This window comes from Actinopolyspora mzabensis, assembly GCF_900101095.1.
GTDB classification, from domain to species: domain Bacteria; phylum Actinomycetota; class Actinomycetes; order Mycobacteriales; family Pseudonocardiaceae; genus Actinopolyspora; species Actinopolyspora mzabensis.
Genome location: NZ_FNFM01000006.1, coordinates 190,101 through 305,443 on the forward strand (window position 1 = coordinate 190,101; position 115,343 = coordinate 305,443).

Annotated in this window: 101 protein-coding genes, 6 tRNA genes, 1 other RNA gene and 1 pseudogene (1 of these 109 only partly in view); 53 read left to right on the plus strand and 56 right to left on the minus strand. The window is 68.2% G+C overall.

The features are described 5' to 3' along the window. From BLR41_RS11725 to dprE1, 3 genes are all read right to left on the minus strand, one after another. Positions 1–1,178: LGFP repeat-containing protein (locus BLR41_RS11725; protein WP_143013060.1), on the minus strand; the 1,178-nt coding region annotated here is incomplete at its 3' end. A 386-nt stretch (positions 1,179–1,564) separates the two neighbouring features. Beyond that, the gene (gene dprE2 / locus BLR41_RS11730) at positions 1,565–2,320 is read right to left on the minus strand and encodes a decaprenylphospho-beta-D-erythro-pentofuranosid-2-ulose 2-reductase (protein ID WP_092628112.1); all 756 of its coding nucleotides are present in this window, start codon (positions 2,318–2,320) and stop codon (positions 1,565–1,567) included. Next, a complete protein-coding gene (dprE1, locus tag BLR41_RS11735) occupies positions 2,317–3,654 on the minus strand; it encodes a decaprenylphosphoryl-beta-D-ribose oxidase (RefSeq protein ID WP_176797954.1) in 1,338 nt (445 codons plus the stop codon). The genes dprE2 and dprE1 overlap by 4 nt, the downstream gene beginning before the upstream one ends. 217 nt (positions 3,655–3,871) lie before the next feature. On the opposite strand from dprE1, the gene BLR41_RS11740 reads away from it, so the two are divergent. After that, positions 3,872–4,315, plus strand: coding sequence for a GtrA family protein (locus tag BLR41_RS11740; RefSeq protein ID WP_245694081.1), 444 nt, complete (start codon positions 3,872–3,874; stop codon positions 4,313–4,315). Positions 4,316–4,753: 438 nt separating this feature from the next. Here BLR41_RS11740 and BLR41_RS11745 read toward each other — a convergent pair whose 3' ends face one another. The 6 genes from BLR41_RS11745 to BLR41_RS11770 all read right to left on the minus strand — a co-directional run bounded on the left by BLR41_RS11745 (position 4,754) and on the right by BLR41_RS11770 (position 12,996). Beyond that, on the minus strand, positions 4,754–8,005 hold the full coding sequence (locus BLR41_RS11745) for an arabinosyltransferase domain-containing protein (protein WP_092628345.1): 3,252 nt from the start codon (positions 8,003–8,005) through the stop codon (positions 4,754–4,756). Positions 8,006–8,335: 330 nt separating this feature from the next. Beyond that, complete coding sequence (gene glfT1 / locus BLR41_RS11750; protein ID WP_092628118.1) at positions 8,336–9,265, minus strand: galactofuranosyltransferase GlfT1; 930 nt, start codon at positions 9,263–9,265, stop codon at positions 8,336–8,338. Continuing rightward, on the minus strand, positions 9,265–10,092 hold the full coding sequence (gene wzt, locus BLR41_RS11755) for a galactan export ABC transporter ATP-binding subunit Wzt/RfbE (protein WP_092628120.1): 828 nt from the start codon (positions 10,090–10,092) through the stop codon (positions 9,265–9,267). Before wzt ends, glfT1 begins: the two co-directional genes overlap by 1 nt. Positions 10,093–10,109: 17 nt before the next feature. Continuing rightward, entirely contained in the window at positions 10,110–11,033 is a 924-nt protein-coding gene (gene wzm / locus BLR41_RS11760; RefSeq protein WP_092628121.1) for a galactan export ABC transporter permease subunit Wzm/RfbD, read from the minus strand. A 238-nt stretch (positions 11,034–11,271) separates the two neighbouring features. After that, complete coding sequence (locus tag BLR41_RS11765) at positions 11,272–11,850, minus strand: bacterial proteasome activator family protein (RefSeq protein ID WP_092628122.1); 579 nt, start codon at positions 11,848–11,850, stop codon at positions 11,272–11,274. A gap of 156 nt (positions 11,851–12,006) precedes the next feature. Then, positions 12,007–12,996 (minus strand): NAD(P)H-quinone oxidoreductase, encoded by a 990-nt coding sequence (locus BLR41_RS11770; RefSeq protein ID WP_092628124.1) that lies wholly within the window; start codon positions 12,994–12,996, stop codon positions 12,007–12,009. Positions 12,997–13,277: 281 nt separating this feature from the next. Here BLR41_RS11770 and BLR41_RS11775 point away from each other — a divergent pair, with 281 nt between their 5' ends. Then, positions 13,278–14,801 (plus strand): M28 family metallopeptidase, encoded by a 1,524-nt coding sequence (locus BLR41_RS11775; protein WP_176797955.1) that lies wholly within the window; start codon positions 13,278–13,280, stop codon positions 14,799–14,801. Between the two features lie 390 nt (positions 14,802–15,191). Here the strand turns inward: BLR41_RS11775 and BLR41_RS11780 are convergent, their stop codons facing one another. Together BLR41_RS11780 and BLR41_RS11785 are read right to left on the minus strand one after the other, a co-directional pair. Continuing rightward, positions 15,192–15,977: an ABC transporter permease gene (locus BLR41_RS11780; protein ID WP_092628128.1), complete on the minus strand. Its 786-nt coding sequence runs from the start codon at positions 15,975–15,977 to the stop codon at positions 15,192–15,194. Continuing rightward, a complete protein-coding gene (locus tag BLR41_RS11785) occupies positions 15,974–16,960 on the minus strand; it encodes an ABC transporter ATP-binding protein (protein WP_092628130.1) in 987 nt (328 codons plus the stop codon). The genes BLR41_RS11780 and BLR41_RS11785 overlap by 4 nt, the downstream gene beginning before the upstream one ends. 244 nt (positions 16,961–17,204) lie before the next feature. Here BLR41_RS11785 and BLR41_RS11790 point away from each other — a divergent pair. The 3 genes from BLR41_RS11790 to BLR41_RS23135 all read left to right on the plus strand — a co-directional run bounded on the left by BLR41_RS11790 (position 17,205) and on the right by BLR41_RS23135 (position 19,253). After that, positions 17,205–17,289 (plus strand) — tRNA-Ser (locus BLR41_RS11790). A 591-nt stretch (positions 17,290–17,880) separates the two neighbouring features. Further along, on the plus strand, positions 17,881–18,717 hold the full coding sequence (locus BLR41_RS11795; protein WP_092628132.1) for a L,D-transpeptidase: 837 nt from the start codon (positions 17,881–17,883) through the stop codon (positions 18,715–18,717). Between the two features lie 74 nt (positions 18,718–18,791). Continuing rightward, the gene (locus tag BLR41_RS23135; RefSeq protein WP_092628134.1) at positions 18,792–19,253 is read left to right on the plus strand and encodes a hypothetical protein; all 462 of its coding nucleotides are present in this window, start codon (positions 18,792–18,794) and stop codon (positions 19,251–19,253) included. 117 nt (positions 19,254–19,370) lie between these two features. On the opposite strand, the gene hisC is transcribed toward BLR41_RS23135, so the two are convergent. Beyond that, complete coding sequence (hisC, locus tag BLR41_RS11805; RefSeq protein WP_092628136.1) at positions 19,371–20,420, minus strand: histidinol-phosphate transaminase; 1,050 nt, start codon at positions 20,418–20,420, stop codon at positions 19,371–19,373. Positions 20,421–20,640: 220 nt separating this feature from the next. On the opposite strand from hisC, the gene BLR41_RS11810 reads away from it, so the two are divergent. The 4 genes from BLR41_RS11810 (at position 20,641) to BLR41_RS11825 (ending at position 23,765) form a co-directional block, all read left to right on the plus strand. Then, positions 20,641–21,345 carry a dienelactone hydrolase family protein gene (locus BLR41_RS11810; protein ID WP_092628138.1) on the plus strand — a complete coding sequence of 235 codons (705 nt, stop codon included), beginning with the start codon at positions 20,641–20,643 and terminating at the stop codon, positions 21,343–21,345. 122 nt (positions 21,346–21,467) lie between these two features. Next, a complete protein-coding gene (locus BLR41_RS11815) occupies positions 21,468–23,441 on the plus strand; it encodes an acetoacetate--CoA ligase (protein WP_092628140.1) in 1,974 nt (657 codons plus the stop codon). 122 nt (positions 23,442–23,563) lie between these two features. Continuing rightward, positions 23,564–23,656: transfer RNA gene (locus BLR41_RS11820), tRNA-Ser, on the plus strand. 36 nt (positions 23,657–23,692) lie between these two features. Then, positions 23,693–23,765: transfer RNA gene (locus BLR41_RS11825), tRNA-Arg, on the plus strand. A gap of 76 nt (positions 23,766–23,841) precedes the next feature. On the opposite strand, the gene BLR41_RS11830 is transcribed toward BLR41_RS11825, so the two are convergent. From BLR41_RS11830 to BLR41_RS11860, 7 genes and pseudogenes are all read right to left on the minus strand, one after another. After that, positions 23,842–24,315 carry a tyrosine-type recombinase/integrase gene (locus BLR41_RS11830; RefSeq protein WP_218120090.1) on the minus strand — a complete coding sequence of 158 codons (474 nt, stop codon included), beginning with the start codon at positions 24,313–24,315 and terminating at the stop codon, positions 23,842–23,844. Between the two features lie 31 nt (positions 24,316–24,346). Continuing rightward, the gene (locus BLR41_RS11835; protein WP_092628144.1) at positions 24,347–24,796 is read right to left on the minus strand and encodes an Imm1 family immunity protein; all 450 of its coding nucleotides are present in this window, start codon (positions 24,794–24,796) and stop codon (positions 24,347–24,349) included. Next, on the minus strand, positions 24,793–25,530 hold the full coding sequence (locus BLR41_RS11840) for a DddA-like double-stranded DNA deaminase toxin (RefSeq protein ID WP_092628145.1): 738 nt from the start codon (positions 25,528–25,530) through the stop codon (positions 24,793–24,795). The genes BLR41_RS11835 and BLR41_RS11840 overlap by 4 nt, the downstream gene beginning before the upstream one ends. Before the next feature lie 10 nt (positions 25,531–25,540). Beyond that, positions 25,541–25,789, minus strand: a complete 249-nt coding sequence (locus BLR41_RS11845; protein WP_092628147.1) for a hypothetical protein — start codon at positions 25,787–25,789, stop codon at positions 25,541–25,543. Positions 25,790–26,150: 361 nt separating this feature from the next. Beyond that, entirely contained in the window at positions 26,151–26,378 is a 228-nt protein-coding gene (locus tag BLR41_RS11850; protein ID WP_092628149.1) for a hypothetical protein, read from the minus strand. Continuing rightward, the gene (locus BLR41_RS11855) at positions 26,375–26,593 is read right to left on the minus strand and encodes a hypothetical protein (RefSeq protein WP_245694082.1); all 219 of its coding nucleotides are present in this window, start codon (positions 26,591–26,593) and stop codon (positions 26,375–26,377) included. Before BLR41_RS11855 ends, BLR41_RS11850 begins: the two co-directional genes overlap by 4 nt. A gap of 80 nt (positions 26,594–26,673) precedes the next feature. Beyond that, positions 26,674–27,672: pseudogene (locus BLR41_RS11860) on the minus strand (helix-turn-helix domain-containing protein); the annotation flags it as partial. Between the two features lie 414 nt (positions 27,673–28,086). On the opposite strand from BLR41_RS11860, the gene BLR41_RS11865 reads away from it, so the two are divergent. After that, complete coding sequence (locus BLR41_RS11865; protein WP_092628348.1) at positions 28,087–28,371, plus strand: DUF1540 domain-containing protein; 285 nt, start codon at positions 28,087–28,089, stop codon at positions 28,369–28,371. A gap of 159 nt (positions 28,372–28,530) precedes the next feature. On the opposite strand, the gene BLR41_RS11870 is transcribed toward BLR41_RS11865, so the two are convergent. From BLR41_RS11870 to BLR41_RS11885, 4 genes are all read right to left on the minus strand, one after another. After that, positions 28,531–30,120: a GMC oxidoreductase gene (locus tag BLR41_RS11870; RefSeq protein WP_092628152.1), complete on the minus strand. Its 1,590-nt coding sequence runs from the start codon at positions 30,118–30,120 to the stop codon at positions 28,531–28,533. 648 nt (positions 30,121–30,768) lie between these two features. Beyond that, on the minus strand, positions 30,769–31,098 hold the full coding sequence (locus BLR41_RS22885; protein ID WP_092628154.1) for a hypothetical protein: 330 nt from the start codon (positions 31,096–31,098) through the stop codon (positions 30,769–30,771). Between the two features lie 220 nt (positions 31,099–31,318). Then, complete coding sequence (locus BLR41_RS11880; RefSeq protein WP_092628157.1) at positions 31,319–32,530, minus strand: thiolase family protein; 1,212 nt, start codon at positions 32,528–32,530, stop codon at positions 31,319–31,321. A gap of 161 nt (positions 32,531–32,691) precedes the next feature. Then, on the minus strand, positions 32,692–33,702 hold the full coding sequence (locus BLR41_RS11885) for a prephenate dehydrogenase (RefSeq protein ID WP_092628159.1): 1,011 nt from the start codon (positions 33,700–33,702) through the stop codon (positions 32,692–32,694). Positions 33,703–33,843: 141 nt separating this feature from the next. Here BLR41_RS11885 and BLR41_RS11890 point away from each other — a divergent pair, with 141 nt between their 5' ends. From BLR41_RS11890 to BLR41_RS11905, 4 genes are all read left to right on the plus strand, one after another. Further along, positions 33,844–34,326: a tRNA adenosine deaminase-associated protein gene (locus tag BLR41_RS11890; protein WP_092628160.1), complete on the plus strand. Its 483-nt coding sequence runs from the start codon at positions 33,844–33,846 to the stop codon at positions 34,324–34,326. A gap of 52 nt (positions 34,327–34,378) precedes the next feature. Beyond that, a complete protein-coding gene (locus tag BLR41_RS11895; protein WP_176797956.1) occupies positions 34,379–34,846 on the plus strand; it encodes a nucleoside deaminase in 468 nt (155 codons plus the stop codon). A 73-nt stretch (positions 34,847–34,919) separates the two neighbouring features. Continuing rightward, the gene (locus tag BLR41_RS11900) at positions 34,920–35,189 is read left to right on the plus strand and encodes a CsbD family protein (protein WP_092628161.1); all 270 of its coding nucleotides are present in this window, start codon (positions 34,920–34,922) and stop codon (positions 35,187–35,189) included. Between the two features lie 190 nt (positions 35,190–35,379). Beyond that, positions 35,380–35,464: transfer RNA gene (locus BLR41_RS11905), tRNA-Ser, on the plus strand. Between the two features lie 107 nt (positions 35,465–35,571). Here BLR41_RS11905 and BLR41_RS11910 read toward each other — a convergent pair. From BLR41_RS11910 to BLR41_RS11920, 3 genes are all read right to left on the minus strand, one after another. After that, positions 35,572–36,165, minus strand: a complete 594-nt coding sequence (locus tag BLR41_RS11910; protein ID WP_218120091.1) for a hypothetical protein — start codon at positions 36,163–36,165, stop codon at positions 35,572–35,574. Between the two features lie 12 nt (positions 36,166–36,177). Next, positions 36,178–36,681: a hypothetical protein gene (locus tag BLR41_RS11915; RefSeq protein ID WP_245694083.1), complete on the minus strand. Its 504-nt coding sequence runs from the start codon at positions 36,679–36,681 to the stop codon at positions 36,178–36,180. Between the two features lie 486 nt (positions 36,682–37,167). Beyond that, a tRNA-Ser gene (locus BLR41_RS11920) sits at positions 37,168–37,253 on the minus strand. A 196-nt stretch (positions 37,254–37,449) separates the two neighbouring features. On the opposite strand from BLR41_RS11920, the gene ffs reads away from it, so the two are divergent. The 11 genes from ffs to BLR41_RS11975 all read left to right on the plus strand — a co-directional run bounded on the left by ffs (position 37,450) and on the right by BLR41_RS11975 (position 48,840). After that, positions 37,450–37,543: signal recognition particle sRNA small type (ffs, locus tag BLR41_RS11925), an RNA gene on the plus strand. A gap of 217 nt (positions 37,544–37,760) precedes the next feature. Continuing rightward, a complete protein-coding gene (locus tag BLR41_RS11930; RefSeq protein WP_092628356.1) occupies positions 37,761–40,346 on the plus strand; it encodes a DNA polymerase III subunit gamma and tau in 2,586 nt (861 codons plus the stop codon). Between the two features lie 146 nt (positions 40,347–40,492). Beyond that, complete coding sequence (locus BLR41_RS11935) at positions 40,493–40,825, plus strand: YbaB/EbfC family nucleoid-associated protein (RefSeq protein WP_092628162.1); 333 nt, start codon at positions 40,493–40,495, stop codon at positions 40,823–40,825. 10 nt (positions 40,826–40,835) lie between these two features. Next, a complete protein-coding gene (gene recR, locus BLR41_RS11940) occupies positions 40,836–41,432 on the plus strand; it encodes a recombination mediator RecR (RefSeq protein WP_092628164.1) in 597 nt (198 codons plus the stop codon). Positions 41,433–41,625: 193 nt separating this feature from the next. Continuing rightward, on the plus strand, positions 41,626–42,207 hold the full coding sequence (locus tag BLR41_RS11945; RefSeq protein WP_245694086.1) for a uridine kinase family protein: 582 nt from the start codon (positions 41,626–41,628) through the stop codon (positions 42,205–42,207). A 229-nt stretch (positions 42,208–42,436) separates the two neighbouring features. Further along, positions 42,437–44,122 (plus strand): ABC transporter substrate-binding protein, encoded by a 1,686-nt coding sequence (locus BLR41_RS11950; protein ID WP_092628165.1) that lies wholly within the window; start codon positions 42,437–42,439, stop codon positions 44,120–44,122. Between the two features lie 49 nt (positions 44,123–44,171). Beyond that, the gene (locus BLR41_RS11955; protein WP_092628167.1) at positions 44,172–45,182 is read left to right on the plus strand and encodes an ABC transporter permease; all 1,011 of its coding nucleotides are present in this window, start codon (positions 44,172–44,174) and stop codon (positions 45,180–45,182) included. Between the two features lie 67 nt (positions 45,183–45,249). Beyond that, positions 45,250–46,185 carry an ABC transporter permease gene (locus BLR41_RS11960; RefSeq protein WP_176797957.1) on the plus strand — a complete coding sequence of 312 codons (936 nt, stop codon included), beginning with the start codon at positions 45,250–45,252 and terminating at the stop codon, positions 46,183–46,185. 8 nt (positions 46,186–46,193) lie between these two features. Further along, positions 46,194–47,189, plus strand: coding sequence for an ABC transporter ATP-binding protein (locus tag BLR41_RS11965; protein WP_092628362.1), 996 nt, complete (start codon positions 46,194–46,196; stop codon positions 47,187–47,189). Continuing rightward, positions 47,182–48,285, plus strand: coding sequence for an ABC transporter ATP-binding protein (locus BLR41_RS11970; protein ID WP_092628168.1), 1,104 nt, complete (start codon positions 47,182–47,184; stop codon positions 48,283–48,285). Before BLR41_RS11965 ends, BLR41_RS11970 begins: the two co-directional genes overlap by 8 nt. A gap of 336 nt (positions 48,286–48,621) precedes the next feature. Continuing rightward, positions 48,622–48,840 (plus strand): hypothetical protein, encoded by a 219-nt coding sequence (locus tag BLR41_RS11975; protein WP_092628169.1) that lies wholly within the window; start codon positions 48,622–48,624, stop codon positions 48,838–48,840. 96 nt (positions 48,841–48,936) lie between these two features. Here the strand turns inward: BLR41_RS11975 and leuA are convergent, their stop codons facing one another. After that, positions 48,937–50,766: a 2-isopropylmalate synthase gene (gene leuA / locus BLR41_RS11980; protein WP_092628170.1), complete on the minus strand. Its 1,830-nt coding sequence runs from the start codon at positions 50,764–50,766 to the stop codon at positions 48,937–48,939. Between the two features lie 369 nt (positions 50,767–51,135). Here leuA and BLR41_RS11985 point away from each other — a divergent pair, with 369 nt between their 5' ends. Beyond that, positions 51,136–51,423 (plus strand): hypothetical protein, encoded by a 288-nt coding sequence (locus tag BLR41_RS11985; protein WP_092628172.1) that lies wholly within the window; start codon positions 51,136–51,138, stop codon positions 51,421–51,423. A 158-nt stretch (positions 51,424–51,581) separates the two neighbouring features. Beyond that, on the plus strand, positions 51,582–51,971 hold the full coding sequence (locus BLR41_RS11990) for a hypothetical protein (RefSeq protein ID WP_092628173.1): 390 nt from the start codon (positions 51,582–51,584) through the stop codon (positions 51,969–51,971). A gap of 71 nt (positions 51,972–52,042) precedes the next feature. Here the strand turns inward: BLR41_RS11990 and BLR41_RS11995 are convergent, their stop codons facing one another. From BLR41_RS11995 to BLR41_RS12005, 3 genes are all read right to left on the minus strand, one after another. Further along, positions 52,043–53,008, minus strand: a complete 966-nt coding sequence (locus tag BLR41_RS11995; protein WP_092628174.1) for a LysR family transcriptional regulator — start codon at positions 53,006–53,008, stop codon at positions 52,043–52,045. 198 nt (positions 53,009–53,206) lie between these two features. Then, a complete protein-coding gene (locus tag BLR41_RS12000; RefSeq protein ID WP_092628177.1) occupies positions 53,207–53,794 on the minus strand; it encodes a nitroreductase family protein in 588 nt (195 codons plus the stop codon). A 462-nt stretch (positions 53,795–54,256) separates the two neighbouring features. After that, positions 54,257–55,393: a hypothetical protein gene (locus BLR41_RS12005; RefSeq protein WP_218120092.1), complete on the minus strand. Its 1,137-nt coding sequence runs from the start codon at positions 55,391–55,393 to the stop codon at positions 54,257–54,259. 443 nt (positions 55,394–55,836) lie between these two features. On the opposite strand from BLR41_RS12005, the gene BLR41_RS12010 reads away from it, so the two are divergent. The 8 genes from BLR41_RS12010 to BLR41_RS12045 all read left to right on the plus strand — a co-directional run bounded on the left by BLR41_RS12010 (position 55,837) and on the right by BLR41_RS12045 (position 66,285). Continuing rightward, positions 55,837–57,102 carry an aspartate kinase gene (locus BLR41_RS12010; RefSeq protein WP_092628181.1) on the plus strand — a complete coding sequence of 422 codons (1,266 nt, stop codon included), beginning with the start codon at positions 55,837–55,839 and terminating at the stop codon, positions 57,100–57,102. Further along, a complete protein-coding gene (locus tag BLR41_RS12015) occupies positions 57,103–58,179 on the plus strand; it encodes an aspartate-semialdehyde dehydrogenase (protein ID WP_092628183.1) in 1,077 nt (358 codons plus the stop codon). A 124-nt stretch (positions 58,180–58,303) separates the two neighbouring features. Next, positions 58,304–58,882, plus strand: a complete 579-nt coding sequence (locus BLR41_RS12020; RefSeq protein ID WP_092628185.1) for a Uma2 family endonuclease — start codon at positions 58,304–58,306, stop codon at positions 58,880–58,882. 177 nt (positions 58,883–59,059) lie between these two features. Then, positions 59,060–60,553: a gluconokinase gene (locus tag BLR41_RS12025; protein WP_092628187.1), complete on the plus strand. Its 1,494-nt coding sequence runs from the start codon at positions 59,060–59,062 to the stop codon at positions 60,551–60,553. A gap of 372 nt (positions 60,554–60,925) precedes the next feature. Beyond that, the gene (locus tag BLR41_RS12030) at positions 60,926–62,335 is read left to right on the plus strand and encodes a GntP family permease (protein WP_092628190.1); all 1,410 of its coding nucleotides are present in this window, start codon (positions 60,926–60,928) and stop codon (positions 62,333–62,335) included. 497 nt (positions 62,336–62,832) lie between these two features. Further along, complete coding sequence (locus tag BLR41_RS12035) at positions 62,833–63,285, plus strand: Fur family transcriptional regulator (RefSeq protein WP_092628192.1); 453 nt, start codon at positions 62,833–62,835, stop codon at positions 63,283–63,285. Between the two features lie 39 nt (positions 63,286–63,324). Next, positions 63,325–64,770, plus strand: coding sequence for a catalase (locus BLR41_RS12040; protein ID WP_092628193.1), 1,446 nt, complete (start codon positions 63,325–63,327; stop codon positions 64,768–64,770). Positions 64,771–65,067: 297 nt separating this feature from the next. Then, positions 65,068–66,285 carry a glycosyltransferase family 87 protein gene (locus tag BLR41_RS12045; RefSeq protein WP_245694088.1) on the plus strand — a complete coding sequence of 406 codons (1,218 nt, stop codon included), beginning with the start codon at positions 65,068–65,070 and terminating at the stop codon, positions 66,283–66,285. A gap of 34 nt (positions 66,286–66,319) precedes the next feature. Here BLR41_RS12045 and BLR41_RS12050 read toward each other — a convergent pair whose 3' ends face one another. The 3 genes from BLR41_RS12050 to BLR41_RS12060 form a co-directional block, all read right to left on the minus strand. Beyond that, on the minus strand, positions 66,320–67,804 hold the full coding sequence (locus BLR41_RS12050) for a dynamin family protein (protein ID WP_092628194.1): 1,485 nt from the start codon (positions 67,802–67,804) through the stop codon (positions 66,320–66,322). Further along, complete coding sequence (locus BLR41_RS12055; RefSeq protein ID WP_176797958.1) at positions 67,801–69,627, minus strand: dynamin family protein; 1,827 nt, start codon at positions 69,625–69,627, stop codon at positions 67,801–67,803. The genes BLR41_RS12050 and BLR41_RS12055 overlap by 4 nt, the downstream gene beginning before the upstream one ends. Before the next feature lie 225 nt (positions 69,628–69,852). After that, a complete protein-coding gene (locus BLR41_RS12060) occupies positions 69,853–70,812 on the minus strand; it encodes an IniB N-terminal domain-containing protein (RefSeq protein ID WP_092628196.1) in 960 nt (319 codons plus the stop codon). A gap of 302 nt (positions 70,813–71,114) precedes the next feature. Between BLR41_RS12060 and BLR41_RS12065 the strand changes: the two genes are divergently transcribed. Both BLR41_RS12065 and BLR41_RS12070 read left to right on the plus strand, forming a co-directional pair. Then, positions 71,115–72,587 carry an Hsp70 family protein gene (locus BLR41_RS12065; protein WP_143013062.1) on the plus strand — a complete coding sequence of 491 codons (1,473 nt, stop codon included), beginning with the start codon at positions 71,115–71,117 and terminating at the stop codon, positions 72,585–72,587. A 78-nt stretch (positions 72,588–72,665) separates the two neighbouring features. Then, positions 72,666–75,254 carry a helix-turn-helix transcriptional regulator gene (locus BLR41_RS12070; RefSeq protein ID WP_245694089.1) on the plus strand — a complete coding sequence of 863 codons (2,589 nt, stop codon included), beginning with the start codon at positions 72,666–72,668 and terminating at the stop codon, positions 75,252–75,254. Positions 75,255–75,747: 493 nt separating this feature from the next. Here the strand turns inward: BLR41_RS12070 and BLR41_RS12075 are convergent, their stop codons facing one another. Then, positions 75,748–76,830, minus strand: coding sequence for an alpha/beta hydrolase (locus BLR41_RS12075; protein ID WP_176797959.1), 1,083 nt, complete (start codon positions 76,828–76,830; stop codon positions 75,748–75,750). Positions 76,831–77,088: 258 nt separating this feature from the next. On the opposite strand from BLR41_RS12075, the gene BLR41_RS12080 reads away from it, so the two are divergent. The 3 genes from BLR41_RS12080 to BLR41_RS12090 all read left to right on the plus strand — a co-directional run bounded on the left by BLR41_RS12080 (position 77,089) and on the right by BLR41_RS12090 (position 78,526). Further along, positions 77,089–77,655 carry an NADPH-dependent FMN reductase gene (locus tag BLR41_RS12080; protein ID WP_092628199.1) on the plus strand — a complete coding sequence of 189 codons (567 nt, stop codon included), beginning with the start codon at positions 77,089–77,091 and terminating at the stop codon, positions 77,653–77,655. A gap of 153 nt (positions 77,656–77,808) precedes the next feature. After that, a complete protein-coding gene (locus BLR41_RS12085; protein ID WP_092628200.1) occupies positions 77,809–78,294 on the plus strand; it encodes a Dps family protein in 486 nt (161 codons plus the stop codon). A 31-nt stretch (positions 78,295–78,325) separates the two neighbouring features. Continuing rightward, on the plus strand, positions 78,326–78,526 hold the full coding sequence (locus BLR41_RS12090; RefSeq protein WP_092628371.1) for a DUF1059 domain-containing protein: 201 nt from the start codon (positions 78,326–78,328) through the stop codon (positions 78,524–78,526). A 242-nt stretch (positions 78,527–78,768) separates the two neighbouring features. Here BLR41_RS12090 and BLR41_RS12095 read toward each other — a convergent pair whose 3' ends face one another. The 3 genes from BLR41_RS12095 to BLR41_RS12105 form a co-directional block, all read right to left on the minus strand. Continuing rightward, a complete protein-coding gene (locus BLR41_RS12095) occupies positions 78,769–79,182 on the minus strand; it encodes a hypothetical protein (protein WP_092628201.1) in 414 nt (137 codons plus the stop codon). 217 nt (positions 79,183–79,399) lie between these two features. Then, positions 79,400–80,722, minus strand: coding sequence for a hypothetical protein (locus BLR41_RS12100; protein ID WP_092628202.1), 1,323 nt, complete (start codon positions 80,720–80,722; stop codon positions 79,400–79,402). Further along, positions 80,719–81,480 carry an ATP-binding cassette domain-containing protein gene (locus BLR41_RS12105; RefSeq protein WP_245694107.1) on the minus strand — a complete coding sequence of 254 codons (762 nt, stop codon included), beginning with the start codon at positions 81,478–81,480 and terminating at the stop codon, positions 80,719–80,721. The genes BLR41_RS12100 and BLR41_RS12105 overlap by 4 nt, the downstream gene beginning before the upstream one ends. 366 nt (positions 81,481–81,846) lie before the next feature. Between BLR41_RS12105 and BLR41_RS22510 the strand changes: the two genes are divergently transcribed. Beyond that, positions 81,847–82,203, plus strand: coding sequence for a hypothetical protein (locus BLR41_RS22510; RefSeq protein WP_143013063.1), 357 nt, complete (start codon positions 81,847–81,849; stop codon positions 82,201–82,203). A 279-nt stretch (positions 82,204–82,482) separates the two neighbouring features. Here BLR41_RS22510 and BLR41_RS12110 read toward each other — a convergent pair whose 3' ends face one another. From BLR41_RS12110 to BLR41_RS12125, 4 genes are all read right to left on the minus strand, one after another. Continuing rightward, positions 82,483–83,544: an oxidoreductase gene (locus tag BLR41_RS12110; protein ID WP_092628206.1), complete on the minus strand. Its 1,062-nt coding sequence runs from the start codon at positions 83,542–83,544 to the stop codon at positions 82,483–82,485. Between the two features lie 88 nt (positions 83,545–83,632). Then, positions 83,633–84,559: a nucleoside hydrolase gene (locus BLR41_RS12115; RefSeq protein WP_092628207.1), complete on the minus strand. Its 927-nt coding sequence runs from the start codon at positions 84,557–84,559 to the stop codon at positions 83,633–83,635. Between the two features lie 43 nt (positions 84,560–84,602). After that, entirely contained in the window at positions 84,603–85,361 is a 759-nt protein-coding gene (locus BLR41_RS12120) for a Fic family protein (protein ID WP_092628208.1), read from the minus strand. Positions 85,362–85,495: 134 nt separating this feature from the next. After that, positions 85,496–86,059, minus strand: coding sequence for a DUF1697 domain-containing protein (locus BLR41_RS12125; protein WP_092628210.1), 564 nt, complete (start codon positions 86,057–86,059; stop codon positions 85,496–85,498). A 563-nt stretch (positions 86,060–86,622) separates the two neighbouring features. Between BLR41_RS12125 and acs the strand changes: the two genes are divergently transcribed. From acs to BLR41_RS12140, 3 genes are all read left to right on the plus strand, one after another. Further along, on the plus strand, positions 86,623–88,605 hold the full coding sequence (gene acs / locus BLR41_RS12130) for an acetate--CoA ligase (RefSeq protein ID WP_092628211.1): 1,983 nt from the start codon (positions 86,623–86,625) through the stop codon (positions 88,603–88,605). A gap of 659 nt (positions 88,606–89,264) precedes the next feature. Next, complete coding sequence (gene nhaA / locus BLR41_RS12135) at positions 89,265–90,488, plus strand: Na+/H+ antiporter NhaA (protein WP_092628212.1); 1,224 nt, start codon at positions 89,265–89,267, stop codon at positions 90,486–90,488. 299 nt (positions 90,489–90,787) lie between these two features. Continuing rightward, the gene (locus BLR41_RS12140) at positions 90,788–91,303 is read left to right on the plus strand and encodes a phage holin family protein (RefSeq protein WP_092628372.1); all 516 of its coding nucleotides are present in this window, start codon (positions 90,788–90,790) and stop codon (positions 91,301–91,303) included. Positions 91,304–91,387: 84 nt separating this feature from the next. Here the strand turns inward: BLR41_RS12140 and BLR41_RS12145 are convergent, their stop codons facing one another. The 4 genes from BLR41_RS12145 to nth all read right to left on the minus strand — a co-directional run bounded on the left by BLR41_RS12145 (position 91,388) and on the right by nth (position 95,001). After that, complete coding sequence (locus BLR41_RS12145) at positions 91,388–92,575, minus strand: MarP family serine protease (RefSeq protein WP_092628213.1); 1,188 nt, start codon at positions 92,573–92,575, stop codon at positions 91,388–91,390. Positions 92,576–92,792: 217 nt separating this feature from the next. Beyond that, entirely contained in the window at positions 92,793–93,503 is a 711-nt protein-coding gene (locus BLR41_RS12150; RefSeq protein ID WP_092628214.1) for an NUDIX hydrolase, read from the minus strand. After that, positions 93,500–94,153: a TlpA family protein disulfide reductase gene (locus BLR41_RS12155; RefSeq protein ID WP_092628216.1), complete on the minus strand. Its 654-nt coding sequence runs from the start codon at positions 94,151–94,153 to the stop codon at positions 93,500–93,502. Before BLR41_RS12155 ends, BLR41_RS12150 begins: the two co-directional genes overlap by 4 nt. Then, a complete protein-coding gene (gene nth / locus BLR41_RS12160) occupies positions 94,150–95,001 on the minus strand; it encodes an endonuclease III (protein WP_245694091.1) in 852 nt (283 codons plus the stop codon). The genes BLR41_RS12155 and nth overlap by 4 nt, the downstream gene beginning before the upstream one ends. A gap of 200 nt (positions 95,002–95,201) precedes the next feature. On the opposite strand from nth, the gene BLR41_RS12165 reads away from it, so the two are divergent. From BLR41_RS12165 to BLR41_RS12175, 3 genes are all read left to right on the plus strand, one after another. Next, positions 95,202–95,456, plus strand: a complete 255-nt coding sequence (locus tag BLR41_RS12165) for a hypothetical protein (RefSeq protein ID WP_019855884.1) — start codon at positions 95,202–95,204, stop codon at positions 95,454–95,456. 96 nt (positions 95,457–95,552) lie between these two features. Beyond that, positions 95,553–96,227 (plus strand): Crp/Fnr family transcriptional regulator, encoded by a 675-nt coding sequence (locus BLR41_RS12170; RefSeq protein ID WP_092628218.1) that lies wholly within the window; start codon positions 95,553–95,555, stop codon positions 96,225–96,227. A 735-nt stretch (positions 96,228–96,962) separates the two neighbouring features. Further along, positions 96,963–98,207, plus strand: coding sequence for an MFS transporter (locus tag BLR41_RS12175; RefSeq protein ID WP_176797960.1), 1,245 nt, complete (start codon positions 96,963–96,965; stop codon positions 98,205–98,207). A gap of 84 nt (positions 98,208–98,291) precedes the next feature. Here the strand turns inward: BLR41_RS12175 and BLR41_RS12180 are convergent, their stop codons facing one another. The 8 genes from BLR41_RS12180 to sp36 form a co-directional block, all read right to left on the minus strand. Continuing rightward, positions 98,292–98,726 (minus strand): Hsp20/alpha crystallin family protein, encoded by a 435-nt coding sequence (locus BLR41_RS12180; RefSeq protein ID WP_092628221.1) that lies wholly within the window; start codon positions 98,724–98,726, stop codon positions 98,292–98,294. Positions 98,727–98,984: 258 nt separating this feature from the next. Continuing rightward, entirely contained in the window at positions 98,985–99,839 is an 855-nt protein-coding gene (locus tag BLR41_RS12185; RefSeq protein WP_218120093.1) for an MBL fold metallo-hydrolase, read from the minus strand. A 64-nt stretch (positions 99,840–99,903) separates the two neighbouring features. Continuing rightward, on the minus strand, positions 99,904–100,725 hold the full coding sequence (locus tag BLR41_RS12190; protein ID WP_092628223.1) for an NUDIX hydrolase: 822 nt from the start codon (positions 100,723–100,725) through the stop codon (positions 99,904–99,906). A 207-nt stretch (positions 100,726–100,932) separates the two neighbouring features. Further along, entirely contained in the window at positions 100,933–101,121 is a 189-nt protein-coding gene (locus tag BLR41_RS12195; protein WP_092628224.1) for a DUF397 domain-containing protein, read from the minus strand. A gap of 141 nt (positions 101,122–101,262) precedes the next feature. Next, on the minus strand, positions 101,263–102,687 hold the full coding sequence (locus BLR41_RS12200) for a hypothetical protein (protein ID WP_092628225.1): 1,425 nt from the start codon (positions 102,685–102,687) through the stop codon (positions 101,263–101,265). A 98-nt stretch (positions 102,688–102,785) separates the two neighbouring features. Beyond that, the gene (locus BLR41_RS12205; protein WP_342745360.1) at positions 102,786–103,418 is read right to left on the minus strand and encodes a hypothetical protein; all 633 of its coding nucleotides are present in this window, start codon (positions 103,416–103,418) and stop codon (positions 102,786–102,788) included. Positions 103,419–103,702: 284 nt separating this feature from the next. Then, entirely contained in the window at positions 103,703–104,170 is a 468-nt protein-coding gene (locus BLR41_RS12210) for a RidA family protein (protein WP_092628375.1), read from the minus strand. 110 nt (positions 104,171–104,280) lie between these two features. Beyond that, complete coding sequence (sp36, locus tag BLR41_RS12215) at positions 104,281–104,436, minus strand: Sp36 family protein (protein WP_092628230.1); 156 nt, start codon at positions 104,434–104,436, stop codon at positions 104,281–104,283. A gap of 187 nt (positions 104,437–104,623) precedes the next feature. On the opposite strand from sp36, the gene bagA reads away from it, so the two are divergent. Together bagA and bagB are read left to right on the plus strand one after the other, a co-directional pair. Then, positions 104,624–105,628 carry an ATPase BagA gene (gene bagA / locus BLR41_RS12220; protein WP_092628231.1) on the plus strand — a complete coding sequence of 335 codons (1,005 nt, stop codon included), beginning with the start codon at positions 104,624–104,626 and terminating at the stop codon, positions 105,626–105,628. Next, the gene (gene bagB, locus BLR41_RS12225) at positions 105,625–106,761 is read left to right on the plus strand and encodes an ATPase BagB (protein ID WP_092628232.1); all 1,137 of its coding nucleotides are present in this window, start codon (positions 105,625–105,627) and stop codon (positions 106,759–106,761) included. The genes bagA and bagB overlap by 4 nt, the downstream gene beginning before the upstream one ends. Before the next feature lie 240 nt (positions 106,762–107,001). On the opposite strand, the gene BLR41_RS12230 is transcribed toward bagB, so the two are convergent. Beyond that, complete coding sequence (locus BLR41_RS12230) at positions 107,002–107,304, minus strand: WhiB family transcriptional regulator (RefSeq protein WP_092628233.1); 303 nt, start codon at positions 107,302–107,304, stop codon at positions 107,002–107,004. A gap of 243 nt (positions 107,305–107,547) precedes the next feature. Here BLR41_RS12230 and BLR41_RS12235 point away from each other — a divergent pair, with 243 nt between their 5' ends. Then, the gene (locus BLR41_RS12235; protein ID WP_092628235.1) at positions 107,548–110,004 is read left to right on the plus strand and encodes a penicillin-binding protein; all 2,457 of its coding nucleotides are present in this window, start codon (positions 107,548–107,550) and stop codon (positions 110,002–110,004) included. Positions 110,005–110,154: 150 nt separating this feature from the next. On the opposite strand, the gene BLR41_RS12240 is transcribed toward BLR41_RS12235, so the two are convergent. Continuing rightward, positions 110,155–110,625 (minus strand): GatB/YqeY domain-containing protein, encoded by a 471-nt coding sequence (locus tag BLR41_RS12240; protein ID WP_092628236.1) that lies wholly within the window; start codon positions 110,623–110,625, stop codon positions 110,155–110,157. Positions 110,626–110,958: 333 nt separating this feature from the next. On the opposite strand from BLR41_RS12240, the gene BLR41_RS12245 reads away from it, so the two are divergent. Continuing rightward, complete coding sequence (locus BLR41_RS12245) at positions 110,959–111,921, plus strand: metallophosphoesterase (RefSeq protein WP_092628237.1); 963 nt, start codon at positions 110,959–110,961, stop codon at positions 111,919–111,921. Positions 111,922–112,006: 85 nt separating this feature from the next. Next, positions 112,007–112,080 (plus strand) — tRNA-Pro (locus BLR41_RS12250). Between the two features lie 172 nt (positions 112,081–112,252). Here BLR41_RS12250 and BLR41_RS12255 read toward each other — a convergent pair. After that, positions 112,253–113,290, minus strand: coding sequence for a glycoside hydrolase family 25 protein (locus BLR41_RS12255; protein WP_176797962.1), 1,038 nt, complete (start codon positions 113,288–113,290; stop codon positions 112,253–112,255). 274 nt (positions 113,291–113,564) lie between these two features. Here BLR41_RS12255 and BLR41_RS12260 point away from each other — a divergent pair, with 274 nt between their 5' ends. After that, positions 113,565–115,343, plus strand: the 5' portion of a protein-coding gene (locus BLR41_RS12260) for a prolyl oligopeptidase family serine peptidase (protein ID WP_092628378.1). Its footprint extends 66 nt past the window's final position; 1,779 of the gene's 1,845 nt are visible here — the first part of the coding sequence; it begins with the start codon at positions 113,565–113,567; the stop codon falls past the right edge of the window.

Sequence of the window (115,343 nt, forward strand, 5' to 3'; positions counted from 1 at the left end):
GACCAGTAGATCGAGCCGTTGTTCTCGAAGTGGTTGTACTGGCCGGTGTTGCCTGGTGTGGCCGTGGTGTCGGTGGTCGGGTAACCCAGCGGGCCCGCTCCACCACCGGTCTCCTCCCACTTCGCCAGGATCCTGCCCCGCAGCACGTGGGCCTGCGTCTCGGCGGTCCAGTAGATGACGCCGCCGTTGGCGAACTCGCTGTACTGGCCCCGGCCGTCCGCTGTCGCGGCGGTGTCGGTGGTCGGGTAACCCAGCTGGCTACCGCCGCCTTCGGCGCGCCACTTCCGCAGCACGGGCTCACCGAGCACGTGGGCTTCCGCGTCCTCCGGCGCGTAGATCGCGCTCGTTCCCCGCTCGGAGCTCACGAACTCGCCGTAGGGGGTTCCCAGGTCGTCGGCGAGCACGTTGGTGGCGGGAACGCCGATCGCCTCGTGACCGCCCGCGTTCACGAAGGCGTCGAGCACGGCACCCGAGACGGAGTGCACGCCCTGCTCGGCCGACCAGTAGATCCGGGCGTTGTCGTACTTCTGGTAGCGGAGCGAGTCGCTGACGAGCTGCTCATCACCCACCGGATCGCCCAGCCGCTGCTGCTCCTCGGAGCTGAGGCTCTGGTAGTACTCGTCGATTTTGCCCGCGCCGGGGTCCTCGTCGACCTGGTCGCCGTCGTCCGCGGAACCGTCGCCGCTGGCTCCGGAGCCCGAGTCGCTGCCGGACTCGCTGCCGGACTCGCTGCCGGAGTCGTTGCCGGAGCCGGTGGCATCGCCGGAAGCCGAGTCGTTCGACCCGGACCCGTCGGTGGAGCCATCGGTGGAACCGCTACCGGAGTCACCGGTGGCGTCGGACTCGTCGGTGGCGCCGGAGCCGTCGGTGCCGCTGCCGGAGTCGCTGCCGGAACCGGAACCATCGGTGGAGTCGTCACCGGAGCCCGAGGCGTCGCTCGATCCGGAGTCCTCGTCGGAAGTGCTGTCCCCAGAGCCCGAAGAGTCCGCTGCGGCGCCGGTTTCACTCCCCGACTCGTCCTGGGTGGAGTCGTCACCGGACTCGGCCTGCTGGCTCGACTGGGTGGTCGGCGTGCTCTGCTCGGGCTGTTCGGTCGCTCCGGCCGCGGGGGCGGCCGTGACCAGGGCGGCCGCCGTGCTCAGCGCGACGGCGCGTCCCACAAGATTCTTGACCGTCACTATTTCCCCTTTCAGGTCTCGCTCCATGATCGGACGAAAGGGGCGTGACTGTCGCGTCCTGTTATCGTTTCGCAGTCGAATTTACCCGTGCAATCGTCTTGCCGCGGGGTGTAACACGGTGAGCCGGATTACATTCCATGTTTTCGTCACCACGAGCTGTCGCGAGTGTTCGCCGCGTTCGGTCTCGAGTCTCGTCGAATGCGGAAACGATGTCACCCTTCGCGGAGGTGGTCGGCGAAATCGGGTGGCGGTGCACAGCCGGCCGAAGACGAAAGCGCCCGGTGCGTGTTCGACGAGAACAAGCACCGGGCGAAATCGGTATGCCGCGTGGAGGTTGTGCGGTCAGGCCGGAGAAGTCGGAAAACGGGACGTGCGTACGAGCGGAGTCAGAACGGGAGCCTGCGGAACACCGCGCGTGGCAGATGCCGCAGTACGCTCATCACGTAGCGGAACTGCGCCGGCGCCCACACCAGCTCCTTGCCCTTGCGCACCGAGTTCACGACGATTTCCGCGACCTGCTCGGGAGTCTGCGCCAGTGGCGCCTCCTTGAGTCCCTCGGTCATCTTCGACTTGACGTGGCCGGGGCGCACCACCGTCACCTTGATTCCGGAGGGGCGCAGCGCCTCGGTCAGGCCGGTGTAGAACCCGTCCATGCCGGCCTTGGCCGAGCCGTAGGCGAAGTTGGAGCGACGCACCCGTTCCCCCGCGACGGAGGAGAGCGCGACGATGTGGCCGTGTCCCTGTTTGCGCAGGTGCTCGGCAAGCAGTACTCCCACCGTCACCGGGGCCACGTAGTTGATCTCGGCCATCTCCTGCGCGGCAGTCACATCGGTCCAGAGTTCTTCCTGGTCACCCAGCATGCCGAACGCGACGATGCTGATGTCGATGTCTCCCTCGCCGAAGGCCTTGTCCAGGGTTTCCGCGTGGGTCTCGGGCTTGCGGGCGTCGAACGGGACCGTGGTCACCGTGCTGCCCGTCTCGCGCAGCCGCTCCGCCGCGGCCTCCAACCGATCGGAGGGGCGAGCGGCCAGAACTATCCGAAGTGGACGCTCTCGCGCGTAGCGCTCGGCGGTGGCCAGCGCGATGTCCGAGGTGCCGCCGAGCAGCAGCAGGGACTGGGGGTTGCCAACCGCATCGATCACAGGTTCAGCCTCCTGGCCAGGTCGGAACGGAAGATTCCTTCGGGGTCGACCGCGGCACGCGTCTTGCGCCACTCGTCGATACGCGGGTACATGCGCTCGATCATCTCGGGAGTGGTGCGGGACTCCTTGGCGAGGTAAAGCCTGCCATCGGCCTCCAGAACCATTTCGTCGAGCTCCCGGCACAGCCGGTCGAGTCCCGGCGTGACCGGGATGTCGACGGTGAGCGTCCAGCCCTTGTCCGGGAAGGACATCGGTGCGGCGTTTCCCGGGCCGAACGTCTTGAGGACGTTCAGGAACGAGACGTGTCCCGAGGCGCTGATCTTGTCGATCGAGCGGCGGAACATCCGTTCCTGGCCGAACGGAACCATGAACTGGTACTGCAGAAAACCGTTGGAACCGTACACGCGATTCCATTCGCCGACCAGGTCGAGCGGGTGGAAGAACTGCGTGATGTTCTGTACCGAGCCGTACTTCGTGGGCGCTTTGCGGTACCAGACCTCGTTGAAGGCGGTGATGGTGTACTTGTTCACCAAGCCGTTCGGAAAAATCGGCGGTGCCGTCATCAACTGGGGGGCGTCGAATCCGAGCGGATTCTTCCGCAGTTTTTTCGGGAGTTCGTCGAGGGTGGCCGGATTGCCCCGAGTGAGCAGCGCGCGTCCCATCCGGTCGCCCCGCGCCAACGAGTCGAACCAGGCGACCGAGTACACGTAATCCTCGTCGGAGCCGTCCGTGAAGTGTTCGAGCAGCTCGTCCAGATTCCGGGTTTGGATGTTGTCGACCACGAAGTAGGCCGTTTCCACCCGCTTGAGGCGAATGGTGGCTCGGACGACGATGCCGGTCATCCCCATACCGCCGACCGTGGCCCAGAACAGCTCGGGCGAGTCTCCGTCGGGGGTGAGCGTGCGCACCTCGCCGTCCGCCGTCAGCAGGTCCAACGAGATCACGTGGCTGCCGAACGATCCCTGCGAGTGGTGATTCTTGCCGTGGATGTCCGCCCCGATGGCCCCGCCGACGGTCACCTGCCGGGTGCCGGGGAGTACCGGTAGCCACAGCCCGTGCGGGAGCAGCCTGCGCATCAAGGTGTCCAGAGACACGCCCGCGTCCACGTCGATGGCCGCGTTGTCGACGTCGATCGTGTGGATCCGGTCGAGCGCGGTCATGTCGATGACGGTCCCACCGGCGTTCTGCGCGGGATCGCCGTAGCTGCGGCCGAGCCCTCTGGCGATCACCCCGCGGGGGCCGGCCTCACGCACGGCGCGGGCGATCGTCTCGACATCCGGTGTGCTGATCACGTCGGCCATGGTAGGGGCGGTGCGACCCCAGCCCGTCAGCATCCGTTGCTCGTTGTTAACCGATCCCACCGTGTCGAGTCTAGCTGCGTACTGTGGCACGGCAGCGCCGGGTGAAACCCGGCCCCACCCCGATTGACCTGTCGAGTGGCTACACTTGTCGACGAGTCAGGGGCGGCGGGTGACGTGTGGGCGGATTGATTGCCGCCCGGCCCGGTTCCCGCTTAAGTGTCGTCGTGACAGCCGAGGTGAACGAGTGGCCGTGGCCGAAAGCACCGCCGAACCTGATGCCAAGAAGCTGGGGATAGTCGAGCAGCTCATCCGTTTCGGACTCATCGGCGCCGTCTGTGCGCTGCTGGACTACGGCTCGTACATGACGCTGCTCGCGCTGGACATGCCGAACTGGGCGGCCCGGACCCTGGCTTTCGTGCTGGGGACCAGCGCCTCCTACGTGGCGAACCGAAGACTCACCTTCGCCGGTGCCAACACCGGCAACACGAAGGCGAAGGCCGGGGCGTTCGTGCTGGTCTACGTGGTGACCTTCTTCGTCAACATCAGTACCAACCAGCTGTTGTTCCTGCTGCTGCCCGAATTCGGCTTCCACTACGGGGCGCAGCTCAAGTGGACGGTGTGCTGGCTGGCGGGCCAGGGACTGGGTACCGGGATCAATTTCGTGCTGCTGCGCTGGGTCGTCTTCCGCGAGTGAGCCGCACCCCGACCCCCCGGAGGCTGGCGTCGATTTCTCGCGAAATCGCCGCGCCGCAGGGCGAGGGACTCCGGTGAGCGAGGCGGTGCGGCCCTGACGGCCGTCGATTTCTCGCGAAATCGCGGCACCGTCACGACGCGGGGCCGAGCTCCCACCACGCCCGCAGGCCGCACTCCGAGCACTTCCGCAACCCGCACCGCCGCGGGTTCCCTCGTGGGGCGGTGATTCCCCGCGAGATCGCGCCGTCCCCGGAACCCTCGTCGGGACGCGACCGTGCGATTCGCAGCGCGATTGTCCTCGGTGCGTGAGTCGGATGCATTGCGAGGCCGGGCCGCTCGCCGCGTAGGTCGCTACTCAAGAGCCGGCCCAACGCTCCCGAGGCGCCGACTCACGTGCCTGCTAACCGGCCGTCCCGGCAGCCGTCACGGCTCCGGCGTCTCAGCTGCTTCCGCGTCGGTTGGTAGAACCGTCGACGTGCCCGATCTTGTCGCCGTCGAACTCCTCTTCCTCCGCGGAGGTGTCGTTGCGGTCGTCCGAACTGGGCACGTCCCCGGGAAGCTGCACCGGTCTGCTCATCGGCCCGGGGCTCCAGGTGCCCCAGTGGGTCTCCTCCTCGATGTCCATGGCCGTCTGGGCGGGTAGTGCCGCGGGGCGATACCGGTCCACGGCGTAGAGCGTGCCCCAGTCCCGGTGGATGTTGCCGCGCAGGTAGGTCGGCATCTCACGCATGCTGCTGGTGACGTTGAGCCAGCCGAACGGTCCCGCCGCGTCGGGCGAGGACCACGCCTGGCCGACCGAACGCAGACTGCCACCGGCGCTGATCCGGAAGCGCGGCACCTCCGCGATGCCGTGGCTGATGTCCGGCAGGTTCAGGCACGGATGCTGGAAGGCGGCCGTCCATTCCACGAACGCGGGGGCGTCGCCGATGAAGTCGGTCATGTTCGTCAGCCGGGGGGCGCGGGGGGCGCTGAAGGCTAGCCAACCGTCCTCGCCCAGAGACTGGTCGACGGCCACCACCCGGGCCTGCTCGGCTCCTTTCGCCCTGCCGTCCACGCTGATCCGAGCGTCCCGCCAGTCGGTCTCGGGAGCTGTCAGCACGCGGCGACGATCCGTCACCTCGAAGCCGTCCTCGGTCTGCTTGCCGAACTCCACGTAGATCTTGTTCGCACCACTCACCTTGCCCGCCAGGGTGAGCACCACCGGGACGTTGCCCTTGCGAGCACGTTCCGGCAGTTCGTACCACTGGGTGCGCAGTTCGCCGGTCACAGCCTCCCGGGGGGCGTAGCTGCCCCAGACCGGCGCTTCGTCGCTGCCCAGGTCGTAGGGCGGAGTCCAGTCCTTGCCCTGGGGTTCGCCGTTGTCGGGGGGCAGGCCGTCCCGGCGGAAGCCGCGCATCTTGGCCCCCAGGTACGCCTTCGGCGACTCCTCGGACTCCAAGCGGGCGGGAACCTCGGCATCCGGTAGCGGGTTGTCGGGTTGTGTCTCGGATACCCGCAGCATTCCCGCGAGGGGGTCCTTCTCCACGTACACGTAGTCGGACAGTCCGCAGCTGCTGCCCGTCAACTGCTTGACCGAGTCCTTGCCGAGGCTGTAGCTGTTCCACTGGCTCTGGATCGCCTTGCCGAAGGTGGCCAGCTCGCCGATGACGAGCAGTGCGCAGACCACCGAGAGCGGAGCGGTGCCCAACCGCAGTGCGCGACTGCGCCCTTCCACACCGGTGCGGCCGTGGCGGTCGAGTTTCGGCGGGTCGACCACGTGCGGCCGGTACTCGTCGATCCGCAGGTGCTCGATGATCGCGACGATCAGCGCTATCCCACCGATGATCAGCAGTACGGTGCTGGCCTCGTAGCCGAGGACGGAGGGCTGCTTGTTGTGCCAGGGGATCCCCCACCCCGAGACGTACCACCAGGCGTTGGGTCCGGTGGCCGCCAGCGCGCAGATCGCCATCAGTCCGGCGAAGAACGCGGCCCGGTTGCGCCGGGAACGCAGCACCGTGCCGCTGGTGGCCAGCGCGGTCAGTGCCGCGAGGGCGCCGCCGACCGAGGCGAAGATGCCGAAGTGGTGCGTCCACTTGGTGGGAGTGAGCACCAGCACGAAGAACGTCAGCGCCGTCATCCCCAGCAGCCTGCGACTCGGGCCGAGCGCCGCGCCCCGGATACGGCCGCGTCGCAGCAGTACCACGGCGCACGTGATCAGGCACAGGATCACCAGCAGTACGGGGAACCGCCGGGTCATCGAGCCGTCGGGGATCTGGCTGAACAGCAGCGAGTAACGGCTCACCTCCTGGTACCAGCTCAGACTCGGGCCGAGTTCGCCGCGCAGCTGGGTCGACTCGATCACCGATTGCCAGGTCTGATCCCAGTAGACGATGTTGAGTATCGCGAAGCCGCAGGCCGAGATCGGGGCGAGTATCGGCAGCCAGCCGAAATCCCTGATCCGTTGGCTGACGATCCGGAACAGCGGTTTGAACGCGACCACGAAGGGCAGCACGGCCATCAGACCGTGCGGGTTGGCCCCCAGCGCCAACGCGGCCCCGAACAGGCCGACCGCCGCGGGCAGCAGGCGCTTCGTCGCCACGGCCCGCTCCACACCGGCCAGCGCGAGCAGCGAGAACAACACGACCACCGGCTCGGGGCGGAGACCGTTGTTGTAGGGCAGCCAGAACGCCAGGAAAACGGCGGCGGCGGCCCAGCCCGCCGCGTGGCTGCGACGAACCTGCTGTCCGAGCCTGGGAAGCAGTTCCCGACTGATCAGCAGCCAGCTCGCGATGCCCATCAGCAGGGCGGGCAGCCGCATCCAGGGAGTGGATGCCGAGATCCGGACCCACTGCGAGTAGAGCTCGTAGAACCAGCCGAACGGGGATTCCGGAGCGCCGAACCAGCGGTAGTAGTTGCTGATGTAGCCCGCGCTGTCCCGGGAGCGCGCTATCGAGAGGATGTAGCCGTCGTCGGAGGTCATGGCTCCGATCAGCCACCAGACGATCAGTGCCGCCAGTACCGACGCGTCCCGCCATGTGGGCTTCCACCATCCCGTCGGGACCAGTTTGGGAGCGCGTCGTCCGGCGCGGCGGTCGAGCCTGCGGATCACGATCACGCAGCCGATGAAGCACAGCACCGCCAACCCGATGACGACGAACTTGAACACCGTCGCGCTGGTGGACCACCGGGTGTCTACCTGTGCCCGGAACGAGACCTCCTCGACCGGGTCCTGCCGGTCGTCGAGGTCGGAGTAGATGCCGGTCAGCTGCGGCCGCCGGTCCCCGCCCGTCGCGTTCGCCAGTGGTTTGTCGCCCACGGTGGCGACCGTCCGCGAGCCGTCGGAGCGCACCGAGATCGTGCAGTTCCCGTCCGGGATGGTGGCGCTGCCGAGTCGGCTTCCCCGGGAGAGCAGCGTGAGCTTGCCGTCCTCGACGCGTAACACCAGGCCGGTGAGATCGCCGTACTCGGAGGAGGGGGGATTCGTGCTCAGCACGTTGGCCGAGTTCGAGGTTCTGGAGTCCAGGCTGCGGGCGGTCGCGCACGGGGCGGTGAACTCCAGGTCCACCGGCGAGTAGCTGACCAGCGGGGCGGAGACCGGCTCGGTTCCCTCGGCCGTGGGCCAGCTGAGGTGGGTGATCTCGTGCTTGACGGGCAGGAACGGCACCGACAGCGAGAGGATCGTGCCCACTATTCCGAGTGCCGCCGCGATCATCCGAAGACGTCTGCGGGAATCGGTGTTGTGCGCGGCATCGCGGCCTCCGGTGTCACCGGAGCCGTTTCCCCGATTGGGCCGCTCGTCCTCTTTCCGCCCGACGCTAAGCACGAGTGGAGAATAGTAGGTGTTCAGGCGGCGCTGTTTCGCGGTATCACCGGCATGTGCCGCCCGACACGTCGCGCCGATTGTCGTCGAGTTGGTTTTCGCCGTTTTGTCCAATGTCCGGCGGCGCGGCGCCGAACCGGCTGCACGCGGATTTCCGGTCCGACCGCGCGGCGATCGGACCGGCCCGGCGTGCCGAGCGGCACCGTCGTGGGCCGCCCCGGCTTACCTGCGGTAGAAACGTTCGCGCCTGCCCAGCCGCAGCAGGCGGAGCCATTCCAGGAAATCCTTCGGGCTCCGGCGCTGCCACACGAAGTAGAGCCCGAAACGGGCCACTTCGAGCATCCCTATTCCGCGCATGCCCGGCTGGGCGAGCAGGTAACCGCGGTTTCGGTAGGTGTAGTAGCGCTTGGTGGAATCCTCCGGATCCTGCGCGTGAAACTTCCCACCCAGCATCGGTTTGAATTCTCCCGAGCCGTTGGGATGCAGGAATCGAGTACGCAGCGTGGTCCCGAACGGCAGTCCCGATCGCACGATCCGGCGGTGTATTTCCACCTCGTCGCCGCGGAAGAACAACCGGTAGTCGGGGACTCCGACCACGTCCAGCGTTCCGGCCCGGAACAGCGCGCCGTTGAACAGCGAGGCGATGCCCGGCAGGAAGTCGTGCTCGGAGCCGGTGCCGCGCAGTTCCTCGGGGCGGCGTTTCCACGTCAGACCGCGCCGCAGCGGGAAGGCGAGGGTGTCCGGGCTGTCGATGTCGACCACCACCGGTGAGACGGCGGCGAGCCCACGCGTTTCCGCCTCGTCCAGCAGGGTGCGCAGCGCGTCCTCGTCGGCGGGGCGGCCGTCGTCGTCACCGAGCCAGATCCACTCCGCGCCCAGCGAGAGCGCGTGCATCATGCCCAGCGCGAAACCGCCCGCGCCGCCCAGGTTCCGCCGGGAGGGCAGATAGGTCGTGGGGATCGAGCACTCGGCGACCACCTCGGCGGCGGGCTGGTCGGGGCCGTTGTCGACCACCACGAGGTGGTCCGGCTGCCTGGTCTGGCTGCCGATCACCTTCAGCGACTCGGCGAGCAGTTCCGGGCGGTGCCGGGTGACGATCACCGTCACCACCGAGTCCGCCGGCAGCGGTGCGGGTTGTTCGGATGCCGTCATCAGCCCTCGCTGCTTCCGATGGTCGCGGTCGAACCGGCGTGCTCCTCCTGCATCCGGGCCTTCGCCCGCGGGCTGAGGTTCTCGAAGGGGTCCTTGCCCTTGTAGTGCGTGAGCACCTCGCGCAGCGGCCCGTGCTCCTTGATCTGGCCCTTCTCCATCCAGATCGCCGTGCTGCACAGCTCGGCGAGGAACTCGTCGGAGTGCGAGGCGAACACCAGCATTCCGGAACGCTTGACCAGCTCGTTGAGCCTGCCCTTGGCCTTCTCCAGGAAGTCGGCGTCGACCGCGCCGATGCCCTCGTCGAGCACCAGGATCTCGGGGTCGATGGAGGTGACCACGCCCAGCGCCAGCCGGACCCGCATACCGGTGGAGTAGGTGCGCAGCGGCATCGACAGGTAGTTCCCGAGCTCGGTGAACTCGGCGATGTCGTCGATCCGCTGCTCCATCTGCTTGCGGCTCATGCCCAGGAACAGACCCCGGATGATGATGTTCTCCTGCCCGGAGATCTCCGGGTCCATCCCCACGCCGAGATCGAAGACCGGGGCTACCTTGCCCTCCACCCGCGAGCTGCCCCGCGTCGGCTCGTAGATGCCGGACAGCAGCCGCAGCAGGGTGGACTTGCCCGCGCCGTTGTGGCCGACCAGGGCCACCCGGTCGCCGTGTCGCAGCGAGAGGTCGATGTCGCGCAGTGCCTCGATGATCGGCACCTTGGTGTCGGTTCCGATCTTGCCCCCGGTCTTGCCGAGCATGGCCTTCTTCATCGAGCGCGACTTCGCGTCGAAGATCGGGAAGTCGACCGCTGCGTTCCACACGTCGATACTGACCACGGTTCGTCGACCTCCTTCTAGACCCAGTAGGAAACGCGGGCCCGGTAGTTGCGCATCATCAGCAGTGCCAGGCCCCAGCCGCCCACGGTGATGGCCAGCACGATCAGCCAGTGGTACAGATCCTGGTTGCTGCCCAGCAGCGGCGAACGAACGATGTCGACGTAATGGTAGACGGGGTTTATCTGGGCCAGCCAGGCGCGCGCACCCGCGTTCTCCTCCAGCGCCGACATGGGCCAGACGATCGGCGACATGAAGAACAGCAGCTGCATGAAGCTGCTGACCACCGGCGGGATGTCGCGGAACCGGGTGCTGACGATCCCGAACAGCAACACGACCCAGCCCGCGTTGACCAGTAGCAGCAGCAGCGCGGGGAACACGCTGAAGACGGTCCACGACAGCTCGGGCTGGAAAATCGCCAGAATCGCGAAATATATGACCAGGTTGTGCAAGAAGAGCAGGAACTCGCGCCACACCGTCCGGAAGACGTAGATGCTGATCGGCGCGGGCAGCTGCTTGATCATCCCCTCGTTCTGGATGAACACGTCCGTGCCCGAGGTCAGGCATCCGGAGATGAAGTACCAGATGATGAAGCCCACCGTCATGTACGGCACGTACTCGCCGGGATCCATCCCGAAGATGGTCGAGTACAGCAGCCCCAGGCCGGTGGCCGTGACACCCATGCTGATGGTGATCCACAGCGGGCCCAGGACGGAACGGCGGTAACGCTGCTTGACGTCCTGCCACCCCAGATGGGCCCAGAGCTGTCGCTGCTGCGCCGCCCTGCTGATGTCGTCGAACACCCTGCGCCAGCTGCGGGAGCGCGCCGTGGTGGGCGCTGCCGCGGGCGCTTCGGTTTGGTCTGTCGTGCTGGTCGCCTGCACGCTGTGCAGCGTACCGACCGGGGCACGCGCTGTTGCGGTGGGAGTCGCCTCGGGGAGCATTGTCCGCTTGGTTAGGTTGGTCCGTTTCGAGGTCACTCGAACGGTGGATCGGATACTGGCTCGATCGATGCAGCGCACGACCTCGTGAGGCGGACGTTATGCCCCCTCTGGCGGAGTTCCCGAGCCAAGGGGCGAGCGATGCCCGGGCACCGCCTCGGGGTGCGGGCACACGCCCCACTCGACCGGTTCGGGTGACGCTCCGGCGGGAAGGGCAGAGTCCGTTCCGGAGTTCAGGGCTTCAGAGGTACTGCCCGTGCGAGGAGCCACCCCGGTGATCGGGTTCACCGCCGTCGGTCTCCCCCACGGGCAGCGCGCCCTGCCGCATCTTCTCCAGCTGATCGCGGGCGGCGAGCTGCTGGGCGTACAGCGCGGTCTGCAGTCCGTGGAACAGCCCTTCGAGCCAACCCACCAACTGGGCCTGTGCGATCCGCAGCTCCGCCTCCGAGGGAGCTTCCTCCCCGGTGAACGGCAGCGAGAGGCGCTCCAACTCCTGGATCAGCTCCGGAGCGAGTGCCTGTTCCAACTCCTTGACGGAGGAGCGGTGGATCTCCTTGAGCCGGTTCCGGCTGGCTTCGTCCAGCGGAGCGGACCGCACCTCCTCCAGCAGCTGTTTGATCATCGTGCCGATTCGCATGACCTTGGTCGGCTGCTCCACGAGCTCGCCGAGATTTTGATCACCGTTCTCGGTCGCGGACGCGGCGTCCCCTTCGGCTTCGTTGTCGCTGATCGGCTGGTTCGGAGTGGTCGAGGCCCCCACCGGAGTGTTCTCGTCGCCGACCACGAACATTCGTCCCGGTTCGATGTCCCTGCCGTGCATCGTTCAATGGTGCCGCGTGTGTCGTACGGAACGCGAACCGGTGTGCCGGTTGTGTGACTTCCGGGTCGGCGGAACACGCTCCCGTGAGCGGGTGGGGCCGGAGGAACTCGGGGTGCGCCCGCCCGGCCCTCGGGTTCCGGCCCCTCCGCCCGGTGGTCATTCCGCTCGGTCGGTCGTGAGCAGGATCTTGCCGTGCACGCCGCCCGCCTCCATGAGCTCGTGCGCGCGTGCCGCCTCCCGCATCTGGAGCCGGTGGTGCACGACCGGGCGGACCTCGCCCCGCTCGATCATCGGCCACACCCACTGCCGCACGTCGTGCACGATTCCGGCCTTGCCGTGGGGGCCCTCCAGCGGCCTGCCCCGCAGTCCCAGCGCCGACATGCGCAGCCGCTTGACCAGCATCTTCCCCATGTCGAGTTCGGCCTTGCGGCCACCCTGCAGCCCGATCACGGCCAGGTGCCCGTCTGTGGCGAGCGCGCTGAGGTTGCGGTCCAGGTAGGAGCCGCCCATGTTGTCCAGGATCACGTTCGCCCCGCCGAGCCGCTTGACCTCGGCGACGAAGTCCCCCTCGCGGTAGTCCACCGCCGGACTGGCTCCGAGTTCCTCGCACAGCCGCAGCCCCTCCTCGCTGCCCGCGGTGGCGACCACCCTCGCCCCCAGCGCGCGGCCGAGCTGTATCGCGCAGGTGCCGATGCCGCCCGAGCCGCCGTGCACCAGCAGCAGCTGTTCCGGTTCGAGTCCGGCCTCGTGCACGATGTTGGACCACACCGTGCAGGCGACTTCCGGCAGTCCGGCCGCGTCCACCCGGTCGACCCCCGGAGGTATCGGCAGCAGTTGGGTGGTGGGCACCACCACCCGCTCGGCGTAGCCCCCGCCCGACAGCAGGGCACACACCTGGTCACCCGGCCGCCAGCCGGTGACCCCGGGGCCGGACTCGACCACGGTGCCCGAGCACTCCAGCCCGAGCAGCTCGCTGGCGCCCTCCGGCGGAGGGTAGGAGCCCTGGCGCTGTGCCAGATCGGCCCGGTTGACCCCGGCGGCGGTCACATCGACGGCCACCTCGCCGGGGCCGGGTTCGGGTGCGGCGACCTCGCGCCACTCCAGGACATCGGGTTCGCCCGCTTCGCGGACGGTGATCGCGTACATGTTCCCGACCGTAGCGCCGCCACGCGTTCCGGACGCGGAGAGTGCCTTTCGGTCCCGGCGTGTCGGCCGATTCCGGCGGTGGGGAAGGCGGAATTGTCGAATGCGTGGGCGGGAAGGTTTTTCGGGAAAAACGGGAAATGTCTTCGTGTGCGCCGCTGGACCGCCTGAACGGAGATATTTCGGCACCTCGATCCTCCGTTCCGCCGCCATGGCGTCTTGACTTTAGCGGGGAGTTCTATGAACTCTTGTCCGACACGTATTCACCCGATACGGGGAGCAAGATGAGAGTGCACAACGTCCGATCAGGACGCTTCGTCGCCGCGCTGCTCGCCACCGGCGCGACCGCCGCTTTCACGGCGGTTCCCGCTGTGGCGACCCCGGCGGCGGGGTCCGGATTCGATGTCAACGACGTGAATCGGCATCTCGTGGCATTCCAGCGGATAGCCGACCGCAACGACGGCACACGTGCTTCCGGAACGCCCGGATATCAGGCCAGCGTGGACTATGTCGCGGGCAAACTCCGGCGCGCGGGATACGAAGTGTCCACTCCCGACTTCGAATACACCAAGTACCGCCTCGACTCGGTCTCCCTGAGCGTCGCCGGCTCGCCGGTCGAGGAAGTCGGTGCGATGGAGTACTCGCCCGCCACTCCCGACGGGGGAGTCCAGGCGCCGCTGGCGGTCACACCGGTGGACGAGTCCACCGGTTGCCAGGCGGCCGATTACCAGGGCACGGACGTTGCGGGCACCATCACGCTCGTCAAGCGCGGTGCCTGCACCTTCGCCAAGAAGCAGCGGCTCGCCGCCGAGCAGGGCGCCGACGCCGCGATCATCTACAACAACGTCGAGGGATCGCTCAACGGCACCCTGGGCGGTGGCGACGCGGGCGTGATCCCCACGGCCGGGGTCAGCAAGGCCGTCGGTGCCGATCTGGTCGCCAAGGCCGGTGAAAGCGCCACGCTGAACCTCAGCGCGAGCTTCGACGAGATCACCACCGAGAACGTGATCGCCGAGACCCGCACCGGTCGCGAGGACAACGTCGTGATGGCCGGCGCCCACCTCGACAGTGCGGACGCGGGGCCGGGCATCAACGACAACGGCACCGGCAGCGCCGGGCTGCTGGAAACGGCCCTGGAGATGGGTGGCAGTCCCGACGTCAACAACGCGGTGCGGTTCGCCTGGTGGGGCGCCGAGGAGTCCGGCCTGATCGGTTCCACGAAGTACGTCAACGGGCTGAGCTTCGAGCAGCAGCTCGACATCGCGATGTACCTGAACTTCGACATGATCGGGTCGCCGAACGCCGGTTACTTCACCTACGACGGTGACGATTCGGACGGCGTGGGCGCCGGTCCCGGGCCGTACGGCTCGGCGCAGATCGAGCAGGACTTCACCGAGGCGATGCAGCGCCAGGGCATCGAGGTCGAGGGGACCGACTTCAACGGCCGCTCGGACTACGGGCAGTTCATCGCCGTGGGCATTCCCGCGGGCGGACTGTTCACCGGTGCCGGGGGCATCAAGACCGAGGCCCAGGCGGCCAAGTGGGGCGGTGAAGCCGGCGTCGCCTACGACCCGAACTACCACAAGGCCGAGGACGATCTCGGCAACGTCGACCGCGGCGCCCTGATCCGCAACACCAGGGCACTGGCCGGCGTGGTCGCGCACTACGGGCAGACGACCGAGGACGTCAACGGGATGCAGACCAGGGCCGAACGCGCCCGGCTGCGCAGCATGGCGATGGCGCAGCCCATGAGCCTCGCCTCGCACACCGACTCGCACGGGCACAGCTGCCAGCTTCCGCTGAAGTGAGCCGGTTGCCGTAGGGCCGGATCCACGATCCGGTCATTCGATCGGTGAATCGACGGCCGGGGCGTCCTCGCGGCGCTCCGGCCGTTTCCGTGCGGTGGCGATTTCCCAAAAACTGCCGGGCAGATGGCACCGGCGAGTGCCGAATCCCGAGCACTCTCCAGGCCGAACTCCGACCACCCTCGCGGTCGGCACCGCCGCTGTCCGGGACTGTCCGCCGGGACGCGACCATGCGGGTAAGCAGCGTGCGTGTCTCGAGCGCGTGAGTCGGATGCATCGCGAGGCCGGGCCGCTCGCCGTGTAGGTCGCTACTCAAGAGCCGGCCCAAAACTCCCGAGGCGCCGACTCACGTGCCGGCTACCCGGCCACCCGAGCAACTTCTGTCGCGGATTCCTAGTCCAGGGCGCGGCGCAGGAAGAACTTGATCCCGAGCGCACCGAAGATCACACAAGCCCCCAGCAGGGCCAGCAGGCACACCCAGGGCGCCATGTGCGGCACGTCCGGCAGCAGCGCCCCGCGCATGCCCTCGCTGACGTAGGTCAGCGGGTTGAACGCGCAGACGATCTGGAACCAGCGCAGCTGGTCGAGCTGCGCCCAGGGGAACTGGCTAGCGCCGGTGAAGATCAGCGGAGCCAGGATCACGGCGAACATGATGTTGATCCGCCGAGGCGGTACCGCCGCCCCCACGGTGAGGCCCACGGTGCCGCCGACCAGCGAGCCGAGCACCATGCACAGCACCGCGAACGGCAGGCCGGAGAGGTCCCAGGCGACGTTTCCCAGCATCAGCAGCCCGATCGGGAACATCAACAGCGCCGCGAAGAGCCCTCGCAGCGCGCCGAAGAGCATCTTCTCCACCGCCACCCAGGTGATCGGCAGCGGTGCGAGCAGCCTGTCCTCGATCTCGCGGGAGAACGAGAAGTCCAGCACCAGCGGGAACGAGGTGTTCTGCAGTGCCACCAGGAACGAGTTGAGCGCGATCATCCCCGGCAGCAGGATCTGGGCGTAGCCGGGTTGGGTGTAGCCGAGCTGGCCCAGCACCTTGCCGAAGATGAACAGCAGCGCCACCGGCTGCACCAGCACCTGCGCCAGGAAGCTGGGCATCTCGCGTCCGGTGACGAACACGTCCCTGCCGAGCACGGCCCAGAACGCGCGGATCGAGCTCTGTGTGGTGCCGCTCATCGCAGATCCCTGCCGGTCAGTTCGATGAAGACGTCCTCCAGGCTCGCCGAGCCGAGCGAGAGGTCGCTGACCGTGATGTCGTTGTCGTGCAGTTTCGCCGCCACCGGCCCGAGCAGCGAACCGGGTTCGCAGTCGACGTAGAGACGTAGCTCGGTCTCCGGTGCGGCCTCTTCGGGGGCGTCCGAACCGCCGGGGGTCTCGACCCGCTGCACCCCGGGGATGTCCGAAAGCAGGCCGGTGACCTTCTCGCTGTCGAAACCGTTCGGACGGACCCGTGCGTCGATGGTTCCGCTGCCCGGCAGCGACCTGATCAGCGCGGTTGGGGTGTCCACGGTGAGCATCCTGCCGTGATCGACCACGCCCACCCGGTCGGAGAGCTTTTCGGCCTCCTCCATGTCGTGCGTGGTCAGTACGACGGTGACTCCCTCGGAGCGCAGATCGTTGACGCGGTCGTGCACGAACAGCCTCGCCTGCGGATCCAGGCCGGTGGACGGTTCGTCCAGGAACAGCACCTCGGGCCGGTGGATCAGCGCCCTGGCGATCATCAGCCGCTGTGCCTGGCCGCCGGAGAGGTCGTCGATGCGTGCCTTGGACTTGTCGGCCAGCCCCATCCGCTCCATGAGCCGGGTGGCCAGCGCCCGTCGTTCGGAGCGACCGATTCCGTGGTACGAGGCGTGGAACAGCAGGTTCTGCCTGGCGTTGAGCGACCTGTCGAGATTGACCCGTTGCGGCACCACGGCGACCTTGCTCCTGGCGGCCACGGGATCGCGGGCCACGTCGACCCCGCCGATCGTGGCGGTGCCGGCGGTGAGCACGATCCGGGTGGTCAGGATCCCCACCGTCGTGGTTTTGCCCGCACCGTTCGGGCCCAGCAGTCCGAAGATCTCACCGCGTTCGACCCGGAAACTCAGCCCGTCCACCGCGTTGTGCGTGCTCTTGGGGTAGTGCTTGACCAGATCCGCCACTTCGACCGCAGCAGTCACCCGTCCCCCCGGCAGGAACTCGTCGTCTCGGTTGTGCCCCCTGTGGTGCTCCCCTGCCACTCGTCGGGCCACGTGGCACCGGCAACCCGTGCGGCAGCTGGGTTGCTGCCGTGATTGTACGCCGCCGATCCGAAATCGAGGTCAACTCTGACCTGTCGTCGGTCCCTCTCGTCGGTCTCTGTCGTCGGTCCCTGTCCGCGGCCCCCTGTTGGCGTGGTGAGCGGTGCGGGCTACCCTACTGCGCGGAAGCGTGGCAGAGCGGCCTAATGCACTCGCCTTGAAAGCGAGCGGCCCGAGAGGGCCCGGGGGTTCGAATCCCCCCGCTTCCGCCGGTGTGAGCGGGGACGCCCAGTTCGAGCGGCACGGTCGCGGGGGTGGGGCGACCCTCCTGCGACCGAACGTCCCGCCCGCCCGTCTCGCCGCCGAGCGACCCCCGCACGATCCTCGTCGAGCTGCTCGTCGATGCTGGTCCTCTTCGCTTCTCCGGGGCGTGAGCGTGCAGAGCCACGGTCTTCCGATCACGCTCGGCCGCACGGAACGGGCCGGGCGCACGTATCGCCGGCCACATTGTGATCGACTGTCGACAACCGGGCGGGAAACGCTTTCGATCGGGAACCGGCTTCGCTCTTTTGGGTGAAAATTCAATCGAGCCAAAGTGAAAAATAATTCGCGTAAGGGCTCTCGAGATCGACTCGCTCGGTCGTTTGGCCAGGTGATCGGCTTTTTGTCGGGAATTTCCCGTAATGTGCGAACGGTCGCCTGGCGGTTGCTATACCTCGGTGATCGGTTAGCGTTCGCTCGGAATCCGACCGTGCAGTCGAGTCGGTTCCGCCGCTGATCGTATTCGCGGGGCCGGTGAGAAGTCCCCGAGGAGATCGGTGCGCACAGCGAAGGCAGCCACGGCCGCAAGGAAGTTCGCAATGGAGTTCTCGGGAGTCGAGTTCCGTTACGCGGGCGGCGGGACATCCAGGTCCCGTCGTGCCGTCGTGGTGCTCGGCGTCCTGCTGGCCGTATTGGTCACCGGCTGTTCGGCGGCCACGTCCGAGTCGCGGCAGGTCGACGAAACCCCGTCGTCGACCCGGCGCGCGAAGGTGGATCTCTCCACGCTTCCGGACGCGACCACTTTCGGAACCACGCCCGATTCCCCCTCCGATCCGGCACCGCATTCCGGGACCGACGGTGTGGTGCTGCGTGTGAAGCGGGACATCGCGGTACACGATTCCGTGGGTGGGGAAGCGATCGCGCGGCTACCGGCTACCCAGTTCGAATCGCCGACCTGGGTTCCGGTGGTCGCCGAACGCGACGGCTGGGCACGAGTTCTGTTGCCTTCGCGTCCGAACGGTTCGACCGGTTGGGTTCGGTTGGGAACCGAGAAAGTGCACAAAGCGCACTCCCCGTACGTCGTGGACGTCGACGTGGGGAACCGCCGGCTGGTGGTGCTCGAAAATGGTCGGGAACTCGGGTCCTGGAGCGTCGGGGTCGGTTCCGTGGATACGCCGACACCGAGGGGGCGCACTTTCATCCTCGCCTCCATCCGGGAGACGGTCAGCGATTTCAGCCCGATCATTCTGCCGCTCGGGACACACTCCGAGACCTACACCACGTACGGCGGTGGTCCCGGAACCGTCGCGTTGCACGGCTGGCCGGAACCCGAGGTCTTCGGTACGGCGAGCAGCGACGGATGTGTCCGAGTTCCCGGTGATGCGCTGCGGTTACTGCGGTCGCTGCCGTTGGGCACGCTTGTCCGGCTGCGCTGAGTGGGCGGACGGTGAGGCGTTTTCGCCGGCTCACCGTGCGAAATCCGCAGGTATTCGACGAAGGAAGTGTGACAGTGGCCAAGAAGACATACTTCGCGGGAAGCGTGGCCGCGACGGCGGGTCTGCTGATCGCGGGCACCCCGGCCCTGGCGGACAGTGTCGACAACGACGGCATCAACGTCGGCAACGACAACAACGCCAGTGTGCTGCCGGTCCAGCTCTGCGGTAACAACGTCGCCGTGCTGGGGGTTGTCGCCAACGTCCTTTCGAGCCAGTCCTCCGAGTGCGTCAACGCGCCGGTGGTCGATCACCCCAAGACCGGCGACGAGGGGCCCGAGGAGCCGGAGGAGCCCGACAACCCCGACGAGCCCGAGGAGCCGGAGGGGCCCGACAACCCCGACGAGCCCAAGAAGCCCGAGAAGCCGGAAGAGCCCAAGAAGCCCGACAACCCCGAGAAGCCGGGCAAGCCCAAGGAGGAGCTGCCCTCGGCGCCCACTCCGGTGAGCCACGAGGGCCACGCGGCCGTCACCGGCTGACGCGTGCCGAACGGACCCCGTACTCGCTCCCGAGAAGCCCTCGCCTCCGAAAGGGAGCGACCGGCTGGAGCGGTACGGGGTCCCGTTTCGTCGGGGCGCCGATACCGTCCGAGATCATCACCGGAACGAGGCGGCGGCCTTGAGCAGCGCGTCGTTCTCCTCGGGGGAACCGATGGTGATCCGCACACCGTCTCCGGCGAAGGCCCGTACCACCACCCGGTGCTCCGCGCAGTGCTCGTCGAAGGCCGCGCTGCCTTCCCCGAGCGGCAGCCACACGAAGTTCGCCTCGCTGGGAGGAACCTCGTAGCCGAGTTCGAGCAGCGCTTCGCGTACCCGGGTTCGCTCGGTGGCGATCTCGGCGCAGCGCCGTTCCAGTTCCGTGGTCGCGCTCAGCGAGGCCACCGCCGCCCGCTGGGCGACCGCGTTCACGCTGAACGGGATGTAGACCTTGCGCAACGCGGTGATGATCTCGGGGGCGCCCACCGCGTAGCCCACGCGCAGCCCCGCCAGGCCGTACGCCTTGGAGAAGGTCCGCAGCGACACCACGTTGTCCCGCTGCCGAGTGAGTTCCACGCCGTCCGGTGCTTCGGGATCGGTCACGAACTCCCGGTACGCCTCGTCCAGCACCACCACCACTTCCGACGGAACGCGCCGCAGGAAAGCCTCCAGGTCCTCCCGGCGCAACGAGGTTCCCGTCGGGTTGTTGGGCGTGCAGACGAAAACCACCCGGGTAGCCGGGGTGATCGCGCGCAGCATCGCTTCCAGGTCCAGCTCTTGCTCCGGGGTGAGCGGAACACGGACCTCCTCGGCGCCCGCCACGCGGGTGAGGATCGGGTAGGCCTCGAACGAACGCCACGGAAAGACGACCTCGTCCCCCGGCTCACAGGTGGCCTGCACGATCTGCTGGCACAGCGCCACCGAACCACAGCCCACCGCGATGCGGTCGGTTGTGACCTCCAGCCGCTCGGCCAACGTTGCCACGAGTTCGGTCGCGGCCATGTCGGGGTAGCGGTGCACGTCGTGCGCCGCTCGTGTGATGGCCTCCACCACACTCGGCAGCGGCCCGGCGGATACCTCGTTGCTAGCCAACTTGACCGAACCCGGCACCGTCCTACCCGCGACGTAGGCGGGCAGTTTCTCGAGGTCGGAACGGATGCGCACGCTCATTGACCACTCCTTGCTCTGCTCGTGGCGGCTCGTACGGGCCGCGGTGCGACAGTATCCCGCCGGGTGCTCGCGACAGGACCTTCGGTCGATTCGTTCCTAGTTTCTGATCCGGAGAGAGCAATGATGGGAGGACTCCTCGGAAGCAATGTCGACATTCCCACGGCTCTTTTCCGTCACAGTACGTTGACGGGAGTTCACCCTCGCGTGGTTATCTGCGCGTATGATCCAAACCAGGACCGAGACGATCGCGCTCACCAATGACACCCGCCTCAGGCTGACGGTCGCCGAACCAGACAACGTGGTTCGAGGTGGGGTCGTGGTCCTGCACGAGGCAAGAGGAGTCACGGACTACACGAGAGTCCTGGTGGCGGCGCTCGCCGATGAGGGCTGGCTCACGGTGGCGCCGCACCTGTACCACCGCGACGGCACCGACGAGCTCCCCACCGAGGAAACCCCGCACCGGGTGGCGGAGCAGGTGAGCAGGCTTTCCGGCGAATCCGTGCTCGCCGACACCGACGCCGCCTTCGTCTGGCTGGCCGATCGGGGCGTTTCCAGCGACCGACAGGGCATCATCGGGTTCGACATCGGTGGCACCGCCGCTCTCATGGTGGCCTCCAGCAGACGACTGGGTGCGGCCGTGACCGTGGGTGGTGACGGCATCGTCACACCGCTCGCGGAGGGCTTCTCGCCGCTGGTCGACATCGTGGGGGAACTGAGCTGCCCCTGGCTCGGGCTGTACGGCGAGCAGGACGGCCGAACCCCCGCGGCGGAGCTCGACAAGCTGCGCGCCGCCGCGACCGCAGCCGAGTCCGTTACCGACGTGGTGCGCTACCCGAACGCCGATCACCGCTTCGACACCGATCCGGAGGCCGCGGCGGAGGCGTGGCAACGTGCCCGCAACTGGCTCGATCTGCACCTGCGCTGAGCGGGGTCCGGTCTCCCGGACCCCTCGTCCGGCGCGGGCGGTGGATTCGCGGGAAATTTTCGGTCGAACCGCGCGGGTGCCACCTGTGGCCCCGGGAGGCGGTGGTGGGTTAGGAAGCTGTTATGACTTCAAGCACCACACCCGAGCTGCTCTGGCAACCCTCACCCGAGTGGGTTCGGCAGACCCGCGTCGGCAGGTTCCGCGACTGGCTGTGGAAACACCGGGAGCTGGACCTGCCCGACTACCGCGCGCTCTGGCGCTGGTCGGTCGAGGACCTGGCCGGGTTCTGGTCGGCCGTGGCCGACTTTTTCGGGGTCTCCTTCCACGAATCCCCGGAGCGGGTGCTGAGTGCCGAGACCATGCCGGGAGCCGAGTGGTTTCCCGGCGCACGGTTGAACTACGCGGAACACGCGTTGTGCGTGGGCCCGGGCAAGGACGACGCCCGCACCGCCGTGATCTTCGAACGCGAGGACGGCCACGGCGAGACGATCACCTTCGGCGAGCTGCGCTCGCGAGTGGCCGCGGTCAGGGCGGGACTGGTCGAGCTGGGAGTCCGCAGCGGTGACCGGGTGGCGGCGCTGGTGCCGAACAGCCCCGAGACGCTGGTGGCGTTCCTCGCGACCGCCAGCCTGGGCGCTGTCTGGTCCTCCTGTTCTCCGGACTTCGGGCTGCGCGCGGTGGCGGACCGCTTCGTGCAGATCGAACCCAAGGTGCTGCTGACCGTCAACGGGTATCGCTACGGCGGCAGGGAGTTCGACATCACCGGCACAGTCGAGGAGCTCCGGGGGCAGCTGCCCGGACTCGGTGCCACGGTCTCGATCGACTACGTGCCGGGTGCGGCGTCGCCGTCGGGCACCGTCGACTGGCGGGACATGGTGGAACGACACGCCGACGCGGAGCTCTCCTTCGAGTCGGTGCCGTTCGATCATCCGCTGTGGGTGCTCTACTCCTCCGGCACCACCGGGCTGCCCAAGGGCATCGTGCACGGGCACGGCGGGATCGTGCTGGAGCACCTCAAGGCGATCGGGCTGCACTGCGACCTGGGGCCGGGGGACAGGTTCTGCTGGTTCACCACCACCGGCTGGATGATGTGGAACTTCCTGGTGGGTGGGCTGCTGACCGGCTCGGCCATCGTGCTGTTCGACGGCAGTCCCGTGCATCCCGGGACGGACACGCTGTGGGAACTGTCCGCGCGGCACGGCGTGAGCTACTTCGGGACCTCCGCCCCGTTCATCCAGACCTGCCGCAAGCGGGGCTTGCGTCCGGCCACCGACCACGACCTCTCCCGGCTGCGGACCGTCGGCTCCACCGGGGCGCCACTGACCGCCGACGGGTTCGGTTGGATCGCCGAGGAGGTCGGGCACGAGGTGCAGATCGCCAGCGTCTCCGGCGGCACCGATCTGTGTACCGCCTTCGTCGGGGCCTCGCCCGACGTCCCGGTGTGGTTGGGCGAGATCTCCTGCCCCATGCTGGGCGCCTCGGTCGCCGCCTACGACGAGCACGGGGACGAGACGTACGACGAGGTCGGCGAGCTGGTGCTGACCAAGCCGATGCCGAGCATGCCGGTGTACTTCTGGAACGACCCGGACGGCAGCAGGCTGCTGGAGGCGTACTTCGACACCTACCCCGGCATCTGGCGGCACGGGGACTGGGTGCGGATCACCGAGCGGGGGTCACTGGTCATCTACGGGCGCAGTGACTCCACCCTCAACCGCGGTGGCATCCGGATGGGCACGGCGGAGTTCTACCGCGTGGTCGAGGGGTTCGACGAGGTTTTCGACTCGCTGGTCATCGACACTTCCGGCGCGGGGGAAACCGACGGGGAGCTGTTGTGCTTCCTGGTGCTGGCGGAAGGGGTCGAGCTGGAGACGCTGGAACCGGCGCTGCGGGAGCGGTTGCGCGACGAACTCTCGCCCCGGCACGTGCCGAATCGCTTCCTCGTGATCGGTGAGGTACCGCACACCCTCAACGGCAAGAAGCTCGAAGTGCCCGTCAAGAAGATCCTGGCGGGGGCCGCACCGGAGAGCGCGGTCAGCATGGACGCCTTGCGGAACCCCGGTTCACTGCGACCCTTCATCGAGATGACCAGCGGTTGAGCTGATCGCGTGCCGTGCGGCGGCGGGGGGTCGGTACCGACGATGGTCAATGACGACCCCCCGTTGTGATTCGGCACGAGGGAGTGTGTATGGTTTACATCAGTGGCTGAGAGGAACTACCCGGAGGCTTCGCCTAGTCTGGTCTATGGCGCCGCACTGCTAATGCGGTAAGGGGCAACCCCCCTTCCCGGGTTCGAATCCCGGAGCCTCCGCCAGGACTCCCACTCCGGTGGGAGTTCACAACTGAACACGCGCCCGTAGCTCAACGGATAGAGCATCTGACTACGGATCAGAAGGTTTGGGGTTCGAATCCCTACGGGCGCACATTATCGCAGGTCAGGGGCGGTTTCGGGGCAATCCGGAGCCGCCCCGCTGCTGTGCGGTACACATTTTGTACACATCACGCCTGATCGGCCCCGAGCTCGTCGGCCGGTGCCAGTGCCCGCGAGCGGGCCGCGTCCATCCGATCCGCTATTTCGTCCAGCCGATCCGGGAACAAGTGCCCGTAGATGTCCAGCGTCAACGTCGCGGTCTTGTGGCCGAGCATCTGTTGGACCACCTTCACGTCCGCGCCGGACGCGATCGCCAGTGACGCCGTGGTGTGCCGCAAGGTGTGCAGACTCAGCCCGTCCAGGTGATCGAGCTTGGCTTCCCGAACCGCGGGGGCGAACACCCGCGTGCGAAAGTTCGCATACCGCAACGGCTGCCCTCGGCGGCTGGTGAACACGAACGCTTCGGAGCGCTGCCCGGAAACCACCGGGCGCAGCTCGTCGGCCAAGAACGCGGGAAGCGGAACGGTGCGCCGTTCGTGGGTCTTCGGGTCGGTGAGGTACGTCTCCGCCGAATCCTTGGCGAAGGCTTCGACTACGTGCACCCGCCGGGCGTCCACCAACACGAGGTAGGGCTCAGATCCATTGGCCGAGCTGCCAGTGAATACAGCCGGGTCGCTGACCGGTGCGGCAGTATTCGGCGATGGCCTGGCGGGCCTGGACGAGGGGCAGCGAGGCTGACGCGGGGAACCAAAGGTCACCTTCGGGGTCGAACAGCAGCGAGGGAGTGTCTTCGGTAGTGGGGTTGTAGGAGTCGGCGAGATCTTGATGCTCCGGGGTGCCGTCGTGGTAGTTCACCGATGCCCACCCCCCTGGGTGGGTGCTGATCCTGAGTCGGTGCGGTGGAAATTCATCACTCGCACCGTCGCTGCTTTCGCGGCACGGGCGATCCCATGCGTACACCTGCGAGTGGGGCGTAGCGAGGACAGCGTCGATGATTTCGTTGATTTCTTCGGTAGTACGGGCGTAGTGGAACTCGCGGCCGAGGATGGCGGTGACGACGGTACTGATAGCGATCGTGGTCATGGTTGGGCTTCTCCGTGGATGGTGACGGGGTGTTGTTTTCCGGGTTCCCAGACGACCAGCGTGTACCCGCGAGGCAGGATGGCACGCACCGCTATCATGCACCGCTGAGGTCCGGTGCACATGTCCTTGTTCAGAATCACGACGCCGTAAGTCTGCCCGCGCTCCTTCATCCGCTGGGCATACTTCGTTTCCACGTGGGTGTATACCCCTGGTGCCCCCCGTGGGTCGAAGCTGGGGAACACGGTGGAGTTGTGCAGGGTGAGGCGAGCGCGTTCGGATTCGTCGTCGCGTCCGCTGCTCTCGGTGAGTTCGGTGCCGTCCTGGTCGTAGGTGAGTCCGGTGGTCTGCCCTCCGGTGTATTTCGGCAGTCGTTCGCGGACCTGGTCGATCCACGAGCGGTTTCGGGAGGCGTCGGTGGGAATCCGGGGTGTGGTCGAGGGGTGTGGCAAGCTCGGCGGCGGCTGCTCTCCGCTCACGCCGAGGGTGGCGAGGTAGCCCACCAGGTGTCCGCGGGTGTTCTCGGACAGCGCGAGCACGTCGTCGATGAGCTCACGGGCTCGGTCGAGCAGCGCCACGGCCTGGGCCAGTTCGGGTGAGGTGCTGCCCTGGCCGATCTCGGTCAGGGTGGGCAGGGCGTACTCCTCGATCCATGCCCGCGCCGGGTGCAGTTGTTGGGGTGGCAGTCTCCCGAGCATGGCGGCGAGGGTGTTGCCCACCTCCTCCACGTGGGACATGGCGGGCTCCTCACAGCACGGCGGAGAACGAACGGACGTGCTCGGCTGCCTCCATCGCCGCCTGCACGGCTTCTCCTGCCTTCTCGTGGGCGATGCCGAACAGGTGTAATGCCTGCCGCACGTCGTGGTTGGTGCTGGTCCCGGCGACCTGGTTCAGTTGCTTACGCAGCTCGTCGAGCGTGGTCTGCATCGCCTGCAGCTCACCGGCGGGCGTGGTGTCGATGATCTGCTGAAGCTGGTCGCGAATCTCGTCGAGCATCGCAAGTCTTCCTCGTAAGGGGAAACAACATCGGATGGGCACTGCCCGGCCGGGCGAGCAGGGGGAGGGCTGCAGGCCGGGCGGCGACGGCCCGGCGACGGGCGTCGGGCCGTGTCTTACAGGGCGCGGAGTCCGGCGAGAATGCGGGCAAGAGTGGTCCGGTCGAGGGACCAGCCGGACAGAACCGCCCCGCCCCGAGATGTGTTCCGGTTGCTGGTGTCGTGGCGATCACTGCCCGGAGACCGTGTTGGGTGGTGGGTCCCCGCTGCCGTGAGGTCACCGGACAACACGGGCATGTGCTCCGGCAGCCGACAGGGGCGGAACCCGTGTCGACCGAGGTAGAGCCGATCCGGACGGGGGCTCATCGCTCAGCCTCTATTACCGTGGCCTGCTCACCGGCACAGATGGTGAGCTCGGTGGGTTCGTCGCGGTATTCGCGCAGCGCGGCGGCGAGTTCGTCCAGTGCGTCGGCCAGTGTCCGTCGATCGGTGGCAGGGAGTTGGTTGCCGCCGAGTCGGTGGGCGGCTTCGTCGAGCATCCATTGGCAGCGGCGCAGCAGTACGGCCAGTTGGGTGTGTGGCTGGCTCACCGAAAACCACCCCCGTTCGGCAGCTGGCCCAGCAGTTTGGTCAGGGTGTCCCGTAGCTGGCGCGCCTGCTCGGCATTCCAACGGGTGCGGTCGTAGACGGTGGGTGTGATGATCGTCAGCCGGTCGCGCTCGATCGACAGCTGTAGTGATTCGGTGCCGGCGTGCTCGACGGTGTTGCACCGCACCGACACGGGGTTTGTTGATCTCGTGGTCATGCCCGCAGCATCGGTCGGTTGGCGATGCGAAGTGTAGGGATTGCGCTGTGCATTCCCTTATGTGCATAGCGCAAGAGGTGTTATCGGTGTTGCTCGGCCCGGTCGAGAGCTTCCCGGTATTCCACTGTCCATTCCCCGGTGCGTTGATCAGGGGGAAGTCCGTCCAAACCGGTACTGAGGTGATCGGATGCGGTGGTGTGGTCCGCCAAGGCTAGATGGGCCAGGCCGATGTTGAGTCGGTGAAAAATCGGGGTGAGCCAGTAGGCCGTGCGCGGAGGTTCTTCACGGGCAGCTGCGTCGATCAGCTCTCCGGCCGTGTCCAGCAGGCGAAGAGCGTAGTCGGGTTGTCCGAGTTCGGCATAGCCCTGCGCCGCCTGCGCAGCGGCTCCGACCCGTTGGGCGATGTGGGCACCGGGGGTGTGGTGCTCGGCCAGGAACCACCGCACGACTCCCCGCGAATTCCCCTGTTGTCGGGCCAGATAGCTTTTGAAGTTCGCCGCCTGGGCAGCCAGAATGCCGTTTCCGATCTCGTCGGCAACCTCTTCGGCCTCGCTGAGTAGTCGCACGGCGTCGCGGTCCCGACGTGTCTCGGCGTGCAACCATCCGGCGAACTGCACGTACTCTGCCCCCACCTCGGCCAGGGAATGCTGGTGTCTACCGCTTGCCTGGCGCATCAATCCGAGCACCGTATCCACCTGGGACATGACAGCCGGGATCAACGGTTCCGGTCCGAGTGCGTCGTCCAGCCTGCGCTGGGCAGCCAACATGTCCGCGAGAGCGGTTACGGTCGCCGCGTCGATCCGGTAGGGCTGCTCCAGCCCCCGAGCGAGCCGCTGCTGATCGTCCGGGGTGAGCAGTCCGCTGGCCGGAGCCGCCAACGTGGTCAATTCCTCGTCCGAACCGAGCAGTTCGTCCAACCGGCGCGCCATCGACACGTCAATCGTCTGACGGTCCGACTCGTACCGCGACAGCGAGGACTGGCTGATATGTGCCTGCCTGGCCAGCTGCGGCTGAGACAACCCCGCCAACGCACGCAACCGGCGCAACGCTTGTCCAAACGTCTCCACGATGCACCTCTTCGCCGAACCTCTTAACCGCCCCCACGGCGCCCCGCGGGGTCAACCTCGGCGAAGAGGCACCAACCACACTACCGAGCACACGATCAGGGGACGAGAGTTCGGTGCGCGGTACACATCCTCCCGCGAAGTGTTGAGAACGGCCGAGTTCAGCGCCTCACCAATCGCGTGGGAAGCTCGATCGCGTGCCGTGCGGCTGGGCAACGATCGAGTGCGCTGCCTCATTCGGCCGGTGCGAGCGGGTCGCTAGCCACGGCGACCGGATGGGGACCTCTGGACGCGATTTCTCGGTCTCCACCCGGGTAGCCGCATCGCTGCGCCACCATCGGGTGAAGCGCTCGGCATTTCGACTGGTAGAGCGGTCGCTCCGGTGGGACCGTGCTGTCCGAAAGCTCTCCGAAAACGGAGGTGGACATCATGGAAATGCCCATCGTGAACGAGTGCGACGCCACGGATTGCGCTTACAACCAGCACCACGCCTGCCACGCCCTCGCGATCACCGTGGGAGAGCCGGCCAACCCACGATGCGACACCTTCACCACCGCCACTTCACCCGCGGGCGATCCCGGGGCGGTCGGCCACGTCGGGGCCTGCAAGATGTCCGACTGCGGGCACAACGTCAACCTCGAATGCCAGGCCCCCGGCATCACGGTCGGCTACCAGGAGAACATCGTCGACTGCCTGACCTACGCACCCGCGTAGATTTCCCGCGAAATCGACGGGGTGTCGGGGGACCGGACCCGGCGGGGCGGCGATTTCCCGCGAAATCGCGGGACCGCGATGCTCCGATGGACGGGCGCTGGGAACGGGACAGTGGGGTGCGGAGGGCCGGAACGGTGGGCTCGGGGAGCCGGGAGCGGCTCAGAAGACCTTGCCCACCTCCCGGGCCACGATCTCGTCCATGTTGCGTTCCGCGAGTGCCGCGATGGTCATGGACGGGTTGCAGGCGCCCGTGGAGCCGGGGATGAGCGCACCGTCGGTGATGTAGAGCCCACGCTGCCCGAGCACCCGGCCGTGGGCATCGCACACCTCGCCGATGGTGGCGCCCCCGAGCGGGTGGAACGTGGTGGTGTCGAAGGCGCTGGTGTCCAGCGTGATGTTCGTCAGGTGGTCCGCCAGGCTCCCGCCGACGATGTTTCGGATCCGCTCGCGGATCCGGTCGGTGAGCTCCGCGTCGTACGACCGGCTCCAGTGCAGCACGGCGTCGTCGCGATGCGGGTCGTAGCGGAACTCGCCGCGCGGCCGCACGATCCCGAAACCGATGACGCTGGTGGTGCCCAGGTCCACCGGGAACGGCACCGGACCGTGCACGACGGTGACCGGACCGTCCGGGTTGTCCCAGTCCCGCACGCCCATGCAGGCCGGGCCACCCTGCAGCGCACCGGGACTGTCACCCAGCGGGGTCCAGGAGAAGATCCGATCCCCGTTGTTGCCCCAGTTCGAGCCGACCGCCTCGGGCAGGTCCGGGATCAGCTCCTTCTCCCTCGCCTTCACCAGCAGTCGTGTGGTGCCCGCCGAACCGGCACCGAGGAACAGCGCGTCGGTGACGATCCGCTTGCGTTCCCGCACGGTGCCGTCGGTGGTGATGTGATCGGCCCGCACCACCCAGCGCCCGGAGGAGTCACGCGCGATGTCGCGAACCAGGTGCAGCGTGGCCACCTCCACGCGCCCGGTCGCTTCCGCCTCGGCGAGATAGGTGACGTCCACGGTTCGCTTGCCACCGTTGTTGACGCCGTAGAGCACGTCTCCGGTGGTGTAGGAGGGTTTCATCTCCCCGCGCAGCTCGCGGCGGGCGAAGTCCCAGTCGATCGGCAGTGGAACCCGGTAGGGCGCCATGCCCTCCCGCGCGACGTGGTCGTGGAACTGCTTGACCGCCCGGTACTCCGGGGCGTGCAGCAGGTCGTCGGGAATGCCGTTGGGCCGCAGCACCGACTCGACCCGGCGGTAGTAGTCCCGGTCGAACCGTTCGTAGTCCAGGCCCGCGGGCATCGAGCGCGTGAAGTGCTCGGCGCTCGGCTGGATCGTCATCCCGTGGTAGACCAGCGAGCCACCGCCCACCCCGGAGCCGCACAGGATGTCCATGCCGACGCCGCGCACCCGTTCCAGCACCCCGGTGTAGGGTCGCCAAACGGTCGGTGGTGATCCGGTCAGCACCGGCCTCGGAGTCAACCAGGAGGCGCGGCGGTCGGGGCTGAACATGTGCGGGAACGTTTCCGCGTTCGGCCCGGTGGGCCACCGGATGCCGCGTTCCAGCACCAGCACCGGCACCCCGGCTCGGGCGAGTCGCGAGGCGGTGATCGAGCCGCCGAAACCGGAGCCGATCACCACCGCCCGGCGGCGCTCCGCCTCGGGCGCGGCGGAGACCGAGCCCCTCGCACCCGTGGTCAGCCCCAACGCGACGGACCCTGCCGTGCCCTTGAGCAGTTCCCGGCGTCCCAGCGAACCACGCATTCCCTCTCCTCACCACGAATCCGAATGGTGATCATACGAATTCGGTCGAACTCGTGGCGTAGTGCTCATTCGATCGTGTGAGGGAAGCGTGTAGTTCGTCCCGGCGTATCCAAGGGGCTCAGGGACGACCCCCCGCTCGCCGGTACGGCTCGGTCGATCGGGCTGCTCAGCGGCCTCGGCGCACCGGCTTCGTCGGATCATCCGGTCCACACCCGACGGATGCGGTACGAAGCGGTGGCTGTACGGTCCGGGCGTCGGGCGCATTCTTCGTTCCGGCCCGGCCGGTGGGAACAGTCTCGGCGTGGGGGAGAGTTGGTTTCGCTCGTGATCGCGGTGCTCGTGTTGCGTAAGGTTCGTTCCTACTGGACGCACCGTAGACGCGTCACGCAGCCTCGTTGCGGAGGAAGCCAGGGGAACGGTTCCGCGCGTTTCGCGATGCCTTCACCGGTGCGCCGCGGGCGATCGCCCGGTCCGTTTCCGTCGGACAGTCCCGAGGCGAATTGCTCGGCCGGTGTTTTTCGGGATCGAACACGCGCGACGAAACCGACGCGATTCCACGAATTCGGTGAAAATTCGGAATAATCTTTCGGATCGAATTTCGTGTGTCGGGCTCCCGGGAACGGAGCCCGACAACGAACATCAGTCAGCTCACTGGATGCCGACGTTGATGTTGCTCTTCTCGACCTCGATGTCCTGCTTCTTCCAGTTCCAGCTCCAGAGCCAGAGCTTCTTCTGCTTCTTGTCAACGTCGATCGTGCAGGACTTGTAGAAGCACTTGTCGGCTTCGTCCTTCTTCTTGCCCTTGTGCTTGTCCTTGTCCTTGTGCTTGTCCTTGTGCTTGTCCTTGTGCTCGTCCTTGTGGCCGTGGTTGTGGTTGGCCTCCGGCCTCATGTCGTCGGCCGAAGCGACCCCCGCACCGCCGATGGCCAGCGGCAGGGCCATGGCACCGACAACTACTGCCCGCGTGAACGAACGCATGTTTGCGCCCTTTCCTTTCGGATTATGGGAATTCTGTCGGCCGACCCGTATGGGTCGATCCCGTGGAGCGATCCCATTGGTTCGCCGACAACTCGTTTTTACCCCAGTGTTTTTCCCGGCGCCGGGCGACACGCGCGGCATTCACCGTATTGGGTGTTGTTGGTTTTCTTGTGAATCAAGTTTCGGAAAAATCGATGGAAATCGGTGGATCGATGGTTGTTCACGTTTCCGGTTGTACTCGGACGGCGACAGCGGTTGCCTGGCCGACCCCCACCCCGGTGGCCGCGATTCCGAGCCCGCCGCCGCGATGGTTCAGGTGTCGACACAGGTCGACGACCACTCGCGCCATGGACGCGCCGAGCGGATGCCCGTAGGCCAGTGCACCACCGTGCACGTTCACTCGATCGTGCGGAGCCTCCGGGAGCCGCCGCAACACCGCGAGCACCAGCGCGGCGAACGCCTCGTTGATCTCCCACAGGTCGACTTGCTCGGCGTTCAGTTCCAACCTGTCCAGCAACTTGCGTATCGCAGTCACGCTCGCGAGGACGAACCGCTGGGGTGCGCAGGCCACCGTCGCCGTTCCCACCAGCTCGCCGAGGGGGGTGACAGCCAATCGGTCGGCCTGTCGCTGGGAGCCGATGAGCGCTGCCACCGAGCCGTCGCCGAGCGGTGCGGAGTTGCCCACCGTCACGGTCCCGTCATTCGAGAAGGCGGGTGGAAACTCCGCCAGCTTGGCCGCTCCGAGCTCCGTGCTCAGCGGTTCGTCACTGCGCATCGGGATGCCGCCCACACCGCGGACCGGGAAGACGAAGCCGTCGTGCATTCCGGCGTCCCACGCCGCCGCCGCGCGGCGGTGCGAGCGCAGCGCGTACTCGTCCATCGCGGCCCGGCCCACGCCCAGTTCCGCGGCGATACGTTCGACGAGCAGCCCCAGCGGAGCCGTCCACTCCGGGTTCATGCGCGGATTGATCAGCCGCCAACCGACAGCCGTGGACACGGCCTCCAGCCGGTCGGGCAGCGCGCGTTCCGGGCGGGGGACGATGAACGGTGCCCGGCTCATGCCCTCCACGCCGCCCGCGACGACCAGTTCGGCGTCCTCCGTGCGCACCGCCCGCCCCGCCTGCACGAATGCCTCGCACCCCGAGCCGCACAACCGGTTGACGGTCACGCCGGGCACGCTCTCGGGCAGTCCGGCCAGCAACACGGCCATACGCGCCACGTCGCGGTTCTCCTCGCCCGCTCCGTTGGTGTTGCCGTAGATCACCTCGTCGATCGTGCCGGGATCCAGCGGACGTTCGTTCCGGTCGGCGTGTCGGCGCACCAGCTCGGCCAGCGGCATGGCGGCGAGGTCGTCCACCCGGATCCCGGAGAGCTCACCCCGGTATCTGCCGAACGGGGTTCGGGTGGCGTCGAGCAGCATCGCACGGGCCATAGGGCCATGATGCCGCAATCGGGGGTGAGTACCTTAGTTCTTTCGGGTGAGTTCGGCGCATATCCGCCGACCCCGCCAGCGCAGTCAGCCCCGTCAGCGCCGGCAGCTCCGCTCGTACCGCCGACCCCGCCGGCACCGCCGGCACCGCCGAGGCCGGTCTCTCACTCTTCCGAGGGGGTTTCCGCGTCGTTCGCGACGGGCGCCGGACGTTGCTCGGCCACCGCCGTGCCCTCGGCCAGCGAAACCACGTGAGCCCCGCCCTCCCCGAGCTCGCGCAGCCTGCGCAAGGCGTGCCCGGCGTCGAGCCGCACGCTCGTCCTTACCGGTTCGGCTCGCTCGGCGGGATAGAAGCCGGCACGTGCCTGGTGGCCGGAGCGCAGCGTGGCGTTCAGTGAACCGGTGGAGGCCAGCGCTCCCCGCGCGGCTCCGAGACGTCCCAGGGTGTCGTCCAGTGCGTCCAGCAGTGCCGCCCGGTTCCCCTCCGTCATGGCCCGCACCAGATCCGGGTCGGTGGCGATCACTCTCGTCCCGTCCCGGAACGAACCCGCCGCCAGCGATTCGGCCAGTGCTCCACCGTCACCGCCCACGGAGGCGAGTACGGCCGCCAGCAGGTGGGGCAGATGCGATACCCGTGCCACCGCGGCGTCGTGCTCGGCGGGGGAGGCGGGAACCACCCGCGCGCCGCAGTCCAGTGCCAGCAGCGCCGCTTCCCGCCAGGAGTCGAGGCCGGTGTTGTCGTCGATCGTCACCGCCCAGAGCGCCCCGTCGAACAGTTCCGCGCTGCCCGCCTCCCATCCGGAGCGGTCGGTGCCCGCCATCGGGTGCCCGCCCGCGTAACGCGCGGCGGGCGCGGATTCCCGCACCGAGTCGTGCACCGGCTGCTGCACGCTGACCACGTCGGTCAGCCACGCCGTGGGCGCGTGTCGGTTCACCTGCCGCAGTACCGTGCCGACGGCGGGCAGCGGGATCGCGAGCACCACCAGCGCGTCTCGTTCCTCCGCCCGTTCCAGCGCCTGCTCGGTGCTCGACAGCACCTCGTAGCCCGCCGCCCGAGCGGCGGCGGCGTCCGCCGCCGAAGTGGTCGTTCCCCAGGCCGGTCTGCCCGAACGCACCGCCGCCCGAAGCACGGATCCGCCGATCAGTCCCAGCCCGATCACACACACGGCTCGCATGTGGCTCATCCTGCCCTACCCGCGACGGCTCGTGCCGGAGTGGTGACCGGGTGAACACACCCGACGTGAATCATTGACCCGGTAGGTGAGCTGTTCGCAATCGTGCTTTCGGGTGGCGTTCGCACGCTTTACCGTGGCGTCATGACGCTCCAGGAGCCGGTCGCGGGGTTCGCGGTCGCCGCCGTTCGGGAGGACGGCCAATGGCGATGCGACATGTTGGACGGTTCGGTACTGACCGGACTCGACGCGATCATCACCGCATTACGCGAATTGCGCTCCAGCGGAGCCGTGGTCGGCATGTGCAACGTGGATGACGAGTTCTTCGTGCTGGTGCGTCCGGTACCGGGTGGTGTGGAACTGACGTTGTCCGATGCGGCGGCGGCGCTCGACTACGACGTGGCCGCCGATGTGCTGGACCTGCTGCGTACGGAGCCACCCGACGAGGAGGACGAGGAGATCTGGCCGGAGGGCAACCTCGCGTTGCTCTCCGATCTGGGGCTTCCGGAGGAGGAACTGCTGCTGATCACCGAAGAGGTCGACCTCTATCCGGACGAGCAGCTCGAGATGATCGCGCAGCGCTGCGGATTCGGTGAACAGTTCACCGCGGTGCTGGAGCGGTTGTAGTGCCCGCTGTCGGATTCGGTGCCGGGGCGGGGCGGCAGCCGGACGGGCCGGAATGATCGAGGCCTCCGGGGATCGGGAACTGGTCCGTTCCGCGCTCGCCGTGGCCCCGGACGCCACGGTGGCGGGGGACGTGCCGATCGGCGCGGTGGTGGCTGCCCCCGACGGTCGGATACTGGCGCGGGCGCACAACCGTCGTGAGGAGCTGTCCGACCCCACGGCCCATGCCGAGCTGCTGGCGCTGCGTGCCGCGGCGACCGCTTACGGGGACGGTTGGCGGCTGGGGGGATGCACCCTGGCCGTGACCGTCGAGCCGTGCACGATGTGCGCCGGGGCGCTGGTGCTGGCCCGGGTTTCCAGGCTGGTCTTCGGCAGCTGGGAGCCCCGTACCGGGGCGGTCGGTTCGTTGTGGGACGTGGTCCGGGACGACCGGCTCAACCACCGCCCCGAGGTTGTCGGCGGTGTGCTCGACCGCGAGTGCGCCGCGTTGCTGGCGGAGTTCTTCGGCGAGCATCGGGTGTGACTTGAGTCACTATCGGGTGATTCGGCGGAATTGCCGGGTATGCAGCGGGAGCAGTCGGCAACAGGAGGTCGCGATGAGTACGTTCGACAAGGTCAAGCACCAGGCTCAGCAGCTCGCGGGCAAGGCCAAGGAGGCGACCGGCCGCGCGACCGGCAACCGGGACATGAAGGACGCGGGCAAGCGGGACCGCCTCGAGGGCGAGGCCAAGGAGTCCGGCCAGGACATGAAGGACCGTGCCGCGGGCGCGGCCGAGGACGCCAAGGACAAGCTGCGCGGTGACCAGAGCGGTGACCAAGGCGGTAACCAGGGTGGAAACCGGGAAGGCGGCGAGGACCGGCGCTGACGGCTACCCCTTCGGGGCGGGACCCCGATTTCGGTCGCTCGGGGGTGTCACGGGAGAGACGCGGGGCCGCGCGCTCCTAGTGTTGCGGCACTCCTCGCCGCCAGGGCGCCAAAGGCGCGCTGCGCGGGAGAAATCGAGTTCCTCGACCCCATTGCTCGATTCGTGAGGGCCGTTCGTTACGCTTGTTCGCGGTAGCGTGTCCGAGCGGCCTAAGGAGCGCGACTCGAAATCGCGTGAGGTGAGAGCCTCCGTGGGTTCGAATCCCACCGCTACCGCGCGTTGACGAGAGCGGCGCCGGGTCCCCCGAGGGAAGCCGGCGCCGCTCTCTCGTGTCGGAGGGTGTCCGGGAGCTACCGGGCCGACCTCCTCGGTGCCGGCCGGCTCAGCAGTTGGCGGTCTTCGACTCCACCCGGGTCTGCCACGCGGGGTTCTCCTGCGGGCCGTCGACCGTCACGTCGTGCACGTACCAGTAGTAGTGCCCGTAGTAGGGGTCACCGAAGTGCAGCTCGTAGGTTCCGGTGACCTGCTGCCGCATCGGCGCGGCGTAGATGTTCACCGCCTGGTTCGGCCCCAGCTCGTGACGGATCTCGTCGGACTTGGTGGTGCTCCAGCTCCACTGCCGTTCGTAACTGGTCTCGAAGCCCGCCTCGAACACCTCGCCCAGCGTGACCCCGGCACTGATGGTCACGCTCACGTTGGTGGTGGTGCCCCTAGTGGACTGCCAGCTGATGATTCGGGTGGAGGTTCCCTCGGAGCAGTTCGTGGCCCCGCCCACCAGCTCGTAGGAGCCGCGGCGCGTTTCCGGTGCCCCGGACGGGTGGAATTCGCAGAGATCGGTGTTGCCGTTCTCGCACTGCTCCAGCAGCTGCCGCACGGTGGGTTCGGCTTCGGTCGTGGCACTCGCGGGGGCGGCCAGCCCGGTCATTGCCAGCGCGGCGGCGCTCAGGCCGACGGCCAGTCGATTGCGCGACTTCATCTTCGTCCTCGCTCAGCTCAGTCCGACGGTCACTGTTCGGTCGTTGATGTAGCTGCCCACGTCGGGGTGGTTCTCCTTGTAAGGGCCCGCGCGGTCGCCCGAGTCCGGGTACAGCCAGACCCAGCAGGTGGACCAGGCCTGCACCGAGGAGATCCGGTTCTGCCAGTAGTCGTCCAGATCGAGCCAGAAGTCCACTTTGTCGTTCTTGGGGCACGGTTCCGGTACAGTGATCGTCAGTGAGGAGCCGCCGTACTCGGCGTCCTCGAAGACGGTGGCGCCGATGAGCTCACCGGTGGTGTCGGCGATTCGCCGCCCCTGCTGTCGGGCCTCGGCCAACGTCTCGTGGCAGGTGTGGTTCCGGGTGGAGACGTCCAGCACGCAGTGTTCGTTCGCTTCGGCCGCCTGGGCCGCCTGCGCGGTGGTCGCCGTCAGCCCCGCGGCCATCGCGCAGCTCGCCAGAGCCACCGCGGCGGTCCTGGTGCGGAGCCGTCCGGTTCCGGTCTTGGCTCTTGCCAATTCCGTTCTCCTCTCCTCTTCCGTCCGGCGGGTTCGCCGCCGCTGCGGAATCGGTTTAGCGGATTGCACGCGCACTATCGGGGGAGTCGGGAGGCGAGATCCAGAGTCGCGAGGCGATTGCCTCCGAATGCGGAAGTGCCGGGAGTAACGCGTTACTGCTTTCGTGCTCGCGTCGTCCCCCCGACGGGGCCAATTACCCCCGGTCGGCCCAACACCGCGTCGGGGCCGGTGCGGACGAGGCGACAACGCGACGCGGGACGAAGCGGTACGGCTGGCGGTGGAGATGCGGACGGGAGTCCGCCGCGAAAGCGTCGAAGGACCGTCGAGCGGGCAACCACGAGCACCGGGGCGGCGGACACCGCACGGCGGCTCGACGGACGGGGCCGTGAGCGAGAAGAGGTGGGCGAACGAGAACGGGCCTGTAACGAGAACGGGCCTGTAACGAGAACGGGCCGGGCGTGGAGTCCACGCCCGGCCCGTCGCCGGCGGAGGATGCGGGATTCGAACCCGCGAGGGCTGTTAACCCAACACGAATTCCAGTCGTGCGCCTTAGGCCGCTCGGCCAATCCTCCGCGAAAGAGTGTACGTGACGGCTTCCGCCGATCTCGCGACCCCCCTCCGGAACCGCTCGGCGGGCGGCCCCGTCCTGGTTCGGGGCGCCCCCGCTACTGCTCCTCGGCCTGAGTCACGCTCGTGCCCGGGGGCCGCGCCGTCACCCGGACGGTGGCGGGGGGTCGGTTCACCGTGGCGGCGGCCCGTTACACTGAACGCGGACTCCGCGCGGCGTCATCCTGTGAACTCCCCCAGGGCCGGAAGGCAGCAAGGGTAAGCGGGCTCTGGCGGGTGCGCGGGGTCCCCTTTTGTCTCGGGGGCACCACTTGTCTCAGGGTGCACCGCGGGATCCGCGTGAGCGGTCGGTACCGCCCACCTGATCCACCCACTCCGCCCGCACCCTCGGCGCCTCGCCACGCTGCGCCTCGTAACACTGTGGCGCGCCTCGATCGGGGATCCACACCACGTACCCGCGATGGTCGCTCCCGATGCCGAACTCGTCGGTGGTGGCACGTATCGTTGCCGGTGTGGCGCTCGCGCTCTATCGCAAGTATCGACCGGCGACCTTCGGCGAGGTCGTGGGACAGTCACACGTTACGCAACCGCTGCGAACCGCGCTGGCCGCACAGCGGATCAACCACGCCTACCTGTTCTCCGGGCCCCGTGGGTGCGGCAAGACCTCCAGTGCGCGGATCCTCGCGCGTTCGCTGAACTGTGCCCAGGGCCCCACGGACGAGCCGTGCGGCGAGTGCGACTCCTGCGTCGCGCTGGCTCCGGACGGCGCGGGCAGCGTCGACGTCGTCGAGATGGACGCGGCCAGTCACGGCGGTGTGGACGACGCGCGTGAACTGCGCGACCGGGCGGTGTTCGCCCCGGCGCAGTCGCGTTACCGGATCTTCGTCATCGACGAGGCCCACATGGTCACCCAGCAGGGGTTCAACGCCCTGCTCAAGATCGTGGAGGAGCCGCCCGACCACCTGGTCTTCGTGTTCGCCACCACCGAACCGGACAAGGTGCTGACCACCATCAGGTCCCGCACCCACCACTACCCGTTCCGGCTGATCCCACCGGGCGAGCTCCGCGAACTGCTGGAACGGATCTGCGCCGAGGAAGGCGTCAGCGTGGACCCGGCGGTGTACCCGCTGGCGATCAGCGCGGGGGGAGGTTCCGCACGTGACGCGCTGAGCGTGCTGGACCAGCTCGTCGCCGGTGCCGGTGCGGAGGGGATCACCTACGAGCGTGCCGTGGCGCTGCTCGGGGTCACCGACGTCGCCCTGATAGACGCCATGGTGGACTCCTTGGCCGCGAATGATCCGGCCACCGTCTACGGCACGGTGGATCGGGTCGTGGAGGCCGGGCACGATCCCCGCCGGTTCGCCTCCGACCTGCTGGACCGGTTGCGCGACCTCGTGTTGCTGCACTCGGTGCCGGACGCGGCGGAGCGCGGTCTCATCCAGAACGCCGGTGACGGGATCGGCAGGATGCGCGAGCAGGCCGAGAAACTCGGGACGGCCACGCTGACCCGGTTCGCCGAGATCGTGCACGCCGGGCTGTCCGAGATGCGCGGTGCCACCGCGCCCCGCTTGCTGCTGGAGTTGTTGTGCGCCCGCATGATGCTGCCCGCAGCTTCCGGCAACGAGGCGGCGATGTTGCAGCGCATCGAGCGGGTCGAGCGGCGCATGACCGTGGCGCCGCCTGTCTCCGGAGGCGGTGCGGAAGTCGCCCCGGCGACGCCCGCACCGACCGCGCGGAGCGCCGCTCCGAGTGAGCCGGACGGCGGTTCGCCCTCGCCGGTCACGGACTCGGGCCGTGCCGAGACGGCAACCCCCGCACGGGTTGCCGAGGCCGGGCGGGACAGCGCCACCGACGCGGGGAAGCCTCCCGAGCGTCCGGCGGGCGGCGATCGTGCCGCGACACCCCCCGAGGCACCCCCCCAAGAGCGGCAGCAGGCACGCCAGAGCTCTCCCGAACCGGTGGACGAGTCACCGGCGGGGGGCGGCAGGCCCGCAGCCGAGCTGCGTCAGGTGTGGAACGACCTGCTGCGGGCCGTGGCGGAGCGCAACCGGCCGACCCAGGCGCTGCTGCTGAACGCCTCGTTGGTGGATCTGCGGGACAACACGCTGGTGCTGTCGATGCCTACCACCGGGCTGCGCAAACAGTTCATGCAGGCTCGCCGCATCGACTACGTGCGGGAAGCGCTGCGCGCGGTCGTCGGCGGCGAGTGGGAGCTGGAGTGCCTCGTCGAGGGTGAGGAGCAGTCCAGGCGGACGCCGGCCGCGACGCCGCAGCGGCAGCCCGAACGAGGTGGGGCCGAGCGGGGCGGTGGCGAGGCTCCGCAGCCCGCCGCACCAGGAGCGCCCGCGAGCCCACCGACTCCCGCATCGGAGCGGTCCGCTGCTCCGAACGCACAACCGGCCACCCCGAGCGCGCCCGCGGAGCGGACTACCGAACCGGAGAATCCCCCGGAGGCGCCGGAGGCCGCTTCGGCTGCGGCTGCTCCCACCGCGGCTGCTCCCCCCGCGGGTGCTCCGGCGGTGCCGGATGCCCCGGGTGCTTCCGAGCCCGCTGCGCCCGATTCTCCCCCAGCGCCCGAACCCCCAGCGCCCGCCGAGTCGACCGCGGCGGCCGAACCTCCTGCCGCAGCCGAGTCTCCCGCCGCACCGGGGAGGTCGGAGGCCCCCGCGTCCTCGGAACCACCGGAACCGCCCCTGCCGCCGGAACCGCCTCCCGAATCGGAGCCCGAACCGCCCGAGTGGGACGACGTCGAGCCCGGTCCGCCACCGGAGCCGGACTTCGCGGCTTCGGCCCGTTCCGAGCCGCCGGGGGCCGAAGCCCCGGGAAGTGGTTCCCCCGGCTCCGAAGCGCCGGATTCCCGACCCTCGGAGTTCCAACCGGCCACCCCCGCCGCGGAACCGAGCGGAGGGGCGTCGGGCTCCGAACGGGCGGCGGCTCCCGCGAGTGCGCAGCGAGGAACGGTGGCCGCGCGATCGCGGGGCGGAGCGGCTACCACCACTGCCGAAGCCGCACCAAATGGCGGCTCGGTCGAACGCGATCCCGACGACGAGGCGGTCGAGTTGCTGGTCAGCGAGCTCGGCGCGCGCAGACTCGACTAGTGGGATCCGGTCCGCCCGGCCGGGCGCCCGCCACCGTCGCGGATCGACGACTACGCTGGATGGCAGGAGATGCCTCGCTCGAACAGGTGAGCCCAGCCGGAACCGGGAGAGGAGCCACGGTGCAACCAGGCGGTCAGCAACCCGACATGCAGGAAATCATGAAGCAGGCGCAGGAGATGCAGCAGCAGCTCATGAATGCGCAGCAGGAACTCGCCGAGGCGGAGGTGACCGGTACCGCCGGGGGCGGCATGGTCACCGCGACGGTTACCGGCGCGGGAGAGTTGCAGTCCATGAACATCGACCCCAAGGTCGTCGACCCCACGGACACCGAGACGCTGTCGGACATGGTCGTCGCGGCCGTCCGGGACGCCAACCGCGCCGCGCAACAGATGCAGGCGGACAAGATGGGGCCGTTGACCAACGCGCTGGGGGGCCAGGGCGGCACGGACATGGGCGGACTCGGTCTGCCGGGGATGTGACGGTAGCCGCGTGTACGAGGGGCCAGTACAGGATCTGATCGACGAGCTCGGCAGGTTGCCGGGGATCGGTCCGAAGGGCGCGCAGCGCATCGCCTTTCACCTGCTCTCTGCCGAGCCCGCCGACGTCACCCGGCTGCAGGACGCGCTGCAGCGGGTGAAGGAAGGCGTGGTGTTCTGCGAGGTCTGTGGCAACGTCTCCGAGCAGACGCGCTGCAGGATCTGTCAGGACACCAGGCGTGACCCGCGGCTGGTGTGCGTGGTCGAGGAGCCCAAGGACGTGCTGGCCGTCGAACGCACCCGCGAGTTCCGGGGGCGTTACCACGTGCTGGGTGGTGCGTTGGATCCGCTCTCCGGGGTCGGGCCGGACCAGTTGCGGATCCGCGATCTGGTCGGCCGCATCGGGACCGACGAGGTGACCGAGATCATCATCGCCACGGATCCGAACACCGAGGGGGAGGCCACGGCCACCTACCTCGTGCGGCTGTTGCAGGACTTTCCGGGGCTGAGCGTGACACGGCTCGCGTCCGGGCTGCCGATGGGTGGCGATCTCGAGTTCGCGGACGAGCTCACCCTCGGCAGGGCGTTGTCCGGAAGGCGATCCGCTTGAGTCGTTCGAGTCGGTCGCGCGCGGCCACCGGAGCGGTCCTCCGGTGAGCAGCCCGGTGGCTGGTGCCGCCGTTCGGTCTGGGCGAGGTCGCGGCGGTCCGGGGCGCCCTGCCGGTCGTTTCCCCGCCGGTCGTTTCCCCGCCGGGCGTTCCCCCGCCGTGGCGCCCGGCTCGTGGGTGGTGCGCTCGCCGGTCGTGCGCCTGCCGCGTGCGGCGGACTCCGAAACCGCGGACTCGTTGGTGCGCCGCGTGGGGCGCGGTGCACCCCGGCTCGGTCCGGTGCGGCTGGTCGCGGTGGACGGCCCTTCCGGCGCGGGTAAGTCGACGTTCGCCCGCGTGCTGCTGTCCGCCCTGACTGCGGCGGGATTCCACGCCGCGCTGCTCGGCACCGACGACTTCGCCACCTGGCGGGAACCGGTGGGCTGGTGGCCCCGGCTGCGCGACGGCGTGCTGGAGCCGTTGGCGCGGGGACGTGCCGGTCGCTACCGGCGCACCGAGTGGCCCGGTGGAGTGCCGGTGCCCGGGGCGTTCGTCGACGTCCCCGTTCCGGAGGTGCTGCTGCTCGAAGGGGTCTCGTCGGGCAGACGTTCGGTCGCGCGCCGCCTTTCGGCGCTGATCTGGATGGAGCCGCCCGACTCGGCTACCCGGCTGGAGCGCGCGGTGCTGCGGGACGGTGCGGAGACCCGTCCCGAACTCGTCCGCTGGCAGCGGTTCGAACGGGTGTGGTTCCGCTCGGACCGAACCGGCCAGCGGGCCGACTTCGTGCTGCGGGGATGACGAATCGCCCCCCGGGGCTTCGGATGATCTTCGAAAATCCACTCGTTCGAGTGAGCCGGGTGGCGCAGCATTTCCGACTGTGACCAGGATTTTCGCAGATTTTTCCCAGATTTGCCGGATATTAGCCCGAACGTTGTAGCCGAATCGTAATCCTGTGGCACTGATCCGGACACATTCCTCGGGTTACGGTCTCTCTCACTTTGCGAGACGTGAGTTGTCGAGGTGAGTGATGGGTGCAGCCGCCGGGCCGGGATTCCGGTTATCGAGAGTGGGGCGCAGGCTTGTGACGGTCGGGCTGACCGCCGTGCTTGCCACGTCCCTGTCCGCGTGCGTGCAGTCGCAGCGCGGTGAGGACAACGGGCAGACCATGGTTTTCGGCGCGCCGGGAGCTCCGGCCCTGTTCGATCCGTTCTACGCCTCCGACGGCGAGACCTTCCGGGTCACCCGACAGATGATGGAGGGGCTCGTCGGTTTCGAGTCGGGCGGAGTCGAGGTCGAGCCCGAACTGGCCACCGACTGGAACTCCTCGGACGACGGTACGAAGTGGACCTTCCAGCTCCGCGAGGGCGTGAAGTTCCACGACGGTACCGACTTCAACGCCGAGGCCGTCTGCGCCAACTTCGAACGCTGGTACAACCAGACCGGTACCGGGCAGAGCTCCGCGCTGTCGTACTACTGGATCGAGACCTTCGGCGGCTTCGCCGGTGACGACGAGCCCTCGCTGTTCTCCTCCTGCGAGGCGCCGGACCCCACCACCGCGGTGATCAACCTGACCCGCGCTACCTCCAAGTTCCCCGCCGCGCTCGGGCTGGATTCGTTCAGCATGCAGTCGCCCACGGCGATGAAGAAGTACGAGGCCGACAAGGTCGAGGCCAAGGGATCCGGTTTCGAGTACTCCGAGTACGCCCGGAAGCACCCGACCGGTACGGGGCCGTTCGAGTTCGACTCCTACGACCAGAACAACCAGTCCGTGGAGCTGCGTCGCAACGACGACTACTGGGGTGACAAGGCCAAGCTCGACCGGCTCATCTTCAAGGTGATCTCGGACGAGTCGGTCCGCAAGCAGGAACTGCTCTCCGGTGGGATCGACGGCTACGACTTCCCGAACCCGGCCGACCTGGACTCGCTGCGGCAGCAGGACTTCAACGTGCAGGTCCGCGAGCCGTTCAACGTGCTGTACCTGGGCATGTCGCAGAAGAAAAACCCGGCGCTGCGCAAGCTGAAGGTGCGCAAGGCGCTGGCCTACGCGGTCAATCGCGAGAACCTGGTCAACGCCAACCTGCCGGACGGGGCCAAGGTCGCCAACCTGTTCTACCCGTCCAGTGTGGACGGATATGCCGACGACGTGGCGAAGTACTCCTACGACCCGGAGAAGGCCAAGCGGCTCCTGAACGAGGCGGGCCACTCCGACCTCACCATCGAGTTCTGGTGGCCCACCCAGGTGACGCGGCCCTACATGCCCGACCCGCGCGGCATCTTCAACTCGCTTGCCGGGGACATGCGCAAGGCGGGCATCAACGTGAAACCGGTCAGCAAACCCTGGAACGGCGGCTACATCTCCGACGTGAACAAGGGCGACGCCGAGGTCTTCCTGCTCGGCTGGACCGGCGACTACAACTCCCCGGACAACTTCATCGGCACCTTCTTCGGCTCGACGGAGAACCAGTTCTACACCAAGCCCGCACCCTGGGGCGAGAAGCTGGCCAACCGGCTGGACGCCGCGGACAAGGAACCGGATCCGACCAAGCGGGAGCGGATGTACACCGAGATCAACCGTGACCTGAAGTCGAAGTACCTGCCCGCCGTGCCGCTGTCGCACTCGCCGCCGGCGATCGTGACGGCCCCGCACGTCAAGGGACTGGTCACCTCGCCGCTGACCGCCGAGGAGTTCGCCTCGGTGAGCATCGAGAAGTAGTTCCCGGGCAGCGCCCAGGTTTTTCCGTCGAGAACGTAAGGATCCCGGTTTGCTTCGTTACACGGTCCGGCGACTCGGCCAGCTGCTGATCGTCACGGTCGTGCTGTCGGTCCTGCTGTTCGGATGGCTGCGGGCGCTGCCGGGTGGCCCGGTCTCCGCACTCCTCGGTGAACGTGCTACCGAGGAGTCCCGAGCCCGACTGGTCCAGCAGCTCGGGCTCGACCAACCGCTGTACGTGCAGTACTGGAAGTTCGTGCAGCGGGCGATCACGGGCGATTTCGGCGTCTCCACCGGGGTGCAGCCGGGCACCCCGGCCATGGAGGTCTTCCTGCAGCGCATGCCTGCCACGCTGGAACTCTCGGTGCTGGCGCTGCTGCTCGCGGTCGCCGTGGGCATCCCGCTGGGCTACTTCGCCGCCCGCAGGCAGGGCGGCTGGCTGGACAACCTCAGCATCACCTGGTCGCTGATCGGCGTCGCGGTGCCGGTGTTCTTCCTGGCCTTCCTACTCAAGTACGTCTTCGCCATCGAGTTCGGCGTACTGCCCGCCTCGGGAAGACAGGCGGCCGGAATCGACGCCACCCACGCCACCGGCTTCTTCGTCCTCGACGGGGTGCTCACCACGGAGTGGGACGCGGCGTGGAACGCCCTGATCCACCTGCTGCTGCCCGCGATCGCGCTGTCCACCATCCCGTTCGCGGTGATCTTCCGGCTCACCCGGGCCTCGGTGCTCGACGTGGTCGAGGAGGACTACGTGCGCACCGCCCGCTCCAAGGGACTTGGCGCGATGGTGGTGCGCGGCAGGCACATCCTGCGCAACGCGATGCTTCCCGTGGTCACCACCATCGGGTTGCAGACCGGCGCGCTGCTCTCCGGGGCGGTGCTGACCGAGCAGGTCTTCAACATCCCCGGGATCGGACAGGCACTCTCGCTGGGTTTCCAACGGCAGGACTACGCCGTGCTGCAAGTGGTGATCCTCGCCACCGCGATGGTCTACGTGCTGGTCAACCTGCTCGTGGACCTCGCCTACGCGGCGATCGACCCGAGACTCCGGACACGCTGATCGAAGCGTGGTGCTCGTCACCGGGCCTGCCAACACGACGGAAAGTATCAGTGAGAGGTCGCGCACAGTGCTGGGTACACAACGCAAGGAGCGCATCGACGGGCTGGCCGAGTCCGGTGGCGACACCACCGCGGGTGTCAGCCTGGCGGCCTCGGCATGGCGACGGCTGCGTCGCAGCCCGACGTTTCTCGTGGGCGCGGGGATCATCTGCGCCTTCGTGCTGCTCGCCCTGGTGTCGCCGCTACTGGCGCAACACGATCCCGCCCTGCGGCTGCTGGAGGAGCAGGTCTCCCGCGCTGACAACGAGATCCCGGCCCCTCAACCCGGTTTCCCGCTGGGTGGCGACCAGTACGGGCGACCGCTGCTGTCCCGGGTGCTGCTCGGTTCGCAGCAGACACTGCTGGTCGCGCTGCTGGCCACGGTGATCGGCCTGGGCGGCGGTCTGACCCTGGGCATCCTGGCCGGTGCCTTCGGCGGTTGGGTCGACACCCTGGTGATGCGCGTGGTGGACGTGATGCTCTCGGTGCCCTCGCTGCTGCTGGCCGTTTCCATCGGGGCGCTGTTCCAGCAGCAGTCCCAGTTCACCGTGATCATCGCGGTCGCCACGGTGCAGATACCGATATTCGGCAGGCTGCTGCGCGGGACCATGCTCGCCCAGCGGGCGAGCGATCACGTGCTGGCGGCCCGCGCGCTGGGGGTGCGCCAGCGCTCCATCGTGTTCCGGCACATGCTTCCCAACGCGCTCGGCCCGGTGATCGTGCAGGCCACGCTGATGCTCGCGGTGGCCATCATCGATGCCGCGGCGCTCTCCTTCCTCGGCCTGGGAGCGGCCGATACCTCGACACCCGAATGGGGGCAGATGCTCGGCTCGGCGCAGAACTTCTTCGACACCCACCCGCACCTGGCCTTCTGGCCCGCCGGCTGCATCATCGTCGTCGCGCTCGGTTTCACGCTCGTCGGTGAGTCGATGCGGGACGCCCTCGACCCGAAGAAGCGGCGGTGAACGGCGACATGGCATTGCTGGAAGTGCGCGATCTGTCCGTGCGGTTCGTCCGCAAGAGCGAACCGACGGTCTCGGCGGTGGACGGCGTCTCGTTCGACGTGCATCCCGGGAGCACCGTCGGGCTCGTCGGCGAATCCGGATGCGGCAAGTCCGTCACCTCGCTCGCGATCATGGGGCTGCTCCCGGGGCGTGGAACCGAGGTGACCGGTTCGGTGAACCTCGAAGGCAGCGAACTGCTGCGGCTGTCCCGGCGGGAGTTCGACCGGCGCAGGGGCAAGGACCTCGGCATGGTCTTCCAGGATCCGCTGACCTCCCTCAACCCCGTGGTGCCCATCGGACTGCAGATTTCCGAGGTCATCGAACGCCACCGCGGGCTCTCGCGCCGCGACGCGTCCCGCGAGGCCGCGAAGTTGCTGGAGCGGGTCGGCATCCCGGACCCGGACCGCAGGCTCAAGGAGTACTCGCACCAGCTCTCCGGCGGCATGCGGCAGCGCGCCCTGATAGCCATGGCGCTGGCCTGCGAACCGCGGCTGCTCATAGCCGACGAGCCCACCACCGCCCTCGACGTCACGATCCAGGCGCAGATCCTGACCCTGCTGAAGGAACTCGTCGCCGAGACCGGAACAGCGCTGATCATGATCACTCACGACCTGGGTGTGGTCGCGGGGATGTGCGACGAGGTCAACGTGCTCTACGCCGGGCGGATCGTGGAACGCGCCCAGCGGCACGAGCTGTTCTCCCAGCCGAGGCATCCCTACACCGCCGGGCTGATGGCCTCGGTGCCGCGACTGGACTCTCCGCGAGGACAGCGGCTGGCTCCGATCGAGGGGTCGGTGGCCGACAACATCCCCTGGGAAGGGGGGTGTGCCTTCAGCCCGCGCTGCGGCAACGCCCTGGCGGTGTGCCGCGAACGCGCGCCCGAACTCGAAACCGTCGAGCAGGGCAGGCTGCTGCGCTGCCACAACCCGATCGGTGCCGCGGAAATGGAGCGTGCCCATGACTGATTCGAGCCGCACCATCACGGGTGCCGAGACCTCGCCCGTCGGTACGGACCCGGCGGACACCCTGGTGGAAATCGACGACCTGCGGGTGCACTTCCCGATCAAGCGGGGAATCGTGCTGGACCGCACCGTGGGCCACGTCTACGCGGTGGACGGGGTCTCGCTGCGCGTCGGTCGCGGCGAGACCTACGGACTGGTGGGGGAATCCGGTTGTGGCAAGTCCACACTGGGCAAAGCGGTGCTGCGGCTGGAACGGCCCACTGGTGGTTCGATCCGCTTCGACGGTACGGACATGGCCCGGATGTCGGGGGAACCGCTGCGAAGGATGCGGCGGCGGATGCAGATGGTCTTCCAGGACACGCTGTCCTCACTGGACCCGAGACAGTCCGTCGAGTCGCTGCTCGTGGAGGGGATGCGGGCGCACGGGTTGGATCGGGACGGGAAGAGCACCGAGCGCGAACTGCGCGAGCTGCTCTCGTCCGTCGGGTTGCCGGCCTCGGCGCTGCGCAAGTACCCGCACGAGTTCTCGGGCGGGCAGCGGCAGCGCATCGGCATCGCCCGGGCGCTGGCCGTGCGCCCGGACCTCGTGGTCGCGGACGAGCCGGTATCCGCGCTGGACGTCTCGGTGCAGGCCCAGGTGCTGAACCTGCTGGAGGACCTGCAGGAGGAGTTCGGCCTCACCTACCTGGTGATCGCGCACGATCTCGCCGTGGTGCGCCACGTGGCACGGCGTATCGGTGTGATGTATCTGGGGGGTCTGGTCGAGGAGTCCGACTCGGACGTGCTGTACGAACAACCGCTGCACCCCTACACCAGGGCGCTGCTCTCGGCGGTGCCCGTGCCGGAACCGGAGGTCGAGGACCAGCGGGAACGGATCCTGCTGTCCGGGGACCTGCCGTCACCGGCCGCGCCGCCCACCGGGTGCCGGTTCCACACCAGGTGCCCGTGGCGGCAACCCACGCGCTGCGACTCCGAACGCCCCGAGCTGCGCGACGTCGGAGGTGGGCACCGGGTGGCCTGTCACTACGCCGAGGAGATCCGCGACGGAATCATCACCCCGAACTCGGTTGAGGGAAACTCTTCCGCCGGTGTTTCGTAGCTGGTGCTGTGGCGAAACCTCCCGCACGGCTCTCGCTGCGGGTGCCCCGACCTCGGGTAGCGACCTACCCGACGTCGGGCCTTCCTCGCGAGAGCCGCACCGGAGAACCCGCGGCGGCGCCGACTGCCGGGGTGATCGGAGCTCGGCATCGCGGCGACAAGGGCGCGGCGATTTCGCGAGAAATCGACGCCCACCCGGGCCGGACCACTCCTTCGTGACCGGGATTCGGGATCGGAACAGTATCGATCATGTCCCCGTTGGGATGACGTACGTTGCTCGGACGTCTCGCACCGGATTGACTGTGCTGGTGCCGATCGACCCGAACGGAGGTGTGTGGTGTCCGAACTCTCGGAAACCGACCGGCTCGATCCGGAACGGTTGAGTTGGAGCGTGCCGTGTCTGGACTCCGAAGACGACGACGCCGCCGGGGAGGTGAAGGTGCTGGTGCTCGGTGACCGGGTCGCCCTGGTGCTGCCGCCGGGCGAGACGCTGGTGTTCACCCCGGACGAGGCCGGTGAGTTCGCCAGGCTGCTGAACACCTCGCCCGGCCGGTGAGCCACGTGCCACCGGGTCACCGGACGGGCGGTCGGAGTACGAGTCGACGGAACGTCCCGTCGACCGAGCACCTCCACCCGCGGAGCGGGGTTCCCCTCAGCGGTTCGCCCGGTTCACCGCCGAGACCACGGCGCGCAGTGACGCGGTGACGGTGGAGGTGTCGATGGCTGCACCCCACAGCACGGTCGGGCCGTCGGATTCGCTGTCCACCGAGCACTCCAGGTAGGCGGCGGCCTTGGCGTCGTCCCCCGCCGTCATCGCGTGCTCGTGGTAGTCGAGCACCCGCACGTGGTAGCCCACGGTGCTCAACGCGTCGACGAACGCGGCGATGGGACCGTTGCCGGACCCGCTGATCTCGTGTTCGGTGCCCTCCACCCGAACGGTGGCCTCGACGGTCTCGTCACCGGCCTCACCGCTGAGACGCTGCCGTACCAGTTCCAGCGGTGCGCTCGAGTCCAGGTACTCGTCGGCGAACACGCGCCATATCTCGCTCGGCTCGACCTCGCCGCCGTCCGAGTCGGTGCGCTGCTGGATCAGCTTGGACAGCTCGATCTGCATCTTGCGGGGCAGGTCGAGCTGGTACTCGGTCGTCATCACGTAGGCCACGCCGCCCTTGCCGGACTGCGAGTTGACCCGGATCACAGCCTCGTAGCTGCGTCCCACGTCCTTCGGGTCGATCGGCAGGTACGGCACTTCCCAGGGATATTCGCTCTCGGCGACCCCGGCGCGTTCCGCGGCCTCGCGGTGCGCCCGCAGCCCCTTGTTGATCGCGTCCTGGTGGCTCCCGGAGAAGGCCGTGTAGACCAGCTCGCCACCCCACGGCTGCCGTTCGGGAACCGGCAGTTGGTTGCAGTGCTCCACAGTGCGCTTGATGTAGTCGATGTCGGACAGATCCAGCTGCGGGTCGACCCCCTGGCTGAACAGGTTCATCCCCAGCGCCACCAGGTCCACGTTGCCGGTGCGCTCGCCGTTGCCGAACAGGCAGCCCTCGATGCGGTCGGCTCCCGCCTGGTAGCCGAGTTCGGCGGCCGCGACCGCGCTGCCCCGGTCGTTGTGCGGGTGCAGCGAGAGGATCACCGAATCACGCCTGGACAGGTTGCGGTGCATCCACTCGATCGAGTCGGCGTAGAGGTTCGGGGTCGCCATCTCGACGGTGGCGGGCAGATTGAGGATGACCGGGCGTTCCGGGGTGGGCTCCCAGATCTCGGTGACCGCGTCGCAGATCTCGGCGGCGTAGGAGAGCTCGGTGCCCGTGAACGACTCGGGGGAGTACTGGAACCGGAAGTCGGTGTCCGGGTACTTGGCCGCGTACTCGCGCACCAGTTCCGCGCCCTGCGTGGCGATCTTGGTGATTCCCAGGCGCTCCTCGCCGAACACCACGCGCCGCTGCAGGATCGAGGTGGAGTTGTACAGGTGGATGATCGCGGAGTGCACGCCCTCCAGTGCCTTGAAGGTGCGCTCGATCAGGTCCGGGCGCGCCTGGGTCAGCACCTGGATGCGTACGTCCTCCGGGATCGCCCCGTCCTCGATGATCTCGCGTACGAAGTCGAAGTCCGTCTGGCTCGCCGCGGGGAAACCGACCTCGAGCTCCTTGAACCCCATCCCGATCAGCAGGTCGAACATCCGGCGTTTGCGCGCGGGCGACATCGGGTCGATCAGCGCCTGGTTGCCGTCCCGCAGGTCGACCGCGGACCACAGCGGTGCTCGGGTGATGCGCTGGTCCGGCCAGGTGCGGTCCGGCAGCGAGACGTTCTCCACCAGCTCGTCGAACGGCCGGTAGCGGTGGAACGCCATCGAGCTGCCGCGCTGCGGATTCCAGGGCTTCTGGTCGGGCGGAGCGGGACGCGAGGGGCGGCGCGGTCCGGATCCCGCGGCGGGGACGTCGTCCGTGCTGGGGCGGGAATCGGAAGCGGAACCGTTACTCATCCTGCTGGACTCTCCTGCTCGTGCTCGGTTCGGGAACTCATCGACCGGCACGCTTTACCTCCGCGACGAGGGGCCGGTCTAACTGACCCCGTCGCGGCGGCAAAGCAGGAGGTTGAAAGTCACGAAGACAGCTTAACCGCACCCGGTGTCCGAAACGCAACCGCCTGTTCCGAATGCTGGACACAACGTAATGCTGGACACATCGTGTCGCCGTGCCGTCGGATCGGTGTTCCGTCCCCGGTTCCCGGTGGGGGAGGTGCTCGCCCGTACCGCGAACGACGGCGCGATGTGCCGGTCACGGCGGCCGGTTCGGGGTATCTCTCGTGAACTGATCGCGGGTCCGCTGTTCCGATGCGGCAGGCTGGTGCCATGGCTGCGAAGAAGAACAGTTCCGGCTCGGCCCTGGCGACCCTGCTGCAGGGAATCGGTTTCCTGCTCGCCGTGGTGTTGGTCGCTCACATCGTGTTCGTGTTGTTCGACTTCCAGGCGGAGGGGCAGCTCGCGCAGTCGGTCGCGCGGGCCGCCGAGCCGCTCGCGTTGTTCTTCCCGGGGCTGATCGACGCGCCGAGTCGGGTACTGCAGGTGTTATTGGACTACGGACTGGCCGCGATGTTCTGGATGCTGCTGGGAGGTCTGCTGGGACGGATTTTCGGGTGAGCTCCCGAGAGTGGGAGAGCGTTGGAAAAACAGCGGGAAAGCGGCCGTCGAGGTCCGCCGCGGCGCTCCGATGGTGGGAGCGTGCTCCCCGAGCTTCGCTGTGCCGATGTTCGGCTACCCGCTGGTAATTTGATCGTGCCTCGTGCCACACTGCCGTCATGTCCGAAGACGTGGCGGATGCGACGCGCACCTCCGGGGTCGGTGGGCACCGCCGCCGGAAGTCCTTCGATTTCGCCCGATTGTGGGCTCGCACTTGCGGTTCGCTCGCCACAGTGGTGCGTTGGGCCTGCTCGTTGGCGGCCACGCTGCTCACCGCGCACGTGGTGCTGACGGTCGGGGGCGCCAATCCGGAGAACGCGCTGACGCGTTTCGTGGCGGAATGGGCGCGGGTGGTGTCGTTCGGCTTCCGCGATCTGTTCCTCAAACCCGAGCAGCCGAAGCTCGAAGTGCTGCTCAACTACGGCATCGCGGCGCTCTGCTGGCTCCTCGTCTCGGCGCTGGTGGTGCGCCTGCTGCGCGCGCTGGGTGCGCTGGGCGCCTCCCGCTGAACCGCCGTGATGCCGCACGAGCTCCACGGTGACGCTCGGGAGGGGCGCGCCCCCAGCGGGCCACGGGGGGATCACCAGGATCCGGCCACTCGGAGCAGTTCCTGGCGTACCAACGTCACGTGGTGATTCTCCGTCGCGTCCGCCCGCTGGGCGAGGAACAGGGTGTTGACGGGAGGGGCCGTCGGTTCCGGGAGGTCCACCAACTCCCCGGCGGCGAGTTCGGACGCGCACAGATAGCGGGGCAACACCGTGAGACCTGTTCCTGCCGCCACCGTCGCGAGCATCGCCCGCAGGTCGGGCACGACGATCCCGGCCTGCTCGGTGGGCCGGGTGCCGAAGACGTGGCGCCAGTAGTGCCGCGTGAGGGCAAGGTCTTCCGCGTAGGCGACCAGGGGGATGCCGTGCAGCGGCGTGGCGTCGCCACTCCGCAGCCGCGTGCGGTCGAGTTGTGCCGCGGTTTCCGGTGCGCAGACGAGTACCAGCTCCTCGTCCGCGAGTGGAACCGCGTTGACGGCCCGGCCACGCGGACGGGCAACCGACAGCACCAGGTCGAACCTACCGCTGCGCAGACCGACCAACAGGTCCGCCGCCAGTCCGAAGGTGGCCCTGATCCGTACTCCGCTCCCCAGCACCGGTGCCAGCGAGGGCAGCACTCGCACACTCAGCAGTTCGGCGGGGCCCGCCAGGTGCACCGGTTCGATCGGTGCGGCTGGTTCGTTCCGGTCCGGTTCGGTGACCGAGGCCAGTTCGTCGAGCGGGCCTGCCACTTCCGAGGCCAGCTCCGCTGCCGTGGTGGTCGAGGCGACACCGCGCGGCAGTCGTTGGAACAGGGGTGTGCCGAGCTGTTGTTCCAGTGCCCGGATTCTCGTGGTCACTGTGGACTGCGACAGGCCCAGGAGCCTGGCCGCCGCCGTGAACGACCCGGCCCGGTGAACGGCCAGGAACGTCCGCAGCTGGGAGAGCTCGAGTGGCGCGTCGCCCGGTTTCCGGGCCACGTCGAGCCGCCGGGACGAATCGCTACTCGAGTGGTGGAACATGGCGCAGAGACTATTGCGCGTTAGGAGGAATTACTAACGCCTTCCGGGGGCAGGCGTACCACCATTTGGGATACGGGAGCATGCTTCGGGAACGGGAGCCCGGTGTCGGGACGCTCCGACGCGTCCCGTGGGGCCGGCGGGGCAACCGGCGGCCTGCCGATCGGTACCGCGAGTGCAGCGGCACCGATCGGCCACCGATCAGAACGTCGGTTCCTGCCACGAGTCACTGAACACGAATTCGGTGAGCGGGATGCGGCTGCGGGGTGCGGCCTCCTTCTCGCGGAGTCGCTCGGGCAGCTGTTCGGCGTCCCCGGCGGCGCCGACGGCTACCACGACCATCGGCTCGTAATCGGTGGGAATGCCGAACGCCTCCCTGGCGGCGGCCCGGTCGAAGCCGGCCATCTGGTGCGCCACCAGTCCCTCGCCCTCCGCCTGCAGCACCAGGTTCTCGGTGGCGAGCCCCAGACCGTACTCCCCGTAGGGCAACGTCTCGCCGTCGTCGTCGGTCAGTTTGACCACGCCGAGCACGAGGGCCGAGGCGTTGCCCGCCCAGCCGTGGTTGCCCCTGGAGAGCGTGCCGTGCAGTTTGTCGAAGGTCGATTCCCCTCGACGGCCCGCGATGTAGCGGGCGGGTTGCGTGTTGCCCCAGGACGGTGCCCAGCGTGCGGCTTCGAACAGTGCGGTGAACTGCTTGTCGGTCAGTTCGACCCCGGGATCCAGTGCGCGCGGGCTCCATCGCTCGGCGAGCAGCGGATGAAGCGGGACTGACGAGTCGGCGGGTTTCAAGGTGCCTCCGTGGCCTCTCGGCGCTCACGTGCCGAGCTCGATTGTCCCCGGACCGTCGCTACCCGATGTCGGGTACCCGCTCACGAGGCGTCGAGTGGTTCCGCCCCGGCTTCGCGGCGGCGTCGATTTCTCGCGAAATCGCCGCGCCCCTTCGACGCGGGCCGCGCTCCCACCACGCCCGCGGGCCGCACTCCGACCACCTTCGCAATCGGCACCGCCGCGGGTTCTCCGGTGCGGCTCTCGCGAGGACGCCGGAGACGTTGTGTAGCTCGCTACCCGGCACTGTCGATAACGAAGCGACTATCCGGGTAAGCAGCGCACGAGTCCCCGGTGCGTGAGTCGGATGCATTGCGAGGCCGGGCCGCTCGCCGCGTAGGTCGCTACTCAAGAGCCGGCCCAACGCGGCAAGGCGCCGACTCACGTGACGGCTAACCGGCCCACTACCGAAGGTGCCGGCAATAGCTACAAGGCGTAGGGCCAGATGGTTAGTGCGTACGCGCTGAACCAACTTCCGAAGCAAACGAACATCCCCACCCCGGCGATCATCACCGGTCGACGCCGCACCCCGAGCGCCATGGCCAGGGGGAGCAGCAGCGGGAAGGCGGGCAGCAGTGCCCGTGGTTTGGCGAACATCAGCCCGTCGGTCCCCAGCACGAACACCACGGTCAGCAGCGCGTACAAGCCCAGCGGCCAGGCGATCCGCCGGTCCGCACAGCAGATCAGCAGCGCTACCGCGGCGAGCAGAATCCACGCGGCGAAGGTCACGAACGTCGACTCCTCCGTGAACAGTGCTTCGCCCAGGAAGCGCGCGGTGGCGATCCCGCCGTCGGGTGCGGAGGACCAACCGTCCTGCCGCACTTCGAAGTAGCCGTCGAACTCGCCGGTGCGCAGCCCCACCCAACCCAGGTAGCCGAGCAGGCCGCACGGGGCCGCCAGCAACGCGATCAGCGGGCGGTTGCCGTCTCGTCGGTGCAGCAGCGCCACGACGGCGGCCAGCATCACCACCGCGATCAACGTCACCCCGGTGTGCCGCACCGCCCCGGCCAGCGCGCAGGCCACGCCGGCTTGCATCCACCGGCGTTCCAGCACTCCCAGCAGGGCCCAGACCGCCAGCGCGCAGAACAGCGACTCGCTGTAAGGCATGGACAGCACGATCGACATCGGGGCTGCGGCGAACAGCGCGACCAGCACCAGACCGGACCGTTGTGAGCCGCTCACGGTTCGTCCCATCCGGGCCAGTCCGTAGGCGCACGCGAGCCCCGCAGCGAGGTTCACCAGCATCGCCGCGGCGGGCGGGTCGAGACCGGGCAGGAACGCCACTCCGTGGGTCAGCAGTGGAAACCCGGGGAAGAACGCCAGCACGGATTGGGGGTCGGCGTCGCCGTTGCCGTTGAGCATCGCCTGCCCGGTGGCGGCGTACCCGTGCTCCGCGATCCACAGGTACCAGTCCGCGTCCCAGGAGAAGAGGTGCTCGGTCGGCGACTGGTCGCGGATCCCGGAGAACACGCCGAGCACCAGCAACCCGAACAGTCGAACTATGACATACACCACAGCTGGTCCGGCTGTTCGCGCCCAGGAAGGGTCCTCGTCATCGGTCACGGGTCCTCGTGGCCGAATCCGGACTAGATCTTTCACTCTTCGCGCGGCGGAAAATTCACTGCTTCGACGCGGCACTGTCCCGATCGTTTCGTCGGTCGCGGACAAGTGGTGCACCTTCTTCGTCGAGCCTCGGTCGTCGCGGGTGCCGCGTCGTAGCCAGACTAGTCACGCCAAACGGCTATCGGGCCGCAGGGGGCTGATTCTGTAGGCTGGGCAGGCAGCGGAACGGCCTGGTGAAGGCACCCGACGAAGGTTCGCGAGCGGTTTCTTCGGACCTCGGGGCGCGGCGAGGTGTCCGGATCCCTAACACACGGCACGATCGAGTGATCACTGCCCGGGGGTGCGGACGGCGTCACGCTGCCGGCTGCCCGGCCGTCCACCCGGTGTCAGTGCGGGGCCTCTCGCACCCGGGGCGTCCGCGCGGCTCGAGGAGGTTTGTTCAGGTGGCACTCGTCGTCCAGAAGTACGGCGGTTCCTCGCTCGAGAGTGCCGATCGAATCAAACGGGTCGCCGAGCGCATCGTGGAGACCCGTAAGGCGGGTAACGACGTCGTCGTGGTGTGCTCCGCGATGGGGGACACCACCGACGAGTTGCTGGACCTGGCCAACCAGGTCAATCCGGCTCCCCCAGAGCGAGAGCTCGACATGCTGCTCACCGCGGGTGAGCGCATCTCCAACGCGCTCGTGGCCATGGCGATCGAATCTCTCGGTGAGCAGGCTCGTTCGTTCTCCGGTTCGCAGGCCGGGGTCATCACCACTTCGGCACACCAGAACGCCCGGATCATGGACGTCACCCCCGATCGGGTTCGACAGGCCCTGGACGAGGGCCGGATCGTGATGGTCGCGGGATTTCAGGGGGTCAGCCAGGACAGCAAGGACATCACCACGCTGGGGCGCGGCGGTTCGGACACCACGGCCGTCGCGGTGGCGGCGGCGATGCGAGCCGACGTCTGCGAGATCTACACCGATGTGGACGGCGTCTACACCGCCGACCCACGGATCGCGGGCGACGCCGAACACCTCGACCGCGTCACCTATGAGGAAATGCTCGAACTCGCGGCCACCGGGGCCAAGGTGCTGCATCTGCGCGCGGTGGAGTACGCGCGCAGGTACGGTGTGCCGCTGCACGTCCGCTCGTCCTACTCGGCCAATCCCGGAACGATCGTGTCCGGATCAGTGGAGGACCTCCCCATGGAACAGGCCATGATCACCGGCGTGGCGCACGACCGGTCGGAAGCCAAGGTCACCGTGCGCGGTGTCCCGGACACTCGCGGCGTGGCGGGGAGGATCTTCCGTGCCGTCGCCGATGCCGAGATCGACATCGACATGGTGCTGCAGAACGTTTCGGGTGTGGCTTCCGGCCTCACCGACCTCACCTTCACCGTGGCCAAGAGCAACGGTGTCGTGGCCGTCACCGAGCTGGAGAAGATCAGGGGCGAGCTCGGGTTCCAGGAGGTCGTCTACGACGACGACGTCGGCAAGGTTTCGCTGGTCGGGGCGGGGATGCGTTCGCACCCCGGCGTGACCGCGCAGTTCTGCGAGGCGCTGGCCGAGGCGGGCGTGAACATCGAGATCATCAATACTTCCGAGATCCGCATTTCGGTGCTGGTCCGGGACGCCCAGCTCGACGACGCGGTGAGTGCGCTGCACACCTCCTTCGAACTGGGTGGAGAAGAAGAGGCCGTTGTATACGCGGGGAGTGGTCGCTGAATGAGTTCCGGACGTTTCCAGGCACCCACCGTCGCGATCGTGGGAGCCACCGGCGCGGTGGGCTCGGTCATGATCGAGATCATGAACTCGCGCGAGACCGTCCCGTGGGGCGAGGTGCGGTTGATCGCCTCGCCGCGTTCCGCCGGGAAGAAGATCGAGGTCCGGGGTGTGGAGCACACCGTGGTCGCGCTCTCCCCGGAGGCCTTCGACGGCGTGGACATCGCGATGTTCGACGTGCCCGACGAGCTGTCCGCGGCCTGGGCCCCGGTGGCCGTCGAACGGGGTGCGGTCGCGGTCGACAATTCGGGGGCCTTTCGGATGGACCCCGAGGTGCCGCTGGTGGTTCCGGAGGTCAACGCGCACGAGGTGGACCAGCGCCCGAAGGGGATCATCGCCAACCCCAACTGCACGACACTGTCCATGATGGCCGCTCTCGGGGAGTTGAACCGCGAGTTCGGCCTGCGTGAGCTGGTGGTCTCCTCGTACCAGGCCGCCTCGGGCTCCGGGCAGGACGCCATCGACCGGCTGCGGGCCGAGATCGATGCCGTCGCGGGCAAGCAGCTCGGGGACCGTGCCGGGGACGTGGCCGAGGCGCTGGTGGCGGCCGGTCTCTCCGAGGAGACGCCGTTCAGGGCTCCGCTGGCGTTGAACGTCGTGCCGTGGTGCGGTTCCCGCAAGGAGGACGGCTGGACCTCGGAGGAGCTCAAGGTTCGCAACGAGTCGCGCAAGATCCTCGGGATCCCGGAGCTGAAGGTCTCGGCGACCTGCGTCCGGGTGCCGGTGGTGACCACGCACTCGCTGGCGGTGCACGCCACGTTCGACCGCGAGGTCGGCGTGTCGGACGCGCACCGGGTTTTCGAGCGGGCCTCCTCGGTGGTGCTGCAGGACGACCCCGAGGGGCCGGACTTCCCGACTCCCGCCGGTGTCGTGGGTGGCGAGCCGACCTACGTGGGGCGCGTGCGCCAGGCCGTCGACTTCCCGAACACGCTGGACTTCTTCGTCTGCGGGGACAACCTGCGCAAGGGGGCTGCCCTGAACACCTACGAGATCGCGGAGACGCTGGCGTCCCCGGCGTGACCGCTTCACCCTGAGCCGGGACGGTGGCGATTTCGCGCGGGATCCACGCGGGGTCGCCACCCGAACGGATGGTCCTCCCGGCACAGGGCTACGGAGCCGGTCGGTAGGTGTCGACACTGGAGGCATGACCGCGATGTCCTGGCCCGATCATTTGCTGAGCCTGGAAGAGTTCGAGCGGTTGCCGGAAGACGATTCGCGTCGTTACGAGCTCCAGGAGGGCGTCCTCCACGTGACTCCCAAAGCCGCCGGTATCCACCAGCGCGCCGTCAAGCGCCTCACATCGGTGCTCGATCGGCAGCTACCCCTGGAATGGGAGGCGATACCGGACGTGGAAGTGGTGATCGTCTCCTCCTGGCCGCCGGTGGTTCGAGTCCCGGACGTGGTCGTCGCCACCGCCGCCCGGATCGACCAGAACCCGAATCGGCTGTACGCCCAGGACCTCCTGCTCGCGGTCGAGGTGGTCTCCCCCGGTTCCTCGCAGACCGACCGGGTGGTCAAGCGTCACGAGTACGCCAAGGCCGGTATACCCGGGTACTGGGTGCTCGATCTCGACGATCCGGTCACCATCGCCGAGAACCGGCTGCACGACGGTGGTTACAAATCGCACTCCACCGAGGGCGGGGTGTTCCGCACCGGGGAGCCGTTCGAGTTCGAGGTGGAGCTGGAATCCCTCGTGCGACGTGGTGGCGCGGGCATCGGGTAGTCGACCGAGCCGCTCGGTGGCGATTTCGCGTGAGATCCACGCGGTGTCGCCAGCGGCCGTGCTTCCGGGCGGGTGCCCGTTCCCACGGATCCGTGCGGAATCGGACCCACGCCGTCGCGGTTGTGCCGTGTGTCTCGCTCGTCGGAACCAATTCCTTCGCGCGGATAGGTTGGGGGTATGAGCGCAGCCGAGAAGGATGCGGTCGTCCTCGGTCTCGATCTCGGTACGACAGCCACCAAGGTCGTCGCCGCCGACCGCGACGGCACGGTGCTGCATCACGCCGAACGTGCGAACACGATGCGCACCGACCAGCCGGGGGAGGCCGTCCAGGACGCCGCGGCAGTACGTGATTCCGCGACCGCGGCACTGGCCGAGTGCGCGGCCCGGGTGCGCGAGGCGGGCCGCCCTGTTCGCGCGCTCTCGTTCAGCACGGCGATGCACACCCTGGTCGGGTTGGATTCGGAAGGTGATCCCGTCACTCCCGCGTTCAACTGGGCGGACAGTCGCTGTGCCGATATCGCGGAGAAGTTCCGCGGGGAGTGGTCCACGGCAGCGGAACTGCATCGCGCCACCGGAACACCGGTTCACCCGCAGTCGGTGATGGTCAAACTGGCCTGGCTGACCACGCAGCGCCGCGACCTGAGCGAAGGGGTGGCGTACTGGTGCGCGTTGAAGGATTTCGTCTTCGCCGCGTTCACGGAGGAATTCGTCACCGATCAGTCGCTGGCCTCGGGAACCGGGCTGCAGGACATGGCGACGTTGGACTGGCACGACTCCGCGCTGCGCACGGCCGGAGTCGAGGCGGCCCAGCTGCCCCGCATCGGCGCGCCGACCGACGCTTTCCCGCTGGGAGCGCGGGTGGCACGCGCCACGGGGCTGCCCGAAGGGCTGCCCGTGGTGCTGGGGGCGGGCGACGGCCCGTTGGGCAATCTCGGGGTCGGCGCGATCAACACCGGAGTCGCCGGGCTCTCGCTCGGCACCAGCGGGGCGTTGCGTGTGGTACGCGACGAACCCGGTGTGGACGAGCGCTGCCGCACATTTTGCTACTACCTGGCCGATGGTCTGTGGGTGTCGGGTGGCGCGGTCAGCAACGGTGCGGTGGTCGGCCAGTGGGCAGCCGAGACTTTCGAGACGGACGTGGCGCGGCTGCTCGGCGAGGCCGCCGAGGTGCCGCCCGGAGCGCGCGGCCTGATCGCGTTGCCCTACCTGATGGGTGAACGTGCTCCCTGGTGGGAGCCCGGGCTGACCGGCTCGCTGATCGGGTTGCGGCGGATCCACGGACGCGCCGAGATGACCCGCGCCCTGGTGGAGGGGGTCGCCCAGCAGCTCGCGCTGGTTCGGGACGCCGTGGTCGACACCGGCGCGCGGGTGCGCGCCGTGCGCGCCACCGGCGGCGGTTTCCGCAGCCGGATCTGGGCCGAGACGATCGCTGCGGCCCTCGGCATCGAGCTGGAGTTGGCGGAGGAAAGCGGTGGCTCGGCGGTGGGCGCGGTGCTGCTGGCCTGGCGCGCCCTGGGTGAGCTGGACTCGCTGGACGAGGCCGCCGATCTGATACGGCCCGCGCGAACCGTTCCGTCCGCTCCCGAGGCTGCCCGGATGATGCGTGCCCAGCGCCCCGGTTTGGAGCGGTTGCACCGCGCGATAGTCGAGCTGACCCCGCTCGACTCCTAGGACTACCGACTCGTAGGACTTCGTTCGCTCGGTGGAGCTCGGCCGAGTCGGAACGGTTTTTCGGGAGCGCTCCGCCGGAAGTCCCCCCATCGGGAAGTTCCGGCGGAGCGCTTCTTCGTGTACGGCGGGGAGTTGGCGGGTTCGCTGCCCCGTCGTGCGAGGCGTGCCAGTGGTCGCTGAGCGAACGAGCCCCTCGTTCGACTACCTGCTGCTATCAGCTGTCAGAGTTTCGTGTCAACAACGTGAACGCCGTTGAAAAAAGTATGACTGAAGCGATACAGAGCTCTAGCGGCTGGGGTATTCGCCTTGTGAGGATTCTGGCCGTTCGGCATCCGTTCGGGTGATGCCCGGTAGCGACAAAGGGGCAGATTCTTGCGAGGAGTAATCGCGGCGGCCGAGCCCGCCGCCCACTCCGCACTGGGGCCGGGGCTAACGCTGACCGTGGCCGCGGGCGCTGTCGCGGTTTTGCTGTTGCTGATCGTCTTCCTCAAGCTGCAGCCGATGATCGCGCTGCTGGCCGTCAGCATCGCGACCGCGCTGGTGTTGGGCATACCGCTCGACGAGGTGATGAGCACCCTCAACGACGGTCTCGGGGGGACGCTCGCCGAAGTCGCCCTGATAGTCGGCTTCGGCGCGATGCTCGGGCGGATGCTGGAGATATCCGGCGGTGCTTCGGTGCTGGCCGAAGCGCTGGTACGTCGGTTCGGTGAGCGCCGGGCACCGCTCGCGCTCGGGATAGCCGCACTGCTGTTCGGCTTCCCGATCTTCCTGGATGCCGGTGTGGTCATCTTCCTGCCCATCGTGTTCACGGTCGCCCGCAGGCTCGGTGGCTCGGTACTGCGTTACGCGCTGCCGGTGGTGGGTGCTTTCGCCGTCATGCACGCCTTCGTCCCGCCCCACCCCGGCCCCGTCTCGGCCGCCGGGCTCATCGGGGCCAACACCGGCCTGCTGCTGCTCATCGGGCTCGTGGTCGGCATACCCACCTGGCTCATCGCCGGCTACGCGTTCGGGCTCTGGAACGGCAGCCGGGTCTTCCTGCCCGTCCCCGAGAACTCCACCGCCTCGGGGCAGGACACCGCGCCGGACAAGCCGAGGCCGAGCATGGGGGCCGTCATCGGGCTCCTGCTGCTGCCGCTGGTACTGATCTTCCTGCGCACCGGGCTGAACACGCTGGTCTCCGAAGACGTGGTCGACTCCAAGTCACAGCTGGTGCAGGCCGCCATCCTCATCGGGCAGAGCCCGGTCGCCCTGGCCGTGGCGGTGCTGGTGGCCTCGGTCGTGCTCGGCCTCAAACGCGGCATGCGAGGCAAGGAGATCGAGAACGAGCTCACCGCCAGCCTCTCGACGATCGCCGCGGTCATCCTCATCACGGGTGCCGGTGGCATGTTCGGTGCGGTGCTCGCCAAGGCCGGGGTCGGCAACGCGCTGGCCGAAGGACTCAACAGCGCCGGGATCCCGCTGATCGTCGCCGCCTTCCTGATCGCCGTGGTGATGCGCGTGGCGCAGGGCTCCGCGACCGTCGCGCTGACCACCTCCGCGGGCTTCATCGCTCCCGCCGTCTCGGCCGCTTCCGGGCTGACCTCCATCGACCTGTGCCTGATCGTCATCGCCATCGCCTCGGGTGCGACCGTGCTCTCGCACGTCAACGACTCCGGGTTCTGGCTGGTCGGCAGGCTGCTCGGCATGGACGTGCCGACCACGCTCAAGACGTGGACGGTGATGGAGACGCTGATCGGTGTGGTCGGGTTCCTGATCGCATGGGCACTCTCCATCTTCCTGTAGGACTCTCCGCTGTCGGCCCGGTTTTCGTAGCGGGTCGTGTAGCGGAACCTCTCGCACGGCTCTCGCTGTGGGGAGGCCCGACATCGGGTAGTTACTACACAACGTCGGGCCTTCCTCGCGAGAGCCGCACGGGAGAACCCGCCGCCGTGCCGACTGCGAGGGTGGTCGGAGTTCGCCCTGCGTCGAAGCTGCGCGGCGATTTCGCGAGAAATTGATGGCCACCCCAGGCCGGACCGCCGTACCGGGGTGTCAATTTCGCGAGAAATCGAGGCCGCCCGATCGGGGGGTAGGCCCCCACCACCGGGGAGCCGGGACCAAGGACGAGTGCCCGGCCCCCGAGGAAGCACCGAGACCGTCCCAGTGCCGGAATCAGACACAGCTGGCGCCCGTGAACCGTGGCGGGTGTCGCCCTCGTCACGGTTCTCGCACGATCGGTGGCAGTTCTCCGAGTGTTTTCTTGACTTATTCCAATCTGCGCGTGGCATACTGATGTCGCTATGACATCCAGTACGACATCCGGCGGGCAGGCGGCGGACAGTACGCGGGAACGGTTGCGCGCCGCGGGGCTGCGCGCGACGAGCCCGCGAGTGGCCGTGCTCGGTTGGCTGTCCGACAATCCGCATTCCACCGCGGATCAGGTGGCGGGTGCCGTACGGCGGACTCTCGGCTCCGTCTCCACCCAGGCCGTCTACGACGTGCTGCACGCGTGCACTTCGGCCGGGCTGTTACGCAGGATCGAACCCGCCGGTCACCCGGCCAGGTTCGAATGCCGTACCGCCGACAACCATCATCATCTGGTGTGTCGGGCATGCGGCCGCGCCGAGGACGTGGACTGCGTCCACGGTTCGGCTCCGTGCCTGGTCCCCTCGTCGACCGCTGGCTACAGCATCGACGAGGCGGAAATCGTCTTCTGGGGTCTCTGCCCCGACTGCGCGTCCGCGACCGAATAGTCGACGGACACCGTAATCACCACACAAGGAGGGACGCTCGTGAGTTCGCCACGGCCCACGACGACCAACGCCGGTATCCCGGTGGCAAGCGACGACCACTCGCTGACGGCGGGCACCAACGGTCCCACGCTGCTGCAGGACCACTACCTGATCGAGAAGAACGCCCAGTTCAACCGCGAGCGGGTGCCCGAGCGCGTGGTGCACGCCAAGGGCGGCGGCGCGTTCGGTTTCTTCGAGACAACCGAGGACGTCAGCCAGTACACCAAGGCCGCGCTGTTCCAGCCGGGCGTGAAGACCGAGACCCTGATCCGGTTCTCCTCGGTCGCGGGTGAGCTGGGGTCCCCCGACACCTGGCGTGACCCGCGCGGGACCGCGATCAAGTTCTACACCTCCGAGGGCAACTACGACCTCGTCGGCAACAACACCCCGGTGTTCTTCATCAGGGACGCCATCAAGTTCCCGGACTTCATCCACTCCCAGAAGCGCCGGGCCGACAACCACCTGCGTGACCACGACATGCAGTGGGACTTCTGGAGCCAGTGCCCCGAATCGGCACACCAGGTGACCTGGCTGATGGGTGACCGGGGCATCCCGAAGACCTGGCGGAACATGAACCTCTACGGTTCGCACACCTACCTGTGGGAGAACGCCAAGGGCGAGAAGTTCTGGGTCAAGTACCACTTCAAGACCGACCAGGGGCACGACTTCCTCACCCAGGAGGAGGCCGACCGGCTGGCCGGTGAGGACAGTGACGCCCACATCCGCGACCTGTGGACCAGCATCAAGTCGGGCAACAACCCGAGCTGGACGCTGTACGTGCAGGTCATGCCGTACGAGGAGGCCGCGGACTACCGGTTCAACCCGTTCGACCTCACCAAGGTGTGGCCGCACGGCGACTACCCGCTGATCAAGGTCGGCCGGTTCGTGCTCGATCGCAACCCGGACAACTACTTCGCGCAGATCGAGCAGTCCGCCTTCGAGCCGGCGAACACGGTGCCGGGCATCGGCCTTTCCCCGGACAAGATGCTGCAGGGCCGGTCGTTCGCCTACCCGGACGCCCACCGGTACCGGATCGGTCCGAACTACATGGAACTGCCGGTCAACCGTCCGGTCTCGGAGGTGAACTCCTACTCCAAGGACGGCCCGATGCGGTTCAGCTACGGACAGGACCCGGTGTACGCGCCGAACTCCTACGGCGGCCCGCACGCCGACACCCGCAACGGCAGCGAGGACACCGCCAGCGGGATCGAGCAGGAGGTCGTCCGCTCGGCGTACCAGCTGCACTCGGAGGACGACGACTTCGGCCAGGCCGGCACCATGGTCCGCGAGGTCTTCAGCGACGAGGAGCGGCAGCGCTTCGTGAACAACGTGGCGGGGCACCTGTCCAAGGGAGTCAGCCAGCCGATCCTGGAGCGTGCGCTGCAGTACTGGCGCAACGTGGACAAGGACACCGGCGACAAGATCGCCGAGAAGGTCCAGGGCTGAGCTCCCCCTCGGTAGTCCGGTGACGCTCGCCCGTCCGCCGGGCGACGTCCACCCTGACCGCTGACTGCGGCTACCACCACCGAACCGGGCCCGGCGACCACCGCGTCGCCGGGCCCGGTTCTCGTGCGGAAACCCTTTTCGCGCGAGGATTTCTCGGAAGCGCCCCTGGAGCGGACCGAGTTTGGGGTAGGTTGTCGCTCGATGCGGATTGATCGTACTGTTGTCGAGCGCGGATCCCCGAGTTTCCCGGCCTCTCCGAAAGATGTGAGAACGAACACAAAACGGGGAAATTCTCGGTTGATTGTCCCGCTCGGGATCATCGCGTTGTCCGTTATCGCCCTCGGATGGGAATTCTGGGCGTGGATCTCGACCCAGGACCACTGGCCGGATCACGCGGTCTACCGCTGGGCGGTGGAATCCTGGCTCAACGGCTGGGACGTGATGCCCTCCGAAGCCACCGTGACCAATGAGGACCCCCTGCCCTGGGTGTATCCTCCGTTCGCGCTGTTACCCCTGACCCCGCTGGCCGTGCTCCCGCTCAAGGCCGACATCGCGCTGCTCTACGTGTTGAACGCGGTGGCCATGGTCACCACCTTCTACCTCGTGTTCCGACGGACCTGGCCCCGCGGCGCTCCGCTGCTGTGTTTCGCCCTTTCCGTGGCGCTGGCCAGGTTCTCGCTATTTCTCGAACCTGTTTTCGGGTGTTTCGCGCAGGGGCAGATCAATATCCTGCTCATGGGGGTTGTCGTGGCGGATTGTCTCGTGCGTAATCCGCGTTGGCCGCGGGGAATGCTGGTGGGAATAGCCGCCGCGATCAAACTCGTTCCCGGTGCTTTTCTGTTGTTCTTTCTGCTGCGCAAGAATTTTCGGGCGGCGGGCACGGTGGTGCTTACCGCGTTCCTGGCGACACTGCTCGGTTTCCTGGTGGACTTCGAGGCCTCGGTCAAGTACTGGTTCACACAGGGGCCCGCGGCCGCGGCCTTCGGTTCGCCACTGCGCAGCAACCAGAGTGTACTGGCGGTGCTGAGCCGGACCGATCTCTCCGGGGCCGCGCAGGTGGTGTTGTGGGTGCTGATCTGTGCGGTGCTGATGGCCGCGACCGTCTACTGCGTCCGGAGGGCGTCCGACGCGTTGGCCGTGGCGATGATCGGGCTGTTGGCGTTGCTGGTATCGCCCACTTCCTGGTCCAATCACTGGGGCTGGCTCGCACCCGCACTGCTGTTCATGGCGCTGTACGGGCTGCGCAGCCGTAGCAAGCTCTGGTTGGGCACGGCGGTGGTCTCGATCGCCGTGACCCACTGGGCGCCGTTCGTGGGGTTGCCGCTGAACCGGCACCTGATGCTGCATCTTCCGCCGGTGGACCAGGTCCGCGCCGCCTCGTTCGTGCTCCTGGGCGTTTCGCTACTCGTGCTGACGGCCTTCTCACTGCTGCGGTCGTCCCGGGGCACGCCGGAACGCGAACCGAGCGGTCGCTACCTCGCTTCGCTGGTTCGTACCGGAGAACAAGCCGGCTGATCCCCGGATCCCGTGAGCCCGGCGGGGCGCCGGGCTAATGCCCGAAGTTCGCCGCCAGCAAACGTTCACAACTGCGCAGCACCGTCCGTACCGCCTCCCGGTGGTCCCGGTCGCGCAGCGGATCGGCGGCCAGCACCCGCCACCGTCGAGCGGCCTCGCCCGCACGCTCGGCGAGATCCCGCGCGCCTGCCCCGGCCGGGGCCGCCAGCCTCGCTACCGGCTGGTCACCGTGCGCCCCGAGCAGTCGTTCCGCCTCCTCGCGGAGCCTGCCGGGCAGGGACAACTGACCGGACCACAGGCCGGACAGCACCCGTAGCTCGTCCCACTCGTACGCGTTGCTCAGCAGGCGATCCAGTTCGCCCTGCAACTGCCTGTCGCCGGAACGGGGGTTGGCGCGCAGTGCCATGTCCACCGCGAGCAGGGTCGACCGCGCCCGCAGTGCCTCCTGGCGTTCCACGAACTGCAGGTGAACCGCTTCCTGCAGCTCGCCGATCCTGCTCTCGGCGAGCAGCTGCCGTCGCAGTCTGCCGTGGTCGAGCCCACCCGCCGCGAGCGCGGTCAGCGCACTGTGCAGCCCGAACAGCCCGAAACGGCGCAGCAGTTCCCGCCGGGTGCCGGGGTCGACGGACTCCGGCGTCTCGGAACCCGCGAACCGGTCGGCGGACAGCAGCAGCTCGTCCAGCTGCTCGCGGGGCAGCGCGGCCAGTCGGGACAGCGCCTCGAACTCGGACTGCCCGAGGGTGCTGCCGCCCTGCGCCAGCAGCCCGGCCACCGGCAGCACGTACTGCACGAAACTACGGATCTTGGGGTCGTCCCGGCACGCGTTCGCCACTCTTCCGGCCGCTTCGACGGATTCGTGGTCACCGCCCGCCACCTCGTCCGCCCGCGACAACGCGAGGATCGTGTTGATCGGCGCGCGCCGCGCCACCCGCAGTTCGTGCACCGATTCGAGGAACTGCAAGTCGATCTGCTGCGGCTGTCTGGTCAGGTAGAGCACCGAGTCCGCCTCGGAAAGTATCTGTGCCAACGCCGACCTGCCGGTCTCCTTGACCGCGGTGGAGGCCACTCCCGGCGTCTCGATCAGGGTGATCGCCTGCAGTCCGGGGGAGGGGGACTCGATGACCAGGCGCGCCACCTCGTCCGGACGCCAGCGTTGCAGGTCCCGGATGGTGGCGGGGTCGAGCTCGTCGACCGGCATGTTCCGCTGCGCTCCGTGCGGGGTGTGCACCGTGATCCTGGGTTCGGGACCGTAGCGGAACACCGTGTTGACCTGGGTGCGTTCCTCCGGGTCGCTGGGAGCGAGTTCGGCCCCGACCAGCGCGTTGATCAGCGTGGACTTGCCGGATTTCACTCGCCCGGTCACCGCCATGCGCAGCGGTTCGGAGAGTCGCTCCAGCCGGGCTCGTAGCCACCCCGCCGTGCGTGGGTCGTCCCGGTAGAAGGTCATGGTCCGCAGCAGCAGTTCCCTGGCCTGGGAGAGCAGCGCGGTGCTCGGGCCGGTTTCGTGTGACGTGGTCATGCGGCCGCTATCCGGTTGGACGTCAACGCTCCCGCCCGTTTGCGCAGCGCGCCGAGCTCTTCCAACTTCTTCTTGATCTCCCTGGCACGAGCGTCGCGATCCACCGCGCTCTGTTCGGCCATCCGTTTGGTCTCCTGGATAGAGCGGCTGATCCGGATCTGTGCCTGTTCGGTGATCCGGTTGCAGTGATCGTGCAGCGTCTGGTGCGTGTTCCGAATGGCGTCGCGGGCCTCCTTGTTCACCTGGAAGACCACGTGCTCGACATAGCGCTGCACCGCTGCGCGTGCCTCGGTCTGCCTGCGTTTGAGCCGCGTGTCCTTCTCCTCGTTGAGGCTTTTGCTGCCCAGCAGCAGCCCGGCGGAGATGGAGATCACGTTCATCAGCGGTAGCCCGGCCATGCTCGTCATCAAACCGAACATCAGCACCCCGCCGTAAGAACCGCGCAGTCCGGTCAGCATCTGGTCCCTGCGCGGGTAGCCCGCGTTCTGCGGTGCCTTCGGGGCGGGTACTCGCGACAGCGGGTCCGGAACGGGGATGGGGTCGCTACTGGGCAGCGTTCGTACCTGTTCCCGCAGCAGTTCGTCGGCCACCTGCTCGGTGATCCGCTCCCGCCGCCGGTCCAGCCAGTCGAAGGTCTCGGCGATCGCCGTGTTCAGGCTGTCGCGGAGCCATTCCGCGAACTCGTCCCAGTGGGTGTTCGGGTCGGCCTCGTCCAGCGTCTCGTTCGCCTGGTGCAGTACCGCCCAGCTTCGTTCCCGAAAATCGTACTCGATGTCGGAGTAGAGCTCCTGTATCCCGTCTGACAGGGTTTTCTGCCAGCGCCCGGACAGGCGTTTGAGGTCCTCGGCACGCCGTTGTGCCGTTTCCAGTTCCAGCAGCGTCTCGGTCGCGGTGCGCGGACTCTGGTTGCCGAGTTCCTCCCGTAGCTCGCCGGTGATCGTGTCGATCGAGTCCGCGACGTTGTGGGCGACCAGCTTGCGGGTCAGTTGTTCGTGCGCCCCGGCCATCTCCTTGCGCAGGTAGTCCAGCAGCGCGGGAAACCCGGACTCGGTGTTGAGGTCCTTGTTCTTGTCGCGGGTGGCCAGCGCGCGGATGCGGGCCGACACGGGGAAGATCCTGCCCGCGATGCCCGCGTTGGACAGGTGCTTGCGGTTGAGTTCGACGATGTGTCGCCACTCCGGCACCACGTCGGTCTTGGGCTGGACCAGCGCCACGTTGGGGCATATCGCGGTGGCGCGTCGCAGAAAGTTCAACTCGTTGGTGGTCAGTTCCTGGGTGGCGTCGGACACCATGAGCAGCGCGTCCGCTTCGGCGACCGCTTCCTCGGTTACCGAGCCCAACGAGTTGGTGACTCCGCCCACCGCGGGCGTGTCCATCAGGGCGAGGCCGTTCTCCAGCAGGGCGCGGGGGATGCCGATCTCGGTCCGGTCCACGCGGTGTCCCGCCGCCAGTGCGCGCTCCAGTTCCTCGCTCACCGACTCGATGGGCACTCGGGAGCGGTTACCGCCCACCGGGCTCCGCGTCGTCTCCTGCTCGACGAGCTGTGCCGTGGGTTCCTCCGAGTGTCTCACCAGGCTGGGCACGCTCGTGCTGACGTTCTCGCCGCTGCCGCACACCGGGGCGCTGACCAGGGAGTTGACCAGTTCACTCTTGCCCTGGTCGGGCTCGCCCACCACAAGGACGAGCTGGTCGGGATCGAGCACCCGGTTGCGGATCCGTCGTAGTCGGTTTCCCAGATCCGTTCGTCCGGCTTCGGCGCATTCCGCTTCCGCGCTGTCGAGGAGTTCCACGAGTGCCGTTTCGATCACGATGGGATTGTGCACGTGCACACGCTCGGTGGTGAAGGCGGACAACGTAATCGCGTCGGCCGGTAGGGATGTGCGTGCGGAATCACCGTCGCGAAGCGCGGCCGCGACGGCGATCGAGCCGCCGGGATCCGTGGAGAGAGGGGCATACGGATCCCGGCGTGTCCGCCCGCTCAGCTAAGAGCACGTTCAACGGCAGTGCCGTCGTGTCACACGGGCGCCGTGGTCAGCGGCGCCGGCGTGTCACAGCAGGTCGAGCGGCAGGTCCGAGGTGACGCCCCCGACGACGTCCTCGGCCTGGCCCACGGTGCCGCCGACGGCACCGGTCGCGCCGTCCAGGGTGCCCGCGGCGTCCTCGGCGCCGGTGGCGCCACCGGCCACGCCCTCGACCGTGCTCGTCACGTCGTCGACCGGGAGGTCGCCCGCGGTGCCCACCGCGGTGTCGGCGGCGCCCACGGCCACGTCGACACCGGTGTCCACGGTGCCGTCCACTGTGTCGGTCACCTCGCCGACCGCGCCGTTGGCGGTGCCGCCCACGGTGTCCACCGTGTTGTCGACGGTGTTGTTCACGCCGCCGACCGTGTTGCCGACCGCGCCGACGGTGTTACCCACGGCGCCGACCGCGTTGCCCGCGACCTCGTTGCCGCTGGCTACGTCGTTGCCGCTGACGACATCGTGCACGTTGACCAGGTTCTGCGAGTCCTGGTTGTCGATGTCGACGTTGGTCTCGTTGTTCTGCTCCATCTCCCTGTCGGCGTCGCCGCCGGAGGAGTAGTTCGGGCTCGCGGAGTTGTCGTTGTCCAACAGGCTCATGTTCGTATCCGTCGCTTCCTGCGGCTCTGGAACTTGTGCGGGATCGAGTTGGTTGATCGCGACGTGCTGCGTGCTCGCGGCGAACGTGTCGATGCCGGGTTGCACCGTGCGTCCGTAGTCGGTCACGAGCTCGGCGGGTGCGTAGTCCAGCACCAACGACGAGGCTTGCAGCACCTGTTTCGCGTTCAGTTCTCCGAGGCCGGCGCTCTCCATCGCGCCACGCGGATCGGCTTCGAAAGCCGAACGCGCTTCCGGATTGCCGACCAGACGTGTCAGGAATTCCTGCAGTGTCGGTTGTTCCGGCGTGGCCGTTGTTCGAGCGTCCGTCCCCGATGTGGATAACCGGGCACCGTCTCGCCCGTCGGCCTGCTCCGGCTGTGCGTTCGGCATCACTGGCGTTCTCCTGAACTCAAGCCGTAGGTCTTCTCAAGCCGGGCGAGGGAATCGGTGTCCCCGCTCCTGATTGAAGAAGTTACGCGGCTGACGGCCCCCACCCATCGGGAGCCACTCCTAGTTATTGATGAACCTGTTAGGGGGACTTTGATGTGTCACCCGTTAGGGGATCAATGGAGCGGGTCACATCTTTGCGTGATCGAGTCCGCGCTAAGTTGGACCGGCGGGCTTACCTGACGAACCCCGCTCGATCGCCCTGTGGCAAAGCAAGTCCAACCAGGTAGGCCGGAAGGGATGGCATGCCTTACGTTCTCGGGGTTCACCTGGGCGCGACCAGTACCTCGGCGGCAGTCGTCGCGCGTGACGGGGGACAGTGGGCACCCGCCGCGCCGTTCCCGTTGGGTCACTCCCGTGCGGTGGTCCCCACCGCACTGGGTCGGTTGCCGGACGGCTCCCGGCTGGCGGGCGAGGCCGCCGCGAGCAGAGCAGCCGAATATCCCGAATGGGTGAGTACCGAGTTCGTCGCGGAACTCGGTGAGGACACCCCGCTGCCGCTCGGAGGTGAACTCGTGGCCGCCCATCGCCTGGCCGCGGGCATGGTGGAGTGGGTGGCCGACCAAGTGGCGAGCAAGCACGGTGGCCCCGCCGAGCACATCGCCGTGTCGCACAGCGCCACCTGGGGAACGCACCGGACCCACCTGCTGCGCCGTGCGCTGGCCGAACTCGGCCTCACCGATGTGACCCTGCTGTCGGAACCGCTCGCGGTGGCCACCGACTACATCGCCAGACAGCCGGTAGCCGCGGGCGCGTCGATAGTCGTCGGAAACGTGGGCGGCAGCGGTGCCGATGCCACTGTGCTGCGCAGACGCGAATCACACCGGAAGGACGAGGGGGTGGGTGAGCACGGTGCCGAGCTGGAACTTCGCGGCGTCACGGTGCACGGCCCCCGCCCCGCGGGCCGTGATCTCGACGACCTGATCGTCGGGCAGCTACGCGACGAACTGGGCGGAGCGCTGTCCGAACTGGACCCCACCGATCCCCGCAACCGCGCGGCAGCCGCTCGGATACGGGAGGAATGCACCCGCGCCAGGGAGGAACTGTCCACCAGGGACACTGCTGGGGTGAGCGTGGTACTGCCCCGGTTCTCCCGGGAGATCCTGCTCGCGCGGGTACGCTACGAGCAGCTCGCCCGGCCGCACCTGGAGCTGCTTCCCGAGAAGCTCTCGCAGGCGGTGCAGTCCGCCTCCCTCAGCCCGGGAGAGCCGGAAGCGGTGGTGCTGGCCGGTGGTCCGGCACGCACCCCGCTGCTGCGCGAGCTGGTGCAACAGCGCCTCCGGGAGCAACTGTCGGGCAAGGACGCCGAAGCGGTCCCGGTCCGCGTCGACGGTTTCCCCGAGCTGGTGGCGGCACGCGGAGCGGCGTGCCGTGCGGCCGAGGTGCTCTCCGCGGTCACCGACCTCGCCGCCGCGCGAGCCGAGACCAGTGTGCTGCTGCGCGTGGACGACTCCATCGAGGAGGAGGCCGTCGAGTACGGCTACGACCTGCTGGACGAGCGAGAAGGGGACGGGGCCGAGTCCGCTCCGGACCGTTCGGCCCGGCCGCTCCGGCCGCCGGTGGAAGTCGAACCGATGCACATCGAACCTCCCCCGAAACGGAAAGTGTTTAAAATCGTCAAATTGTCGCTCGCGGCAATTTTGATCATTCTCGGGTTGGTAATGACCTTCGTACAGGGATTCGGCGGGCAACAGCCCGCGTTACTCGGCTCGCCGTGAGGGGCCGAAATCCGGCCTGCCCAGGGCGAACCCGTGCCGCCGCGCCCACCGAACACCGCTCACCGATTGGGACCGCTCGTGAATCACCCCAGCGCCACACGGCCCGCGCCGGACACCGGTTCAGCAGCCCGGTTACGGGAGGTCGCACCGCACCGCGAGGCCACGCGCCTGCGGCAGGAGATAGCCGCCAACCCGAACAAACCCCTCACCGCGGTGGTGCGCGCTCCCGGCGGCTACGGTAAGACGAGCCTGCTGAACCTGCTCGCCCACACCTACCGCGAAGCGGGTACCGCGGTGCGCGAGTCCGCCGAGTTCGACCCGGCGGAAATCCGTTCCGGCGCCGCCGCGCTGCTGCTCGACGACGCCCACCTGCTGTCCGCCGCCACGCTGCGGGAAGTGGAGGCCCTGGCCGCCGCGGGGCCGGTACGCGTGATCCTGGCCTGCCGCCCCTGGCCCTTCCCGGAGGAACTGGCGCGGCTCTGCGCACGCTTCGCCACTGGCAGGCCGCTCGTGGAGCTGTCCGAGCTCGGCGTCCCCGAGATCTCCGAAGCGCTCCGCGGGGTCTCCACGGCCCCGGGCGACACCGAGACGGCACAGCGGCTGCGGATGTTCACCGGCGGCGTCCCGGCCCTGGTGGGGCGCGCGATGGAAACGCTGGAACCGCGCGAACTCGCCGCTGGTGGTACCGAGCGCCTGCCCCGGACCGCCCTGGACAGATTCGACCACGAACTGTCCGCGCTGGATCGAACCGCGCGTGGCTGCCTCACCGCGCTCGCAATCGGCGCCGAACCACATCCCGCGCTGCTGGCCACCGTGCTCGACGCGGAATCCCCCGAGATCACCACCGCCTTGGCGGCACTGCGTTCCGCGGGTCTGCTGGACGACACCGACACACCCCCGCCCATGGTCGCCCGTGCCGTGCTGGCGCTGACCGACTGGCAACAACGACTGGCGGTGCTGCGCGTGCTGCTGCGGGTCCGGCTGGACCGCGGCGGGCCGGTGCTGCCGTTACTGCGGCCGCTGCTGGGAACCGAGTCCGTGCTGCCGTGCGATGACACGCTGGCAGCCGCCTTCGACGCGGCGGGCGGCCAGGCGCTGAGCCGGTCCTCGGAAGTGGGCGAGTCCCCGGAAGTGGCGGTGCGGATGTTCGACGCGGCCGTGAGCACCGGTCTGCCCGCGTCCTCGGTCACCGCCCGCAAGGCGTGGGCGGTCGCGCTGGCCGGACGATTCGACGAGGCGCTGCGCCTCGCAGACCGGGTGATAGCCGACGAGACCGCTTCCGACCGGGCGACCGCGATCCAGGTGGCGGCGGCGGTACTGACACACCGCGGGCTGCCCGAACGAGCCGCGGAGCTGTGCCGCTGGTCCGCCCGCCACGTCCGCTGGCCGGGGGACAGTTCCTGCGCCGTGCTCGGACTCCTCTGCACGGGCAGACTCGACGAAGCCGTCGAACTGCTGCGTACCGGGGTCGAGGAACCACCCACCTCGGTGGCCGGGGCGAGCACCCAGCTCGCCTCCGGCCTGCACGAGTCGGTCGACGGCGCGGCTTCGGAAGCACTGAACACACTGGTGCGAGCCGCCTCGCTCGCCGAACCCGTCGGGGCGTCCCTGCTCACCCCGGACACCCCGGCAGCCGTCGCGGCCACGGTCGCGCTGCACGGCGGGGAACCCGATCTCGCCGACTCGGTGCTGCGGCGGGCCGTCACGGCCGACAGCGGCGGGCCGCTGTTCCGCACCAGGCATCGCTTGCTCGCCATCTGGTTGCCGCTGTTGCGGGGCGACACCACGGTGGCCAAGCGTGAGCTCGCGGCACTGCTGTCCGAGGTGGAGGAACTCAGCCCGCGTGATCGGCTGCACGCGGTGGCGATCGAGGCGGGTATCGCGAGCCGCGACAACGACATGGCGGCGTTGGGGGAGGCACGCACCAGGGCACGCCGGGCGACGGCCGAACACCCGGTGGACCTGTTCGCACTGCTTCCGCTGGGCGAACTCGCCGTGGCCACCGCGCGGTTGCGGGACGGCGACTGGCTGCTGCCGCAGCTGCGCCAGGCACACGAGCTGCTGGCGGCGCTCGGCGAACCCCCACTGTGGGCGGCTCCGCTGCGCTGGCGCGAGATGCAGGCCGCCATCGTGGTCGAGGAGTACGACCGGGCGGCCGAACACGCCGCCGTTCTCGACCGGATGGCGCGGCACAACCAGCTCGCCGCCGCGCTGGCAGCGGCGGGAGGGGTGTGGCTGCGCGTGCTCGAGAACGAGGTGGACCCGACCGAGGTGGAAGGCGCGGCACGGACGTTGCACGCGGTGGGACTCGCCTGGGACGGCGCCGGACTGGCCGGACAGGCGGCGATCCGCACCACCGACCGGAACGCGATGCCCGCCCTGCTGGAATGCGCGCGTGGGCTGAGCGGCAAGGGGAACCGTTCGCAGCGGCAGTCGAGCGGAACCGGTGGGGACCTCGGCGCGGCGGCCGATGAGACGCAACTGCTCAGCGACAGGGAACGAGAAGTGGCCGAACTGGTGCTCGGCGGGATGACCTACAAGCAGGTCGGCCAGCGGCTGTTCATCTCGGCGAAAACGGTGGAACACCACATCGGCCGGATCAAGCAGCGGCTGGACTGCGCCGACAGGCAGCAACTCCTGGAGAAGCTCCGCTCCTTGCTGAGGTGATTGGTCTCCCGGGTGGCGTAGTCGGTCGCTTGGCGGAACCTCGCGCACGGCTCTCGCTCCGGGAGGCCCGACATCGGGTAGTTACTACACAACGTCGGGCCTTCCTCGCGAGAGCCGCACGGGAGAACCCGCGGCGGTGCCGGTGGGCGGGCGTGGTGGCGAGCGGCTCCCGCCGCTCGCACGTGCTTTTCGTTCTTCGGCCCGGTGGGATTCATCCCTCACGGCACCACGAGCGACCTGCGCGCGGGATCCCGGTGCGCCGCACACTGTCCCGCAACCGACGATCCCGGCCGGACCGAGAGCCCCGGCTGCGCCAACAAGCGGCGCGAGCCGCTTGCGGCCACGCACGCAGCCCGACCAACAGCGGGTTCTCTCGTGGTGCTCTCGCGAGGACGCCGGAGACGTGGCGTAGTACCTACTCGATGTCTCCGGACCCGCAGCGAGAGTCCGCGAGAGGTTCCGCCAAGCGACTAGCTACGCTGCCCTCGGGCATCTACCTTCCAGAGTGGAGGGAGAGGCCGGCTCGCAGCTCTCCTACGATCTCGAACATCGCCTCCCGCAGCCGGGCGCTGGCTCCGAACAGGTTCGCGAAACCGTGGATGAGGTCGGGGAACCTACGGGCGATGACCGGCACACCGGCCTCGGACAGCCGCCTGCCGTACTCCTCGCCCTCGTCCCGCAGCGGATCGAAGCCCGCCGTGATCAGCACCGTGGGTGCCAGCCCGGTGAGATCCTCGTTGCGCAGCACCGAGAGCCGCTGGTCGCTCCGCGCGGAGACTTCGGGCTGGTACATGTCCATGAACCAGTCCATGTCCCCGTCGGTGAGCAGGAAGCCGTTCCCGAACAGCTCGCGGGAGCGGCGCCGGGTGCTCGCGTCCGTGGCCGGATACAGCAGCAGTTGCAGCACGGGGCTCTTGAGTCCGTTCGCGGTGGCGTGCTGCGAGACCACGGCCGCGAGATTGCCTCCCGCGCTGTCCCCGCCCACCGCGATCGAGTCGGCGCTGGAACCGAGGTCCTCGGCGTTATCCAGCACGTACTGGTACGCGTCGATCGCGTCCTCGGCCGCCGCGGGGAAGGGGTGCTCGGGCGCCAGTCGGTAGTCCACCGAGAGCACCCTGATGTCGGCGTGCTTGGCGAGGAACCGGCACAGCTCGTCGTGGGTGTCGAGATCGCCAACCACCCAACCGCCGCCGTGGTAGAAGACGAGCAACGTGCTCGGCTCGGTGCGGCCCTCCGGGCGGTACAGCCTGGCGGGCAGTTCTCCCGAGCCCGCGGACACGGTGCGTTTGCTCACCTGCACCCCGGTAACCCCCGCGCCGCGTACGACCTCGATGCCCTGCGCCATCCCCGCGCGGGCCTTCTCCGGGGTGTCGGCGGCCATGCGCTCCTGGCCGGCCAGGGCCTGCAGCCGCAGCAGTGCTTGTACCTCCAGCGCCAGCTCCTGGCCGTCGACCCGCGTGGGCGGCCCGGCGATCCGCCGCAGCAGCGGGCGCGGCAGTCGGAGCAGGCTCAGCAGCACGGCTGACTGGGCACGGCGTTGTGCCGAGGCGGGGATGGCTTCGAGAACCTTGGACACGGCTGGACCTTTCCACGGGACCGTTACTGTGTGACGTGCACTACGCGGAGGCTACCGATGGGTAGTGCGTGGTGCGAGACACGCGGTGGACAATTGACCTCGAGCGGACTTCAACTTTTACCGTTGCGGGGCTGGTCGCTCCCTGGAGGGGCGACCGATCGTGTGAGGCTGCTTGCCAATGTGGTGACATCAGGTAATCGATCGTGTGATTCACGGGGGCGGGCTGTGCACCCGTGCGGGTGAGGAAGGATTGTGTCGATGGCTGTGACCGTAGTGGGGATCGGTGGTTCGGTCCGAGCCGACTCGCAATCCGAACGTGCCCTGCAGGCCGTGTTGGCGGGCGCCAGGGACAGTGGTGCCAAGGTGCAGGTCATAACCGGCGACGAGCTGATCATGCCGTTCTTCGACACCTCGGTGTCGGAACGGACCGCCAACGCCCGGACGCTGGTGCGAGCTCTCCGCGGTGCCGACGGGGTGGTGCTCGCTTCTCCCGGCTATCACGGCACCGTTTCCGGGCTGGTGAAGAACGCACTCGACTACGCGGAGGACCTGCGCGAGGACGAGCGCCCGTATCTGCAGGGACGTGCCGTCGGCTGCGTCGGTATCGCGCACGGCTGGCAGGCGACCGTGACCACGTTGCAGGCGTTACGTTCGGTGGCCCACGCGCTGCGGGGGTGGCCGACCCCGTTGGGGGCGGCCGTGAACTCCGCCGAGACCGGGCTCGGGCCCGGTGGGGAGTGTGCCGATGCCAAGGTCGCCTCGACACTGCACACCATCGGAGTGCAGGTGGCGGAGTTCGCGCTGGGAAACTGGCACGGGCACTGATTCCAGGGGCACTGGCTCACGCCGGTCCACGGTTCCGTGCGCCGATCCCGCCGAAGGCTTCACGAGCCGTTTCGGAGCGGGAACCTGCGGGTATGCCTTCCACAGCCCCCCACATCCGATGTCGCACCGGGGGCTAAGAGGAGGTACGACGAAATGGCCGAGAAGGGTCCGATCACCAGTCCGTTGGCCGATTCCGAGCGCGATATCACCGCCAAGTCTCTCCAGGCCACCCTGGTTGACCTCGTCGACCTGCATCTGGTTGCCAAACAGGCGCATTGGAACGTGGTGGGCAGCGATTTCCGCAGTGTTCACCTGCAGCTGGACGAGCTGGTCAGCAACGCCAGGGACTTCGCCGACAGCGTCGCCGAACGCGCGGCGACGATCGGGGTCCCACCCGACGCGCGGGCGGGCACCGTGGCCGAGAGCTCGGGTGTGCCCGAGTTCGACTCGGGGTGGCGCCAGGATCGCGACGTGATCGTGGCGACCGTCGAGATCCTCGGGAAGCTGATCAGGCGGTTGCGCGCGCGGATCGACGAGACCGACAAGACCGATCAGGTCACCCAGGATCTGCTGATCTCGATCGCCGCCAAGTTGGAGGAGGCCCACTGGATGTGGCAGGCCAAGCTCTCGGATAGTTGATTTCCGTTACACATCGTGCGTGGAGGCGATGATGGTGCGAAAGATCGCCGACTGCAGGGAAACCCCCAGCGTCGCGAACTGCACGCTGACGATCACCGGTGAGGAGCACGAGGTGGTGCGGGCCGCGGCCGAGCACGCGGTCTCGGTACACGGCCACGAGGACACCGAGGATCTCCGCGAGATGATTCGCGGTTCGCTCAAGGACGAGCGGAGTTCCACCGCTACCGGCTGAGGTTCGGAGCGGTGCCGTGCCCGCGAACACCCCTGGGGAGGGGCCGGAATCCCGCACGGGTCCGGTAGGGGACGGGCGGTGGCGTGGCCGTGCGGAGCTCCCGCGCCCGCGACGCCACCACCCGGTTCCACGTGGCTCCGCCGTGTACATTTCGCGCGAAATGTACACGGCGGCGTCCGGCATCGTGCCGGTGTCCGGTCGGTGGGGTGGGCGTCAGCGCGCCGCCCGCTCGTGATGCCCACTTACGCTCCGCTGTTGCGCTCGAGTCGGTATGCCCAGGAGCTGAGCCCTCGGGTTACGAAGTGCGCGACCAACGCGACGGGGACCAGACACAGCACTGGAACCCACTTTCCGTGCTGCGCCGGGTACATCGCCAGGGGAAGATATGGTTCGACGTCGGTGAACAGATTGTCGGTGAGCGCCAGGCCGAAGTATCCGGCGATACTCACAGCCCCGCCGAGCGGAGGTCCCAGCAACGCCGACAGCAACAGCGTGAACCCGCCCATCGTGAGCGTGTTCGGCAGTATCCACCAGAGGTCGACTCCGGTGGGCATCGTGTGCTTTCCGACAAGTGCGGGTAGCACCGGCAGCGCGATGGCCGTCGCGGCCAGTACGACGGCGAGCAGTCTGACCCTGATTCCCCCAGCCGCTCCCACTCCCAACAGCGTGGTCGCAGTATCGCGCTCGCCAGTACGCCTGTGACCACGGCGATCAGTTCAGGAGTGGGGATCTTGTGCGGGCGGGCGAACGGATTCACACCGAGATCGACATTGATGGCAGTGCGGTAGAACGCATACGACACGCCTGTTACGGCGACGACGAGCAGCAGGAGCATAGGTATCCGTCGCGCGAGCAGAACAAGCCGTAATGTCGTCATGGTCTGCTGTCCAGTGCGCATTCGGTGATTCGCCGTTCGTGAGTGGCGAGCCAGGTTCGGACCTCCTGCTTCGAGGCAGTGTCGAAAGCCGGAATGTCGGAGATCCTCGGGCGCAAGCCGCTCGTCCGTTCGGCCCGGCCCGCCAGCCAGTAGGACAGCTCAGTGGCGATGTCCGCCGGGTGTCGGGATTCGAGCACGGTACGAACCATGCCGGGCTGGGAACGTTCGGGGAACCGAGCCGCGCAGGCGGGGGAACCGGCCAGCCCGTAACCGACCTGCCGTTGCAGGGTTCTCGTAGAGCCGGTCATATCAGTGCGGACTCGGATTCCGACACCGACGATGCCATCGGGTCTCGAATCAGCCTGCGAGCCGCCCAACAGCGCACTGTCCCAGACTTGTTCACCGTGCGTGGGTACGCTGCCGTAGGCCTGATAGACCGGTTCAGCGGCAGCGATCAATTCGTCGAGCTCCGGCTGATGAGCCTGATGCACGCAGAAGCGGACCCCCGCCTCGGTCCGGCAGGTTCGTGGTGGTTCGGAAGCGGCTTCGGCGAGCCGGGGATCAGTACCGAGCGGCGCCAGCAACATCGCGAGCAGCAGCACGATCATTCCCCCGGTGCTCCAGGACGGGATCTTCCATCGTCGTGAGCGTGCCAGGGCGCGGGAGGCCATGAGGCTTGTTGCGGTCGTGACCAACAACATGAACGCCACACGGTAGCCGACGACGGACAGGTTGGGCGTCTGTCCCACTCCCGCCCCGTCGTAAGTGACCGGAACGATCGCGCGGAAATTACCCGAGCTGGCCATGTTGAGCTGGATCGCCAGAAAACCGAGCACCAATATCAACGGGCTGACCCACGCTGTGGTCGCCAGCACTCCGGCGAAGTACCCGACCGCTGTGGCGGTGAACACGCTCAACAGGCCGGTGAGTACTGGGAGCGGGCCAGGACCTCCCGCATGAGCTGTCAGGATCGTCAGCACCACGAGCGGGAACATGCCCAATGCGTAGCTGCCGGTGAAAACACCACCGAGCAAACCGAGCTGGCGGATCGCGATCGGTGAGCCGCTGCGGAGCGAGCTCGCCAGATTGGTGATCCGATCCGGTCCGGTCAGACGTCCCGCGGCGTAGGCCGCGGCAGCGGCGCTGAGCGGTACCGCGAAGATCAACGGTTCGGAGACGAATTGCTGCGAGGTGCGCGCCCACACCTGGTAAGGCCAGGAGAACATTTCCAATGTTTGTGAGAACACCGCCAGGGTGATCGATATCGCAGGCAGCAGTAGCGGCAGCGAACCCAGTGGCCAGCGGGAGGGGCGGATCATTCGGCCACCCCCAGGCTGTTCACCAGTGTGTCGTAGGCCCGTTCGAACGGGGAACCCAATGCCGACGAGGTCGACTCCGGGGCGTTGGCTTCCAGGAGTCCGTGGAACTCCTCGTTACCGCCCGCGAACGCGAGGCGTCCCGCGGCGAGAACCGCGACGGTCCCGCACAGTTGCGCGATGTCCTCGAGCAGATGGCTGGACAGCAGGACGGTTCGTTGCTCGCCGAGTTCGCCGAGCAGTTCCCGCAGACGTAGTCGCTGCCCTGGATCCAGGCCCACTGTGGGTTCGTCCAGCACCAGGACGGATGGATCGTGTACCAGAGCGGCCGCGAGACCGAGGCGTTGCCGTTGGCCGCCGGAGAGCTTTCGTACCCGTAGGCGCGCGTATTCGGACAGCGATACCGATTCCAGAGCGCGTTCTGCGGCGGGCAGACATTCCGCGTCGGACAGACCGTTGATCCATCCCGCGTAGGCGACCGTGTCACGGGTCCGCATCTCGGAGGCGAGCGAGAACCGCTGGGGAACGTAACCGAGCAGTTTTCGTGCTGCCCTGCGGCCCTGCGAGGTGCCCAAGTCGTTCCCGCTCAGCAGTATTCGTCCCTCGGAGGGAAGGGAAACGGTGGTGAGCAGCGAGAGCAAAGTTGTTTTACCGGCGCCGTTCGGCCCCAGTAAGCCGTTGACTCCCTTCCCGAAGGTCCACGAGACGTCGTGCAACGCGGTGTGCCGTCCGTACCGGAAAGTCACCCGGTCCAGCTCCACGTCCAAGCGGTACAGCCCCTTTGAATCCGTTGATCACCCCGGCGGTCCGAGTCTGCCACGAGGACAGCAATCATATCCGCCGGGGTGTTTCCCCAGTACTCACGAATAATTTCTTATTTCATGGATACCTGGATTGTTTTCTGTTGAGTTTTGATGGTTACACGTTTCGTCTGATCGATATTGAAACGGGCAGGTCAGCAGACTGCCTTGTGGGTTCCTTCGGTTTCCTGTCCGCTATTCGTGAAGGTGTACGAATAGTAGGACATATCGGACTCCTCGCACACGCCGTGTGCTCTTAATCCGGCAGTGTTCGTCAAACGCTGCGTTTTTTCGGCGAGTGTGTTGTCGGGCCACAGAGGAACGTCCTTGTTTAACCTGATGGTTACGTTTACGGCCCTCGGGCAACTCGGTCCCCGCCTGGCTTGCGCGAAAAGCCCTATGTTGTCGAAGCTGGGAACGTCAGCGGCCAGTCCGCAGGCCGCCCTCTGGCTGGAAGAGGTATCTGACCAGGCGGGAGCGGCGAGTGCTGCTCCTCCTGCGGCTACGCTTGCCGTAATGCAGGCGACGGCTGCGATTTTCCTGAGCATTGTTCTCCTAAAGCCCTGTTCTTCTCGATGTGACCAGAAGAAAAGTAAACCCCAAGGTTACAGTTTTCTTCGTTTGGTCGATATATTTGTATCAACTCTGGCTTTGGAGATCAACAAAATTAAGAAAAATTACTGATAATTACTCTTATTGGATCAATAAATAAGTGATTTTCGTCATTTTTTGCGGGGAAATGAGGATGTGTGTACATGGTGGTTTTTCGCTGCTCGTGGTGTGAGCAGTGGGGTAGGGCGATAGTTGACATGCCGTGTTCACTTCGCCCGAAGTCACTATATTCAGGGCGAGGGCGTGATCGCGTCCCCGACAGCATGGGGTGAGGCCGTATTGCGGGGCATTCAGCGCGCTCCCTGCGAGGAACGCGCCGAATGTATGAGATCTCCGTTCAGTGGGCGACGGTCAGCGCGCCGCCCGCTCGTACTGCTTCGGCCAGGGCGAGGCGGCCCGCAACCGGTCGGCCGCGTGCAGCGGCCAGTGCGGGTTGCGCAGTAGCTCGCGAGCCAGCAGCACCGCGTCGGCCGAGCCGGAGGCCACGATCTCCTCGGCCTGCTCCGGGGAAGTGATCATCCCCACAGCCCCGGTGGAGATCTCCGCCTCCTGCCGTATCCGGCGCGCGTAAGGCACCTGGAAGCCGGGACCGACCGGGATGGACACCCCGGGTTCGATTCCGCCGGAGGACGCGTCGATCAGGTCCACGCCGTGCTCGGCCAGCAGCTCGGCCAGCCGCACCGAGTCGTCGCCGGTCCAGCCGCCCTCGACCCAGTCGGTCGCCGAGAGCCGCACGAACAGTGGCTTGCCCGCGGGCCACACCGCGCGCACCGCCTCGGCGATCTCCAGCGCCAGTCGCGTCCTGCCCTCGAAGTCGCCGCCGTACTCGTCGGTGCGGTCGTTGGCCAGCGGGGAGCAGAACTGGTGCACCAGGTAGCCGTGCGCGAAGTGCAGCTCGACCACGTCGAAGCCCGCCTCGTCGGCCCGCCGGGCCGCGGCGGCGAAGTCGGCGGGCAACGCCGCGACCTCCTCGGTGCGCAGCGCGCGCGGCGCGGCCAGCTCCCCGAACGCCCGGCCGGTGGAACTCACCGTCGGCCAGCCGCCCTCGGTTTCGGGGACGGCGTCGTCGCCGTTCCAGGGAGCGTTCGCCGAGGCCTTGCGGCCCGCGTGGGCCAGCTGCACGCCCGGCGTGGCGCCCTGCGCACGCAGGAAGTCGGTGATCCTGCGCCACGCGGCGACCTGTTCGTCGTTGTACAGCCCGGTGTCGGCGGGGCTGATCCTGCCTTCCGGGACCACGGCCGTGGCCTCGCTCAGCACCAGCCCGGCCCCTCCGGTGGCGAACTGCCCCAGATGGACCAGGTGCCAGTCGTCCGGGACGCCTTCGGTGGCCGAGTACTGACACATGGGGGCGACCCAGGCGCGGTTCCTGATGTCGATGTCGCGGAACTTGATCGGTTCGAACAGCATGCTCACGACTGTTGGGACACCGTGGCGGAACGGAGTATTCCGCTACGTCGCCCTCGTCACTCCCGAACCGCGCCGGGCTCAGGCCGTTCCGGCCTCACGGCATCGAGCTCGCCACGCGTTCGAAGGCCTCGGTGAGCAGGTCCCAGAAGGCACGCTGCTGGAGCGCGGTGGCCACCAGCGCGTTGTGCTCGGCCTCCGGGGCGAAGTCGGTGACCGTCATTCCCGAGGTGAACCGACCGGAGGTCTCCACGTCCACCCGGGCCCGCACCGTGGTGAACAGTTCCGGCGCGATCACGTGCGCCACCGCGCACGCGTCGTGGATGGCCGGTCCCTCGTCCCGGTACTGCCGATTGCTGCCGTAGAAGTCCAGACAGGGGGAGAGCAGTTCCTCCTGCAACTTCCCCAGCCCGACGAAGCGCTGCCTGACCTCGGACGTCGCCCTCGCCTGGTGCGTCAGGTCGAGCCCGAACATCACCGGCTCCCACGGCGCGTCGAAGACCACGCCCGCCGCCTCCGGGTCGGCCCCGATGTTGAACTCGGCCGCCGGGGTGAGGTTGCCACGCGTGTAGGAACCACCCATCACGACGAACTCTCGCACCCACTCGGCCAGCCGGGGTTCCTTGCGCAGCGCGAGTGCGACGTTGGTCAGCGGCCCCACCGCCACCAGGCTGATCTCCCCGGGGGAGGCCGCGACCGTGTCGATGATGAAGTCCACCGCGTGCCGCGTATCCGGCTCGGCCTTCGCCGTGGGCAGCACCACGTCGCCCAGACCGGTGGCGCCGTGCACGGTGGAGGCCGTGTCCGGAGCGCGCAGCAGTGGGCGGTCGGCGCCGCGAGCCACCGGCACGTCCATGCCGTAGAACTCGGTCAGGCTCAGCGCGTTCGGCGTGGTTCGCTCCAGCCCCACGTTGCCCGCCACCGTGGTTATCCCCACGACCTCCAGCTCGGGCGAACCGTGCGCCAGCGCTATGGCCAGCGCGTCGTCGATGCCGGGATCGCAGTCCAGCAGGATCCGTTTCAACCTCGCAACCCTTCGTCTCCTGGTACGACTTCGTCACCGCGGTTCACCCGACGGAGTCGGCGATCGACTTCGCCTCCTTGGAGCCGGTCTCCAACGAGCGGCAGCAGTACACGATCCAGGCCGCCACACCATCGCTCTCGCCCGAAGTGAATCCCGCCGCGGCCGAAGCGTACTCCTGCTGCCTGCGGAAATGGGTCACTTCCGGGACGACGAGCCCCTTCGGATCCAGGCCGCTGCCGATCACGGTCAGGCGTGCCGCCGCTCGCGCGATCACCCCGTCGACCTCACCGAAGGGGGCCAGTGCCAGCAGTTCCCCGTGCACCACGGCGGCCTGCACCGGGCCGGGCACGGTGCCCTGCGCCTGCCCGCCGAGCTCGGTGATCATCCTGGCCAGCAGATCGAGTCGGCTCGACACCTCCGGGTCGGCGCGCGGACGTCCGAGGCGTTCCTGCTCGTCCGCCCCCACGAGATCGGCCGCGGCCAGCACGTGCAGCCGGGCCAACGCCTGCAGCGGGGCGCGTTGCCAGGTCGACAACAGCGGCCCCAGGGCTTCCGCCACCCGCAGTGAGCCCGCCAGCAGCGGATCGGTGACCTCGCCGCCTTCCGGGATCTCGGTGGCTCCCCCGGCCACCGCCGCCGAGGCACGTGCCGCACGTACCGAGGCCTCCGCAGCCGTGGTCGCCCAGCCCCGACGGTTCGTCGGGTGTTCGTGGACCTCGTCGATCGCGGCCCTCGCCGCGTCGACCGCCTCCGACACACCGGGGAGCCCCACCAGCGGGCGTAGCGATTCCTGCGCGTTCACGGGTCCAGACGCTACCCGTCCGTTCGGATGAAGCCGTACCCCTCCGTGCCGCTGCTCACCAGCGGCCGCTCGCCGCGAGGACTTCCTCCCCGGCACGGGTTTCCCCGACGAACGGGTCCGTGCACTGTCGCGCGCTACGAGCCCACCAGTTCGAGCAGCTTCGACACCGTGTTCCAGTTCCGGGTGGTCGCGACGGTGTCCCCCAGCACGGCCGGCCGGCTCAGGGCGGCGGCGAGTCCGGATCTGCCGATGCCGTCCGGCAGGTACATGTAGATCACCCGGTCGCCGAGTCGGAACCGCTCGGGGTGGAATCCCGCCGGGTCGAGCGTGGTGGTCCGCTCCTCCGGAAGTCGCCGGGACAGGAAGCTCGCGTGCAGCAGCTTGCCGTGACCCGCGGCCTCGGGGAAGGGATTGCCCGCCGCGACTTCCCGCAGATAGCCCGCTTCGCGAACCAGGCACGACACGTTGATGCCGAACCGCCGTTCGATGCCGTGCTCCAGCAGTTCGCCCAGGGCCGATTCGTCGCCCGAGTCGTGGCTGAACACGAGATTGCCGCTGTTGAGGTGGCTGCGTACTTCCGCCAAGCCCAGTTCCCGGGCGAGCTCCCGCAGCCCCGCCATGTCCACCCTGGTCCGCCCGCCGACGTTCACCCCGCGAAACAGGGCGACGTAGCGGGCTTCCGTTCCGTTGGTGCTCATGTTCGTAACGTATCCCGCGGGGCCGACTTGGGCGGGGGTTCGAGCTCCGCGGAGCCATCGGACTTCGGCCCCGGGAGTCGGAGCGGAAAAGTTCGAACAGGGCGCGAGAGCAGTGCACGAGCAGTGTTTTCTTGCTGCTCTCTTCCGGGCATACTCGCCTGAACGTGGGTAATTGTTTCGGGTGATCATGTAGCGCTCGGTGATGTCCGTTTCGCGGCGTTCCGGTTCGCCGCGCGTGGCTCGCCCGAGCGAGATCACGCGCTCGGGCGCTACTCGTGCGGGGTATTCACAGCTGCCGGCAGAGCGGCCAGAATCGTGGCGACAGCGGAGGATCGATGCCGTTCACGTGCGAATAGGTAGTGCGTTTCGCATTCGCGCGGCTTAGCATCGACTCGCGGAAGCGATGCCGCCCCGATCTTTCGAGGCACGTCTCCGGGGAGACTGGATCCCCCGGGCAAATTGGTCTCAACCTTTGCGAGATTCCCTCTATCGAAGTAAGCCGAATCCCACTACGGTTCGGTTACAGACAGAGCTGTAGCAGCAGCCACGGAGGTTCGACACCGATGAGTCAGCCCGACGGGCAGAGCAACACGTTGGACAATCTGCTCGAGGAGAACAGGACGTTCCCGCCCGCAGCGGACTTCGCGGCGCAGGCGAACGTCACCGCCGAACTCTACGACCGCGCAGCCGAGGATCGGCTGGGCTTCTGGGCGGAGCAGGCCCGTCGCTTACAGTGGGACTCCGAGTGGGACCAGGTGCTGGACTGGTCGAACGCGCCCTTCGCGAAGTGGTTCGCCGGCGGCAGGCTCAACGTGGCCCACAACTGCGTGGACCGGCACGTCGAAGCGGGCAACGGCGACCGCGTGGCGATCTACTGGGAGGGCGAACCCGGCGACTCGCGCAGGATCACCTACTCCGAGCTGCGCGACGAGGTCTCCAGGACAGCCAACGCGCTGACCGAACTCGGGGTCGGCTCGGGGGACCGCGTCGCGATCTACCTGCCGATGCTGCCCGAGGCAGTGTTCGCCATGCTCGCCTGCGCCCGGCTCGGTGCCCTGCACAGCGTCGTCTTCGGCGGGTTCTCCTCGGAGGCGTTGCGCAGCCGGATCAACGACGCCGAGGCCAAAGTGGTCATCACCTGCGACGGGCAGTTCCGGCGCGGTTCGGCGACGCCGCTGAAGGCCAACGTCGACGAGGCCGTCACCGGCACCCCCAGCGTCGAGCACGTGCTGGTCGTGCGCCGCACCGCGAGCGAGGTCGGCTGGGACGCCGACCGGGACCTCTGGTGGCACGACGTGGTCGACCGGCAGAGCGCGACGCACACACCCGAGTCGTTCGACTCCGAACACCCGCTGTTCATCCTCTACACCTCGGGCACCACCGGAAAGCCCAAGGGCATCCTGCACACCTCGGGTGGATACCTGACCCAGGCCGCCTACACCCACAACGCGGTGTTCGACCTCAAGCCGGAATCCGATGTGTACTGGTGCACCGCCGACATCGGCTGGGTCACCGGGCACACGTACATCGTCTACGGGCCGTTGGCCAACGGCGCCAGTCAGGTCATCTACGAGGGCACCCCCAACAGCCCGCACGAGGGCAGGCACTGGGAGATCGTGCAGAAGTACGGGGTGACCACCTACTACACGGCCCCGACCCTGATCCGTACCTTCATGAAGTGGGGAGCCGAGATCCCCGCCCAGTACGATCTGTCCACCCTGCGGGTGCTCGGAACCGTGGGCGAACCGATCAACCCCGAGGCGTGGACCTGGTTCCGCGAGCACATCGGGAACGGCCGCACGCCCATAGTGGACACCTGGTGGCAGACCGAGACCGGCGGCATCATGATCTCACCGCTTCCCGGTGTGACCTCGGCCAAACCCGGTTCCGCGCAGCAGCCGCTGCCCGGACTGTCGGCCACCGTGGTCGACGAGAGCGGCACGCCGGTCGGCAAGGGAGAAGGCGGGCTGCTGGTGCTCGACAAGCCCTGGCCCGGGATGCTGCGCGGTATCTGGGGCGACGACCAGCGCTTCAAGGACACCTACTGGGCGCGGTTCGCCGAGCAGGGCTACTACTTCGCCGGTGACGGCGCCAAGTACGACAGCGACGGCGACATCTGGCTGCTGGGCCGGGTCGACGACGTCATGAACGTCTCCGGCCACCGCATCTCCACCACCGAGGTCGAGTCCGCCCTGGTCTCGCACCCCGCGGTCGCCGAGGCCGCCGTGGTCGGCGCCGAGGACGCCACCACCGGCCAGGGCATCGTGGCGTTCGTCATCCTGCGCGGTGGCAGTGGCCAGGACGCGGGCGGCGACACGGCCGTCTCCACCCTGCGGGATCACGTGGCGCACGAGATCGGCCCCATCGCCAAACCCCGGCAGATCATGGTGGTTTCCGAGCTGCCCAAGACCCGCTCCGGCAAGATCATGCGCAGGCTGTTGCGCGACGTGGCGGAGAACCGTGAGGTCGGCGACGTCTCCACACTCGCCGATTCGAGTGTGATGGATCAGATCAGTGCCGGGATGAACTCCGGCAGCGACGACTGACAGCGGGACCGCATCCGCTCGGTCCGCGGGGCGGTGCTGGTGGCGGAACCTCTGGCACGGCTCTCGTTGCGGGGAGGCCCGACATGGGGTGGGTACTACACCACGTCGGGCCTTCCTCGCGAGAGTCGCACCGGAGAACCCGCGGCGGTGCCGCCTGCGAGGGCGGCTGGAGTTCGGCCTGGGTGAGTGGTTGGAGCTTGCGCCGCGGAAGTGGTGGGAGTTCGGCCCCACGTCGTAGCGGCCCGGCGATTTCGCGAGAAATCGACGCCCGGAGGGGTGCCCAGCCGCAGTGGAGCGGCGATTGCGTTGGAAATCGACGCCGCCGCTGCCGCGCCGGCAGCTGAGCGCGGCGAGCGGGCTCCCGGATGTCGCTCGATTTTTCTCACATCCCGGATGTGTACCCGCCTGCCCCCGAACGGGTGATCCCGGGGAGCGCGGCCGAGTGAGCCACCGAAACCCCAGTTCACAGCGGTTTCAGTTGTGGATTAACAACTTTTTCCCCGATTGACAACCCCCACGTCCCGCGCCGCCCCGTCGGCGTCGCCATGCCGCTCTCGACGGGGCGGGGCGGACGTTCTCCCGTGTTAAGCTCAGCCGCGGGGCGAGCCGGAAAACGGTCATTGTGGAGTACGTGACGTAACAATCTCAGGAGCACCTCCGTGGCGAAATCGCAGCGCAACCGATCACAACGGTCCGGCGCCCCGGAGGCTCGGGGATTCGACTTCGGTTCGTACCTGCGAAACGAAACCGTCGGTGGCATGTTCATGCTCGCCGCCACGGTGATCGCGCTGATAGCCGCCAACTCCCCCGTATCGCACCTTTACGCGGCGGTTCGCGACTTCACGATCGGTCCGCACTCCCTGCACCTGGATCTCACCGTGGGGGAGTGGGCCAAGGACGGTCTGCTGGCGATCTTCTTCTTCGTGGCGGGGCTGGAGCTCAAGCGCGAGTTGGTCCTGGGGGATCTGGCCGACCGCAAGAAGGCAACGCTTCCGGTACTCGCCGCGCTCGGCGGCATGATCGTGCCCGCCGTGCTGGCCGTCGCCATCGGATACGGTGCGCCCGGCGCCGCCCAGGCTTGGGCGATCCCGGTGGCCACCGACATCGCTTTCGCGCTCGGGGTGCTCTCGCTGACCGCCTCGGCCATGCCCACCACCGCCCGCGTCTTCCTGCTCAGCCTCGCCGTGGTGGACGACCTGGGCGCCATCATCGTCATCGCGGTGCTGTTCACCAGCGGGATGAATCTGATCGCGCTGCTGGTGGCGGTGCTGCTCTGCGTCGGTTACTGGTACGCCCAGCACCGCCGTATCCGGACCTCGTGGCTCTACGTGCCGCTGGCGGTGGGCACCTGGGTCGCGGTGCACAGCAGCGGAGTGCACGCCACCATCGCCGGTGTGGCGCTCGGCCTGCTCACCAGGGTTCGCCCCGATCCCTACGAACAGGCCTCGCCCTCGATGCGGCTGGAACACCGGTTGCAGCCGTGGTCGGCCGCCCTGGTGGTGCCCGTGTTCGCGCTGTTCGCCGCCGGTGTTCCGGTGGGGCTGGACGCGCTCGGCAACGTCTTCCAGGACCGGATCGCGATCGCGGTCATGGTCGGTCTGGTGGTCGGCAAGCTGCTCGGGATCTTCGGTACCTCGTTCGTCGCCATCAAGCTCGGGTTCGGCAGTCCACCGCAGGGAGTCACCTGGAGTGACCTGTTCGCACTGGCGATGCTGGGTGGTGTCGGTTTCACCGTCAGCCTGCTGATCGCCGATCTCTCGCTGACGGGGGACGCGGCCGACCGGGCCAAGGCCGCCGTGCTGATCGCCTCGGCGGTCGCCTCGATCGTCGCCACGTTGATGCTGGTGTTCCGCAAGCAGCACAGCTCCACGCACACGACCTGAGCCTCTGGTTTCTCCCAGTCGTTTCGCGTGGCGGTGCTGGTGTCGATTTCTCGCGAAATCGCCGCGCCCCGGAGACCGCCGTCGGGAAGTGACCGTGCGGGTCGCAGCGTGCGTGTCTCCGGTGCGTGAGTCGGATGCATCGCAAGGCCGGGCCGCTCGCCGCGTAGGTCGCTACTCAAGAGTGGCCCAACACAGCAAGGCGCCGACTCACGTGACGGCTACGCAACCGCCCGGGCAAAGTACCGCTGTGGATCCGGCAGGGGCGCGTCACTGCGTGGGTGTTGGTCGCTCGTGGCACGATAACGAGCGTGAACAGCTCCCAGAACAAACAACACGACGGGGCCGGCACCACCGACGAGTCGGCCGTGACCTCGATTCCACTGTCCGAAGAGGGCACCGGTTCCGGAGGCGAGCAGTCCATCGGTGCCCTGGGGCGGGACGTCGCCACGCACTTGTCCTCGTTGGTGCGTGGTGAGCTGGAGCTGGCCAAGGCCGAGATCTCGAGTGAGGCCCGCAAGGCCCTCAAGGGCAGTGTCTACTTCGTCCTGGCGCTGACGGTGCTGGCCTTCAGCAGCTTTTTCCTGTTCTTCACGCTCGCCGAGGGGCTCCACGCGCTCGGACTGTGGCGCTGGGCCTCCTTCGGCATCGTGTTCCTGGTGATGCTGCTGGTGGCCATCGTGCTGGCCCTGTTCGGCTACCGGCGGGTGCGCAAGATATCGGCCCCCAAGCGGACCATGGACTCGTTGCGCGAGAGCGCGCAGCTGCGCCACCGGCACCCGCAGGACTCCGCCGAGCGGGCCCGGCCTTCCGAGTGAGGTCCGCCGCGCGTGGCCCGTGCCCGTCCGGACGCGAGCACACACGTGGGGCGACCCTCCTCCCGGCCCGGAGCGGCCTTCGGATCACTCGGTGCAAACACCCGTCGTCACCTCCGACGACAGGGTGGGCGCCGCTGCCACCTCGTCGGCTACCTCGGACGCGGTCAGCGCGAACCCGGTATTCGGGTCGTCGACCGCGGCGCCGAACACCAGACCGACCACTTCACCGTCCGGGTTGATGAGTGGACCTCCGGAGTTGCCGCTCTGCACCTGGGCACGAACGGTGTACACATCGCGTGTCACCGTGTCGTCGCCGTAGATGTTCGGTCCGCGCAGGTCGATCCGTTCCCGGACCCTGCCCGCCGCGGCGGTGTAGGGGCCGTCCAGCGGGTAACCGAGCACGATCACGTTCGTACCGGAGTCCGCGGGCTGTGAGACGAACTCCATCGGCTCCGCGTTCAGGTCGGGAACGGACAGCACGGCCACGTCCTCCTCCTCGTCGAAGAGCACCACGTTGGCCGCGAAGCGCCCCCGACCGATCTCCACGAACACGCTGTCGGTCCCCGCGACCACGTGGGCGTTGGTCACCACTCTGTTCGGGGCCACCACGAAGCCGGTTCCCTCCAGTGCGCGTCCGCAGTCCGGGGCCCTGCCGCGTATCTTGACGATGCTGGGGCGTACCTCCCGCACCACCTCGCTGCGCGCCAGCGCCGGATCCGGGGCCTCGATGCGTGCGACCGGTGTGCGGGAGAACGGTTGTACCGCGTCCGGGAACCCGCTGACCCCCAGCACCTCCCGCAGTTCGGACGGCAGTGCGCGCGCGGCCTCCGGCATCATCGAGTCCACGGTGCGCAGCACGCTCGACCTGCTGACGCTGCCCGCGAGCCCCGGCAGCGCAGAGGCCGAGGTCAGTGGCAGCGCCACCAGCCAGGCGACCACGAACACCGCCACCCCCTGCAGCAGGGCACCCAGCGTGTTGTCGACGCCGATCAGTCTCCGGTGTCCGGTGATCCGCTCCCGAAGCTGGTGGCCCGCCCACATGCCCGCTGTCTCGCCCAGTGCCACGAGCAGCACGACGATGCCGATCCCGAATCCGATTCGGGCAGCCGCGCTGTCGAGCTGTTCCAACAGCAGCGGAGCCGAGCGCACCCCGACGATCGCACCGGCGAGTACTCCGAGGAACGACAGTGCCGCGGTGACCATGCCGTGGCGCGCGCCGGACGCGGCGGCCAGCACCGCCAGCGCCACCACGAGCAAGTCGACCCAGTTCACCGGTCACCTCGGCTTTCGTTCCTCGGAAGCTGGCTGTGATTTCGTGTCCCGTTCGCGTGCCCGGTCCGGTTGGGCCGGTCCCGGTGGCCGTCTCGGGCGCGGCGGGACGGGGAGGCACGGGAGCGCTATGCGAAGTGCTCTCCACCGTCGGTGACGCGCCGAATCGGCCGCCGGTTCGGCGTGCGGAGGAACCAAGGTTCCCAGACCGGCACCGGGATCATTGTCCGAACCCGGGATCGTCGATGTCGACAGCGGCCTGCCAGGCTTCGCTCAGTTCCCGCACGTCGCCACGGTTCCACTCCCGCGACCACCCCGCGAGGTCGAGCACCCCGTCCAGCAGCCCGCCGGTGAATCCCCAGACCAGCATGCCGGGCACGAGGAAAGCCGGGGTGGTCCTGCCGCCGATGCGGACGTTGAGCCGGTTGTTCGGTCGGGTCAGCATCGAGATCGGCACGCGTGCCACGGCCGCCGTTTCCGCGGGGTCCACCGCTTCGACCGGACCCGGATCGTGCCAGTGGGCCAGTACCGGAGTCACCCGGAAGTCGCTGTGCGCCAGATAGAGCTCGGGCAGCGTCGCTACCGGGGTGATCCCCGAGGGCAGCACGCCTACCTCCTCGATCGCTTCCCGCAGTGCGGTGTCCACCGGACCCTCGTCCCCGTCGTCGGTGGCCCCACCGGGAAAGGCCACCTGCCCGGGGTGCGAGTTCAGGTTCTCCGCGCGGCGCAGCAGCAGCACGTCGGGACCGTCGTCCCGCCCGGGTTCCTCGCCGAACAGGATCAGCACCGCGGCGGGGCGGACGGCCTCGCGATCGGGTGGACGCAGCCACCCCAGGGAGTTCGCGTCCACCTCGGCGGTGCGTTCCACCAGTGGTCGCAGCCAGGCGGGTAACTCGTTCGAGTCGATCAGCGGTCCGTGTTCCTCGTTCACCGAGCCTCCAGTTTCTGCTGTACCGCCGAGGCGACCTCGTCCGCGGACTCGAACACTTCGACGGGCATTCGCTCGACCTCTCCCGAAGGTGTGACGAGGTAGCTGGCGGGAAGCGGTTTCGGCACCCGCAGGCCACGGGAGAGCTCTCCCCGCGCGTCGTGGATCATCGGCAGTCGCACGTCGAGCTCGCGCAGCAGCCGCAGTCCGCTCTCGGGAGTGCTGCGTACCTGCACACCGACCACACCCACTTCGTCCTGCCGCTCGGCGTAGTCCCGCAGCGCGGGCAGTTCCTCGCGGCACGGGGCGCACCAGCTCGCCCAGACGTTGATCAGGGTGGTTCCCGAAGCCGTCAGCTCACCCAGGTCGGTCCGGGAACCGTCGCCCAGGCAGCTACCCGTGGCCCCTCGCAGCCGCGAAGGCGGTTCGCCGCCCTCGGTGGATTCGCAACCGGGGAGCCCGGCGGCCGCGCGCAGGGCCGCGAGGTCACCTGTGGTTCGGTTCGTGCCGGTGGGTGCCGGGCTCTCCGGCCGGGTCGGATCCCGGTCGCGGGGCCACAGCGCGACCACGGCCAGCGTCGCCACCGTCAGCACGATCAGGGTCCACCTGAGCTCGCTGCCGAACCGGAACCGTTTCGAGCGCTCCGGACTCATCCCGCCGACTCCCGTGTGGCCGGTTCGTCGGTCCGATCATCGGTGGTGGGCTCGGCCGGGGAACCGGTGGTCACCCCTGCGAGCTCCAGCAACCGATCGGCTTCCGAACCGCTCACGAGTTCGGCGGCCGTCCCCGGATCGGTGGGGCCCGTGCCGTACGAGGGGCAGTCCTTGGCCAGCAGGCAGGCGCCGCAGGCCGGTTTGCGCGAGTGGCACACCCGTCGACCGTGGAAGATCACCCGGTGCGAGAGCATCGTCCACTCCGACCGCGGGATGAGCTCGCCGACCGCGCTCTCCACCTTGACCGGGTCCTCCTCCGTGGTCCAACCCCAGCGGCGAACCAGCCTGCCGAAGTGCGTGTCCACCGTCAGCCCGGGGACGTCGAAGGCGTTGCCCAGGATCACGTTCGCGGTCTTGCGGCCGATCCCCGGCAGTTTGACCAGCTCGGGCAACGTGGCGGGCACCTCGCCGTCGTGCCGCTCAACCAGTGCGGCCCCCAGGCCCAGCAGCGAGTTGGCCTTGTTGCGGTAGAAGCCGGTGGGGCGGATCAGCTCCTCCAGCTCGGTGCGGTCGGCCCCGGCGTAGTCGGCGGCGGTCGGGTAGCGGGTGAACAGCCCGGGGGTGACTTCGTTGACGCGTTTGTCGGTGCACTGCGCCGACAGGATGGTGGCCACCGTCAGCTGCAGCGGCGTCTCGAAGTTCAGCTCGCAGTGCGCGTCCGGATAGGCGTCGGCGAGCGCACGCATGATTCTGCGTGCCCGTCGCACCAGGCCGAGCCGGGTCTCGCCGCTACGCCTCCGCTTCGGTTCGGTGTCGTGCTCTGAGCGATCTGGAACTGGTTCGGACACCCCACTAGCTTACGGATCGTGAGTCCCGCAGAGCCTCCAACCGGTTGGTGGAGGGGAGCGTCCGGTGATGCCGGGGCCCGATAGATTCGGGTGGGTCCGGATGGATTCGGGTGTGCCCGGGGGCTGTCCCCCCGACGGGGGCCGCTGTCAAGTACCCCGGTTGCGGATCGCACCGACGTATGAGCGAAGATTGGGTCACAATGACTGCCTGGTTCGTGATCGTCGTACCGCTTGTGATCATGTTTTTCACGCTCTTCATGGAGCGTGTCGAAGCCCGGCTTCGGCATGTCGCGGTGCAGGAGAACGAGGTGGAGGAGCTGCTGGAGAACGCCCGGCCCGACGAGGTTCGGGCGCTGTTCCGGCAGGGAATTGGACGTGCGCTGGAGCTGTTCCAGCTTCGCAGGGTGGGACGCGCCGGCAGACTACGAACCCGCCGTTCGCGTGACCGGTCGTAGACTGGTCGGTGGTGATAGGCGGCACACATCGGTACCGCTTCGAGTGACGGTGCCGGTGTCGAGAGCAGCCGCCGCGTCTCAACATGGAGGGACGAGGTGGACGAGACCCTGTCGCGGGCCGGTATCTTCCAGGGTGTGGAGCCGGCCGCCGCGGAGGCACTTACGCAATCGCTGGAACCGGTGGAGTTCTCGCGGGGACACGTGATTTTCGCCGAGGGGGAGCCGGGGGATCGCCTCTACATCCTCCAGTCCGGCAAGGTCAAGCTGGGCAGGAAATCCCCGGACGGCCGGGAGAACCTGCTCGCGATCATGGGGCCCTCGGACATGTTCGGGGAGCTGTCCATCTTCGATCCGGGGCCGCGGACATCGACCGCCACGACGGTGACCGATGTGCGGGCGCTGACCATGGACCGCAGTGCGCTGCGGCAGTGGATCGGAACTCGGCCGGAGATCGCCGAACAGCTGCTCCGAGTCGTGGCCCGTAGGCTGCGCCGGACGAACGGTATGCTCGCGGATCTGATCTTCACGGACGTACCCGGCCGGGTCGCCAAGGCGTTGTTGCAGCTCGCGCAACGTTTCGGCAGCCAGGAATCCGGTCTGCTGCGGGTCACGCACGACCTGACCCAGGAGGAGATCGCGCAGTACGTCGGGGCTTCCAGGGAAACCGTCAACAAGGCGTTGGCGGACTTCGCGCATCGCGGATGGCTGCGGCTCGAGGGCAAGAGCGTGCTGATCCTCGACCCCGAGCGGCTGGCGCGCCGTGCCCGCTGATTCCGTCAGCGGAGAGCGGGACCTCGCATAACCGACGCCGCCCTCGGCGTCCGCGACACACCGACCGCCCACTGCTTCGTGCCGGACAGGCACGGTTGGAGCGGCCGGTGCTTTTCAGCATGTCCGCACGCCTTCGGCGTAAGCGGTAGCGCACGTGGGACGGCCGGCCCCGCACGGGCCGGCCCCGCGTGTCCGGAGTGCTTTCGCTGCTCCCAGCATTCGGGAACCCGGTTTCGGCGCAGGCCGCAAGGGCCGGTGCGCACAAAAAGAAGGAACCGGGCGCCACCCCCGACGCGGCGCTCCGGTTCCCTCTCCTCGCGTGGTCCGTCCCCCGACCAACCACGCTTTTTCCCCGATCCCTCGATGGTCGGCCCCGAACCAACGCATCGAAGGCTTGTTTTTCGGTTCTCCCGCCGCCGAGTCGGCCGCGGCGCGGCTCGGACGACCGGTCCCCGATGGCTACGCCGAGTGTTTTCACGATCACTCGTACGTTGCACACTCTCAGCTTGCGCCATTCGAGCCGCCTTGCCAAGCCCTTTCACTCATGAAGACGTATCGGAAGCGCCCGGGGTTGCGTGTCGGCCCCGATTTTTTCGGCTCTTTTTCATCGCGAGCGCTTGATCGGGCTGACCTGCGAATTCGTTTCGCGTGTTGTTCGGGTGCCCGGTCGGAGGGTGAGTGGGATAACGCGAAAATCAGTGGTACTGGCGTACCACTTTCGTGATACTGGCACGCGTGTCCCACTCCGTCTCACTGACCGACTACCGCGCGGCGCTGCGTACCCGAGGTGCCGCGGCTCCCGTACTGACCTCGTTGCTCGCCAGGCTGCCCGTGGCGATGATCGGGCTGGCTCTGTTGCTCTACGTGCAACGAGTGACCGGATCCTTCGGTGTTGCCGGGCTGGTTTCGGCGGGCAACCTCGTGGGAGTGGCCGTCGGGTCGGTGGTGCAGGGGCGGATCATGGACCGGCTGGGGCCCACCCGGCCGCTGCTCGTGGTATCGGCGGTGTTCAGCGGGTTCGTCACCGCCGAGATCGTGGCGATCGAGTCGGGTGGGGCAGCGGTACCGATGATCGTGCTCGCCGTGGCCGTCGGGCTGACCGAGCCGATGACGGGCCCGGCGTCGCGGGCGCTCTGGACCCGACTGCTCCCGCCGGGCCGCACCAGGGACGCCGCCTACTCGTACGAGGCCATCAGCATGGAGGTGTTCTTCATCCTGGGGCCGGGCATAGCCGGTCTGCTGGTGAACATGCCCTGGGCCGGTACCGGACTCCTCGTCGGGGCCTGCTGCATGGTCACGGGAAGCGCCGGATTCGCGCTGACCCCGGCGGCCAGGCGACACCGGCCGGCGGACCGTGCCGACGCCGTCGGCTCGCTGCTGGGGGCGCTCGCCGCCCCCGGGATGCGCACCGTCGCGCTGGCGGCCTTCGGTTTCGGAGCGCTGCTGGGCATGGTGGAGGTCGCGGTTCCGGCCGCCGCCGAACGCGCGGGCCACGCCGCCCTGGGCGGCTTGCTGCTCAGCGTGCTGTCCGTGAGTTCGGTCGTGGTCGGCGTGCTCTACGGGATGCGTCCCTGGCCGCGCCCCATGTACCTGCGACTCCCCGCCCTGCTTTCGGTGTTCGCGGTGCTCATATCGCTGCTGGCGTTGCCGACCACCCTCCTCGGGCTGACGGTGGCCCTCCTGGTTGCGGGCACGCTGATAACTCCGCAGTCCACCGCTCACTCCGTGGCGCTGGAGGGGGCCGCGCCTCCCGGAACGGCCACCGAGGCGTTCAGCTGGGTCATCACGGCGGTGACGCTGGGTTCGGCCTTCGGGCAGTCCGTGAGCGGACAGCTCGTGGAGGCGGCCGCGCCGCCAGCGGCCTTCCTGGTGGCCAGTGGTATCGGGCTGGTACTCGGAACGGTGCTCTGGTTCCGCCGCCGCACCCTGCTCACCGAGGACGACGTGCGCGCGGTCCAGAGCTTCGCCGAAACCCGCTGACCGGAACGCTCCGGCGGGAAGCCTCCGCTCGGGAGGGCCGGCCGGAGCGAACCGGTCAGCGGAGATGCTCCGCGGTGGCGTGGTTCACTGGATCTCGACGCGGTGCGGCTTGGTCTGCTCGCTCTTCTTCACCCGCACGGTCAACACCCCGTTGTCGAGTTTGGCCTCGACGTTCTGGCTGTCCACTCCCGCGGGCAACGAACTCCGGTACGAGAAGCTGCCGGTGCGCCTGGTCTGGCGATGCATCACACCGGACCGTTCCCGTTCCCTCATCTCGCCGGTGATCCAGAGTTCGTGGTCGCGGACCTCGACGCTGACGTCCTCCCGGTTCACCCCGGGCAGCTCGACCTCGAACTCGTAGGCATCCTCCGTCTCCGCGACGTCCACCAGCGGTTGCCACATGCCACCGGCCCTGGTGGTGCTCCACCCCGGATCGAACATGCGCTCCATGCGATCCCAGATGTCCTCCAGCTCCCGGAAAGGCTCCTGCCAGAAGCTCGGCATCGCCCTGCTGCTCATCGGACTACGTTCCCCACGACGTACTGGTACCGGTTCGGCCATGATCAGCTCCCTCCCCTGGAGTTCCGACTGCCGCACTACCGCAATACCCCGAACTCGCGTGGGGATAAACAGCGGCCGATCGGGACTTCCCCGCAGCCTCGGCTCTTCACGGGGAGAGTGCGGGGGAGATGTGGCCCCGAGTTCGGGACGTCGGAGTGGGGAACAACCGGTGGGATCCGCCGGTGTCTCTCCGAGGCCCGAACCGGGGAGACCCGCTCAGCCGAGCTCTCCGAGTTCGCGCAGGTGGTTCAGCTGCGCCCGCACGGTGCTCTCGGCGGCGGGCCGAACGGTCGGATCCACGTCCGCGTAGACGATGTCCACCACCTCGCCGGGGTCCACCACCTCGCCCGGCTCGCCGCCGCCGAGCTTGCGCAGCGCCGCCCGCACCTGGTCCAGCCGCTGTCGCCGATGTTCCAGGTAGGTCGCGGCGGTCTGCCGCGCGTCCGGTTGCTCCGGACCGTGCCCGGGAAGCAACCAGGTGCTCCCGGCGAGTTCGGTCAACCTGCGCAGCGATTCCAGGTACGAGCCCAGGTCACCGTCCTCGGCCGCTACCACCGTGGTCCCCCGACCGAGGATGCTGTCCCCCGAGAACAGCGCCGCCACGCCGTCGTGCTCGGTGTGCAGGCACAGCGAGTCCGCGGTGTGGCCGGGCGTCGCCATGACCCGCAGCCGCACGCCCGCGGCGTCGATCGTCTCGCCCTCGCGCAGCGGGCCCGAGCCGAATCCCGGTTTCCGCGCGGTGCCGTCCACGCACAGCTCCGGGTCCAGCGCCCGTACCGGTGCGCCGGTGAGCTCGGCGAACTCCGCCACGCCCTCGGTGTGGTCGGGATGGTGGTGGGTGAGCAGCACCCCGGTGATCCGGGCCTGCTCCCGTAACTTCCGCAGGTGCTCCCGCTCCGAGGGACCGGGGTCGATCACGATCCGTTCGTCGAATTCGGGCGCGCCCACCAGCCAGGTGTTCGTGCCGTCCAGCGTCATCGCGTTCGGGTTCCGCGCCAGCAGCACGGTCGCGAAGTCGAGCACCCGACGCGGGGTGCCGGGGGCGGGGTGCTCCAACGTCGACGAGGTCAACTCGTGTCCTTTCCTGCTCGTCCGAGGTCGGGGTCGGGCCGACCGGGGTGCCCTCCGGCGGGTCTCACGACTCCCGGTCGGGCGGTTCCGGTAGCACCACCCGCCATGCTCCGTCCTGCCGCACGATCTTGGGAACGACCTTGTCGATACTCCGTTCGGCGCGCAGCGCACCCGCGACGTCCTCGTGCTCCGCGAGTTCGGACAGCGTCACCCACGTGGGCGGCAACAGCCCGTTGTGCCCGGCGCGCCAGTCCGCCAGCGCGTCCTCGGGGGTGCGCCAGTAGGCCTCGGCGGCCTCCCCGGTGCGGGCGTCCGCCCGCTGCCCTTCGGGAACGGTGGTCACGAAGAAGCGCGTGTCGTACCGCCGTGGCTCCATCTCGGGAGTGACCCAGTTCGACCACGGGACCAGCAGGTCGGCACGCAGCACCAGCCCGTGGCTCCGCAGCATCCCCGCCAGCGACAGTTCCTTGCTGACCAGGGCGTGCCGTTCGGCGTCGTAGCGCTCGGTGTCGGTGACCACGTGATCGGGGCTCTCGCCCGCCAGCAGGACCCCGGCCTCCTCGAACGTCTCCCGCACGGCGGCGCAGACCAGCGCGCGCGCCAGGTCCGTCCCACAGCCCAGCCGCCGCGCCCAGTGCTCCGGCTCCGGGCCGTTCCAGGCGATCGACGCCTCCTCGTCGCGGGGGTCCACCCCGCCACCCGGGAACGCCGTCATGCCGCCCGCGAACGGCATGCCGCGCACCCGGCGTTGCAGGAACGCCTCCGGACCCGTCGGTCCGTCCCGCAGCAGCACCACGGTGGCCGCGTCGCGCGGGGTGACCGGTGGATCGGTCGTCTCCTCCGGGATCATGCCGTCCGGCAGGGTCAGTTCTTCCGGCAGTCGCATGACAGCGACTCTAGAGGTCCGATGCCGGTGCGGTCTGCGGTAACGGCCCGATCGGCGGTAGAGCGCTCCCGTGCCCGGCGATTTCGTGGGAAATCGACGGCGGACCAGGGAGTGCGCAAAGCGCCCTCGGGGAACGCGTCGCTCTGAATCGCTCCCCGAGGGCGCTGTGCTGTTTCGGGCTGAGGCTTTCCGGTCTCAGCTCCGGTCTCAGTCGAACCGGTTGGACTTCACGGCGTCGATGAACGTGGTCCACTGGGGGCCGGTAGTGGTGAAGTACCCGGCGGAGCGGTCCTTGGTGTCACGCACCGCCGCGCCGTCGGCCACGCGGCCGACCTCGACGCAGCTGGTTTTCGAGGAGCGACTCGACTTGCGCCAGCCCTCGGGGGATACAGTCATTCGTGGTTGTCCTCCATTTCAGCCGCACACTGAGCGATGAACTCGATGGACTCGGTCGGGTTCATCGCTGCCTCACGGAGGTTAACCGTCGCGTCGCGGTGAACACGGAGTCAGCGGCACCGGGCGATTCCCGCATGCCGCTCACCGCGACTGGTTGGGGCCGGTCGAACCGATGGGCGGGAAGTTCCCGGTCCCGGGAACGGTCGTGGTGCGGGGATCCTGCTGTGGCTCCGCTCCGACCGCTTCGTGGGAGTTGCCGGTATCGCCGGGCGACTTGTCCTGCTCCCGATGCGCCAGCTCCTCGTGCAGCTTCTGCAGCAGGTTCCGCTCCCGATCGGTCAGTTTGGCGTCCACGGCGGCCGGAACCGCGGGATTGGAGTTGCCGTCCTCACGGGACTCGGAGTGCTGTTCGGCGGGGTGGTCGTTCTCGACCGGAGCGGGCTCGAACGTCGCGATCTCCGGGGGAGACGGGAAGTCGCCGGACTCGGAGTACTCAGCGGGTTCCGGAAAGCCGAACGAATCCGCGTGGTTCGTGCTCGGGGCGGGCTCGGGCAGGATGAAACCGGTCTCCTCCGGATCGGGCTCCGGCGGCAGGGAGCGTTCCTGCCGATGGCCGGAATCCCCGTGGTTGGAGTCCCGATAGCTGGACTCCCGATAGCTGGACTCCCGACCGGATTCCCGATAGCCGGCCTCGGGGAAGCCGACCCCGAGCGGGTCCCTGTCGTCCGACAGGTCCGCGTTCAGCGAGCTGCCGAATTCCGTGGCGGGCCACTCCGTGGTCATCTCCACCGAGGGCAGGTCCGGTTCCGGAGCGGGGGAGTCGGCGAGCACACCGGCCTCGCTCGGCTCCACGCGCGACGGTTCGCCCAGCGGGTCGTGGTAGGAGAGCGGATCGGTGAAACCCTCGATCCCCTCCTTGTGCCTGGTGCCGCCCCGGGCGGACTCAATGCTGCCGAGTGCGCGGTCCAGCCGCACCTCGTGTGCCACGGCCAGTGCTTCGCGGTGGTAGTCGGGGAGCTCCTCGCCGGTACCGAACGCCTCCACCGAGCACTGGATCCCGTGGCGGTGCAGCGCCCGCAGCAGTTGGTAGTCGGTGGGGCCGATCGCCGTAGATCCGTCCACCTCGGCCAGCAGCACCCGGCGCGGCACCGCTCCCGCCGCTACTCCCGCCGCCGTGGTACGTGCGGCGCACCACAGCGAGCGCAGGTTCGGCAGTCGTGCGGTGATCTCCCGAAGCGCCTCGGATACGTCCTCGACCCGTTCCGGTTCGGTGAACCGGTGCTTCTCGGAACCGTCGGTCTCGTCCACGGTGAGCCGCTCGGCGAGGCCACTGCGGGAATTGGTCCGCCCCAGGATCGAGGACAGCTCGCGCTGTTCGTCCCGCGTCACCGCGATCCCGCCGGCCAGCAGCGCTCCGGTGACGAACTCGGCGGCGCTGTCCGGCTCCCCCGCACCCGCCAACTCGCGTGCCGTGTTGACCGCGTCGTCGTCGAGTCGGCCGCTCAGCGCCAGCAGCAGTTGGTGCAGCCGGTCGATCGGGCCGGTGCTGTTCGCCACGTCCACCACGGGGTTCTCCTTGGGTGCCTGTTCGAGATGCGGGGCAGTGGGATCTGTTCGGAACTCGTCACGAGACGTCGAAATGTGGTGCGTCCGGCCACCGGTGCTCAGTTCGACCCCACGAGTTCGCCACTACCGGTGCAGATCAGATTCGAGGCCGTTCGGGCGCGCTCGTGGTAATCGGGGGGATCGATGTTCGCCGGAAGCACCTCCACCATGGGGGTGTGGTTGCCGAGCGCGCGCAGGATTCGCTGGATCTCACCGGCCAGCTCCACGGGAGCTCCGCCGGTGTGGACCAGTATCACGCGCTGCTCCGGCTCCGAGCTCGACGCGGCGGTGTCGCGGCGCCAACTGTCGCGGACTTCGCCCACGTCGGACCGTCCGCGCAGCGTCGCTCCCAGTACGAGCGCTGCGGAGTCGCCCTTGTCGTCGCCGGGAGCCGCCGCCGTGAACGTGTGACGTCGTCGCGGCGTGCTCTCCTCCGGAAGTATCGCGCCCACCGCGGCCGGATCGGCCCCCATCGGCAGCAGGGCTTCGGAGAGCAGCCGGTGGTCGCCGTCGGTCAGACCGATGCGCTCCCGGACCAGCTGCTTCGGCAGCGAAACGGCCACAACGTCCCCGGCGTCGCCTGCCAGCCAGTCCCGGTAGCGCCACAGTGACTCGTCCGGGATACGGCCCGCGAGTCGGAGCAACAGCTCGTGACACAACAGGCTGGTGTCTCGGTCGGCCACGTCAGTCATCCCCTCCGGGGCGAGGCCCCAGCACGCTGCGTCGGACAGTCATCGGCGTTTTCATCCCTATGGGTGATTTTCCCGCGGAAATGTCTGCGATCAACCCGCAGCACGCATCCGGCCTTGTTACTCACAGCTCAGTTACTCACGGTTCACTATAAACAGCCCTCCCCCAGATGGGTGAGTGCGCGTTGTGGTTCGGAGCCGAGGCGCGGTGCGATGGCCGCACGAGGTGTGAGTGGTCGAGCGAACGCGGCCGGGAACAGTTGTCCTCCCACACGGGGTTCACGGGCTCAGTGCCCGTCGGCGATCTCGGCGATCAGTTCCACTTCGACCGGAGCGCCCATCGGAAGTTCGGCCACCCCCACCGCCGAACGCGCGTGCGCACCGGATTCGCCGAATATCTCCCCGAGCAGCTCCGAGGCGCCGTTGAGCACCGAGGGCTGGCCGGTGAATCCCTCCGCCGAAGCGACGAAACCGACCACTTTGACCACCCCGGCCAACGAGTCCAGCTCGACCACGCTGGTGACAGCCGCCAGGGCGTTCAGCGTGCAGATACGTGCCATCCGTCGGGCCGTGTCCGGGTCGACGTCGCCACCCACCTTCCCCGCGGCCGACAACGTGCCCGACACCAGGGGTAGCTGTCCCGCGGTGTGGACGTGGTTCCCGCTTCGCACCGCGGGCACGTAAGAGGCGAGGGGGTTCGCCACCTCGGGAAGCTCCACTCCGAGCTCGGTCAAGCGGGCGGTCCAGTTGCCCATCGCGGACACCAATCTTTCCGGGACTCGCCAAACGGCCCCGCTGCGTTACGGATCCGGGCGTTCCCATCCTCGCGGACGGGAACGGCCCCGGGAAATCACTCGATCCGTCGTTACTCCTTCGGGCGCTTCATGTAGGCGACCATCTGCTCGCCGGTAGGTCCCGGCAGAACGGCGACCAGCTCCCAGCCGTCATCGCCCCACTGGTCGAGGATCTGCTTGGTCGCGTGGCTGAGCAGCGGCACTGTCGAGTACTCCCACTTGGTCATGCCGCAACCCTAAGTGCCGGCTCCGAGAGGTTGTTCCTCGGCTCGGAAACCCCGCCGGTCGGGCCGCGGCGCACTCGCCGGTGAGTCCTCACCGCTCCCGTGTGACGCCCCGCGGCCTCGAGGAGCTGACGGCACGAGCGGACAGTACGAGCGGACAGGGACCCCCGAAGGAGCTTAGGCTGATCGTGTGAGCTCTGAATGGGACCGCGAACTCGACGGGGCGAGGCTGCACTTCGTCAGTGGTAAGGGCGGTGCTGGTAAGACCACAGCCGCCGCCTCGCTGGCCCTCGCCCTGGCTACCGGTGGGCGCCGGGTGCTGCTCGCCGAGGTCGAAGGCAGGCAGGGGCTGGCCCAGCTGTTCGACACACCGCCGCTGGAGTACTCCGAACGCAGGCTGGCCGCGGCTCCCGGCGGAGGCGAGGTCCGCGCCCTGGCCGTCGAGGCGGAAGCCGCCCTGTTGGAGTACCTGGCCATGTACTACAGCCTCGGTGTCGCGGGGCGCACGCTGCGCAGGATGGGGGCGATCGAATTCGCCACCACGCTCGCCCCCGGCCTGCGCGACGTGCTGTTCACCGGGAAGCTCAAGGAGTGCGTGCGCCGGACCGACCCCAACGGGCGACACACCTACGACGCGGTGGTCGTGGACGCACCACCCACCGGCCGGATCGTCCGGTTCCTCGACGTCACGCGCGCCATGGCCGACCTGGCCAGGATGGGACCCATCCACGGTCAGAGCGAGGAGGTGGCGGGCCTGCTGCACTCCTCCGACACCGTGGTTCACCTGGTCACCCTGCCGGAACAGCTGCCGGTGCGGGAAACCCTGGAAACGGTGGAGGAACTCGACGCGGCCGAACTGCGCCCGGGGGCGGTGCTGTTGAACCGGGTACGCCCCTCCCGGCTGGCCACCCGTTCGGTGCTGGCCGCGGCCGGAGGGAGGGTCGACGCGACCAGGATCCGCGAGGGGCTGCGCTCGGCCGGGCTGGACTGGGACACCGAGGTGCTCGACGGTCTGGTGGCCGAGACCATCGAACACGCGGGTCGAGCCAGTGCCGAACTGGCGGCCCGGGAACAACTGGACAACACCGCCCTGCCGTTCCTCGAACTGCCAGACTACGTCGAGGGGATCGACGTCGCGGCGCTCTACGAACTGGCGGAGGGGCTCGTCGCGCGCGGTGTCGGAGGAAGCCGATGAACACACCCCCGGGCCCGGAACGGCTCGACATCGACCGGTTGCTCGAGGACCCCGACAATCGCGTCCTCGTCTGCTGCGGTTCCGGCGGAGTCGGCAAGACGACCACCGCGGCCGCCCTGGGCATCCGGGCGGCCGCCCGCGGCCGCAAGACCGTGGTGCTGACCATCGACCCCGCCCGCAGACTGGCGCAGGCGCTCGGGCTGGCCGAACTGGACAACACTCCCCGGAAGGTCGATCTCGAGCAGGGCGAGTCCGGTGAGCTGCACGCCATGATGCTCGACATGCGCAGGACGTTCGACGACATGGTCCTGGCGCACGCCGGTCGTGACCGGGCACGCCAGATCCTGGACAACCCCTTCTACCAAACCGTGTCGAGCTCGTTCTCCGGGACGCAGGAGTACATGGCGATGGAGAAGCTCGGGCAGCTGGCCGCCGAGGACACCTGGGACCTGATCGTGGTGGACACCCCACCGAGTCGCTCCGCGCTGGACTTCCTCGACGCCCCCCAGCGACTGTCCACCATCCTGGACGGCAGGCTCATCCGGATGCTGGCCAGCCCCGCCAAGGCGGGCGGTAAGGGGCTCCGCAGAATCGTCGGAGCCGGGTTCGGGATGTTCGCCAAGGCGGTCGCCACGATCGTCGGACGCCAGCTGCTCGCCGACGCCGCCGCCTTCGTGCAGGCGTTCGATTCCACGTTCGGTGGCTTCCGGGAGCGGGCGGACCGGACCTACCGGCTGTTGCGCTCCAGCGGCACCCGGTTCCTGGTGGTGGCATCCCCGGAAGCGGACGCGCTGCGGGAGGCCTCCTACTTCGTGGAACGGCTGTCCACGGAGCACATGCCGCTGGCGGGCATGGTCGCCAACCGCACGCATCCGATACTGGCCGATCTGGCGGCCGCGCGTGCGTTGTCGGCCGCCGAGGAACTGGAAACAGCCGGGTCCGCCCCGCTGGCAGCCTCGGTTCTCCGGTTGCACGCCGACCGGGTGGCGGTCGCGGAGCGGGAGAAACGTCTGCTGGCCCGGTTCACCAGGGCGCATCCGGAAGTCGAGCTCGGCAGCGTTCCCGCGCTGGCGGACGAGGTGCACGACCAGTACGGCCTGCGCGAGATCGGCCGCCGACTCGCCCGGGAGTGAGCCCGCCCCGCCCTGCAACGGCCTCGATTTCTCGCGAAATCGGGGGCCCCGACCGCAGGCCGAGCTCCGACCATCCTCGCCACCGGCACCGCCGCGGGGTCTCGCGTGCGGCTCTCGCGAGGAAGGCCCGACGTTGGGTAGTTCGCTACCCGATGTCGGGCCTCCCCGGAGCGAGGGCAGTGCGAGAGGTTCCGCCACGCAACAAGCTACGCAACCCGTGTGGCCGACGGCTCTCCGCTCTCACCCCAGTTGGTAGGCGTCGATGTCCTGGGTGTAATCCTCCCGCGCGGCTTCCAGCAGCTCACGCCAGTTGCGCACATCAGGGCGTCTGCGCAGCAGCGCCCGTCGTTCCCGCTCGGTCATGCCGCCCCAGACACCGAACTCGATCCGCTTGTCCAGCGCCTCCGCGAGGCACTCGGTGCGGACCGGACATCCGAAGCAGATGGTGCGTGCCTTGCGCTGCTCCGCACCTCGTACGAAAAGCTGGTCGGGGTTCTTGTCGCGGCATGCCGCGTTCACCCGCCAGTCCCCCTGTTCCAACATCAAAGCCCCCAGCTCCTCACTGGATTGTCGGCGACCATGCAACCTCCGGTCCCCCGGCACCGGCCGTCGTGGCGTGCCCGCGGGCACGCCACGAAACCTGTCGCTAGACGTGGACGCACACTAGAAGATCTCGGTTCCGTAGCCAACCGACTTTCGTGGGAATTTTCTTTCACGCTCATCACATCGGGGGTTATTGACCGTGACAGCGAGTCGCGTAGCGCGGCTCGACTTACCGTTTACCTCGTGCGGCTACGTAACGGCGTGCTCAAGCTGTTCGGTCTTTGTGTGCTGGCCGGCGTCCTGATCGCCGGCATGATGTTCCCCGCTGCGGGAGCGCTCGGAGTGATATCGAATCGTGCCGGCGACGCGGTGAACCGGATCTCCACCGAACTGCTCACCGAACAACCACCCCTGGTCTCGACGGTGACGGATCGAAATGGCGATCCGATCGCGTACCTGTACGAGCAGTACCGGACACCGGCCACCTCCGACCAGATCGCCGACACGATGAAGGCGGCGATGGTGGCCATCGAGGACCAGCGGTATTACGAACACGAAGGTGTGGACTGGCCGGGCACGGTGCGTGCTTTCGTCAGCAACCAGGTGGCAGGCAGGATCACCCAGGGCGCTTCCACGATCACCCAGCAGTATGTCAAGAACTACCTGGTGCATGTCACCGCCGCGGGAGATCCCGTCAAACAGGCCGAGGCAACCGAGCAGACCGTGGCGCGCAAACTGCGTGAGATCCGGGTAGCCCTCCAGCTGGAGAAGCGGTTGAGCAAGGAAGAGATACTCACCCGCTATCTCAACGTCGTGCCCTACGGCAACCGCGTCTACGGCATCGCCGCCGCCTCCCACGCCTACTTCGGAACCACCCCTGGCGAACTCACGATCGCGCAGGCCGCGTTGTTGGCCGGTGTGGTCAACCGCCCGGGCTCGTTGAACCCGGTCACCCAGCCCAAGGAGGCGATGTTCCGGCGCGGGCTGGTTATCGACGCGATGGCCCGGCAGGGCAGGATCACCCAGCAGGCCGCTCGGGAGGCCAAGGAGTCCCCGCTGGGGATCGAACAACCACTCGCCAAACTGCCCAACGGCTGCGTCGGTGCCGGCGCGCAGAACGGCTTCTTCTGCAAGTACGTGGAAAACTACCTGCAACGCGCGGGGTTCTCCATGGACCAGCTGCGCCGTGGCGGCTACACGATCCGGACCACGTTGGACCAGGGAATCACGGCCGCGGCAAAGGAATCGGCCGAGCAGGGCGTGCCCAAGGACAGCGACCAGATCGCCAACGTCATGTCCGTGGTGGAGCCCGGCGAGGACAAACATCAGGTCCGCGCGCTGGTGGCCAACCGCGACTTCGGTTTCGACAAGGAGCAGGGTGAGAGCGCGTACGCGCTGCCCAGCTCCATGGCACCACCCGGCGCGGGTTCGGTGTACAAGACCTTCACCGCCGCGGCCGCGCTGGAAGCGGGGATGGGGATCCAGGACGTCGTCCCGGCACCGGGCTCCTACACCTCGGTCAAGTTCAGCAACGGGAGCAACCCCTACACCGTCGGTAACGCCGAGGGAGTCGGCGCCGGTTCCCGCTCGATCCAGAGTGCGCTGGCGACCTCGCCGAACACGGCGTTCGTCATCCTGGAGGAGCGTGCCGGACTGGACAACACCGTGGAGATGGCCTCCCGGCTGGGGATGCGCCGGACGCTCAACCACCACGATCTGGCGGGCGTGCCGATGGTCGCCGACCGCGCTCGGGAACGTACCCAGGCCGAAGAGATCAAACAGCGCAAGATCGGCGCGTTCACCCTGGGATTCAGCCCCACCAGCCCCCTGGAACTGGCCAACGCCTCCGCGACGATCACCAGCGGTGGTGTCTGGTGTCCACCGACGCCCGTCAAGAGCATCCGCGACCGCCACGGCAACCGGGTCTCGATCACCGAGAAACCCTGTGAACAGGCCGTGGACCGGGAGCTGGCGGACGCGATGGCCGTCGGAATGTCCGACGACACCATTTCCGGTACCGCCGCGCGTGCGGCCAGCGCCGCGGGGTGGAGCCGTCCCACCGCGGCCAAGACCGGTACCACCGAAACCTTCGGCTCCGCCGCCTTCATCGGTGCCACCCCGCAGCTGGCGGGTGCCGTACTCACCTACATCGACCGCCCCGAGTCCCCCGGCATGGGGATTTGTCTGGGGAGCCCTCCCACGGTCTGCGGCAGCGGCAACATCTACGGTGGCACCGTTCCCGCCAAGACCTGGATGCGTGCCATGAAGACCGCGCACGAGGGACTGCCCGTGGCGGAGTTGCCGTCGACCACCGACCGCTACCGCCACGGCGGTTCCGGGAAGCAGGTTCCCGAAGTCGTGGACATGTCCGCCGACGAGGCCGCGAAGAAACTGCGCGAGGCGGGTTACGAGGTGGAACGGCGCACCGTCAGCAGCAGCGAGTCCGAGGGGACGGTGATCAGCCAGTCGCCGCGCGGTATCGCCCAGAGCGGCACCTCGGTGCTGCTCTCGGTCAGCAGCGGCTACATTCCGCCACCCCGCACCGTCGCCGCGCAACCGCCTTCCCAGGGGGAGAACTCCGGTGGAAGCGGGGGAACCGGCGGAGGTGAGCGCGGCGGCAACGGTTCCGGCGGTGGTTCCGGCGGCGGCGGTGGTGGTGAGCAGCCCTCGCCGCAGCAGCAGGAGGACTCCGGTGGCTGAGCGGAGTTCTCCGCTCCGGCCCCGGTTCTGCGCTCGGGCCCGGTGCTGCGGTAGAGCCCTGGTTCTCCGGTAGGGCTCCGGAGGACACTCGGGTGGTTCCGCCACCCGAGTGCTCCGGAGAGGGCGGGCGGAAAACTTCGGTGGCGGGGGTCAGCCGTTGAGCTCCGCTTTCACCGCGGCCGCGACCCTGCCCCCTTCGGCCTGGCCCGCGGCCTTGGCGTTCGCGATCTTCATGACCTGACCCATCTGCTTCGGACCCGGCGTCTCGCCGATCTCGGCCGCGACCTCGCTCACCGCCTCCTTCGCCAACCGGGTGAGTTCCTCGTCGTCGAGCTGCGCGGGCAGGTACTCCCGGAGGATGTCGCCCTCGGCGCGCTCAGCCGCCGCCTGTTCGGCACGCCCCGCCGACTCGAAGGCCGCGGCGGATTCGTCCCGCTTCTTGACCTCCTTGGAAAGAACCCCCCGAACCTCCTCGTCGGAGAGCTCGCGTGCCTGTTGCCCGGAAACCTCCTCGGTTCCGATCGCGGACAGCGCCATCCGGAGCACCCCGGTGCGGGTGGTTTCCCGTTCCTTCATCGCCGCGGTCATGTCGGCCCGCAGGCGTTCCTTCAACTCGGACATGGCCCAATTATCCCGGAGAGATGGAGTGCGGGGCCGCTCGGTTTTCGTAGTTGGTGCAGTGGCGGAACCTCTCACACGGCTCTCGCCCCGGGGAGGTTCGACATCGGGTAGTTACTACACAACGTCGGGCCTTCCTCGCGAGAGCCGCACGCGAGAACCCGCGGTCGGTACCGCTGCGAGGGTGGTGGGAGCCCGGCCTTCGTCGGCGACAGCGGCGCGGCGATTTCGCGCCTGGCTTCAAGGGGACGGTGCAACGCGGAGTCCCCGCGGAGGATCCGAGAACACGTGACCGCCACGCGGCTCGGGTCTGTGCGTTCTCGTAGGCTGGGTGCCGTGAACACCTTCGGTCGTACTCTGCTCGCCACCGGTGCTCTCGGGGCCTCGGCGCTCGGTTACGCGGCGGGAATCGAGCGCACGCACTGGACACTGCGCAAGGCCACACTGCCGGTACTCGGGGAATCGAGTCCGCGGCTTCGGGTGCTGCACATCTCGGACCTGCACATGACCCCGAACCAGACCTCCAAACAGCGCTGGGTCGCCGCGCTCGACGAGCTCGAACCCGACCTGGTCGTAAACACCGGCGACAATCTGGCGCATCCGCAGGCCGTCCCGGCGGTGTTGCGGGCGCTGGGGCCGTTGTTGGACCGCCCGGGGATGTTCGTGTTCGGCAGCAATGACTACTACGCCCCGAAACCCAAGAACCCGGCACGGTACCTGTTGCCCTCCGGCAAGAAGAAGCGCATCAGGGGAAGGCCGTTGCCGTGGCGGGATCTGCGTGCCGCCATGACGGAACGCGGCTGGCTGGATCTGACCCATCGGCGGCGGCAGCTGACGGTGGGCGGGGTCACCATGCACACCGCCGGGCTGGATGATCCGCATCTCAAGCGGGACCGCTATACGGAGATCGAGGGTAAGCCGCCCGCCGAGGTGGGGCTGAGTCTGGGTGTCACCCACTCGCCGGAACCCAGGGTGCTGGACGCCTTCGACGGCGATGGTTACGACCTGGTGCTCGCGGGGCACACCCACGGGGGACAGCTCTGCGTCCCGGGCTTCGGCGCGATCGTGACCAACTGCGAGCTGGACCGGGGGCGCGCCAAGGGAGCCTCCGAGTGGGGTGAGCACATGCGGCTGCACGTTTCGGCCGGACTCGGGACCTCGCCCTACGCGCCCGTGCGGTTCGCCTGTCCACCCGAGGCGACGCTGTTGACGCTGGTACCGCGTTCGCAGCGGCCGGAGGAGGGCCTCGCTCACTCCGTTACGGGGACCCCTGTCGAATCCGGCACGGGCGTGGGATAGACTTTGTCGTGCCGTCACACGGAGATCCACCGCGTGGTCGGCACAACCAATGGGAACCGCCGATTCGATGGTTTCGGTGGGGTACCGGGGTGTAGCGCAGTTTGGGAGCGCGCCTCGTTCGGGTCGAGGAGGTCGTGGGTTCAAATCCCGCCACCCCGACAACAAGATCCGGCTGTCGACTCTCCTTCCGGAGTCGGCAGCCGGATTTTCGTGTGTCCAGCCGAGTCGGGTGCCTACCCGAGCTCTGGGCTCCTCCACTACCGGGGCGCCCACGGTGAGGCGCCCCGGGGATGACGCCGGGGGAGTGGCTCAGCCACCCGAGCGGAAACCCTCAGTTGTCGCTCCGGGGGGCCTCGAGCTGCTGATACGGCACCGCCGCGCTCAGCCGCGCCGTAACGGCGTCGACCACGTCCTCGTGCCGCGGATCGTCGGCTCCCAGTGAGGCCGTAACCGCCTCGGAGATCATCGTCCGCAGCGCTTGTTCGGCCGTCCCCTCCCGCGCTTCGTGCCCGTTACCGTCCTGCTCGTGCCCGTTACCGCCCTGCCGGGTCGCGACGGCGTCCTTGGCGTACCGCTGGTGCAGCCGGAAGGTGTGCTTGTCGATGGCCCTGATGAAATCGAGGGTGGTCAGGCTCACCTCGCTGTTCACTTGGGACTTCCAACCCGGGTACTGGCCGGGAACGCGGCTGCCGGTGAGCTGTTCCAGAATGCTGAAAATGGCGTTTCGTTCGTCGTCACGCATGTCTTCTCCCCGTGGATCGAGCAGTGCTTCCAGCTGTTGCCGGTTCCCCCGGTAGGCGTTGGCATCTACGGGGCGTTGGCCTGCGACGGTGGCGGAACTGGTGAACTGCAGCACGGCCACCCGGTTGTTGCCGTAGTCACTCCAGAAGTGTTCGGGTACGCGTTGGTAGATCTCGCTGGCGTAACCGCCGTTGTTGTCCGGGTAGCGGGATTTCCAGAGTGGTGGGAATCCGGACAGGTCCGGCCTTCCCAGGCGTTGCCAGTACCACTCGGGAAGGTAGAGCAACGGGGTTCCGAAGCCGCGGGCGTGCAGCTCACCCAGCAGCTCACCGGTCAGCCGGGTTCCACCGCCGCCCTCCTCCACGTCCAGGATCACCGGTACCTCGGGGGGCACCACCCGGGCGACGTGATCGGCCTGCGCCCTCGCCGAGTAGTCCTCCCGCTGGTAGTGGTAGGCGGCTACCAGCAGTCCGGCCGCACGTGCGGACGCCAGGTTGGCCTTGAACCTGGCGTCGACGAATCCGGTCCCCTCCGTGGCCTTGATGAACACGAACTCGAAATCCTCGGCCCGAGCCCGGTGCATGTCGAACGAGCCCTGATAGTGCGAAACGTCGATTCCGTAGATCATTCCTGCTCCACATGAGCTCGCGGGAGATTTTGCGTGCTCGGGACCCGTCGTTCCCGGCGTTCCTCGTGGGACTCCGGGCACCCGGGTTCTTTCGGTGAGGTCTTGTTCTCGATGAGTTCCGGCAGAGCGAGACGTCTCGATCATCCTGACTCGTCGGCGAAGTGACAATCCTTCGACCGGCTTGTATCCCTCACTCTCTCGTGTGAAGCACGCCGGCGAGGGACACCACATCCCCGTTGCCGGTGAGGTTGCCCGATCGGGCAGTATCGGTGTCGTGAGCACGTATCCCAGCGCCGAGATCCCAGCGACCCTGTTCGACGACGCGGACAAGGAGGACCGCTGGCGTGCGCGTTTCAGCGCCCCCCGCGTCTCGATGCCGGACTGGGCACGTGACGCTCCGGAACGGAGCCTGTACGTGTCGAACGTGAGCGGGACCTGGGAGCTCTACGCCTGGGACCGTGCCGACGACTCCCACCGGCAGGTCACCGACCGGCCGAACGGCACGTTCCACGGCACGCTCGCCGCGGACGGCAAGCACATCTGGTGGTTCGACGACACCGACGGCGACGAGTTCGGCGTGTGGCGCAGCGAGCCGTTCGAGAAGCACGACACGGCAGCCGTCGAGGCGTTGCCCGGAACTCACGCCGGGTATCCGGCCGGGTTGGAGCTGGGATCGAGCGTGCTCGCGCTCGGGATGTCCACCGACGACGGGGTCACAGTCTGGATCTCCCGCGACGGTGCGGCCCCCACGGTGATCTACCAGCACGAGCAGGACGGCGGCCTGACGGGGATGTCCTGGGACGAGAGCCTGCTGGTGCTGTCCCACTCCGAGCACGGTGACAGCAGGCACCCCGCACTGCGCGTGCTGCGCAGTGCCGACGGGTCGAAGCTCGCCGAGAAGTGGGACGGCTCCGGTCTGGGGCTGGGCGCCCTGGACTTCGCGCCGGTCTCCGGTGACACCAGGCTGCTCGTCTCGCACGAGCGTTACGGCCGCGAGGAACTGCTCATCTGGGACGTGGCCACCGACACCGAGACCGAACTCGACCTCGGCCTGCCCGGTGAGGTCGCGGCCGACTGGTACCCGGACGGTTCGGCACTGCTGATCGCGCACACGCATCAGGCACGCACGACGCTGTACCGCTACGAGATCGCGACCGGCACGCTCGTGCGGCTGCCCACCTCGAAGGGCACCGTGGGGGCGGCTTCCGTGCGGCCGGACGGTGCCGTGGAGTACACCTGGTCCTCGGCCGCCGTGCCCGGTCGGGTGCGAGTGCTCTCGCGGGAGGGCGAGGACAGCGTGCTGTTGACCCCCGGCGGGGTCCGGCCCCCCGAGTCGCAACCGGTCGAGGACGTGTTCGTGCCGGTTCCGCACGGTCCCAACGACACGGTGCACGCGTTGCTCGCGCGGCCGGAGGATGCGGGTGACGAGCCGCTTCCCACGGTGTTCAGTCTGCACGGTGGTCCGCACGCGGCCGATGAGGACCGGTTCTCGTCCTACCGAGCCGCCTGGCTGGAAGCCGGGTTCGCCGTGGTGGAGGTGAACTACCGGGGCTCCACCGGTTACGGCTCGGCGTGGCGCGACGCCATCGAGGGACGCCCCGGCCTCACCGAACTGGAGGACGTGGCGCTGGTGCAGGACTGGGCGATCGACAACGGGCTGACGACCCCGGAGCTCAGCGTGGTCGCCGGTGCCTCCTGGGGTGGTTATCTCACGCTGCTCGCGTTGGGGACCCAGCCGGACCGCTGGGCCTGCGGAGTGGCCGGTGTCCCCGTGGCGGACTACGTCTCGGCCTTCGCCGACGAGATGGAACCGCTGCGTGCCTACGACCGGGCGCTGTTCGGTGGTTCGCCCGAGGAGCTCCCGGAGGTCTACCGGGAGTGCTCCCCCATCACCCACGTCGATCGGGTGCGGGCCCCGGTCCTGGTCCTCGCGGGCGACAACGATCCCCGGTGCCCCATCCAGCAGGTGTTGAACTACCTCGACCGGCTGGGGGAACGGGAGTTGCCGTTCGAGTTCTACCGCTACGACGCCGGGCACGGTTCACTGGTCATC

Excerpts from the sequence above, each read along its gene's own strand:
- dprE1 (WP_176797954.1), bottom strand. The coding sequence starts at position 3,654 with ATGCTGACGGGCTGGGGTCGCACCGCCCCTACCATGGCCGACGTGATC.
- BLR41_RS11745 (WP_092628345.1), bottom strand. The coding sequence starts at position 8,005 with ATGATCGCGGCGGCACTCGGAATAGTGGGCACGATCCTCTCGCTGTCG.
- glfT1 (WP_092628118.1), bottom strand. The coding sequence starts at position 9,265 with ATGACGGCATCCGAACAACCCGCACCGCTGCCGGCGGACTCGGTGGTG.
- wzm (WP_092628121.1), bottom strand. The coding sequence starts at position 11,033 with ATGCTCCCCGAGGCGACTCCCACCGCAACAGCGCGTGCCCCGGTCGGT.
- BLR41_RS11765 (WP_092628122.1), bottom strand. The coding sequence starts at position 11,850 with ATGCACGGCAGGGACATCGAACCGGGACGAATGTTCGTGGTCGGCGAC.
- BLR41_RS11770 (WP_092628124.1), bottom strand. The coding sequence starts at position 12,996 with ATGTACGCGATCACCGTCCGCGAAGCGGGCGAACCCGATGTCCTGGAG.
- BLR41_RS11775 (WP_176797955.1), top strand. The coding sequence starts at position 13,278 with ATGAGAGTGCACAACGTCCGATCAGGACGCTTCGTCGCCGCGCTGCTC.
- BLR41_RS11780 (WP_092628128.1), bottom strand. The coding sequence starts at position 15,977 with ATGAGCGGCACCACACAGAGCTCGATCCGCGCGTTCTGGGCCGTGCTC.
- BLR41_RS11795 (WP_092628132.1), top strand. The coding sequence starts at position 17,881 with ATGGAGTTCTCGGGAGTCGAGTTCCGTTACGCGGGCGGCGGGACATCC.
- hisC (WP_092628136.1), bottom strand. The coding sequence starts at position 20,420 with ATGAGCGTGCGCATCCGTTCCGACCTCGAGAAACTGCCCGCCTACGTC.
- BLR41_RS11810 (WP_092628138.1), top strand. The coding sequence starts at position 20,641 with ATGATCCAAACCAGGACCGAGACGATCGCGCTCACCAATGACACCCGC.
- BLR41_RS11815 (WP_092628140.1), top strand. The coding sequence starts at position 21,468 with ATGACTTCAAGCACCACACCCGAGCTGCTCTGGCAACCCTCACCCGAG.
- BLR41_RS11835 (WP_092628144.1), bottom strand. The coding sequence starts at position 24,796 with ATGACCACGATCGCTATCAGTACCGTCGTCACCGCCATCCTCGGCCGC.
- BLR41_RS11840 (WP_092628145.1), bottom strand. The coding sequence starts at position 25,530 with ATGTCCCACGTGGAGGAGGTGGGCAACACCCTCGCCGCCATGCTCGGG.
- BLR41_RS11845 (WP_092628147.1), bottom strand. The coding sequence starts at position 25,789 with ATGCTCGACGAGATTCGCGACCAGCTTCAGCAGATCATCGACACCACG.
- BLR41_RS11855 (WP_245694082.1), bottom strand. The coding sequence starts at position 26,593 with ATGACCACGAGATCAACAAACCCCGTGTCGGTGCGGTGCAACACCGTC.
- BLR41_RS11865 (WP_092628348.1), top strand. The coding sequence starts at position 28,087 with ATGGAAATGCCCATCGTGAACGAGTGCGACGCCACGGATTGCGCTTAC.
- BLR41_RS11870 (WP_092628152.1), bottom strand. The coding sequence starts at position 30,120 with ATGCGTGGTTCGCTGGGACGCCGGGAACTGCTCAAGGGCACGGCAGGG.
- BLR41_RS22885 (WP_092628154.1), bottom strand. The coding sequence starts at position 31,098 with ATGCGTTCGTTCACGCGGGCAGTAGTTGTCGGTGCCATGGCCCTGCCG.
- BLR41_RS11880 (WP_092628157.1), bottom strand. The coding sequence starts at position 32,530 with ATGGCCCGTGCGATGCTGCTCGACGCCACCCGAACCCCGTTCGGCAGA.
- BLR41_RS11885 (WP_092628159.1), bottom strand. The coding sequence starts at position 33,702 with ATGCGAGCCGTGTGTGTGATCGGGCTGGGACTGATCGGCGGATCCGTG.
- BLR41_RS11890 (WP_092628160.1), top strand. The coding sequence starts at position 33,844 with ATGACGCTCCAGGAGCCGGTCGCGGGGTTCGCGGTCGCCGCCGTTCGG.
- BLR41_RS11895 (WP_176797956.1), top strand. The coding sequence starts at position 34,379 with ATGATCGAGGCCTCCGGGGATCGGGAACTGGTCCGTTCCGCGCTCGCC.
- BLR41_RS11900 (WP_092628161.1), top strand. The coding sequence starts at position 34,920 with ATGAGTACGTTCGACAAGGTCAAGCACCAGGCTCAGCAGCTCGCGGGC.
- BLR41_RS11910 (WP_218120091.1), bottom strand. The coding sequence starts at position 36,165 with ATGAAGTCGCGCAATCGACTGGCCGTCGGCCTGAGCGCCGCCGCGCTG.
- BLR41_RS11935 (WP_092628162.1), top strand. The coding sequence starts at position 40,493 with ATGCAGGAAATCATGAAGCAGGCGCAGGAGATGCAGCAGCAGCTCATG.
- BLR41_RS11950 (WP_092628165.1), top strand. The coding sequence starts at position 42,437 with ATGGGTGCAGCCGCCGGGCCGGGATTCCGGTTATCGAGAGTGGGGCGC.
- BLR41_RS11965 (WP_092628362.1), top strand. The coding sequence starts at position 46,194 with ATGGCATTGCTGGAAGTGCGCGATCTGTCCGTGCGGTTCGTCCGCAAG.
- BLR41_RS11970 (WP_092628168.1), top strand. The coding sequence starts at position 47,182 with ATGACTGATTCGAGCCGCACCATCACGGGTGCCGAGACCTCGCCCGTC.
- leuA (WP_092628170.1), bottom strand. The coding sequence starts at position 50,766 with ATGAGTAACGGTTCCGCTTCCGATTCCCGCCCCAGCACGGACGACGTC.
- BLR41_RS11985 (WP_092628172.1), top strand. The coding sequence starts at position 51,136 with ATGGCTGCGAAGAAGAACAGTTCCGGCTCGGCCCTGGCGACCCTGCTG.
- BLR41_RS11990 (WP_092628173.1), top strand. The coding sequence starts at position 51,582 with ATGTCCGAAGACGTGGCGGATGCGACGCGCACCTCCGGGGTCGGTGGG.
- BLR41_RS11995 (WP_092628174.1), bottom strand. The coding sequence starts at position 53,008 with ATGTTCCACCACTCGAGTAGCGATTCGTCCCGGCGGCTCGACGTGGCC.
- BLR41_RS12015 (WP_092628183.1), top strand. The coding sequence starts at position 57,103 with ATGAGTTCCGGACGTTTCCAGGCACCCACCGTCGCGATCGTGGGAGCC.
- BLR41_RS12020 (WP_092628185.1), top strand. The coding sequence starts at position 58,304 with ATGACCGCGATGTCCTGGCCCGATCATTTGCTGAGCCTGGAAGAGTTC.
- BLR41_RS12025 (WP_092628187.1), top strand. The coding sequence starts at position 59,060 with ATGAGCGCAGCCGAGAAGGATGCGGTCGTCCTCGGTCTCGATCTCGGT.
- BLR41_RS12035 (WP_092628192.1), top strand. The coding sequence starts at position 62,833 with ATGACATCCAGTACGACATCCGGCGGGCAGGCGGCGGACAGTACGCGG.
- BLR41_RS12050 (WP_092628194.1), bottom strand. The coding sequence starts at position 67,804 with ATGACCACGTCACACGAAACCGGCCCGAGCACCGCGCTGCTCTCCCAG.
- BLR41_RS12060 (WP_092628196.1), bottom strand. The coding sequence starts at position 70,812 with ATGCCGAACGCACAGCCGGAGCAGGCCGACGGGCGAGACGGTGCCCGG.
- BLR41_RS12065 (WP_143013062.1), top strand. The coding sequence starts at position 71,115 with ATGCCTTACGTTCTCGGGGTTCACCTGGGCGCGACCAGTACCTCGGCG.
- BLR41_RS12080 (WP_092628199.1), top strand. The coding sequence starts at position 77,089 with ATGGCTGTGACCGTAGTGGGGATCGGTGGTTCGGTCCGAGCCGACTCG.
- BLR41_RS12085 (WP_092628200.1), top strand. The coding sequence starts at position 77,809 with ATGGCCGAGAAGGGTCCGATCACCAGTCCGTTGGCCGATTCCGAGCGC.
- BLR41_RS12090 (WP_092628371.1), top strand. The coding sequence starts at position 78,326 with ATGGTGCGAAAGATCGCCGACTGCAGGGAAACCCCCAGCGTCGCGAAC.
- BLR41_RS12100 (WP_092628202.1), bottom strand. The coding sequence starts at position 80,722 with ATGATCCGCCCCTCCCGCTGGCCACTGGGTTCGCTGCCGCTACTGCTG.
- BLR41_RS12125 (WP_092628210.1), bottom strand. The coding sequence starts at position 86,059 with ATGAGCACCAACGGAACGGAAGCCCGCTACGTCGCCCTGTTTCGCGGG.
- acs (WP_092628211.1), top strand. The coding sequence starts at position 86,623 with ATGAGTCAGCCCGACGGGCAGAGCAACACGTTGGACAATCTGCTCGAG.
- BLR41_RS12155 (WP_092628216.1), bottom strand. The coding sequence starts at position 94,153 with ATGAGTCCGGAGCGCTCGAAACGGTTCCGGTTCGGCAGCGAGCTCAGG.
- BLR41_RS12165 (WP_019855884.1), top strand. The coding sequence starts at position 95,202 with ATGACTGCCTGGTTCGTGATCGTCGTACCGCTTGTGATCATGTTTTTC.
- BLR41_RS12180 (WP_092628221.1), bottom strand. The coding sequence starts at position 98,726 with ATGAGCAGCAGGGCGATGCCGAGCTTCTGGCAGGAGCCTTTCCGGGAG.
- BLR41_RS12190 (WP_092628223.1), bottom strand. The coding sequence starts at position 100,725 with ATGCGACTGCCGGAAGAACTGACCCTGCCGGACGGCATGATCCCGGAG.
- BLR41_RS12195 (WP_092628224.1), bottom strand. The coding sequence starts at position 101,121 with ATGACTGTATCCCCCGAGGGCTGGCGCAAGTCGAGTCGCTCCTCGAAA.
- BLR41_RS12205 (WP_342745360.1), bottom strand. The coding sequence starts at position 103,418 with ATGACTGACGTGGCCGACCGAGACACCAGCCTGTTGTGTCACGAGCTG.
- BLR41_RS12210 (WP_092628375.1), bottom strand. The coding sequence starts at position 104,170 with ATGGGCAACTGGACCGCCCGCTTGACCGAGCTCGGAGTGGAGCTTCCC.
- sp36 (WP_092628230.1), bottom strand. The coding sequence starts at position 104,436 with ATGACCAAGTGGGAGTACTCGACAGTGCCGCTGCTCAGCCACGCGACC.
- bagB (WP_092628232.1), top strand. The coding sequence starts at position 105,625 with ATGAACACACCCCCGGGCCCGGAACGGCTCGACATCGACCGGTTGCTC.
- BLR41_RS12230 (WP_092628233.1), bottom strand. The coding sequence starts at position 107,304 with ATGTTGGAACAGGGGGACTGGCGGGTGAACGCGGCATGCCGCGACAAG.
- BLR41_RS12240 (WP_092628236.1), bottom strand. The coding sequence starts at position 110,625 with ATGTCCGAGTTGAAGGAACGCCTGCGGGCCGACATGACCGCGGCGATG.
- BLR41_RS12255 (WP_176797962.1), bottom strand. The coding sequence starts at position 113,290 with ATGATCTACGGAATCGACGTTTCGCACTATCAGGGCTCGTTCGACATG.